This window comes from Pseudomonas sp. W3I7 (assembly GCF_030816095.1).
GTDB classification, from domain to species: Bacteria; Pseudomonadota; Gammaproteobacteria; order Pseudomonadales; family Pseudomonadaceae; genus Aquipseudomonas; species Aquipseudomonas salomonii.
This window is the reverse complement of sequence record NZ_JAUSXP010000001.1, coordinates 3,942,964-4,057,363: the sequence shown is the minus strand read 5'-3', so window position 1 is coordinate 4,057,363 and position 114,400 is coordinate 3,942,964. Positions and strand designations below refer to the sequence as shown.

Genomic DNA, 114,400 nt, shown 5'->3' with positions numbered 1-114,400 from the left:
TTTATCTTTCCAAAGATTTCGCCGAACGGGAAATGAAGCACGAAGCGCCGCGCAGCATCGTCAATATCACCTCAGTGGCAGGGGAAGTGGGCAGTTGTGATGCCCTGTACGGCGCCACCAAGGCTGCCGTGATCGGCTTGACCAAGGCCAATGCCTGGAATTTCGCGCCTTTTGTGCGGGTAAACGCGGTATCGCCCGCACTGATTCACGACACCGCCATTTACGACACTATTCCTGAGTATCGGCGGGCGGAGTACGCGCGCCAGGAAATTCTCAGAGACCCGATCCTGCCCAGTGGTGTGGCCGAGGTCATCCTGCTGTTGGTCGGTGAAGGTTTGCGGCATATGACCGGCAAGGTTATCCCGGTTGATAACGGAGCCTACCCACGGTGAACCAGTCCATAGCGAAGAAAAAGTTGCTGTTGGTGGGCGCCGGTAACTTGTGCCTGCAAATTCTCAAGATTCTGGCGCCCAGGAACAGGTTCGAGTTTGTCGTGTTGGGGCGCAACGAAGAAGCGACCATCAGGCTGTGCAACCTGGTGACGCTGGCGTGCGCACAACTGGAACAGTATGTTGCTATCTCGCCGGTGATCGCTGACTTGACGGACATCGGCAGCGTTACCCAAGTGCTCCGGGAGCACGCGCCGGACATCATCGTGAACTGCGCCTCGTTGCAGTCATGGAGAGTGATCACCGGGCTGCCCAAACGCTCGTTCGAGGCGCTTGACCAGGCACAGTTCGGTCCCTGGCTACCCATGCACCTGACACTGATGCATGACTTGATGCAAGCTGTGAAGGCCTCCGGTATCGCCACCCTGACCGTCAATGCAGCCTTTCCCGATGCCGTTAACCCGATCCTGGCCAGGGTCGGGCTGGCCCCTGATATCGGCGTGGGCAATGTCGCCAACCTGATTCCGGCCGTGCGTTTTTCCATCGCGCGATTGCTGAAGTGTTCTCCCGCTGACGTGGAGGTGATGCTGTATGCCCAGCATTATTTCAGCCACTACGTGCCACGCGGCGGCCTGCCCCCGCGTGCCAGCTATCGCTTGTTGTATGAGGTTCGCGGCCGGCGTGAGGTCGCTCGTCTATCTAATGAGGTGATTTTTTCGACGGTGAAATCCGAATTTCGTCGCTTGGGCGGGGTTGATGGGCAGTTTCTAACCGCGTGTTCTGCGGTCACCGTGATCGAAGGGCTGTTCTCACCGACGCCGGTACTGGTGCACGCGCCAGGCCCGCTGGGGCTTCCGGGGGGCTATCCGGTCTGGCTTCAGGATGGACGCATCAATGTGCAGTTCTCCGACGAGTGCCCCTACGACGACGCGGTGCGCCTCAACAGCATTTGCCAAAGCCACGATGGTATCGACGAAATCCATTGCGACGGCTCGGTCACCTTCAACCCCAGGTGCATGGCAATCATGCAGACGATGCTGGGGTACTCCAAGGACATCATGTCGGTGCAGCAGTCTGCGGACTGTGCTCGGGAGTTGGCGGGAAAGTACCTGTCTTTCAAAAATTCAATCGGCTAGGGGCGGTGTGCCATGAGTCAAATCCTGGGGTATGAACACGAGGAAGTAGCCAATTACTCAACGCAGTATTCGCCAGACTTTGTCGAGCGCTGGGACGCGTTGATTGATTGGGAAAAAAGAAAGGCCGGCGAACAGGGGTTCTTTGAGCAGTTGTTGAAAAGTCACGGAGTGAAATCAGTACTCGATGTATCCACGGGCAGTGGTTTTCATGCCGTGCAACTCAAGCAGGCAGGTTTCGAGGTGGTCGCTACGGACGGCAGCGGCACGATGCTGAACAAAGCCCGACAAAACTTTCTTGAGCGTAACTTGGCAATTGAATCCCACCACAAAGAGTGGCTTGAGCTGGACCCGGACGTGCTGGGCACGTTCGATGCCGTGGTGTGTCTTGGCAGTTCACTGTGCCACGTGTTTGAGGCCAGCGACCGAATAAGCGTGCTGCGCACGTTCAGGGCCTTGCTCAAGCCAGGCGGTGTGTTGATTGTTGATCAGCGTAATTTCCGTGCTATTCGCGCGGGCAACTTCAAGTCCAGCGGCAACTATTATTACTGCGGTGCCAGCGCGTCGGTCAGCCTGGGGAGGGTCGATGCACAGGTGTGCGAGTTCATTTACGACTTTGACGATAAACAACGCTACAGCCTTAAAGTGTATCCGTTATTGCCTGCGGACCTGGCCGACGAGATTCGGGCCAGCGGCTTCTCTGCCTATAAGGAATACGGCGATTTTCAGCCCGTCTTCGACGGGATGAATTGTGATTTTGTCATCCACACCGCCCGCGCCGTGTGAGGGCGTCATGATGAGCACACTCGTACAGAATAATCCTCGCGTGCTGGACAGCGTGGTGTTGGCAGTCGTACTGACAGGGTTTGTGGCCAGTACCTACGGGTTCGGCGTTTATTTGTTCGCCAACCTGGTCGTTGATATGCGCCGAGATATCGGCTTTGACTACACCACTGTGGGCTTGATCACCGGGGGCGCACAAATAGGTTTCCTGCTGTTTTCTTCGGTCACCAGTTACATCAGCCGTTTTTTCGAAGGTTGGAAAATCAGCCTGGTGTCCACCGTGGTGACGTCTCTGGCCCTGCTGGGCTTGAGCGTCAGCGACAATATTTGGTTGTCGGGTGGGTTGTTGATATTGCTGGGAGGGTGCTCCGCTTCGGTTTACATCCCGCTGGCAGAAATCGTCACCAAGGGTTTCAGCCCAGGTAATCGCTCCCGGGTCATGGGGTTGATCTCCAGTGGAACCAGCTACGGCGTGTTTATCAACGGCTTACTGGTGTCATTTCTCACCTTGCAGGGTGGCTGGCGCTCGATCTGGCTGACGGCCGGCCTTGTGTCATTGGGTCTCTGTTTCGTGGCCTGGTTTCTGTTGCGTAACATGGGGGCTGACCAGACGGCTGGTTTTTCAGGTCATCGCTCGCGGTCGCTCGATGGCCAGACGCCATGGCTGAGCCGTTCGCTGTACCTGATCTGGGGCATCGCCTTTCTCAATGGGATGGCACTGCTGCCGTTTCAGACTTACCTGGCACCTTACCTTCGCGATGAATTAGGCGTTTCGGTACAGGACGCAGGGTTTATCTGGACGACGATCGGCGCTGTGGGGATGGCGTCGGGCTTTTTGGTGGGGTGGGTGGCGGACAAAGTGGGTGCCAGGGCCGCCCTGGCCATGTGCTTTCTGAGTGCGGGTCTGGCAGCCATGCTGGTGTTCAGTTTTAACGCTATCGCGTTGTTCTATTTAGCGGCTTTTTTGTTTGCGCTGGCGTTCTACCCCATCTTTGGGCTGGTCCCCAGCTATATCGGACAAATCGTTCCGGTCAACCGACTGACGCAGGCATTTGGCATTGCCAATGTGCTGATTGGCCTGGGTGGCGTGTGCGGTAACTTCCTGGGCGGGCTGTCCAAAGACCTGACAGGCTCGTTCTCGACAGTCTATTGGGTGGTTTCACTGCTTCTGTTTTTGCAATGCGTGATGGTGTTCATGTTGGGCAAACAGCCTGTTTCGCTGACGGAGGGAGAACGGCCATGAGCTATTTTGCGCAAGATCCGCAACAGAATTTGCATGCGTTTGCGTTCAATCACATGCGTGCCGAACAGTCGCAAATGAAGCACACACCCAGGGTCATTTGGATGACGGGGCTCTCGGCCTCCGGGAAGTCGACCATTGCCAATGCGCTGGATATTGCCTTACGGGCCCAAGGCCGGTTGACCTGCATCCTTGATGGCGACTCGGTACGCAGTGGGCTGTGTCGTGACTTGGGGTTCACCGACAGCGACCGGGATGAAAACATTCGGCGGGTCGCGGAGGTGGCGGGTTTGATGGTGGAGGCGGGACTTATCGTCATCGTCGCGCTGATCTCGCCGTCATCGGCCAGTCGGCATTACGCCCGCTCGATTATTGGCAACGAGCGTTTCGTCGAAGTTCACGTGGACGCCCCACTGGCAACTGCCGAACAGCGAGACCCTAAAGGTTTGTATAAAAAGGCGCGCTCGGGACTGCTCAAGAACTTTACGGGGATTGATTCGAACTACGACACTCCGTTGTTTCCTGAAGTGCATTTGCCGACTGACGTGATTTCGGTTGAACAAGCGGTCGGGATTATTCTTGACTGGATGGCGCGTGCGGAGGCCCCCGTTCAGCCATTGGTCTTCTAGCCGCGGGGCAGTGACTTCGACTCCAGGAAACGAGGTATTCTCTGCCAGGGCGGAGCATGCAGGTTCTTTCGGGAGTTGGAATGACACATTTCACGGGCACTGCAAAATCAATCCGGCTGATCGGCGGGGCCCGGGTATTGGACTTCATCAATACCACTAACGGTCGCAGGCCGCATTCCGCACTCAAGGTTCGGGAAGAACGACTCACCAGTTTCAAGTTCTTCATGGAGTGGGCATTACATGCCTCTTTGCTCTCTGAGCAGGAGTACGCTGACTACACACCTATGGTGGTTGACTCGGCTATTTCCTTCCAGCCAGACCTGGACGCCATCATTGCGTTCCGAGAGCTTCTGTACGGGGTTTTCCATACGCTGTCATTACGCCAGAGTGCCACCGATGAGGCATTACAGCAGATCAATCTGCACTACCAGCAGGGCACGGCGTGGCGGGTGTTGCGCTCCATCGATGGGGTGCCCGCGTGGGGCTGGCGCACCTGCAGCTCTGCGCAAGAGTTGACGTCGATGCTGATAGCGCGCCTGGCCACAGACGCGACGCAACTGCTGGTATCAAGCCAGCTTCACGCGTTGAGGAGCTGCAGCTGTACCGATTGCGATTGGATATTTCTCGACCTCTCCAAAAGCAAACAACGCAAATGGTGCCAGATGAGTGTGTGTGGCAGCCGAGAGAAGCTGAGCCGACTCAAACAGGCGGCCGGTCATCTTTAGTTGCAACGCAATACGGTGGGCGACGGGAAGCAATTGCTCCGCTTAATAGGAAACATTACTATTCACGCCCCGCCTTCCAGTGCTCACGCGATGATTCCTCAGCCGCCCCGCAGAACAGGCTTTTTCGAGCATTACGAAGAGTTGATCGGAACCTGGACACGCCGTCTGAGAAACCGTCAGCAGGCCGAAGACCTGGCGCACGACACTTTCGTGAAGGTGCTTGAGTCGCGTTCGAGCGACGTTGAGCAACCGCGCGCCTATCTGCATCAAACGGCGCGCAACATCGCGGTGGACGCATACCGCCGCGAAGACCGGCGAGAGGCGCTGGCGTTGGACGCCATTGATCAGCGTTCGCCCCACAGCGGCGACCCGGAGCATGTCATGCACGCGATCCAATTGGCCGACTCCATCGAGCGGGCCTTGGCCGAGTTGCCGCTTAACTGTCGCAAGATATTTATCTGGCAGAAAATCGAGGGCCTCACCCAGCAGGAAATCGCCGTACGCCTGGGCCTGTCTAAAAACATGGTGGAAAAGTATATGATCCGCACCTTGCGGCATCTGCGCGACCGCCTGGACGCCATGGCCCCATGAACTCTGCCCGTTTTGAAACAGGATCTTCCACGATGGATAGCCGTGCTCGCGACGAAGCCGCGCAATGGTTTGTACGCCTGCAAGACGCCGAGTTGAGCCCCGAAGAACAACGGCGTTTTGAGGCGTGGTGTGCCGAGCAGCCTGAGCATCAATACGAATTTGAAGTGCTGCAAGGCCTGTGGAGCGCCGCCGACCTTGTGCCCACGGTGCGTTTGCAAGCGCTGTGCGAGGCCCCCGTCGAACGCCCCAGACGTCACGCCATTGTGCGTTACGCCGTGGCTGCCAGTGTGGTAGCCATCGCCCTGGGGCTTGGCCTGTTCAGCGGGCTTGATCATCCCAAACCCTACAGCGCTGAGTTCAGCACGCGCTTGGGCGAGCATCGCCAAGTGGCATTGCCCGACGGTTCAGTGATGGACCTGAACAGCCGCAGCGTGGTGGCGGTGCACTATGAAAAGGGCCGACGCGGCGTAGACCTCAAACAGGGCGAAGCCATGTTCAGCGTCGAGCACGACGCCAGCCGCCCGTTTGTCGTGGCCGCCGGGGCGGGGCAGGTCACGGTCACCGGCACGCGTTTTGATGTGCGCCGCGATGACGACCAGACCCGCGTGGTGGTCGAGGCCGGCACGGTCAAGGTGCGGGGGCGAGCGTCGGATCAAGTCGTGATGCTCACGGCAGGGCTCGGCACCCATGTCGATTCTGCCGGGCAAGTCGTTACGGCGTATGCGGTGAATGCCGATGAACTGACAGCCTGGCGCACGGGCAAGTTGGTGTTCAACAACGCCACCCTCGGCGAAGTGGCGCGGGAAGTATCGCGCTATCGCGAGCAGCCGTTGCGGGTCAACACGGCGGCGGTGAGCAATCTGCGGCTGACCAGCGTGTTCAAATCCAGCGACACGGACGCGCTGCTCAAAGCGCTGCCGCATATCCTTCCAGTGGCCGTACGCGCCTTGCCGGACGGCAGCCAGGAAATTATTTCACGCTGACATTCAGGTTTTTTTCGAGTTCTTCGTCTTCTTCTGCAACTGCAACTGGTTTGCATTAACAGCCGCACACTCTTGCGATCACAGGACTAGGTTCGACGTGAAAAAACTTGTCGTGAACAACAATAAATTCTCCCGCTGGGCGCCCCTGGCGCTGGCGCTTGCCGTCAGTTCCGCGCTGCCTGCAGCCTATGCGGCCGACGGCATCCATATTCGCTCCCAACCGCTGGGCGCTGCGTTGAGTCAACTCGGCCAGCAGACTTCCCTGCAAGTGTTCTTCAGCCCTGACATGGTCGCGGGCAAACAAGCGCCTGCAGTGGACGGCAACCTGTCGCCCGAACAGGCCCTGCGCCAATTGCTCCAGGGCAGCGGCCTGGATTACCAGATCGATGCCGGTTCCGTGACCCTTCGCCCACTGCGCGGCGGCACGGGTGAAACCGGTTCGCCGCTGGAGCTGGGCGTCACGGATATCAAAGTGGTCGGCGACTGGCTGGGCGATGCCAATGCCCAAGTGGTGCAGAACCATCCGGGCGCACGTACCGTGATCCGCCGTGAAGCCATGGTGGAGCAGGGGGCGATGAATATCAGTGATGTGCTGCGCCGCGTCCCTGGCGTGCAGGTGCAAGAGGCCAACGGCACCGGTGGCAGCGATATTTCCCTCAACGTCGGCGTGCGTGGCCTGACCTCACGTCTGTCACCACGCTCCACCGTATTGATTGACGGCGTACCGGCGGCGTTCGCCCCGTATGGGCAGCCGCAACTGTCGATGGCGCCGATTTCTGCCGGTAACCTGGACAGCATCGACGTGGTACGCGGCGCCGGTTCCGTGCGTTATGGGCCGCAGAACGTGGGGGGCGTGATCAACTTCGTGACCCGCGCTATTCCGGAGCAACCCTCGGGTGAAGTCGGCACCACCCTGGAAACCTCCGCCCACGGCGGCTGGAAACACGTCGACAATGCTTTTGTCGGCGGTACCGCCGATAACGGCATGGGTGTGGCCTTGCTGTATACCGGGGTGAATGGCAACGGCTACCGCAACAGCAATAACGGCAACGACATCGACGACGTGATCCTCAAGACCCACTGGGCGCCGACCGATCAAGATGATTTCTCGCTGAACCTCCACTATTACAATGCCAATGCCGATATGCCCGGCGGCCTGACCCAGAAGCAGTTTGACGCCAACCCGTATCAATCGGTACGTGATTGGGACAATTTCAGCGGCCGTCGCAAGGACGTATCCTTCAAGTACATCCGCCAGATCGACGACCGTACCCAGGCCGAAGTGCTGACCTATTACATCGACAGCTTCCGTGGCAGCAACATCGCCAACCGCGACCTCAAGACCATCGGTTCCTACCCGCGCAGCTACTACACCTTCGGCATCGAGCCACGGGTGTCCCATGTGTTTGACGTGGGCCCGAGCACCCAGGAAGTCAGCGTCGGTTATCGCTACCTCAAAGAAGGCATGCATGAACAGGCCAGCAGCCTCAATCTTGTCAACAACGTGCCGACGCCGGGCGGGCAAAATGATGGGCATGTTTACCAGGATCGCACCGGCGGTACCGTGGCCAACGCGTTTTATATCGACAACAAGATCGATATCGGCAAGTGGACCGTCACGCCGGGCATTCGCTTCGAAAACATAGAAACCAACTGGCATGACCGCCCGGTGGTCGCCTTGAACGGTGTGCGCACCGTGGAAAAAAATCGCAAGATCAATAGTAACGAGCCGTTGCCGGCGTTGAGCGTGATGTACCACATTTCCGATGCCTGGAAAGTCTTCGCCAACTACGAAACCTCCTTCGGCAGCCTGCAGTACGCGCAGATCGGGCAGGGCGGTCGCGTCAACCAGACGGCCGACGGCCTGAACCCGGAAAAGGCCAAGACCTACGAAATCGGCACACGCTATAACGACAGCGTCTGGGGCGGCGAAGTGACGCTGTTCTATATCGATTTCTCGGATGAGCTGCAATATGTGAGCAACGACGTGGGTTGGACCAACCTCGGTGCCACCAAGCACCAGGGTATCGAAACCTCGGCTCACTATGACCTGTCGAACCTGGACCCACGTCTGGACGGTTTGACTGCCAACGCGGGCTTCACCTACACCAAGGCTACCGCCGAGGGTGATGTGCCGTTCAAGGGCCGCGACCTGCCGCTCTACTCCCGTGAAGTGGTGACGGCGGGCCTGCGCTACGACATCAACCACTGGACCCATAACCTGGACGTCTATGCCCAGTCCGGTCAACGTGCGCCGGGTACCGGCACCACCTACATCACCCAGGGTACCGCCGACGGCCAGTACGGCGATATCCCCGGTTATGTCTCGGTCAACGTGCGCAGTGGGTATGACTTCGGTGCGCAACTGTCGAACCTGAAACTGGGTGTGGGCGTGAAGAACCTCTTCGACCAGCAGCACTACACGCGCTCCAGTGACAACAATGCCGGGTTGTACCTCGGTCAGCCGCGTACGTTCTTCGTGCAGGCCAGCGTTGGTTTCTGATCGGTGGTGTGTAAGAAAAATCGCAGCTCAAGGGCGGCGATTTTTTTTGCTTTTTTTCCATGTACTGACCGAGCTGCCTGAGCCTTGTCAGGAACTGTTTGCGCGCATTCGCCACACACGTTGTAACCAGCGACGTTGATCGTACTGGTCGTTTTCAGACGCCGAGCCAGGAGCCAGACATGACTTCACCTTCGTTTCAATCCGGCCCGACCGAGGGCCGGTGCACCGTTAATGGCTGGCGTGGGGATGCGCGCTCGACATCGCCAAGCGAGGAGGGCAACAGCATGGCCCTGTCAACGGTGTACGCCGCCGAAACGCTGCGCATGAAAGCGTTCGTGGGGCAGCAAAAATTCCAGGCGCCCGTTGCAGATGATTTTGCCCGCGGGCTGCTTGCGCCAGAGCCTGCCAACCGTCCTGACACTGACTGTTTGAGGCAACCCACTTTCCGTTGGGCCGCGCTGCTCAATAGCCTCACCGCCAGGTGGCGAGGGCAAACACCTGGGTGATCCAGTGTTACATGCTGTTATTGGGATTCTCCTGCCACCCGGAACTATCGCGTGGCGCTAACCACATATCGGTTGCTTGTTACCCAGAGGGTGAATCGATGATTCGGGGCCCCCTGGTACTGACTTTCAGGCAAGCACGGATCTGCAAAAGGCGAGAGATGAAGCATGAAGATTGAGGGTGCATTACTGCGCGCGCAGCCAATCGGCGTGGGCGGGCCAGAGGTATGTCGGGTTTTATCGCCCCGCGTTTTTCATTCGCCCGGCGATGAGCCATTTGCAACGCGAGATTTGCCGTCGCAGCGGCCCATGCTGTGGCGTGGAGGCTTGTCTTCGTTGCGCCAGCAGGCCCTGCAAAATGCGCCCACGGCTCGCGCCAACACCACGCCGCCGGGTCCGAACTCCACCGATAGCCAACTGGCGGGCGAGTTGGAGAAACACTTTGGCGAGCTGCACGGGTTTTTAAAGGAAGGCCGTTTGACGCAGGCATCGTTGCGCCAGATCGCAGCTCAAACCTTGAGTGGAGAGTAAGGTGCGCGACCGTATGATCCTGCTGGTCAGGGAAATTCTCAACCGCCCGCTGCTGAACGACGCGATCATCGACGGTGCGGGGTACATCACCCGTGACAGCCTGAACGCAGCCGCTGCGGCGTTGCTGGGTAACAGCTCCCCTGCCGCCTTCAGCCAGGACCCTTTTCATGATCAGGGCAACGCCGAGGTCGTAAAGGCTTTGCAAGGCTATTTCAAACAATTGCGGGATATAGCCAAAGATCGCACGGTATTTTTTGAAACGTTTGAATACCTGGAAATAACCCAACTCAAAACCGTGATGAGTGACCCTGACGACCTCGATTCTCAAGGCCGACCGCTGTTGGAGCCCGCGACCGGGCTACCGAGGAAAAAGTACAGTGAACACTGCGTCTACACCGCCAAGAACATCATTGAGCGCCCAGGCCTGCTGCGTTCGCTGGAACGTGCCAACAACATGCGTTTGCTGGGGCGCCCCAGGCACGAGGGCTGGCTTTGCAACAAAAGCCTGGAACGCTGGCTGGAACAATACGAAGCCTACAAAGCCAGATAACCCCTGGCTTTGTAGGTTGAGCGTTTTACACCTTGAGAATTTTACCACTGATGGCCACCCCGGCCAGCAGCAGCGCAATCAGCACAAAGGCCGTGCTCACGCTGCTGCCGTGGGCGATAAACCCGATAACTGCAGGCCCGGCGAGAATACCGGCATACCCCAGCGTGGTGATGGCCGGTACGGCGATATGTTCCGGCATGACCTTTTGTTTACCGACGGCGGTGTACAGCACCGGCACGATATTCGAGCAGCCGGCACCCACCAGGGCATACCCCAGCAGCCCCGTTTCCCAGGCTGGCAATAACGTGGCGAGCAACATGCCGGCAGTGGCCAGCGCGCCGCCGATGACGATCACGCGGGTGGCGCCCAGGCGGCGGACAATCGAATCACCGGTCAGGCGCCCTGCGGTCATGGTCAAGGCAAACGCCGCGTAACCCAGGCCGGCGTAGGCTTCATCAAGACCGCGTTCTGCACTGAGGAACACCGCGCTCCAATCCAGCACGGCGCCTTCGGCCAGGAACACGATGAAACACAGGCAGCCGATAAACAACACCACACCGTGTGGCACGGCAAATGCCGGGCCAGAGCTTTCGCTGCCGTAGGGCAGCAGATGAGGCCCGGCCTTTAGCAACGCAAGCGCCATGATGACGATCACCACCAGGGTCGCCTGCAACGGCGACAAGCCCAGCCCCAGTAACCCGGCAACCCCCGCTGCGCCGACGATGCCGCCAAGGCTGAACAAACCGTGGAAGCCCGACATCATGGTTTTGCCGCTGGCGCGTTCAACGATGACGGCCTGCAGGTTGACGGTCGAATCCACAGTGCCCAGGCCCGCTCCAAACAGGAACAGCCCGGCTATCAGCAAGGGGATCGAACTGACCGTGGCGAGCATCGGCAGTGCCAGGCAGATCATGATCGTGCCGGCCGTCAGTACCCGTCGGCAGCCGAAGCGAGAGGCCAGTGCACCCGCCATCGGCATCGCGATGATCGATCCGACGCCCAGGCACAACAGCAACAGGCCCAGCGTGCCTTCATTCAGATTGGCGCGCGCCTTGGCGTAAGGCACCAGCGGCGCCCAGGCTGCGATACCGAAGCCGGCGATGAAAAAGGCGATACGAGTCGACATTTGTTCCAACCGCCCTGGAACCACGGACGCTGGGGTGGGGATGGCAGTCATGAAAAATCCTTGGTTTTGCGTTCAACAAACGATGTCCGGCGCGACATCCTTGCACATCAGGCCCTGTCGAGCGAGCCGGGTTCCCTTCACGCGAGCGCCTGACACCCAGGTGCGGGTTTATTGCTACAGGAGCGGAACCTCCTCGACGGTGGCGACCACACAGAGGCTATCGGATTCTTCGGCGGTGGTCTGGAAGGTGCGTAATCCGCGTGAGAACGGATGAACCCCAGGTTTTTGCGTTGGATTACCACCTTCCAGTCCACTGCCCACTGCGCAGCCTTTCTGTAATACGCTGCTGCCAAGTGTGTGAGCAACCGGAGAAATACGCCGATGAATACTCTTGTGAAGGCATCGCTATGACGCTGTTCTATGACGCGCGGGGCAATATTTACGGTGTGGTCAGCCCCGCCTATCTACGCAGCAAGGGCATTGCAGTGCCCGAATCTGCCGACCTGGCTGCCAGCACTCGAAAAGAATGGACAGCCTCAGCGATCGCGTCGGAGTGTGAGTGGGGCACGTTGCCGCGTGCGGGCAATGCCAAGGCGCACCGCTGCGATGGTTTGCTGGTGGGGCCGTTCCAGTCCGCGCCGCCGTTTGACGTGTTGATCGTCAATACCGATGGCACGCTCGCCGAACGCAGTGGTAACGGGTTGACGATTTTTTCCCAGGCGCTGACGGATCAAGGTTTGATGGCCCAGGGGTGTGAGTTGCACGTGCATCACGACAAGCACGATGCAGCCTCGCCGGTGGTGACCTATTCGCAGCCGGCGACCTTTGAACAGGTTGCTGGTTTCTGGTTGGCCTTGGGGCAACCGGAGTTCGGGCCAGCAGCGGTAGCCGCCACCGGTGTTGACGCCGTAACGCTGGGGCAAGGTGATTTCAGCCATGTGGCTGCACTGGCGGCGATCGACCCGCAATGGGCTGTTAGCCAGTTTGTCCGTGTGGGCAATCCTCATTGTGTGACGCTCGTCGAGCATGTAGAGGCCTTGCCGGACAATCAGTCGATGCACCAGCCCGCACTGTTTGAGCCGTTACGGGCCATTGCCTTTGCGCCGCCAGGCGGGCGCGGCCAACCTTGTTCGGCTGGGGTCAACCTGCAATGGGCCGTACATTCTTCAGGCAATCAGGTCATCGCACGGGTGTTTGAGCGAGGAGAAGGACCTACCGCGTCCTCGGGTACCAGCGCCAGTGCAGTTGCCTGTGCCGCATGGCGCGCGGGTTGGGTTGACGCCGGCGAGGTGGCCGTGGTCATGCCGGGTGGCACAGTGCCGGTGCATTTACAGTGCGAGGCCGAAACGCTGCTGAGCGTCAGTCTGTTCGGGACTGCATGGGTGCAAGCCTAAAGTAGTAGAAGTGGCTGATATCTTGAATACGTGTCAGCCGTTTCTTTATCGTTTAGTTGTATGGTTAGGGTTGGTGTAAGAAGTTTCTTGTTGTTGACCGCTATTTAATTCTGCGAATTTATTATTTTGTAAAAGACGCGTCCTACCACGTTGTGCGAAACGTCTTTTTTATTTTTAAAGGGTCAAATTCCGCCTGAAGTCGCTAAGATTTATTGGGTTCAGGCGCTTTTTCCCGGCAGTTCAATCAATGCCCGATGGGGGGAGGCCTTTCAGTCAAATAATTGATGACGGGTAACTTAGGGATGGTTGAAATATCTGCCGCGCCACGTTTCAAGTTGATACTTCCAGAAATAAACAATGACTTTCAGGTACTCGCTTTCAAAGGCCGAGAAGTCCTTGATCAGCCTTACTTCATTACCGTGCATTTAGTCAGCGAAAATCCCTCTCTGGATCTGGAGGCGTTGCTTCACCAGCCGGCTTACCTTGACTTTGGCGAATCCGATGCGGGGCTGCATGGGCACATCTACGCTATCGGCCGTGAGGGGCCCGGCGTTCGGCTCACTCGCTATCGTCTCACCCTGGCACCACGCCTGGCGTGCCTTGCCCATCGACACAACCAGCGGATCTTCCAACAACGCAGTGTGCCGCAGATTATTGCGGCGGTCCTTGAGCACCACGGCATTCTGGCGGACGCCTATGCCTTCGAACTGGGCCCCGTGGCCTACCCACCCCGTTCGTTCTGCGTTCAGTACGCGGAAACCGACCTGCACTTTATCCAGCGGTTGTGCGAGGAGGAGGGTATTCACTACCACTTTCGCCATGACCCGAATAATCACGTGCTGGTGTTTGGTGATGACCAGACGGTGTTTCGGCGCCTGGCTGCACAGCGATTTTGTTCGACGCACGAGCTGACCCAAACGAGAGCTGTCCGGCAGTTCGGCGTGCGTCTGGAGACCCGTACCCAGCTGACGGTGCGCCGTGATCATGACTTCGAGCATCCGTCGCTGCGCCTGGAAGACAAGGCCGGGCCGGCATCGACGCAGCGCCTTGAGGACTACCATTACCCGGCTGGTTTCAGCGACCATGCGCGAGGTCGGCAATTGGCGCACAGGGGCCTGGAGCGGCATCGGCGCGACCGCCAGCGTGCCGTGGGTAAAAGTGATCAACCGGTGCTGGGCAGCGGCCATTTTCTTGAGCTGTGTGACCACCCGGACCCCACCTGCAACGACCTGTGGTTGCTCACGTCGGTGCATCACGAGGGGTATCAACCGCAGGTGCTGGAGGAAGCGACGCCTGTGGCGGGCACATTCCATGGCTATCGCAACCGGTTTAGCGCAACCCCCTGGCGCGCCGTGCATCGGCCCTCCCTCAGACACCCGAAACCGACCCTCAATGGCAGCCAAACCGCCATCGTGACGGGGCCAGCAGGCGAGGAGGTGCACTGCGACGCCTACGGCCGAGTGAAGGTACGTTTTCATTGGGACCGCCTCGACCCCACGGATGACAACAGCAGTTGCTGGGTACGGGTAGCATCCGGTTGGGCGGGTGATGGCTTCGGCGCCATGCTGATTCCGCGGGTGGGCATGGAGGTGCTGGTAACCTTTCTGGAAGGTGACCCGGACCAGCCATTGATCAACGGCTGCCTGCCCAATGCGTTGCACAGGCCGGCTTACCCTTTGCCGCAACACAAGACACGCAGCGTGTTGCGCAGCCGCAGTGTTCCGGGGGGCAGGGGGACCAACGAACTGCACCTCGAGGACCGCCACGGCGAGGAACTCATCTATCTGCGCGCCCAACGGGACCTGGAACAGCAGGTCGGCCATGACAGTCGCCTTGAGGTGGCGGGAGAGCGGCGGGAAATCATCCGCGGTTTAAGCACGGTTCACTTGGAAAGTGGCGAGCAGCGACACATCACCGGAGACCGCACTGTCATGCTTGGCACGAACGATCGGCTGGAGGTGCAGGGAGACAGCCAGACGCATATCGGTCAGTCCTTGGTTATCCAGGCCGGGCAGCAAATCGTCCTCAAGGCCGGCGCCAGCCTGGTCATCGATGCGGGCGCACAATTGAGCCTCAAGGCTGGGGGCGAGCACCTGATTATCCAGGCGGGCGGCATTTTCAGCAGCCGGCCTGTCACCGTTGGCGGCTTGCCGCCCCTCACTCTGTCAGCGAACCCACTATCGGCCATGAATGCGCCGAACCTTTCGATGGCTCAAAGCACCCTTCTGGACGAGGCCCGGCAGTTGGGCGCGGACTTCTGCCCGGTGTGCGATGCGTGTCGTGAAGGCCAGTGCACGCTCATGCGGAGGGCAGCCTGATGCCAAGTGAGCCAGGCCAGTGGATGGCTGAACAACAGCAGGCGGGGCGCCGACTGTGCTTGATCCTTGATGGTCACCACGACGCATGTCAGCAGCTGTTGGCGGTGCGCCACCTGTCACAGTATTGCTGCCTGTACGCTGAAACCGCCCTGGCCGAGTTGGCAGCGGCGGGCCCGGTGATTCTGCTGCTGGAGCAGGCGGACGAACCTGCGCTGGTTGACCTGCTGCAGCACCCCGAAGCGAACTGGGGCTGGTTGGGCAGCCTGCCCGGCGATGATCTGGCTGGTGTGGTTCGGCATTGGCGCGAACGTCTGCTGGTAGGGCGCCAGGGAAGCCAGGCCCTGTATCGCTTTCACGATAATCGTACCTTGGCACGTGCTTTGACCCATTTGCAGGGCGAGCACTGGCCAGTGTTTCTCGGCCCACTGATCAGTGTGTGCTATTGGCACCAAGGCCGTTGGTGTCAGGGTGACAATCCAACGCCTGGTGAGTATCCGGTGCCTGTGCCTGCGCCCTGGCTGAACACGCCCAACCCTCAGGCCGAAGTGATCCTGCACGCCAATATCCTGCGTTATCTATTGACTGAACACAGCGAAAAGCTCGCCGGTTTGGTTGAGTTTCAAGACCCTAGAATCTGGCTGGCGCAGGTTCTGGAGCAAGCTCGTGCCTGGCAATGGCGAGGCCCCCAGCAGCTCGAATTCCTGGTGGTACGCCGGTTGGAGGAGGCGACGCAAGGCAGCACGATGCGGTGGCAGCCGATAGAGGGCGAGGCGCCAGCGGAACATTTTGAGCGGGTGCTACGGGAGTGGCAAAAGCATGAATAGGTGGACGCGCAGCGTTTTGATAACGCTCGGTGCTGGATGGCTCTCGGGTTGTGCGCTGGCACCGCCGGCTGAGCGTTTTACGCTGGAGGTGGATTTGCCGGCGCAATTTCGATTTATCGGTGCGGCCAACTACCGTCCCGCCAGGTATGAGCTCTGTACCCTGCCGCAGCGTCGAGGCAAAAGGCCTGAACGCAAGATCTTTATTGCCGATTACAAACCCGTGGCTGAACGAGTGAGCTATGAGTTCCCGCTGACTGAAACCATTGAGGGGTGCCCTACGGTGTTGCGTAGCGTGGAGTTCACTCTTTATGCGAAGTGGGGTGAGCGATATAGCGATGTCGATGGGGATTCCGCAGGGATCTTTTTCGCCGATCCCGTTGAGTCTGAACGTGTCGCAGGCATGCCGAACTCAGGGGTCCAGGAATTCGCTGGGCAATGTATGTGGTTTTTTCGCACGGTGGGTCCCTTGCATGCGATCACGAAACTGTTGGAATGCAGAGCGTTGAACACGGTGGGGCAAAGGGAAGAAAAGCTAGCGGGTGGTGTAGTACAGAGAGAGCTGCTCCCAGGCAAAAAAATAAGGCTGACGCTGAGCGTTACAGACGAGGAGGCTCCCGCTTTTCAGGACACGTGGCTAGCTGTACCGGGGGGATGGAAACGCTGTCGGGGTAAAAGCTTTGAAGACCTGTCCGGATACTGTGGCAGTAACACCACGGACTTTAAACCGATAAAAATGCCGGATGGACGTATCTGTGATGTTTATCCGACGTGCAATTAACAGGGAGTTGATTCATGAGCCAGGAAGCATGGAAGCAATCGTTTTTCAGTAGCAAGATGCCTGCTTGCCCGTTGAAAGGGCATTGGGCAAGCGTTTGCCTGGTGGATGAAACAGGCAGCGGCAAGGCTTATGGCGGGCTGGTCTACACAATCCAGGACACTACAGGGCGCCGTTATAACGGAAGGTTGAATGGAGAGGGATACGCCAAGGTGGAAGGGTTTTATTGCGGCCCTGTGATTCTTTCTTTGGACACGCAATATTCAGGCGACGAAGAGCCATATTCCAAATTGAGAAAGCGCAAGACTTACCCGTTGCCTATCACCGAACTTCAAGCCCGCGCCGAACACACCCGATTTTCAGCGGCTGATGGCCAACGTATCGAGGGCAACCCTGCACAACACCAGGCCGACCGGTTTTATCAAGTTGAGGTGCGCGATCTGGTACGCCATATTGCCCACCTGCCGCCGTTTGCCTTCCGAACCTATCACCCCCCAAGGCATGCGCTGAAAATGATGGCCGAACTGGGGTTTGGTCCACCGCAGCCCGCATTGTCAGGCGTCGTGTTGTTCCCCAACCTGCACACGGTGTTGGAGGTACGGCCTTTGCGGGCCCTGCGCCCGATGTTGTCGACCGATGATCAGTTGTGTGCGTTGAACCTGTATCAATTGGCGTTGATGTCTACATTGAGTTACTGCGATTTTGGCCAGCAACCTCCAAAGCCGCCAGTGGAAAACGTCAGCTTCCCCCTGGATCCCAGCGCAGGCAATCTGTTCGCGGAAAAACTCTCGGGGTTTCAAGAAGCCTGGAAGGTCGATCGTGATCAGGCTCAGCGCTTCTTCCCGTTGTATGAAGAGGTTCCATACTCCCAGCGGTTTGAGATTTTGCCCTTCGATCCTGAGTTGTATCCACAGAATCGGCCGGAGCTTGGAGAGAAACAGGAACATCCCGCCAGCCTGCACTTTGTTGATGATGAAGCGTCCGGTACGGATACCCAGGCGTTTATCAGTCACCATAACGAAGTGATTCTGATCGCTGTACGCGGTACCGCCAGTGGTGCCGACGCTTTGCGAGACGCGAATGCCCACCAAGTGCCCTTTACCGAAGGTGTTGGCAAAGCCCATGAGGGCTTTTATCAGGCCTATCGAGCGATGCGTGACTTTGTTCTGCGCTACCTTCACCGATTTTACAGCGGACAGCGCATTGTGATTTGCGGCCACAGTCTGGGCGGTGCCATTGCACTGCTGTTGGCTGAAGGGCTACGCCGAGTTCCTGATCGTAAGTACAACATCCTCCTCTACACCTACGGCGCTCCCCGCGCCGCAGACTCCGAGTTCACCGACGGCGCCTCAGCCCTCATCCATCACCGCATCGTCAACCACAACGATCCGGTCCCCAGTGTCCCTGCCACGTGGATGAATACCACCGCCAAACTCTGGGTGCCGGGCGCCATCACGCTTTTTGCCGCGCCCGGTGCGGGTGGCCTGCTGTTCGCCGCCGGCCTTGTGCGTGTCGGCGGCAACCCTTACCAGCACCACGGCGAACAGCAGCACTTCATGCCTATCCAGCTACCGGACGGCACGCACTCCTCGGTGTTATGGGCGCCCGGTTGTGAGTCCATCCTCGAGGCCGGATGCAACCGGGTGCTGCAACTGCAAGGCGATATGCCCGAGCGTGCCAACCTGTTGAAACAACTGTTCCAGGCCAACCAGCACTTCATGACCGCCAGTTACATTCCAGCCGCGTGGGCCACTCTGCGTCGCTGGCAGCAAACCGTCGATAGCCAGGGGCCTATGATCACCGCCAGAGAGTTCGAGTTGATAGACCTGGCGCTCGACACAATGACGCAACAACTGCGCGACAAGAACCGCGAGCTCGAGCGTCGTCGCCCACCGAACCAACGCGATTATGGGCATGCGCATAACCAGGCGCTGAACGCTGAAGTCGACCGCTTGCGCAGCAGCCGACGTCGATTGGAGTCGTTGCGCTGGCGCCGTCTGGACCTGCGTGACGTGTATGGCAGCCACGCCGATTCCACCGGCCTGCAGCCCAGCGTTAAACGCTGGTTGCGTCACCCTGAAAACCGCAGGTTGGCGCAAATCGCCAGTATTCCTGTGCCGCTTAAGGACAGCGCCGGCCGGGTGCAGCCATTGGATATCGATTCAATCGTCTGACCCCGGTTACTTACGACCCCGTTGCTTACAAAAACTCCACCTGTGCCGGCCTGCGTTGCATCAGCACCTTGCCATTGCGGATCGAATACAACGGCAGGCCCTGGCTGCGGATCACCTCGTAGTCACTGTCTGCCGAAAGGATCAGCAGGTTGGCCGGGCGACCGGGTTCAAGGCCGTACCGGTCACCCAGGGCCATGGCTTTGGCGCTGTTGTCGGTGACCAGGTCCAGGGCGCTTTGCAGGTTGCGGTAACCCAGCATGTGGCAGATATGCAGACCGGCTTCCAGCACGCGCAGGATGTTGCCGTTGCCCAGCGGGTACCAGGGGTCGACGATGGAGTCCTGGCCGAAGCAGACATTCATGCCGGCCTCGAGCAGTTCATTGACGCGGGTGACGCCTCGGCGTTTCGGGAAACTGTCGAAGCGCCCCTGCAGGTGGATGCTTTCGGTAGGGCAGGAGACGAAGCTGATGCCCGAGTGCCCCAGCAGGCGAAACAGTTTGGCGCAATAGGCATTGTCATAGGAGCCCATCGCCGTGGTGTGGCTGGCGGTGACGCGCGCGCCCATGCCGCGGCTGCGGGCCTCTTCGGCGAGCACTTCGAGAAAGCGCGAGTGCGGGTCATCGGTTTCGTCGCAGTGCACGTCCACCAGGCAGCCGGTGCGTTCGGCCAGGTCCATCAGGAACTTCACCGAACTCACCCCTTGGTCGCGGGTGTATTCGAAGTGCGGGATGCCACCGACTACATCAGCGCCCAGGCGAATGGCTTCCTGCATCAGCTCGCGGCCATTGCGGTAAGACTCGATGCCTTCCTGCGGGAAGGCGACGATTTGCAGGTCGATCAGGTGGGTGCTTTCTTCGCGCACCTCCAACATGGCTTTGAGCGCGGTGAGGTCTGGGTCGGTGACATCGACATGGGTGCGCACATGCTGGATGCCATGGGCGGCCAGGGCCTGGATGGTTTTCTTGGCGCGAGCCTTGGTGTCTTCCTGGGTGATGGTGGCTTTGCGCTCGCCCCAGCACTCGATGCCCTCGAACAGGGTACCGCTCATGTTCCAGCGTGGCTCGCCGGCGGTCAGGGTCGCGTCGAGATGGATATGTGGCTCCACGAAGGGCGGTATCACCAGGTTGCCGGCGGCGTCGAGGTCACCGGCCATTAATGTGGGGGCCACGGTTTGTGTGGTAATGCGGGCGATCCGGCCGTGTTCCAGGTGCAGATCATGCAGGCCTTCACGGTTGCGCAGGCGGGCATTGATGATATGCATGGGCAAGTTCCTCTTGGCTTTGGATAATCAGGCAGGCAGCCGCCAGGTCATCAGGGTTATCAGCCACAAGGTTACCATCCTCATGGCAGCAGTCGGGTTCATGCCTGCACGTCAGTCAACGGTGCGCGCACGCGCAGGGCTGCGGTGAGTGCGATGTAGGCCAAGGACGCGGCCACAATCCCCACCAATGGCGCCACCCACGGTGAGTGAAACGCCAGCACGGTGCCCACGGCATACGCCGCCAGCCCCGGCCAATTGAACGCCGGCAGGCGTGCATCGGCCAGGCGCGGGTACTGGCCGCGATAGCGGTAGAAGAAGTCCGCCATGATGACTCCGCCAATCGGCGGGATCACGGTGCCCAGCAGAATCAGATAAGGCACCAGCAGGTCGTACATGCCAAGCAATGCCAGCAGCGTGCCGATCACTGCGCCGGCCAGGGTCACGGTTTTGCGCCGCCGGGTTCGCAGCAGGTTGCAGCCGGCCACGGCGAAATTGTAGAGGGTGTTGTCCTGGGTGCTCCAGATGTTGAGCAGCAACATGGCCATCGCCGCCATGGCGAAACCTTGCAGCAGCAGTACCTCGACCACATCGGGCTGCTGATAGACGATGGCACCATAGGCACCGATTAACACCATCAAGCCATTGCCGATAAAAAAGCCGATCAGGCTGGCCAGCACCGCGACCTTGGCCGAGCGAGAAAAACGCGTCCAGTTGGTCGCCTGGGTGGCGCCGCTGACAAAGGTGCCGAATACCAGTGTGATGGCGGTGGACACGTCCAGTTCCGCCGTCGGCACCACGGCCAGCAAGCCCTCCAGGCCGCCGACTTTGACGGTGGCGACCCACATCGACAGCAACAGCAGGATGCCCATGGCCGGCACCGCGATATAAGACAGAATCTCCAGCCCGCGATAGCCCACATAGGCGGTGGCGCAGAACAGCAGGCCAAACAGCACCATCAATGCCAGCACCGTGCCTTGGTTCAATTCGAAATATTTGCCCAGCACCACGGCGGCGGTGGCGGTGCCCCAGGCGTACCAGCCGATCTGGGTGAAGCCGAGGATCAGGTCGCTGAGTTTGCTGCCCACTTCGCCAAAGCAGAAGCGCCCCATCAGGACCGAATTCAAGCCGCTCTTGAACGCGATATAGCCCAGGCCTGCGGCGTAGATACCCAGCAACAGGTTACCCAAAGCCACGACACCGAGCATGTCGGTAAAACTGAACGCCACGCCCAGCTTGCCGCCGGCGAACATGGTCGCGGTAAAGAAGGTGAAGCCCAGCAACACCATGGCGGTGGACGCAAGGCCCTTGCGCGCATGCATCGGCACTTCGCTGAGGGGGTAATCGTTACCCGGTTCTTGCTGCGTCATGGCCTTGCTCCCTGGATGACTGACGCCGTGCTGTTGCACTGCGCGTGCCAAACCGGCAGCGCGGCGTATTTGTCGCCAGGCCCAATGTCGAGCGCGCCCAGGAAGGCACGAAAGCAGTGCAGCGGTGAGACAAAGTGGATCAGTCGAACAGCGTCTGGGTGGTCTCGCCACGATGAAACGCAAACGCTGCTTCAAGATCGCTTTCGATGGTGCGTCCACGGGACAGCGGGGGCAGCTCGTCGAGGGTAAAAAAGCCCACTTCAGTGGTTTCAAAGCCGGCCACTGGCGCCAGTTGGTCGACGCGCTCGCACAGGAAATACAGCTTGTAGAAGTCCCGCACATCCGGGCGATACAAGCCCTTGGCCTTGTGCGTGACGCTGTACAGCGCGCGTGCCGTGACGCTTAGCCCGGCTTCCTCGCGGATCTCCTTGACGATGTTTTCCGCTGCCGACAGGCCGATATCGGCATAGCCACCGGGCAGCGCCCAGCAGCCGTCGGTCAATTCGCGCACCAGCAGAATCCGGTCGCCGTCGATCACCGCGCCACGTACGTCAATCATTGGGGTTGAATAGCGCTTGGCAAAATCCGGCACCAGCCCGGTGATGCGCGCAAGCGGCACATCCGCCAGTTGCGCGAGCATGCTGTGGGCAATCTCGGCAATTTCCTCAAGGCGCTCGCGTTCGAAGTCGTCGGTGCAAAAATGCAGCCCCGTGGACGCCAGTGCCTGTAAGCGTTTGGCCTGGGCCAGCCAGAGGTTTTCCATGGGATGCTCCTATAGATGTTTGATCATATAGACGCGGCGCAGGCCGTGTTCCTCGGCGCAATGGGTGCGCACATAGCCACGGCGACTGTACAGCGCGAGGTTCTCGGTCATCACCTCATTGGTGTACAGACGGATAGCACTGTAGCCGGCATCGAGGGCCTGCTGTTCGGCAAAATCCATCAGTTGTCGCTCAAAACCAAGGCCCTGGGCGTGTGGGGCCACGGCGAGGTTATCCAACAGCAAGGCCGTGTCGGTGTGCATCAGGATAACAAAGCCCTGAACCTGCCCGGCGTGGTCGAGCACATGCACGCCCCCGTCTTCGACCCGCTGCGGGTAGTCCTCCAGCATTGGCCCGGGCTTTCGGCCGATGCGCTCGATGTAGGGCGTATAGGCAGCCTGGACGATGGCCTCGATAGCGGCACTATCATCGGCAGTGGCGGGGCGTATCAATTCAGCGTGCTCCTGTCATAAAGGCTCAATCCACTGGCGCTTCGAAGATCGCCTCGATGGGCCGTTCGAACACCTTGGCGATCTTGAACGCCAGTGGCAAGCTCGGGTCGTAGCGGCCGGTCTCGATGGCGTTGATGGTCTGGCGCGATACGCCCAGGCGCTGCGCCAGATCGGCCTGGGACCAACCCAGTTCGGCGCGCAACGGGCGCAGCTGATTATTCATTGATAGCGCCTTGTGCCAATGATCGTGGCCACACACCAGACGCCGCCCATGATCGGCCATACCATAAAGGCCGACAGGCGCGGCAGGCCTGCGGTTTCCAGGAAACCGTAGCTGAAAGTGGTGAGGGCGGTGCACACAAACGCCACGGCGAGCGCTTCCAACTGAATCTTGCGGCCCAACTCATCCATGCTGTTCAGCCTGCGAATGATTGACACCGCCATCGCGATCATTGGAATAACCGGCAGCAATGCCAAGGCGATTTTGGCGGCGCCGTCAGGCATGGCGCGTACAGATGAGCTGGAAATTACTACGCAGGCAACGTACAGCAGCAGAGTGGCTATAAATTCCACGAGGAAGCGTTTGGTCGACATGACTCTCTCCATGAGTAAAGGGTGCTTTACACTAGGCGTTCAGGTTTTTCATGTCAAGCACGCTTTACATTGGCATTGGCCAGGCATAAAAAAACCACCCGCAGGTGGTTTTGAACACTCAACCGCTTACTCGCCGCGATAGATGCAACCGCTGGTGCAGGTCTCATGGATGCGAATTGCGCTGAGATCCGGCAACAGGGGCTTAAGTTCGGTCCAGATCCACTTGGCCAGCACTTCGCTGGTCGGATTCTCCAGGCCCGGGATGTCATTGAGGTAGTTATGGTCGAGGAGTTCGTACAGCGGCTTGAAAATCGCCTTGATTTCCGAGAAATCGCGGATCCAGCCGGTATGGGGATCCAGGTCGCCGCTCAGGTGGATTGCCACCTTGAACGAATGCCCGTGCAGACGCCCGCATTTGTGGCCTTCCGGTACGTGGGGCAGGCGGTGGGCGGACTCGAAGGTAAACTCTTTGAAGATTTCCACGGTGTGACCTGTAGGGCTTGTGTTGCGTGGGTTTGAGGTGATTGCCGGTTTCTGGTGCAGAGATGGCGCGTATTCTAACCTGTTTTGTGAATCTGCCCCGCCTGATCGCCGATAAACCCTCTGGCGGTTTTTGCCGCTGCTTTACACGGACGACGACAACGGCCCACCCGCCGCCGCATACTACCAACTGTTTCAAGGCCCGCCACTGCGCGGGTTTTTTTTGCCTCGGGGAACACCATGGCTTTTAACACCCAAACACCTGTCGAACCGAATGGATCGAGCGATCATTCAGACCTTACCTGGCGTGCAAGGTTGGCCAAGGCTCTGAAGAGGTGGGCCGGCATGAAGGCGACGCAGGTTGTTCACCCCGCAGGCACTGAGCAGCGACGGGCCTGCAGCGATGTCGAGAGGCTTTCCAGCCTGGGTAATCTGGATCGGCTCAATGCCGCTGTTTTCGAAGGCAGCGTACGCATTGCCTTTGCTGGCGATTCGATTGTCGAGGGCGACCGCGACGGCCTGTATGACAATTCGGTTGTCGCAACGCTCATGCGCGCCTTGCGCGAGCAGAACCCTGGCATCGCCTTCGTAGCGGGTAACTTCAGCCTTTCAGGCCGTGGTATCGGAGCACTGGCAACCGAGAGCTATGTGGGGCAACCCTACCCGGAAGACCTGGCTACCGGGTTTTATCGCCCGGATGGCAGCCCGGTGACTGACCAGTGGCCGGGCGGATCGGTTGTCGGCAAGTCGTGGATGGCGCACCTCAGGGACTTTGCCCCCGACTTTGTGATGGTCATGCACGGCGCCAACGATTTGTCTGGTTCAAGCCTGGCGAACACGACCGCGCTGAAGCATGTGCTCGACCTGATTCGCCATTTTCCCAAGGCGCCGTCTGTTGGCGTAGCCACCACGGCCTTGCCAGCCATTTCAGCGGGGTATCAGGAAGAGGCTCAAATCGCCGCCGATGGTGTGCGCGGCGTGGCTCGGGAACTGAACCTGACCCTGGTCGATATCAACCGGACGTTCAACCGGCTGCGCGCAGGTGTGGATGTCGAACACCTTGTCTACACGCGTGACGACAATTTCGCCGGCTACCCCGCGGGCTGGAATGTTGAGGCGCGCTCCACGTTTTCACTGGCCAATGCAAGTGGCGGCTCGTTAAGCGGTAACGGATCGGCGCTGCGTAACGTGCAGTCGCTGGACATCCTTATCAAGGCCACGTTCAGCTGCGCCAGTTGGTTCTCCACGACCTGTGCCCTGCATTATCGGTCGATGGGGTTGCCTGCACACCAATACAGCGCGCAAATCTCATCGGGCTCCCTGGTTCTTTATTGGGGGACAACCACCCTGGGCTTCAAGGCCATGGGTGCACTGGCATCCGGCTCAAAGGTGGTGTTGCAGGTGGATGTGCAAGGCGCGCTGCACAGGGTCTATGTCAACAACGTGCTGCAACTGGCGGTCTACGACTACCACCACCTGCGGCGCGGCAGCCACGGGGTGGCGATAATCGGCGGCACGGGAACCATCGCTGACTTTATCGTGCACACCGGTGACTACTGCGCAACTGAAGTGCCGCAACTGAGTGATCTCGAGCTGTACGGCGGCGATAACGTGGCGACTCACACGGGAGTGCCAGACGGCAACGGCATCAACCACCCCACCCGCTACGCCAATCGCGTGTGCTGGGCCGCGGCTTTCTCGGCGCTGGTGGATCACATCCGGGTGCAAAAAAGAGCAGGGCGGTGACGGTCGAAGGGGGAAGTCAGTAGAATTAGAGTTCTCTATTAGATTGGCGTCACGACGTGTCTGCTTCCCTTGCGCACCACAGCACCAAATTCCTGACTTTCTTGATTGCTTTGTTCCTCAGCGTCCCGCTGAACCTCTTTGGTTTAGGGGGGGACGTTTTTGCGGCGGATCCTGCTGGCGTGGTTGCACCCGCCCAAAGCGACGGGCAGATAAGCGCTAGCGCTATTGCTGCCAGCGCTCCGAGCCCCGTGCCCGACCAGGCCGTGCCGGATGAGGTGTCCACGCTGTCGAGCGTGGGCAATCTGGAGCGGCTGGATGCCGCCATTAAAGAGGGCGCGGTGAGAATCGCAGTGGTCGGCGACTCGATCTCCCAAGGCGATGTTGATGGGCAGTACGAAAACTCGGTGGTGGCCACCTTGATGCGCTCAGCCCGTGAGCAGAACCCCGATATTGCTTTCACATTTGGTAATTTCAGCCTGGCGGGGCGTGGGATGGGGATGTACTTCAACCCTAACTACAAGGGGGCGACGGCCGCCGCCGAAAACCCGCTCACGGGTTTCTTCAGAGAGCCCGGCAGCGAGGTGACGGGGCAATGGCCTGGCGGGTCGGTTGAGGGCAAGAGTTGGGCAGATCACGTCCGGGATTTTGCTCCGGACCTGGTGATTTACATGTTTGGTGCCAATGATCTTACGGGCAGCAGCAGTGTCAACGCCGACTACTATTTCAAGTCGCTTGATTACCAGAATACCTGGGCAAAAGTGCCGTCTACGGCAATTGCGCCGGCGGCGTTACCGTCCGTTGCGTTTGGCTATCAAGAGCAGGTTCAAGTGGCGGCTGACGCTGCGCGGGATGTTGCGAAAGTGCGCAATATTACGGTGCTGGACATTAACCGACTGTTCAATATTCACCGCGCTGCCATCGATGTCGATAAGTTGAGTTTTATTCGCGAGGATAACCTGGCGACGTATCCCGCCGGCTGGAACGCGGAACCCGGCACTACGTTTGCGGTATCGGGTTCGCCTGCGCAATCGACCCTGAAGGGGCAGGGCGCCACGATGCTGAACCGGGAGAGCCAGGATGTCAGTCTGTCGGCCACGTTCACCATGACCCATTGGGCTGGGCAAATCGGCGGCATTCGCTATCGGTCCATGGGTTCTGGCCTGAGTCAGTACACCGCGCAAGTGACGGCCAGCCAAGTGCTGCTTTATTGGGGTGGCACCCTTATTGGTCGTTCACCGGTTTACTCCGACATCCCGGATGGGACTTCGGTCAGCCTGAAAGTAACGGCGCGCGGGGCGAAGCACGACGTGTATTTAAATGGCATCAACGTTATTTCCACGTATGACTTCAACAACCTGCGCTTCGGTAAGGTCGGCTTGTTGGTGTCAGGCGCCGAGGGTGTTATCTCCGACTGGGTCGCGAATCTGGGCGTGCCTGAGGCGCGCGGTGTTCCAGATTTGAATGATGTTCAAATATATGGTCTCGGGGATTTCGCCACCAACCCCGGCAGCCAGGGTGGAAACATGATTAACCACCCTACCAAGCTTGCCAATGCGGTGATCTGGGGCGGGGCGCTGCGTCCCTTGTTGCAGCACATCCGGTCGCAGCCCAGGGGCGGCGTGCCCGCCTCGGCGCCAGTCAGCCACTGATAGCTGCGGGCCGGCACGCATTCAGCGCGCCGGCTCAGCCGGATACAGCCCACTGTGAGCAGGCCGCTGGTACGTCAAAGTGCCTGCAGGTGCTCGCCCAATGTGCCGTTATCCGCCCACTGAAGAAACTCATCCCCCAGCCGTCGACTTTCGCTCATCGCGGTTTGCCAGTATTTGTTGCGGCTCGAGTCATCGCCCATAAAGCGCTTGAAGTCGCTGCGGTCCGGCAATTTGCCGTGGGGCAGGCGGGCCAGGTAGTCCCTGGAGGGCGCCAGTAGCAGCACATCCTGCAAGCCTTGTGGGTTACTGCGCCGCCACGGCAAGCCCTTGTCGAACCAGCCGGGGATCACCCGGTCGGTGAAGTGCGGGTACAGCACAATGTCGTCGCCGTGATAGGGCAGGTCGAGGTGATAGTCCAGCAGGCCACCGTCGCGGTAAGTGCCCGCGCCTGCGCCGGGCAGGTCGCGCACGCCTTGCATCACCATGGGGATGGAACCGGAGGCCAGCAGCGCCTGGCGCAGGTTGCCCAACTGCAGGTCGAGGAAGCGCGAGGGGAAGTCCGTCAGCGCATGTACCGGAGGGGGCTGGCGCGGGTCGTGGATGATCAACCGCTCAAAATGCCGCGACAGCCGCGCACGGCCACGCAGGTTGTCGGCAATCACCGACGACAGGCCCAGCCCCAGTCGCCCACGGTGGTCATCGGCGAGCAGGCCGTGGCTCTTGACCACCATGATATTCAGGCGATAGTCGGGGTTGTCCAGCACCCGCGCATCGCGGCCGGCCAGCAGGTCGTCGAGCATGCGCTGGCAGCTGCGGCTGACTTCGGCCATGGTCACGCCCTTGGCGAAGCGTTGTTCGTTATACAGGCGGCCGAGGTCCAGCAGGCCTTGCACCGGGTCGGGCAGGCACGCACTGGCAAACCGCCAGGAGCCGATGGACGCGCCGATCAGTGCGCGCTCACGCGGCGCGCGTGGCAGCCAATCGCCGAACAGCGCCAGGTCCAGGCCTTGAATGCCCAACGCCTTGGGGCCACCGGCCGCACCGGGTAGGATACCGACATCCGCCGGCGCAAGGCCTTGCTCGCGAATGCGTGTGAAAGCGCGTTTGCCGGCCTTGAGGGTCAGCGCGGGAAACTTGATGTGGATGGCAGTCATACAGGTCTCGGTTGCAGCGAACAGGCAATATAAGAGAAATCTTGCAGCGGTGGGTAAGGTTGCCGATTGAAAATTGCCATGGTGGCAATTCAGTTTCAGTTAAGTTGTCACGGGTACCGTGGTGGCTCATGTCCCTCATCGGGCCGCCCTCAAGGAACATCAGGATACGTAATGAAGGTAAATCTACGCGCGGGCAGGCTAGCAGCGCTGGTAATGCTTCTAAGCAGCGCAAGCCTGTCGGCCCATGACCTCGGGCAGGATGAAGCCCTGCGCCTGCGTCAGGAGGGCGTCATCGCGCCGCTGGAAGAGTTGCTGGGGCCGGCGCTGGAGCGTTACCCGGGCGCCAAGCTGCTGGACGCCGAACTTGAGGAACACAAGGATAGGCCGGTGCGCTATATCTACGAAATCGAACTGTTGACCGTCGAAGGCGTGGTGCGCGAAATCGAGCTGGACGCCAGTACCGGTAAGCTGCTCAAAGATAAGGAAGACGACTGATGCGCCTGCTCCTGGTAGAAGACAACGTACCGCTGGCTGACGAATTGCTGGCTGGCCTGCAGCGCCAGGGCTACGCGGTCGACTGGCTGGCCGACGGACGCGATGCCGCGTATCAAGGCCGCAGCGAACCCTACGACCTGATCATCCTCGACCTTGGCTTGCCGGGCCTGCCGGGTCTGGAGGTGCTGGCGCAATGGCGCGCGGCGGCCTTGGCCACACCCGTGCTGGTGCTGACCGCACGCGATTCCTGGGCCGAGCGTATCGAAGGTCTTAAGGCCGGCGCCGACGATTACTTGAGCAAACCCTTTCACCCCGAAGAACTCTACCTGCGCATCCAGGCGCTGTTGCGCCGTTCCCACGGCCAGGCCAACCAGCCGACGCTGCAAGCCGCCGGCTTGCACCTGGATGAAGGGCGCCAGTGTGTGTTGCGCGATGGCGACGAGATCCAACTGACCGCCGCCGAATTCCGCCTGCTGCGCTACTTCATGTTGCACCCGGAACAGATCCTGTCGAAAAGCCACTTGGCCGAGCATTTGTATGACGGCGAGACCGAGCGCGACTCCAATGTGCTGGAAGTGCACGTCAACCACCTGCGCCGCAAACTGGGGCGCAATGTGATTGAAACCCGGCGTGGCCAGGGTTACCGGTTTGGCGCCGCCCCGGCATGAGGTCGATTCAGCGGCGCCTGAGCCTGGGGCTGATCAGCGTCATGGTAGTGGTCGGCGTGGTGCTGGCGCAGACCAGCTTGTGGTTGTTCGAGGCCGGTTTGCAGCGCTACCTGGAAGCCGGGCTGCGCAACGACAGCGAGAACCTGCTGACAGCGCTGGTGCGTGGGCCCGAGGGTGTTCAGTTGGATGAGCAGCGCCTGTCACCGGCCTACCAACGGCCGTTTTCCGGGCATTATTTTCGCATTGATTTTGCCGACGTTCACTGGCGCTCCCGCTCGTTGTGGGACCAGGAACTGCCGCGCCTGACTGAACCTGGGCTCAAGGGCAACCTGCAACTGGGGCCGGAACGCCAGCAACTGCTGGTGTTGCGTTCGGACTACAAGCGTTTCGGGCAGTTGATTTCCATCAGCGTGGCCCAGGACTACACGCCCGTGCGCGAAAGCTTTCGCCTGATGCGCCAGATTGGCCTGATCATTGGTTTGGCGGCGCTGTTGCTGGTGCTGATCCTGCAACGGGTCACCGTGCGTCGTGCCTTGCGCCCACTGGAGACGGCACGCAACCAGATTGCCCAGCTGCAACAGGGTCGGCGCTCGCAACTCGATACCCAAGTGCCGCTGGAACTGGAGCCGCTGGTGGCGCAGATCAACCATCTGCTGGCCCATACCGAAGACAGCCTCAAGCGCTCACGCAATGCCTTGGGCAACCTTGGCCATGCGCTGAAAACCCCGTTGGCGGTGCTGTTGAGTGCGGCCTCCAGTGAAGCGCTCAAGGATCATCCCGAACTCGGCAAACTGCTGCGCGAGCAGCTCGATCAAGTGCAGCAACGCCTCAACCGCGAACTCAACCGCGCCCGCCTGGCCGGCGAAACCCTGCCCGGCGCGCTGTTCGACTGTGAAAAAGAATTGCCCGGCTTGCTGGCCACCTTGAGCATGATCCACGGTGAGCACCTGGATTTGAGCTACCACGTCGACCCCGGCCTGCAATTGCCCTGGGACCGCGAAGACCTGCTGGAGCTGCTCGGCAACTTGCTGGATAACGCCTGCAAATGGGCGGACGCCGACGTGCGTTTGACGCTCAGCGAAACCCCGCGCAGCTTTCTGCTGGCCGTCGAAGACGACGGCCCCGGCATTCCGCAGGCCCAGCGTGAGCAAGTGCTCAGCCGCGGTGCGCGCCTGGATGAGCAGATTGACGGCCATGGCCTGGGGCTGGGGATCGTGCGGGACATCGTCGAGGTGTGGGGGGGGACGTTGCAGTTGCAGGACAGCGAACTGGGCGGGCTCAAGGTGTTGATCGAATTACCCAAACGATAACGCCGAACAAACTGTGGGAGCGGGCGTGCTCGCGATTGCTGTGTGTCAGTCAATGCATTCTTCGGCTGGTCCACCGCATTCGCGAGCAAGCCCGCTCCCACATTGGATCTCCTTAAAGGTCAGATCCTTTGCACGTCACTTACACCCGAAACTGATCCATCAACCCCTGCTGCTGATTCGCCAGGCTGTTCAACGCCTGGCTCACCCGTGCCGACTCATTGGCCTGCTCCGACAGCGATTCAGTCACATCCCGAATCGTCGCCACATTGCTGTTGATCTCTTCGGCCACGGCGCTTTGCTGTTCGGCGGCGCTGGCGATCTGCAGGTTCATGTCGCTGATCACCGTGACCGCTTCGCCTATCTGGCGCAGGGCGGTAACCGCCTGGCCAACCTGCTCGACACTGCCCTGGGCCTGGCGATAGCTGTTGCCCATGGAGCCGACCACGTCGGTGGTGCCGCTTTGCAGGTGCTCGATCACCAGGCGGGTTTCTTCTACCGACTCCTGGGTGCGCTGCGCCAGGTTGCGTACTTCGTCGGCGACCACCGCAAAGCCACGGCCAGCCTCGCCGGCGCGGGCGGCTTCGATCGCGGCGTTGAGTGCCAGCAGGTTGGTTTGCTCGGCGATGCCACGGATCACTTCCAGCACCGAACCGATCTTCTCGCTATTGGCCGCCAAGCCTTCGACCTGGGCCATGGCGGTGCTCATGTCCGCCGCCAGGTTGCCGATGTTGGTGGTGGTGCGGTCGATCACACTCAAACCGTCGCGGGTGGCCTGGTCGGCATCGCGCGCAGCGTGTGCCGCCTGGGCAGCGCTGCGGGCCACGTCCTGGGCGGTGGCGCTCATTTCGTGGGAAGCGGTGGCCACTTGATCGACCTGGCGGTACTGCTGCTCCATGCCGGCGCTGGTTTGCGTGGCGATCGCGGCGGACTGGTCGGCAGTGCCACGGGCGTCCTGCACCGAGCGTTTCACTTGGGCAATGATCGGTTGCAGCTTGTCGAGGAAGCGGTTGAACCAGCCGGCCAACTCGCCCAGTTCATCCTGTTTGGCATAGGCCAGGCGGCGGGTGAGGTCGCCTTCACCGCTGGCAATGTCTTCAAGCATGCGCGCCACGCCAAGGATCGGCCGGGTGACGCTGCGGGCCATCAGCCACACAAGCACTAAGCCAACCACGGCCGCCAGCAGGCCCAGGCTCAACTCCAGCAGCGTGCCACGGGCGTTGTCCGCGTCCAACTGTGCCTTGAGTGTTTCGGCGGGGCCGACCAGGACTTTTTCCGGCACATCCAGCAACACGCCCCACGGCTTGCCGCCGGGAATCGGCGCGAAGGGCGCCAGCACCTTGAGTTGGTGACCGGTACGCAGGCTGCTGGTCTGGGGGGTACTGGCCAGCACGCTGATCAATTGCGCGCCGCTGGTGGTGTCGACCTGATCCAGGCGCTGGCTGAGTTTGCCGGCGTCCGGGCTGTAGCCGGCGAGCAAACCGGTGGGGCTGAGGATGCTGACCTGGGTCTGGCCGTCATACAGCTTCTGGCTGGCCTGTTGGCTCACGGCCTGCAAGCTGTTGAGGTTGATGTCCACCGACAGCGAGGCGATGACTTTGCCGTTGACCATCAGCGGGAAGACGATGCTGGTCATCAGCACGTTTTGCCCGTCGATCACGTAAAAGTAGGGTTCGATCACGCAGGGTTTCAGGGTGGTGCGTGGGCAGGTGAACCAGGCGTTGGCTTTTTCGCCGCTGGGGCCGACGCTGACGTCGGCCATGTCGCTTTCGGGCAGCGACATGGAGGTGAGTTTGCCCGGCGTGGGCTGCGACCAGTAGAGGGCGAAGCGGCCCTTGTCGTTGCTGCCCAGTTCTGCCTGATTGGCGAACAACTCGTCCTTGCCGTCCAGCGCATTGGCTTCAAACACCAGTGACAGGCCGAGCAGATCGGGGTTGGCCTGCAAGGCGGCCTTGACCTGGCGGGTCAGGTCTTCGCGGGTGTCGAAGGCGTCGAGGAAGCGTTTTTCGGCTTGTTCGCGCAAAAACAGCACCTGGCGCGAAAAACCATGGCCGTACTGATAGGCGTCCATGAATTGCTGGCGAATGCCCAGCGCCTGCACTTCACCTTGGGCCTCGATTCGTGCCTGGGCGGATGCGTCGAGCATCTGCATGCTGGACGCTTTGACCTGCTGTGAACTCTGCTCCATGCGAAACAGCGACAGACCCACCAGCAGGGTCACGATCCCCAGCAGGCACAAGCCCGCGAGCAGGGTGATTTTCCATTGAATGGAGAGCTGTCTAAGCGACATCGGGACATCCTTACCTGAAAACACAGAGAGACCCGTTTATCGGCTGTTCCGGATATTTCTTTATTCAAACGTTCAATTTAAAGCTGCTTTTGTGGCGAGGGAGCTTGCTCCCGTTCGACTGCGAAGCAGGCGCCCGGGTCGCGATTTTCGCGGCTGCTGCGCAGCCCAGCGGGAGCAAGCTCCCTCGCCACAGTTTTTGACATGCACGCCCACCTGCGGCAAAGTGCGCGCCCTCTAATAAGACCTCTTTAAGCCTGCACACGGACGCCACCTGATGGCCGCCCGGTGGCGGGCCTGTCTGTCTTTTATGTTTTTTGCTTGAGGTAACCATGATTAACGCAGTCATCGCCGCGGTCGGCACCATGCTGGTGCTCAGTTTGTCCCGCGTGCATGTGGTCATCGCCATCATCGTCGGCGCGCTGGTCGGTGGCTTGACCGGCGGGTTGGGCATCGAGGCCACGCTCAAGGCCTTTAACGGTGGCTTGGGCGGCGGCGCGACCGTGGCGTTGTCCTACGCCTTGCTCGGCGCGTTCGCGGTGGCGATTGCCAAGTCCGGCCTGGCTCACGCGCTGGCGGACAAGGCGCTGCTGCTGGTCGATCGCCAGGAAGCCACCGGCGGCAGCCATGTCAAATGGCTGCTGATCGGCCTGTTGTGGGGGGTGGCGATTGCTTCGCAGAATATTCTGCCGATCCATATCGCGTTTATCCCGCTGCTGGTACCGCCTCTGCTTTACGTGCTGACCAAGCTGCAACTGGATCGTCGCCTGATCGCCTGCGTAATGACCTTCGGCTTGATCACGCCCTACATGTTCCTGCCGGTGGGCTTCGGCAATATCTTCCTTAATCAGATCCTGCTGGCCAACGTGGCCAAGAGCGGCGTGGACATCAGCCAGGTCAACGTCACTCACGCGATGGGGTTGCCGGCGTTGGGCATGGTGGTCGGCCTGCTGGTGGCGGTGTTTATCAGCTACCGCAAAAAGCGCGTGTATGACCTGGAAAAAATCGAGCGCGTCGAGCAAGTGGCGGTGCAATACAACCCGCTGACCCTGCTGGTGGCCGGCCTGGCAATTGCCTCGGCGTTTATCATTCAGCTGTGGCTGGACTCGATGATCATCGGCGCCCTGGCTGGGTTTCTGATCTTCTCGGTGTCGGGCATTGTGCGCTGGCGCGACACCGACGACCTGTTCACCGAAGGCATGAAGATGATGGCGATGATCGGCTTCATCATGATCGCCTCTTCGGGGTTTGCCGAGGTGCTCAAGGCTACCGGTGACGTGCGTTCACTGGTGGAAGCCTCGGCGGCATTCATCGGGCATAGCCGCGGGGTGGGTGCGTTGCTGATGTTGCTGGTGGGGCTGTTGGTGACCATGGGCATTGGTTCGTCATTTTCTACGGTGCCGATTCTGGCGGCGATTTTTGTGCCGTTGTGTGTGCAACTGGGCTTCAGTCCGTTGGCGATTGTGTGCATCGTGGGTACGGCGGGTGCATTGGGCGATGCCGGTTCGCCAGCGTCGGACTCCACGCTCGGCCCGACTTCCGGCCTGAATATCGACGGCCAGCATCACCATATCTGGGACACCGTGGTGCCGACCTTTCTGCACTACAACCTTCCGTTGCTGGCGTTTGGCTGGATTGCTGCGATGACCCTCTAGTGTCTGGAACAGGTTCAATTGTGGCGAGCAGGCTTGCCCTGCGTTGGAGCGCGAAGCGGTCCTGAATCCAGACACCTCGATCTACCTGGCGTGTTACGGCGCCTGAAAAGGGGGCTGCTACGCAGCCCAGCGCAGGGCAAGCCTGCTCGCCACAACAGACCAGTCTCCACCACGTTGCGGTGTCCTACAGATATTTCGCCACTGGCCGTTAACCTCTCAAGTCGCCACGAATAAGAGAGAAAAGCCATGCGTCTGAGTTTGAAGGCCAAAGTCCTGTCCCTGGCCGTCGTGCCGGTGTTGTTGTTTGCCGTGGTCATCAGCCTGACCACGGTGTGGATCCTGCAGGGCCAGGCGCGCAATGAGGTGGACGAAACCCGCCAGCGCCTGCTCAATGACGCCAAGGCCACCCTGCAAGGGTATGTGGAAGTGGCGATGACCACCATCAAGCCGCTCTACGACGCGGCCGCCCCGGGCGACACGGCGGCGCGGGCCCAGGTGGTCAAGTTGCTGTCCAACACGGCCTACGGCAAGGACGGCTACTTCTTCGGCTACGACTCCGAGACCATCCGCCTGTTCAAGGGCAACAGCCCCGACGGCGTGGGCAAGAGTTTCAAGGACAACCGTGACCCCAACGGTGTCTACGTCAACCGCGATCTGGTCAAGGTCGGCAAGGACGGCACCCACTACCTGCAATACAGCTCGACCCAGCCCGGCCAGACCGAGCTGGTGCCCAAGCTTGGCTACACCGAGTACCTGCCCAAGTGGGACATGGTGATTGGTACGTCGGTGAACCTCGATGGCATCGAAGCCCAGGTGGCGGTGGTCGAGGCCAAGGTCGAAAAACGCATGGAAGGTGTGCTGCTGAGCATCCTCGGCGTGGCGGTGGTGGTGCTGTTGGTGATTGCTGCGGTAGGCATGCTGGTGGCCAATACCATCTTGCGCCCACTGAACCTGATGAAAGCCAACCTTGACGATATCGCCGCGGGCGAGGGCGACTTGACCCGCCGCCTGGCCATCACCAGCCAGGATGAGCTGGGGCAATTGGCCGGCGCGTTCAACCGCTTCGTCGACAAGATCCACGGCCTGGTGCGTCAGATCACCGAAATGACCGCGCAACTTACTGGGCTGGTCAGCCAGGTGTCCGAGCAGGCCCAGCGCTCGGAAACCGCCATGGAACGCCAGCGTCACGAGACCGATCAGGTGGCGACTGCGATCAACCAAATGTCCTCGGCGGCCCAAGAAGTGGCACGCAGCGCGCAAGGCGCCGCCGTCGCCGCGCAACAGACCGACGCCGAAGGCCAGGCCGCCAAGCGGGTGGTGGACGGCAGCATCGCGCAGATCCATGCACTGGTGAATGACATTCGCAGCAGCGGCGTGTCCCTCGACAGCTTGCAGCAGGACGTGTCGTCGATTGTCAGCGTGCTCGGCGTGATCCGCTCGATTGCCGAGCAGACCAACCTGCTGGCCCTCAACGCCGCCATCGAAGCCGCACGCGCAGGCGAAGCCGGGCGTGGTTTTGCGGTGGTCGCCGACGAAGTGCGTGCGCTGGCCAGCCGCACGCAAACCAGCACTCAGGAAATCCAGGGCATGATCGACCGCCTGCAAAAAGGCACGGTTGCCGCCGTGGATGCCATGCGCCGCTCTAGCGATGCCGGTGATGGCACCTCGGCTCAGGCCAACCAAGCCGGTGCGTCGCTGGACACCATGGCGCAGTTGATCGGCACCATCAACTCGATGAACGCGCAAATCGCCAGCGCCGCCGAAGAGCAGACCGCCGTGGCCGAAGAGATCAACCGCAGCGTGCATCAGATTGCCGTGGCGGTCGACAGCGTGGCCGATGAAACCCAGTTGGGCGCACAAACCTCGCGCAGCCTGGCGGACCTGGGCCAGCGCCTGGGGCAGTTGGTGGGTCAGTTCAGGATCTGATCAACCCTGGCCTCAGCGTATGTTTGCCTGGCGCTGATACGCATAGGCCTGTCACCGCCCCTGCGTTAGACGTCACGCATCAGCAGGCCGAAGCGCAGGTCCATGTCGCTCGGCAGTGGCACATACACCGTGTGCCCATCCCCGGGCGCCACTTGTATTGCCTCGCCCTTGGCGTTGTGCAGGTTGGCGAGGTCAAAGTGAAAGTTGCCGGCCGGTGTCATCAATTCCAGATGATTGCCCACGGCAAAGCGGTTCTTCACCTTGACCTCGGCCAGCTCACCCCGGCGCTCGCCGGTCAATTCGCCGACAAACTGCTGGCGCTCCGACACCGAGCTGCCGTTCTGGTAGTTCTGGTATTCGTCGTGTACATGGCGACGCAGGAAACCTTCGGTGTAGCCACGCTGGGCCAGGGACTCAAGATTGGTCATCAGGTTGCGGTCAAACGCACGGCCCGCCACCGCATCGTCAATGGCCTGGCGATACACCTGGGTGGTGCGCGCGCAATAGAAGTGGGACTTGGTGCGGCCCTCGATCTTCAGCGAATGCACGCCCATCTGCGTCAGGCGCTCCACGTGCTGCACGGCGCGCAGGTCCTTGGCGTTCATGATGTAAGTGCCGTGTTCGTCTTCGAAGGCGGGCATCTGCGCATCCGGGCGGTTGGCTTCTTGCAGCAAAAACACCTGGTCGGTCGGCGCACCGATGCCCAAGGTCGGTTCACAGTGCTGGACGATATCGCCCGTGGCGTTCTCCACCGCCGGCGTGGCCGAGTATTTCCAGCGGCACGCGTTGGTGCAGGTGCCTTGGTTGGCATCGCGCTTGTTCATATAGCCGGACAACAAGCAGCGCCCGGAATAGGCCATGCACAGGGCGCCATGCACAAACACTTCCAGCTCCATGGCGGGCACCTGTTGGCGGATTTCGCCGATTTCTTCCAGTGACAACTCTCGCGACAGAATCACCCGGCCGATACCTTGCTGCTGCCAGAACTCGACGCTGGCCCAGTTCACTGTATTGGCCTGCACCGACAAGTGAATCGGCATGCACGGGAAGTGACGGCGTACCAGCATGATCAAGCCCGGGTCGGACATGATCAGCGCGTCCGGGCCCATGGCGATCACCGGGGCCAAATCCTTGAGGAAGGTCTTGAGCTTGGCATTGTGCGGGGCAATGTTGACCACCACGTAGAAACGCTTGCCCAGTGCATGCGCCTCCTGGATGCCGAGCGCGAGGTTGGCGTGGTCGAACTCGTTGTTGCGCACCCGCAGGCTGTAGCGCGGCTGGCCGGCGTAGACCGCATCGGCGCCGTAGGCGAAGGCATAACGCATGTTTTTCAGGGTGCCGGCGGGGGCGAGCAGTTCGGGGGCAATCACGGGGGGCATGGGCTCAGGTCGCAAAAGGTCGGGAGGGTAAGGGAGCTGGCCTGAGCTTTTATTGATCCAGGTCGGGCTTTTGCCGGGTTTGTATCGCCGTGTATCGGTGGCTGCTGCCCGACACAGGCGAGACACCTCGCAGGGTTCCAATAGGCACTCTGCGACTCGACAAGGTAATCACCATGCGACCTATCACGTTCCTGTTTGGCATGCTGCTGCTGGCTTTTGCCCTGACCGCCAGTTGGGTAGCCAGTGGCGAGAGCAAACACCCTGACGCCGCCATGCCCTCACTGGCAGGGGCGGTCGAATGGCTTAATTCGCCGCCCCTGAGCCTTGAAGCGCTCAAAGGCAAAGTGGTGCTGGTGGATTTCTGGACCTATGACTGCATCAACTGCCGGCGCGCGCTGCCCTACGTCAATACCTGGGCCAAACGCTATGAACAGGACGGTTTGGTGGTGATTGGCGTGCACACCCCCGAATACGCGTTCGAGCACATCCCGGCCAATGTCAAAGAGCAGGTGCGCAAGCTGGGCATCGGCTACCGGGTGGCCATCGACAATAACTACGCGATCTGGCGCAGCTTCGACAACCAGGTTTGGCCGGCCCACTACCTGATCGATGCCAAGGGGCACGTGCGTTACAGCCACTTCGGCGAGGGGCGCTACGACGCTCAGGAGCAGGCGATCCAGGCGCTGTTGACCGAGGCCAAGGCGATTCAATAAGGCGGTCTATGCTTGAAGGGCACTCCCAGGTTTTGCCGCGGACTAAGCAACAGGGCCGCTGAAGGCCCTCTGCTTTTCTGACATGGACCGGACATGAACCAAACCAACCTTCAATTCAAAACCCTGCTGTTATTGCTGGTCCTGGTGACCATCGCCTTTATCTGGATATTGCTGCCGTTCTACGGCGCGGTGTTCTGGGCGGTTATCCTTGGCATCATCTTCGCCCCGATGCAGCGGCGCCTGCAGCAACGCTTCAGCTGGAACCGCAACCTGACATCGCTGGCGACGCTGACGGTGTGCCTGGTGATTGCGATTCTGCCGGTGATCATCACCAGCGTGCTGCTGGTGCAAGAGGGCGCCACCCTCTACAAAAATATCGAAAGCGGTAAGTTGGACGTGGCGGGCTATATCGAACAGTTCAAGAACTTCCTGCCGCCGTACTTCCAGCACCTGCTCGACCGCTTCGGCATGGGCAACCTGGAGGGCCTGCGGGAAAAGATCGTCAAGAGCGCGATGCAGGGCAGCCAGTTCTTTGCCACCCAGGCGTTCAGCTTCGGCCAGGGCACGTTTGATTTCCTGGTGAGCTTTTTCATCATGCTGTACCTGTTGTTTTTCTTGCTGCGTGACGGCCCGGAACTGGTGCGCAAAGTGCGTACGGCGGTGCCGTTGGCCGAGCCGCAAAAGCGCCGGTTGCAACTCAAGTTCAATCGGGTGGTGCGCGCCACGGTCAAGGGCAACGTGCTGGTCGCCGTGACCCAGGGTGCGCTGGGCGGTTTGATCTTCTGGTTCCTGGACATTCCCAGCGCGTTGCTCTGGGCGGTATTGATGGCGTTTCTGTCGTTGTTGCCGGCGGTCGGCGCAGGGATTGTATGGGGGCCGGTGGCGGCCTACTTCCTGTTGAGCGGCTCGATCTGGCAGGGCGTGGTACTGGGCTTGTTCGGCGTGTTCGTGATCGGGCTGGTGGACAACGTATTGCGCCCGATCCTGGTGGGCAAAGACACCAAGATGCCGGATTACCTGATCCTGATCTCGACCTTGGGCGGCCTGTCAGTGTTTGGCTTGAATGGCTTTGTGATCGGGCCGCTGGTGGCGGCGCTGTTTATGTCCAGCTGGGCGTTGTTCGTCGAAAGCAAGCCGCGGGTCAAGCTGCCATTGCCCTAGGTTTCCGGTGTGAGGTTTCAGGTGTGAGTTTTCTGACGTGAGTTTTCAGGCCTGAAGCTTCACGCATGGAGCCTGAAGTTCGACACCTGCTGTTGCTCTTGTTGCGCAGCGGACAGCGAGGTGAGCGGGCCGCTGATGGTTTCGCCATCGCGCACCACATACCAGCAGGCCAACACCCCAAGCTCCCGGAGTGGGGCGGGGACGGCACTGCCGACAACGGACATGATTTGAACAGTGGACATAGGGACCTCCAATGGCTATGGGGGTCACCTTACGGGCTGATAGCGCGTAGGAAAAATCACCCATCTCGATAGTCAACATTAACGCCAGGCGTCAATCGACCACTTGGTCGAGCATGTTCACCACTTCCTGTTCGCTGAGCAGGCCTTTGCGCACCAGGTTTTCTGCCAGCAGCGCGAGAAATTTTGCGCTGCGGTGGCCCTCAAGGTGCTTGAGTTCGGTGAGTGCGCTGTAAACCTTGCTGGACGTGCACAGGCCAGCGGTGCGGTGCGGGTTTTGCGTGGGCATGTTCAGTCGTCCTTAATTGTTATTGGGTGGACCGCTTGATAGTGAGACCGTTGGGTGACGTAAACATGACAGCGCAGGCCCAGGTCTTGCAAGTGGACATTTGACCGTCATGATGTGGGATTGCGGCTCGAGCATTGTCCTCATAGCGACCTTGGCATGATAAAACCGGGCTTTTCAGGCAAAGCTCAGGCAAAACCCAGGCAAAAAAAGACCCCGCGTGTGGGCGAGGTCTGTTCATTTCCAGCGTGACTGCGTATTACCAGCCGCGGCCATAATAACCGTGGGGAGGGCCGTAGTAGCCGCGCGGTGGGCCGTAATAGACCGGCGCCGGGCGGTAGTAAACCCGCTGTTGCACATACACCGGCGGTGGTGGTGCGTAGTAGACCGGCGGCGGCGCGGCATACACCGGTTGCGGCTGCACATACACCGGTTGCTGCACGTAGACCGGCTGGGATTGGCTGGCAACTACGGAGCCGACAACGGCTGCGCCGATCAAACCACCCAATATGGCCGGGCCACCCCAACCACCACCGTGGGCGGAGGCTTGGCCTGCCATAGCGAGTGCGCCGATAAGCAAGGCGATTTTGGGGATTTTACGAATCATGGTCATTCCTCGGTTAGCCCCTGCGCTTGTGGTCTGCAATCAATAGACTCAAGGATTGTCGCGGGGATACTTTTAAGACAACGTATTTCTGAAAAACAGCACCGCCGCTAGGTAAAGGTTGTGTAAGGTCTGTACCGATTTGCTTACTCAAAGGAGTTTTCCATGCAGATGCACCCCAACAAGGACACCCAACTGTGCATGTCATTGTCGGCGCGTCCCGGGAATTTTGGCTTGCGATTTCACAACCATCTGTACGAACAACTGGGGCTGAATTTCTACTATAAAGCCTTCAGCAGCCAGGATTTGCCCGGTGCGATCGGCGGAATCCGGGCGCTGGGAATCCGTGGTTGCGGGGTGTCCATGCCGTTCAAGGAAGCCAGCATCGCCCTGGTGGATGAGCTGGACGCTTCAGTCAAGGCCATCACCTCCCTCAACACCATCGTCAACACCGACGGCCATCTCAAGGCCTACAACACCGACTACATTGCGGTGGAACAATTGTTGAAAAAGCATGCGGTGCCTAAAGACTCGACCTTTGCCCTGCGTGGCAGCGGCGGTATGGGCAAGGCGGTGGCCAGTGCCCTGCGTGACGGTGGTTATGCCAACGGCGTGATTGTGGCGCGCAATGAAGCAGCGGGCCGGGCGTTGGCGCAAAGCCTGGGGTATGAGTGGCGAGCAGAACTGGGCGAGTTGCGCCCGCAGATGCTGGTCAACGTGACGCCGATCGGCATGACCGGCGGGGCAGAAGCGGACCAGTTGGCCTTTGACGCCGACGCTGTGGACGCTGCTGAGACTGTGTTCGATGTGGTGGCGATCCCCGCGGAAACGCCGTTGATCCTGCGCGGGCGTGCCCAAGGCAAACGGGTGATTACCGGGTTGGAAGTGATCGCGATCCAGGCGTTGGAGCAGTTTGTGTTGTACACCGGTGTGCGGCCGACGCAAGAGCAATTTGAGGCGGCGGTGGCCTTTGCCCGAACCTAAAGCGCTGCGCAGATCCAAATGTGGGAGCGGGCTTGCCCGCGATGAGGGCGTGTCAGCCGCCTTATACATCACTGACCCACCGTAATCGCGGGCAAGCCCGCTCCCACATTTTTAATCCAATTAAGCCTGTTCCAGCTGGGCCAGGCGCTCTTCCAGCGCTGCAATCCTGGCTTCAAGCTCCTCAATACGCTCCACCGAAACCCCGCCGGCCGAACGCTCCACCGGGCTTGCGCGTGCCGCGATAATCGCCTCAATATCCGCCGGATCCCCCAACGCATGGGTATAGCGGTCTTCCCGTTGCCCCGCCTGGCGCGGCACCAGCACCGCCAGCCCGCGTGCAATCAGGCGTTCGAGCTGGTGCACGACCTGTTCGGCGTCTTCAAAATCATGCATGCGCCCGCTACGGGTCAGCAGTTCGTTGACGGTCTGTGGCCCACGCAAAAACAGCAGCCCGATCAAAATCACCTGGGCCGGCACCAGCTCCAGCGCCTTGTCCACCCGGTGCTCCCAGCGGTCGGCGCGGCTGCCCATGACCAGGCGGGTAAAACCCTGGCCCTCGAGCACCCGCAGGCTCTGGCCGACCTGGCCCTGGCTCAAGTTGGTCACAGGTTCCCGGCTGGTCTTCTGGTTGCAGGCCAGCACCAGCGCATTGAGCGTGAGCGGATAGGTTTCCGGGTTGGTCGCCTGTTTTTCGATCAGGCAGCCCAGGATGCGGATTTCCGTGCTGTTCAGGCGTGGCTCAGCAGTGTCGGTGTCGTGCTCGGCAGTCATCGCGCTTTCCCTATGCAGTGAAGCTCACTAGCCTAATCCTGAAAAAATAAAAGACAAGCCGCAGGCATGGCTATAATCGCCGCTGGTTCAAACCCTGCCATTACCGTGAGACTGTCATGACTATTTCCCTGTACGCCGCTTCCATCCCGGTTTTCAAGCAAATGCTCAACGCCCTGAGCGATGTACTGAACAAAGCCGAAGCCCACGCCACCGCCAAGAACATCGAACCCAACGCCTTGCTGCAAGCGCGTCTGTTCCCGGACATGTTCCAGCTGGTGCGCCAGGTGCAGATCGCCGTCGACTTCGCCAAGGGTGTTTCCGCGCGCCTGGCCGAAATCGAAGTACCGAAGTACGAAGACAGCGAAGTGACCTTCGCCGACCTGCAAGCGCTGATCGCCAAGGTGCTGGCATTTGTCGACACCATCAAGCCTGAGCAAATCGACGGCAAGGAAGGCATCGAAATCATCACCCGCCCAGGCACGCCGAAAGAGAAGCGCTTCAGCGGCCAGTCCTACCTGCTGACCTACGGCCTGCCGCAGTTCTTCTTCCACGTCACCACGGCTTACGCTTTGCTGCGCCATAACGGTGTGGAAGTGGGCAAGCGCGATTACATGGGCGCTTTCTAAGCATCCAGATACAAAAAAGCCCGGGGTCGTTCTTGTGAACGCCCCGGGCTTTTTTACGCCTTATGTTTAAGCCGTTTGCTCTTCCTTGCCCAGGCAAGCGGCTGCCGTGAACAGCACATCGGTGGACGAGTTGAGCGCGGTTTCCGCCGAATCCTGCAGCACACCGATGATGAAGCCCACGGCCACCACCTGCATGGCGATCTCGCTGGGAATGCCGAACAGGCTGCACGCCAAGGGAATCAGCAGCAACGAGCCACCGGCCACACCCGACGCGCCGCAGGCGCATACCGCCGCGACTACACTGAGCAGCACGGCGGTTGGCATGTCCACGGCAATACCGAGCGTGTGCACGGCGGCCAGGGTCAACACGGTGATGGTAATCGCCGCGCCGGCCATATTGATGGTGGCGCCCAGCGGGATCGACACCGAATAGGTGTCTTCATGCAGGCCCAGGCGTTTGCTCAGCGCCAGGTTCACCGGGATATTCGCCGCCGAACTGCGCGTGAAGAACGCGGTGATGCCGCTTTCGCGCAAGCACATCAGCACCAGCGGATAAGGATTGCGGCGCAGCTTCCAGAACACGATGGCCGGGTTGATCACCAGCGCGACGAACAGCATGCAGCCGATCAGCACCACCAGCAGGTGGGCATAACCGAGCAGGGCGCCGAAACCTGAGGTGGCCAGGGTCGAGGCCACCAGGCCGAAGATGCCCAGCGGCGCAAAGCGGATGACCACGCGCACGATCAAAGTGACGCCGTTGGACAGGTCGTCCAGCACCGTGCGAGTGGTAACACCTGCATGGCGAATCGCGATGCCCATGCCGATGGCCCAGGCCAGAATGCCGATGAAGTTGGCATTCATCAGCGCGCTTACGGGGTTATCCACCACGCTCAGCAGCAGGCTTTGCAGCACTTCGCCGATGCCACCGGGGGCGCTGACGGTGGCGTCATGGGTGGCCAGCACCAAAGACGACGGGAACAGCATGCTGGCAACCACCGCGACGACGGCAGCGGCAAAGGTGCCGAGCAGGTACAGGAACAGGATTGGCTTGATATGGGTTTCCTGGCCATGTTTATGGTTGGCGATAGACGCCATGACCAATACAAACACCAGAATCGGTGCAACGGCTTTCAGCGCGGCGACAAACACCTTGCCGATAAACCCGGTGGCACGTGCCGCCTCGGGCAAGAACAGGGCGAGCAGGATACCGGCCAGCAGGCCGATGACAATTTGGGTGACCAGGCTGACGCGCATCAGTCGTTGCAGCAGGGAAGGGGCAGCAGTCATAAACAGTTGTCTCTAGTTTTTTTAGTAGGACGCAGCATTGCAGGCAGATAGCGCCGTAGGAAGCAGGCCCAAAGTCTAACATGCTGTAGGAAGCGTCCCATTCGGTGCGGCATTCCGTCACCCGCACCTGTAGGGTTTGGCCAGGCCAAGACCTATTCTGTTAAGATTGCCGCCTCTCATCTTTCCTCTCTGTCAGCGAGCCCTTCGGGCTGTCGTTGATGTCGTCGTTTCTGGAGTTTTCATGTTGTTCCCTATCCTGCTGCTGTCGGCCGCCGGTTTTACCGTGCTGACCACAGAATTCATCATTGTCGGGCTGCTGCCGTCGATCGCCCGCGACCTGAACGTCAGTGTGTCCCAGGCCGGGTTACTGGTGACGTTGTTCGCGTTTACCGTGGCGGCGTTCGGACCGTTCCTGACGGCATACTTCGCTCGGTTCCAGCGCAAGCGCCTGTTTATCTGCATCCTGATCATGTTTGCGCTGGCTAATACCGTGGCGGCATTGGCGCCGAATATCTGGGTGATGGCCTTGGCGCGCTTGATTCCGGCGTTGGGCTTGCCGGTGTTTTGGGCCTTGTCGAGTGAAACGGCGGTGGATATCGTCGGGCCGGAATTTGCCGGTCGGGCCATTGAAAAAATCGGTTTCGGGATTGTCTGCGCCACGGTGTTCGGCATTCCGGTAGGCACCTTGATTTCCGATATGTTCGGCTGGCGCACCGCGTTTGCCATTCTCGCCGTGGTCGCCTTGGCCAAGGCCTTGCTGCTGTTTATCTACCTGCCGGTGACCACACCCAAGAACGATCAGGTGAGCCTGCGCTCGCAGTTCAAGATCCTGCGCAGCCCGTTGATGCAGGGCCATATCCTGCTGTCGATCCTGGTGTTCAGCGGGATGTTTACCGCATACACCTACCTGGCGGACATCCTCGAACGCCTGGCCGGCTTCGACGGCACGCTGGTGGGTTGGTGCCTGATGGGCTTTGGCGCGGTGGGCCTGATCGGCAACGCCCTTGGCGGGCGTGCGGTGGACCGTCACCCGCTGATTGCGTCCATGGTGTTCTGCGGGTTCATGATCGCCGGCATGGTCGCGGTGGTCCCGGCGATTCACTCCAGCATTGGCCTGGCAGCGGCGATGGCGGTGTGGGGCGTGACCCAGGCGGCGATGTTTCTGGTCAGCCATGTGCGCCTGATGAAAGCCGCGCCCCATGCCCCGGCGTTTGCCGCGTCATTGAACATCGCCGGAGCCAATCTGGGGATTGGCCTGGGGGCCATGGTGGGTGGGCATGTGATTGACACCCTGGGGCTTGCCAGCCTGGGCTTTGCGGCGTCCGGGTTTATCCTGGTGTCGATTTTGCTGGCGCTGTGGTTGATGACCGCGAAACCTCTGGCTGCCCGCGTCTGAGCCCTGTGGGAGCGGGCTTGCTCGCGAAGAGGGAGTGTCAGTCACTGGATATATTGACTGGCCCACTGCATTCGCGAGCAAGTCGAAGCGTCGGACCGCCGCTCCCACATTGGACCTGTGGTGGGCGTAGGATTCAGGTCAGGAGCGCCAGTTCGGGAGCTGGCTTGCCTGCGATGACACTATGCAGTTCGCTGCATTCGGTAACTGACAGACCTTCTTCAGAGCAAACCTGCTCCCACCTTGCCGTCAGGGCAGGGCGGTAAAAAGCTCGCGCCGCGCCCCTTCGGTAATCGCCACGATGCCGGGGTGCTTGATCTTGCGTTCCACCGAGATCGCGTAGAACGACTCGGTGACCGCATCGGTCTGGCCGATCAGCGCCACGCCATATTGGCGCACCACCTCATCGGCAATCACGCTGGGGGCGATAAATATCCCGCTGCCCGACTGCCCGAACGCCTGCATCAACGCGCTGTCGTCGAACTCACCGATGATCCTCGGCTGGATCTGCTGCTCGGCAAACCAGCGCTGCAAGCGGCTGCGCACCACCGTTTCCGCACCCGGAATCAATAACGGCGCGCCCTGCAGGCAGTGTGGGAAATCGCCGCCGTATTGGTCAGCCAACGCCTGAGTGGCAAAAAAGCTGATGCCGCACTCCCCGAGTTTCTGGCTGTAGCCTTTGATGTCCAAATGCGTGGGCATCGGGCTGTCGGAGATCACCAGGTCCAGGCGCTGGATCGCCAGGTCGGCCAATAACCGTTCGAGTTTGTCTTCACGGCAGGTGATGCGCATCGGCTCGCTCAGCTCCATGGTCGGCGCGATCAGCCGGTAAACGATGGATTTGGGCACCACATCCGCGACCCCGACCCGAAACAGGATCTGCTGTTCGTCGGGTGCTGCGCGCAACATGGCTTCCAGTTCGTTACCGGTCTGGAACATCTGCTCGGCGTAGGGCAGGGCCCGTCGCCCGGCTTCGGTGAGTTCCAATTGGCGACCCACGCGTTGAAACAGCGCGATACCAAAGGTCTGCTCCAGCAGGCTGATCTGGCCGCTGATGGTCTGGGGCGTGAGGTTCAGCTGCTCACAGGCGCGCACAATACTGCCGGTCTTAGCCACCACCCAGAAGTAATGCAACTGACGATAATTGAGCATGGCGGTCTACACTTCGTAAAAATCGAAGTATACGTGAGAAAAATACGAATTTTACTGAACTGTTCAGCTGCATAGAATGCCTCGCTATCGAGGGGCCACTATTTGGACCCAATGGTTCTAACGAGGAATACATGATGAAACTCAATTCCCTGGGCGCGGCGTCCGTGCTTGCGCTTTCATTGGTGATGATCAGCGGCTGCGATCAAGTCGAAAAGGGCGCGCAGCAGGTGCTGGGCAAAGCCACCGAATCGGCCAAACAAGCCATCGATGACACCCACAAGGCCGCCGAGCAGGCATTGAGTGAAGCGACCCAAGGTTTGATCCAGCCTGAAAAAAAGGCTGAGCAGGCCGAAAAACAATCTGAAACCGAGCGTAAAGAAGCTTAATTTCCCAGCACAACGTCAGGACTGACCTATGGACTACCTTTTACAACTGGCCGCCAGCCCGACCGCCTGGGTCGCACTGGCCACCTTGATCGTCATGGAAATCGTGCTGGGCATCGACAACCTGATCTTCATCTCGATCCTCACCAACAAGCTGCCCGAAAAACACCGGGCTAAAGCGCGGCGTATCGGCATCAGCATGGCGTTGATCCTGCGTCTGGGCCTGTTGAGCACCATCGCGTTTATCGTGCAGTTGACCACGCCGGTGTTCGAGATCTTCGGTCAGGCGTTCTCCTGGAAAGACATGATCCTGATTGCCGGTGGCCTGTTCCTGGTGTGGAAGGCCACCACCGAGATCCACCACAGCATGGATCCGGAGCCCGAGGAAAAGGCCTCCGTCAGCAACACCGTGGCCATCGGCTTTGCCGCCGCGATTGGGCAGATCCTGTTGCTCGACTTGGTGTTCTCCATCGACAGCATCATTACCGCCGTGGGCATGACCGAGCACTTGCCGATCATGATCATCGCCGTCGTCGTCTCGGTGATCGTGATGCTGGTGGCGGCTGAACCGTTGGCCAAGTTCATCAACGACAACCCGACCGTGGTGATGCTGGCCCTGGGCTTCTTGATCATGATCGGCATGACGCTGATCGCCGAAGGCTTCGGTGCCCATGTGCCAAAAGGCTACGTGTATGCGGCCATGGCGTTCTCGGCGGCGATCGAATGCCTGAACATTGCCCGGCGTAACCGCCACAAGCGTTTGCTCGCTGCCCGCCAGTAAGCGTTGAACCCAAAAGCCGGCTGCGCTCACAAGAGCCCAGCCGGCTTTTTGCTGTCTGTTAGAATCCGCCCACTTGTTACCTTGAGGTCCACCATGAACGAGCCGATTCGCCTCACCCAGTACAGCCACGGCGCGGGTTGCGGCTGCAAGATTTCGCCCCAGGTGCTGGAAGTGATCCTCGCCGGCAGCGGCGCACAGAACCTCGACCCCAACCTGTGGGTGGGCAACGCCTCGCGCGACGACGCGGCGGTGTACGCCATCGACGACGAGCGCGGCGTGGTCTCCACCACCGACTTTTTCATGCCGATTGTCGATGATCCGTTCGACTTCGGCCGTATTGCCGCCACCAACGCCATCAGTGACATTTACGCCATGGGCGGCGACCCGCTGATGGCCATTGCGATTCTGGGTTGGCCAGTGAATGTGCTGGCGCCGGAAGTCGCCCGCGAAGTGATCCGTGGCGGCCGCTCGGTGTGCGACGCCGCCGGCATTCCACTGGCGGGCGGGCACTCCATCGACGCGCCGGAGCCGATTTTTGGCCTGGCCGTGACCGGCATCGTGCAAAAGCGCCATATGAAGCGCAACGACACCGCCACCGCGGGTTGCCAGCTGTACCTGACCAAACCGCTGGGCATCGGCATCCTGACCACCGCCGAGAAAAAGGGCAAATTGCGCGAGGCGGATATCGGCCTGGCCCGTGACTGGATGTGCACGCTCAACAAGCCTGGCAGCCGTTTTGGCAAGTTGGCCGGCGTAACCGCCATGACCGATGTGACCGGTTTCGGTCTGTTGGGGCATCTGGTGGAAATGGCTGACGGCAGTGGTCTCACTGCCCGCATCGAATACGCAAAGGTCCCACGCCTGGCCGGGATCGAGGACTACCTGGACCAGGGCTGCATGCCCGGTGGCACCTTGCGCAATTTCGACAGCTATTCAAGCAAGCTGGGGCGTCTGCAGGAGCTGCACAAGCGCGTGTTGTGCGACCCCCAGACCAGCGGCGGCCTGCTGATCGCCGTCACCCCGGAAGGCGACGCCGAATTTCACACCGTCGCCTCCGAACTGGGCCTGAACCTTGAGCCGATCGGCGCACTGGTTGAGCGACAGACCCACGCGGTAGAGGTGTTTTGATGGCAACTGACATCACCGACTACCGCGATATCTTCCTCAACGACCGGCCGATGATGGATACCCGCGCGCCGATCGAGTTCACCAAGGGCGCGTTCCCCGGCGTGGTCAACCTGCCGCTGATGACCGACGACGAACGCCAGCGGGTCGGCACCTGCTACAAACAGCAAGGCCAGCAAGCGGCCATCGTGCTGGGCCATGAGTTGGTGTCCGGGGCCATCAAGGCCGAGCGCATCGAGCATTGGGCGCAGTTCGCCCAGGCCAACCCCGACGGCTATCTGTACTGCTTTCGCGGCGGGATGCGGTCGCAGATCGTGCAGCAATGGTTGAAGAGCGAGGCGGGTATCGACTATCCGCGTGTCGGCGGTGGCTATAAGGCCATGCGTAGCTTTCTGCTGGAGACCCTGGAGCAGGCGACCGCCGAGTGTGATTTTGTCTTGCTCGGCGGCATGACCGGCACCGGCAAGACCGAGGTGTTAGGCCAGTTGCGCAATGCCCTGGACCTTGAAGGGCACGCCAACCATCGCGGCTCCAGCTTCGGCAAGCGCGCCACGGCGCAACCGTCCAACATCGACTTTGAAAACCGCCTGGCGGTCGACCTGCTGAAGAAGCGCGCGGGTGGTATCGAACAGTTTGTGGTCGAGGACGAAAGCCGCATGATCGGCAGCTGTGCTTTGCCGTTGCCGTTGCACAAGGGCATGCAGACCTTCCCGATGGTGTGGCTGCAAGACAGTGTTGAAGGCCGCGTCGAACGGATTTTGCGCGATTACGTGGTTGATCTTTGCGCCGAATTTATCCAGGTGTTTGGCGACAGCGGGCAGGCCTTGTTCGCCGAGCGCCTGACCCAGAGCCTGGCCAACATCCACAAGCGCCTGGGTGGCGAACGCTTCCAGCGCTTGCAGGCCATTTTGCAGGAAGCCCTGGCAGAGCAGGCGCGCAGCGGTGTGGTGGATTTGCACCGGGTGTGGATCGAAGGCTTGTTGCGCGAGTATTACGACCCGATGTATGCGTTCCAGCGCGAAAGCAAAGGCGCGCGGATCGAGTTTGCCGGGGAGCAGGGCGCGGTGGTGGAGTACTTGCGCGAGCGGGTTGCCAGGCGGGGGTGATGCAGTGGGTTTGAGGGCCTCTTCGCAGGCAAGCCAGCTCCCACATTTGACTGCATTCACAGATCAACATGTGGGAGCTGGCTTGCCTGCGATTAGGCCCTAAGCCCCACAACAAAGCCTAAAGAATCACCGCCCCGATCAACCCACACACCACCCCCACCAACATTGTCAGCCCAGCCACTGTCACCAGCACCCGCGCGTCGAAATCCTTGCGCAGCATCAACAGCGACGGCAGGCTCACGCTGGGCAAGGTCATCAGCAATGCCACGGCCGGGCCGGTGCCCATGCCCAATGTCATCATGGTTTGTACGATAGGGATCTCGGCTGCCGTAGGAATGACGAACAGCGTGCCGACGATGGCCAGCGGTACCAGCCACACCAGGCTGTTGGCCATGGCGCCGTCGACATGGGGAAACAGCCACACCCGTGCGGCGCCCAGAATCAGCACGGCGACAATATAGATCGGGATCGTGCTCCAGAACAGCTGCCACAGAGTCTGCAGCCACCGGCTCAAAAATGGCTGCGACTCGGTCTGGCTCACGTCAGCCACGGCGTCCAACGCCGCTTCCGGGACTTGGTCGGGACGGGCAATGCGTTGTGCAACCAGCGACACGCCCACCACCAGCACAACCCCCGCCACCAGCCGCAGCGCAGTAAAGCCCCAGCCGAGTACAAAGCCCATGAACACTAACGTTGCCGGGTTCAGCACCGGGTTGGCGATCCAGAAGGCCAGCGCCGCGCCCACCGACACCTGCTGACGGCGCATGCCCGCTGCCACCGGGGCCGCGCAGCAACTGCACATCATCCCCGGCAAGGCGAACAGCCCGCCACGCACGGTCGAACCCAGCCCGGCGCGGCCGAACAGGCGCAGCAACCAGTCACGGGGGATCAACACTTGCAGCAGCGAACCCAGAATCACCGCCAGCACGGCTGCTTTCCAGATCGCCAGGAAATACACCTGGGCATAGGCCAGTGCCGCGGCCCAGGGTGAGCTTTGCTGATCGTTGAGAATCGAGGCGCCGATGCTGTGGTTATCCGCAGCGACAAAGGCCTTGAGGTAGTAGGGCGACCATTTCACGTAATAGAGGCCGATGCAGGCCACCAACACGAACAGCGCTGGTTTCCACCAGAACGACCAGCCCCGGTTGGGCTGGGTGGAGATGAGGTTGGGCATGGTGCAGGTCCGCAGATGATTCAATAGCGGGGCATCATACGCGCCTACCACCGATCGTTCCCGCGCTCCTGCGTGGGAATGCAGGCTGAGACGCTCTGCGTCGTGACGCTGGCCCCAACACCTTGAGCGTCACGGAGTGAATTCCTACGCGGGAGCGTAGGCGCTATCTGCAGGGTTTCAGATATCCGCGCTCACTTGGGTTGCATCCGGGCATGTCTGCTGACCGTTATCCAGGCCTTGCCTGTAGTTGCGGCTCAGCAGTGAAGCCTTGCCGTTATGCCAGGTCAGCGTCAGTACATAGAGCGTGTCGTAATCGCCGCCCGACCAATCGTCGGTGATGGTGTGTTTTTCACCCGAGGCTTCACTGGCCACCCGGTTGATCAGCTCCGGCAGATAGCCGTGGGACCAGGCGGTGTAGATGATTGAGTTGTGGTACTTGTCTTCCACCAGTTCATCGGCGAGGTCGTGGGTGTCATTGGCGGAGTACTTGATGTTCACCGGCAGGCCAAGCTTGATGGCGCTGGGGCTGATGGTCATCAGGGGCCGAATGTAGCTGTAGGAATTGTCCTGCTCGCCTTCCTCGACATTGCGCGTCGGGTCGGGCGCAAACACGTAATTGGCCTTGCCGAATTTTTCCGGCAGCACGGTGGCCAGGTTCATTGCGCGATTCAGGCCCTGGCAATTGAGCTGGCCGAGGCCGCCAACGGGTTTTTCGCCGTGGCGCAGGAACACCAGGGTTTGCACACCGTCCACCGGCGCGGCGCGGCTGATTCGAGATTCCAGAGTCAGGCCGATGGCGCCGCCCACCAGCGACAGCGGCAACATGATGTAGGCATAACGTTTAAGACGTTGCGCAAGGCACAGAGGCTTGATTGTCATTGTAGGTTCGAGTCTTCAGTGCAGCGATTAAGGCGGGCAAGCCTGGCCCCAGCGACGCATCCGGCGTGCTGCGGTTTAACCTGTGAGTGTTACGGGGTGTCTTCCTTTCACCGTCATGGCGCAGTTAAGAGTGTGAATCGGCTCTTTGGTTCGCCTGCGCGCACCATAGCGCGGCTATGTTGCGCAATGATGACCCATGCAGGACGGCGTGCAGGTGGCTATCATGGGGACTTTGAGCCTGGGGACTTCCCGATGAACGCACTCGCCGCTTTTCCGATCAACAGCAAATGGCCCGCCCAGCACCCGGAGCGTTTGCAGCTGTATTCGCTGCCCACGCCCAATGGCGTCAAGGTGTCGATCATGCTGGAGGAACTGGGGCTGCCTTATGAGGCGCACAAGGTCAGTTTCGAGACGCAGGACCAGTTGTCGCCGGAGTTCATGTCCCTGAACCCCAACAACAAGATTCCCGCGATCATCGACCCCAATGGCCCGAGCGGCCAGCCGCTGGCGTTGTTCGAGTCCGGCGCGATCCTGATTTACCTGGCGGAAAAAACCAGCCAGTTGCTCTCCGAAGACCCGGCCACCCGTTACGAAACCCTGCAGTGGCTGATGTTTCAGATGGCCGGTATCGGTCCGATGTTCGGCCAGGTCGGGTTCTTCAACAAGTTCGCCGGCAAAGCATACGAAGACAAACGTCCGCGTGACCGCTACGCCGCCGAATCTCGGCGTTTGCTCGGCGTGCTGGAAAAACACTTGCTGGGCCGCACCTGGATCATGGGTGATGAATACAGCATCGCCGACATTGCCACCTTCCCGTGGATCCGCAATTTGATCGGGTTTTACGAGTCCGGCGACCTGGTCGGCATCGCTGATTTCCCTAATGTGCTGCGCGCACTGGACGGTTTTGTCGCCCGCCCGGCGGTGATGCGTGGCCTGAGCATTCCGAGCTAAGACATGCCGACTTTCGATTTCAAGCAACTGGATGTGTTCAGCCGTGTTTCGCTCAAGGGCAACCCCCTGGCGGTCGTGCTCGGCGCCGATAGCCTCACGGACCAGCAAATGGCCGACTTCGCCAACTGGACCAACCTCAGCGAGACCACGTTTTTGCTGACGCCGCGTGACCCAAGAGCGGACTACCGGGTAAGAATTTTTACCACGCTTAAAGAGCTGCCGTTTGCCGGGCACCCGACATTGGGCAGCTGCCATGCATGGCTGCAGGCAGGCGGCGTGCCCAAAGGTGAGGAGATTATCCAGGAGTGCGAAATCGGCCTGGTGCGTGTCCGTCGCCAAGGCGATGAACTGGCCTTTATTGCACCACCGTTGTTGCGCACGGGGCCGGTGGAGGCGCCCTTGCTGGAGCGCGTGCGCCTGGGGTTGGGCCTGGCGCCTGAAGCCATTGTGCGCAGCCAGTGGGTGGATAACGGCGCTGGCTGGTTGGCGGTGATGCTGGCTGACCGCGATCAAGTGTTGGCCTTGCAGCCCGACTTTTCTCAATTGCACGGCTTGGCCATTGGCGTCATTGCGCCCTGTGACCCGGCGCGTGACGAGGTGGGCAGCCATTTTGAAGTGCGCGCTTTTATCGCCGGTGACGGCGCCCAGGAAGACCCGGCCACCGGCAGCTTGAATGCCGGTGTTGCCCAATGGTTGCTGGCCGAAGGCCTAGCGCCCGAGCGGTATGTGGTCAGCCAGGGCACCGCGATTGGGCGCGCCGGGCGGATTCGCGTAGAGCGCCAGGGCGATGAAATCTGGGTGGGCGGCGCAGTGGCGGCGTGTATCGAAGGGCGAGTCCAGCTCTAGATCAATATATTGTTACGACCCACGCAATACACTATTGGTCCCCAGGCGTTTGTGCTGCCGGGGCCATGGGGCATAAGCTTTTGCCCAAATATTCTGATGCTATCCAGGAAAGCCATGACCAGCCAGTTCCCCCAAGCCCGTCCTCGCCGCCTGCGCCGCTCCCCGGAGCTGCGTGGCCTGTTCCAGGAAACCGAATTCACCCTCAACGACCTGGTACTGCCGATTTTTGTCGAAGAAGAAATCGACGACTTTGTGCCGATTACCAGCATGCCGGGCGTGGTGCGTATTCCTGAGAAAAAACTGGCCGGTGAAATCGAGCGTTATGCCCGTGCCGGGATCAAGTCGGTGATGACCTTCGGCGTGTCCCACCACCTGGACGCCAACGGCAGCGACACCTGGAAAGAGCGCGGCCTGGTCTCGCGCATGTCCTCAATCATCAAGGACGCCGTGCCGGACATGATCGTGATGTCCGACACCTGCTTCTGCGAATACACCGACCACGGCCACTGCGGCGTGATGCACGGCGCCCACGTCGACAACGATGCGACCCTGGTCAACCTCGGCAAACAAGCCGTGGCCGCCGCCCGTGCCGGCGCCGATGTCATCGCACCTTCGGCCGCCATGGACGGCCAGGTCCAGGCCATCCGCCGCGCCCTGGATGACGCGGGTTTCACCCATATCCCGATCATGGCCTACTCCACCAAATTCGCCTCGGCCCTCTACGGCCCGTTCCGCGAAGCCGGCGGCAGCGCCCTCAAAGGCGACCGCAAAAGCTACCAGATGAACCCAATGAACCGCCGCGAAGCCGTGCGCGAATCCCTGCTCGACGAACAGGAAGGCGCCGATGCGCTGATGGTCAAACCGGCTGGCGCCTACCTCGACATCATCCGCGACATTCGCGAAGCCTCGCGCTTGCCGGTGGCGGCGTATCAGGTAAGTGGCGAATACGCGATGATCAAGTTTGGCGCCCAGGCCGGGGCAATTGATGAGGCGCGGGTGGTGCGCGAGACGTTGGGGTCGATCAAGCGGGCAGGCGCGGATTTGATTTTTACGTATTTTTGCGATGGATCTGGCGTTGGCTGGGATCTGATTTTTGGGTGTGGGCCTGTGGCGAGTGAGGGGGCTCGTCACAGGAGCTTCAAGCTATGCATACAGTGATTCCGACCATTGTGTGCGGTACGCAATTTGCTCGTTAATGTCGTTTGTGAGTTCATTTTCTTCATAATCGAATATACGAACGAGCTTCGCGTCCGGATCGCCTAGTTTTGTTTCGTAAGCAACCAATCCGCTAGACATTTGTGAGGACATTGCGGAAGGATATACATTGATTTTAGCGCCTTTGCAGAGGAATTTTATGTCGCTAAAGTCTTTTCTCATTAGGCCAAAACACATATAGATATCAATGTCGGTGTAAGTTTCTTTTACGCCGTTCACGAACGTTATCGAGAGCGTTGCTGTTTTTCCATCACACTCGATGATCGCGTTTTCGCGAATCGAATTTCTGATTGTGGTGATCACTAATTTTTTCACTTTCTAACTTCTATTGGGATTAATTAATGAACAGTCTTTATGACGCTGTGCCGGACATGATCTTGATGTCCGACACCTGCTGCTAGTACACCGACTACGGTCATTGCGGTGTGATGCACGGCGCTCATGTAGACAACGACGCGACCCAGGTCAACCTCGGCAAACAAGCCGTAACCGTGCATTTTGTCGCCGATGTGATTGCGCCGTCAGCGACCATGGACGGTCAAATCCAGGCGACCCGCCGCTGCCTCGACGGCGCTGGCTTCACCGGGATCTGATTTCGGTTTGTGGCGGGTGAGTATCTCGCCGCAGGGTTGGTATTGACTGATTCCGTCAATTGTTACTTTCTTTTGGGTCAGGGGCTTCGGTTCGATCTGCGCCTATAGACGTTATCCATTCTTTGTAAAATTCATATTGCTCGCTTGGATCGCTTGTAAGATTATGTTCTTCATAGTCAAATATGTTGACCAAATCTTCTCGTGTAGCGCGTTTCCCAAGAGTCAATTCGTAAGCAACCATTCCTCCACTCATCTGCGAGGCCATGCTAGAAGGCCTAACATTGATTTTTGCACCTTTACAAAGAAATTTTATATGGGGGAAATCTGCTCTAACTTTTGCCAAGCATTTGTACATGTCTTCTGCTGTGTACACCTTTGCGAAATTATCTGCTTCAGAAAATTTCAACTTTATATGGGCGGAGTCATATTTGAAAGTAACGTATTTTTCTACGTTATTTATCATGGCTTTGATTTTTTTTGTTTTCATTTTACTTTCCTGTTTGGGTTTGGAATCGAATATCCCACATAGCTGCCATCCCGCTTTATGGGTGTCGCACCCAAAATGTCTTCTGTATTTATCTTGCTTTGTATAGCGATTTCGGCTTCATTGTCAAAAGGTGCTTGTTTTCCTAATTCTTTGTTTACGTCACGACCGGGAATCTTTTTCAGCGCGTAGAGAAAGCCTTTTCGAGTTCCGTATCTGGTCGCAAAAGCAATTCCGGTAATCTTCGAAGGAGAAGTGCTTATGAAGTTGCTCGGCGGATTGTTGCTGTCAAGCGCGTGCAAGTATAAGTCATTGCTATCCCCCTTACTTTTAAAGCCATATTGAAAAATAAGGTCCGGAGTTTTGTCATCACCACGGAATAAATACTCGCTGCTGCTGGCTGGCTGTTTGGGTTCTCCTTTATCTGCTTTATTCGCTTTCGCGATGTCTACAATTTCAGCTTTTGATTTACAGCCAGTCTCGCCAGGGCAATTATTCAAGCCTAGCGGATCCACCCACCCGGTAGGGTTCGGCACGTACCGGTACGCATTAATCCCACCCGCCAGCTTCACCGGATCCGGCGTCAGGTAGCGACCAATATCTGGATTGTAGTAGCGATGGCGGTTGTAGTGCAGCCCGCTTTCCGCATCGAAATATTGGCCCTGAAAACGCAGCGGGTTGTCGATTTTTCTGATGTCTAGGCGGGCGATTTCACCGTAGGCACGGTAATGCGCGGACCAGACGATTTCGCCTTCGGGGTTTGTCAGTTCCTGCGGCGTGCCGAGGTGGTCGAGTTGGTAGTGGAAGGGCTTGGTGTCTTCTGGGCCAAAACCTTCCAGTAGTGCTAGCGGCCGGAAACTGTCTGGCTCGTAGATATAGCTGCGATGCCGATCCGCATGGTGTTCAGCTACCAGCTTGTCGCCTTGCCAGAAAAACTCCGTGGTTTTTCCGTCCACCGTTTTGCTGATCCGCCGTCCAAACGGGTCGTAACGGTAGCTGGCGGTTTGACCGTTGGGCTGTGTGATCCCTATCAACCGATGCTGGCAGTCGTAGCGGTATTCCGTAACGAGCTGATGGCCCTTGCCACGTCGCTGGCGGATCAGATTGCCGAAGGCGTCGTAGTCGTAGTGATGATCGCCCTGGATCATCAACCGATTCCCCGCCACGATGTCCGGGCCGGGGCGGTTTTGCATGAGCAGGTTGCCGGCCGGGTCGTGGCCGAAGCGTTCCTGTAGGTCTTGGGAATGGTCGGCGCGGGTCAGGCGGGCGAGGGGGTCGTAGTGGTAGTGGTGTTCGCCTTTGCGGGTGTCGAGCAGGCGGGTGAGGTTGCCGCTTTTGTCGTAGTCGTATTGGCGTTGGTATAGCGTGTGTTGCTGTTGGCTGACGGCGTGGGCGTGCAGGCGGTTCTGGTCGTCGTAGTGGTAGTGGCTGAGGAGCTGGCCCTGCTGGCGTTGGTGTTCGCGGCCGGTTTTGAACAGGTGGGAGGTGAGGGTTTCGCCATTCAGTTCGACGGTGGAAAGGTGGCCGCCTTTGTCGTGGTTGAAGGTAACGCGGTTGTTGTCCGGCAGGCGCAGGTGGTGCAGTTGGCCGCAGGCATCGTAGCCATAGCGCAAAGTGCCCCAGCCCTGGTGTTCGGCGGTGAGGCGGTTTTGTGGATCGTATTCGTAGGCCAGCGCCCAGTGGCCGTCGTCGACGCTGAGGAGATTGCCTTGGCGGTCGTAGGCATAGTCGACAACATTGCCGTCTGGCAGAGTTTTTCTTACGAGGCGACCGGCGTGGTCTCGCTCGTAGCGGGTAACGAGCTGACTGCCGTCGTCGCCGTGCTCGGTTTTTTCCGCCAGGTTGCCGTTGAGGTCATACACATAGGCCGTGCGCTGGCCGTCAAAACCGATTTCCTGCTGGATCAGGCCGTTGGGGTGGTAATCGAGCCGGTAGGTTTCGCCTGCCTCGTTCTCGATCGAGGTCAGCAGCAGGCGCGCATTGTCGTAGCGGTACTTAACGTGGGTGCCGTCGGCGTTGATTCGGCGGCTGATCAGGTGCAGGCCGTCGGCGTATTCGTAACGGGTGACGTGGCCGAGTTCGTCGTGTTCGGCGGTGATTTTTCCGTAGGCGTTGTAGCTGTATTCGCGTGTTGCACCGCCGGGTTGGGTCAGTTTTCGCAGGCGTCCGGCAGCGTCCCATTGGTACTGCGTGAGCCCGCCGTGCTCATCTTCCCGCGTGATCTGTCGCCCAAGATCGTCATAACGATAACGCTTGATACCCCCATTGGGCAGCAGCTCCTCAAGTAACTGCCCACGCTCATTCCAGACCAGCCGATGGCAACTGTTATCGGGAAACCAAACCCCCGTCAGTTGCCCATATTTGTTGTAGCTGTAGTCCGTGACATTGCCATCAGGATCGGTCTTGCGAATGACGTCGCCCTGGTCGTTACGCTCATACTTCCAGACAGCGAGCCCACGCCTTACGACCCGCACGAAACCGTTGTCATGCTCGTAGGACGTCGGCTCATCGTCCCCCGGAAACAGCGCCACCAAGCGTCCGGCGTCGTCGTACTGATACGCCGTCACCGCTCCAAGCGGGTTCTGCTCGACCGTCAGCCGGCCTTTGTCGTCGTAGGATTTGAAGTGTTCAGCACCGTCCGGATCAATGCGCTGCACCAGCCGTGCGCGGTCATCGTGGACATAGACTTCCCGGCTGCCGTCGGCGTTATGCACCGTGACACGGCCGTCATCGCCCCAGGCATACCGCGTATCCATCTGCGAAAAGCTGGCCCAGTGCCGAACACACCGCGCCGCCTTGCCAGCCCGTTCCCATGCCCAAAAGAAGCTCGCGCCACCGGCCAGCCCGCGCTCAAGAATGACGTGCTGCTCGTCGTAGCGGTAAACCTCGCTTTCGCCTACAGCATTGGTCGCAGAAACCAGTCGGCCAAGGTCGTCATAGGCGTAGGAAACAACGCTCTGCTCGGTCACCCATTCGAAGGGCTCATGCCCTTTGGCGCGATGAACCTGATAGTCCACCGCCACAACGCGGCCTAATTCATACCGCAACAGCAGCGAGCGGCCTACGCCATTGTCCAGCCGTTCAACCCGCCCCAAACGATCACGAAAAACCCGCAGCCGGTTGTCATACGCATCGCTGATGGCGGTCAGCACACCGTCGCGAAAGTGATAAAACCGCGACGCCTGAGCCAGCACCAACTCATCGGGCAAGTCACCCAAATAAATCGCCGCTTCAGCCAAGCTATTGGTAATCGCTGGTCGAGCAGCAGAGGGCAGCACAAATTCAGTGCGGCGATTCTCATGATCGGTCCACACCACCGACTCACCGGAAACACAAAGCCTGTGCGCCAGCGAATGGCTCCAGCCAAACCCCAGCCCGCCATCCACTTCCACCGCACTGGTGCGATACAGCCGCGTCCACTCAAACGGCAAAATCCCGTCCAACGTGCCATCGGTGAGGGTCAGCAATTCCTCGCCGGTGACCATCGACACCGGGCAACCATTGGTAACGGTTTTGTCCGCAGGGGCCGCCGCATCGCCATTCAGGTTTTTGCCCGAAGCCGGCACATCATCCACAGGTTCCTGGCGCACCAACGTCGTCTGCTGCGTCTTGCCGCGCACCGCCGGCACGGGGTTGGCAACCAACTGATCCCCAGCCTTCAACGGCGCAACCGGCACGGTCTTGATCGGCGTCGCGGCACTGCCTAGCAACACAGGTTTAACCGCCGCTACATGGGGCTCCAACGTCGGCCCCACATGCTGTTTTGCCAGCAACTCGAGCAAACTCCGCGCCCGTCCGGACTTGATGTGTGCGAGGACTTGAGTGCCCAGGCGTACCGCCACGCCCATGCCCGCCGTCGCCCAAATCAACAGCAAGTTGATCAACACCTCGCCGGTGATTTCGCCCATCAGCTCATGCATGTCTTGCGGCGGCAGCAGGCGCATCCAGCAGACCATCGCCGATACGTAAACGAACAACAGCGGCTCATCGCTGAGTACCAGCAGGCCGTTGGCGATCGCGTCGTTGCTGAGTGTCAGCAGCTCATCAAGCTCGGCCTGGGAGATGTACGTCAGCAACTTTTCGCTGTTGGGCTTGATGTCCGCCAACAGTTCATACAGCTGCGTTAAGTTGTCCCATAGGGTGTAGAGCGCCGTGCCCATGCCATTGAGAGCCGCCTTTTCCAGCATCCTGCGTTGCTCGAGCGGTTTGGCGTCGGTATAAATTGCCCACTGCGCCTGGAAGGTGTCGTTCCACGCTTTACGCAGGCGCTCTTCCAACCCCGCAATCACTGACTGATAAGACGCGTACAGTGCCTTGACGTGATCTTTGGAAACATCGGGATAAAAACTGATTCGGTACGATTGATTACGATCACACTCGGTGATTTCGAGAATGCCGCTGGGGCCGATGGTGTGGTGGATCGGCTCGCCCAATGGGCCGCCGTTGGGATCGACGCGTTGCAGCACCACCGGCGTATTGCCGATGGGCACAAAACGCGTGCTTTGGAACATATGCACCAGGGTCAACGTGCCATTGGCCTGGCACGTGGCGACGGTGCTGCTGGGAATGATGGAGCGGTTGATCGGGGCGACCAGCGCCACCTCATCCCCGACCTTGAACACCTGCTCGACATCCAGCGCCGAGAAGCTCCAGAAGCTCGACGCCCAGTCGTCAAAGGTATTCAGGCATTCGCGAAAATCGCGGAAGACGCTTTCAACGTCGACCGTCTTTACGTCCATTGGGGTCAGGGCCAGCCTGCCAATGGCCGGGTTCAAGCGGTAGCCCCTTTGGCCCGGGCTCTAACAAACAAAACCATCTGCAATCCCTCGCACTGTGTGATCAGGCGAAGGACTTTGCAGAGGTTTTAAGACGCGCGCAGCAGTGCTTATCCGGCGGATTGGTAGGATGTTTCCGTAGTTTTTGTCGTCTGTTCGGTCGGGTGTGGTGATGTGATTGTCGTACAGCAGGCAGTCACGTTTGGTCGTAACTGACAAATACAGCAGGTCGGCGAACCCCGGTTAGACTTACCTGTCGATATCCGCACAACCCGGCCCGTCGTTACTCAAGGAAGCCCCATGTATTCAAGCCGCCTGATCCTGTGCCTCACCACGTTGCTGGTGCTGGCCGGTTGCTCCACCCCACGCGGCCCGCAGCAGCCTGAGCGCAGCGAGGCTGAGGTGAAGGCGCAGATTGTGCGGCTGTTACCGGCTACGGTGGCGGACCGCAACGGCTGGGCCACAGACATCTACACCGCCTTCGATACCCAGAAAATCTACCCCAGCAGCGAAAATATCTGCGCCGTGCTGGCGGTGACCGAGCAAGAGTCCACCTACCAGGTAGACCCGCCGGTGCCGAATATGGGCAAGATCGCCCAGGATGAAATCCTGCGCCGCGCCGGCAAGGTCCATGTGCCGGCCTTTGTGGTGCGCACCACGCTGCAATTGCGTTCGCCCACCGGCAAGACCTACGCCGAGCGCCTCAGTGCCGCACGCACAGAGAGGGACTTGAGCGGCATTTTTGACGATTTCATCAGCATGGTGCCCTTGGGTAATAGCTTGTTCGGAGGCTTCAACCCGGTGCACACCGCCGGCCCCATGCAGGTCAGCATCGACTTTGCGCAGCAACACGCCCGCGATTATCCCTACACCGTGGATGGCACCATTCGCCGGGAAGTCTTCACCCGTCGCGGCGGTATGTACTTCGGCATTACGCATCTGCTGGGTTACCCGGTGAGCTACGACCAGCCGTTGTACCGCTTTGCCGATTTCAACGCAGGCTGGTATGCCAGCCGCAATGCCGCGTTCCAGGCCGCTGTCAGCCGAGTCAGCGGCACCGAGCTGGCGCTGGATGGGGATCTGATTCGTTATGGCTCACTGCTGCCCGGCACCACCGAGTTGGCGGTGCGTTCCCTGGGCGCGAAGCTGGATATGCGCAACCCCAGCATCCGCAGCCAGCTGGAAAAAGGTGAGCAGTTCGATTTCGAGGAAACCACCCTCTACAAGCGCGTCTTTGCCCTGGCCGACAAGGCCGCCGGCAAGCCGGTGCCGCGCGCGATTTTGCCGGGCATCGTGCTCAAGAGTCCGAAGATCACCCGCAACCTCACCACGGCGTGGTTTGCCAAGCGTGTGGATGAGCGCTATCAGCGATGCATGAAGCGCTAGCTGATTGTTGATCATTGGCTTGGCTGATCTTGATGGCGGTCTTGGGGATGCTGGGTTACACCTCATGCTTTGGCCAAGGAAGAACTCGCCATGATCACTCACGCTGTGCCCGAGGGCTTTGTCTCGCTGCCTCGCAGCAGCCCGTTGCTCGACCTGTTAGGTCCGGCGTATTGCCGGGGTGAAGGGTTGCAACTGGAAATCGGCCTGCGTGCCGACAACCGCCACGCCAATGGGCGCGGCACGGTGCACGGTGGGGTGTTGGCGACCCTGGCGGATGTCGGCATGGGTTATGCGATGGCGTTTTCCAGCGAACCGCCGTTACCGTTGATAACCGCGAGTATGACGCTGGACTACCTGGGTGCCGTGCAAGTGGGGGAGTGGATTGTGGTGCGCCTGGAGCACCACAAGCGTGGCCGGCAGATGGCGTTTGCCACCGTGAGCCTGCAAGTGGGGGACAAGGTGGTGGCACGGGCGAATGCGGTGTTTGCGGTGCCTCATACCGAAGGATAACCGCGGCCAACTGTGGGAGCAGGCAAACCAGCTCCCACATGAGTATTGTGTTTTTTCAGGAAAACCGGGCAAAGAAAAGGCCCGATTTTTCGTGGAATCGAGCCTTTTCTCATGTTGCTCTTGTCGACAGGGGCTGCTGCGCAGCCCAACGGGAGCAAGCTCCCTCGCCACAATTAGCCTGTTGCTCTTTAGATCAACTGCGCTCGAGGGCCAGGGCTACGCCTTGGCCGCCGCCGATGCACAGGGTGGCCAGGCCTTTCTTCGCGTCACGCTTGATCATTTCATGCAACAGGGTCACCAGCACGCGGCAGCCTGAGGCGCCGATCGGGTGGCCGATGGCGATGGCGCCGCCATTGACGTTGACCTTGTTCGCGTCCCATTCCAGCTCTTTGCCCACTGCCAAAGATTGCGCGGCGAAGGCTTCGTTGGCTTCGATCAGGTCCAGCTCGCCCAGGCTCCAACCGGCTTTATCCAGGCAGCGGCGGGTAGCCGAGACCGGGCCGATGCCCATGATCGCAGGGTCGACACCGGCGTTGGCGTAGCTGGCGATACGCGCCAATACAGGCAAACCGAGAGCCTTGGCCTTGTCAGCGCTCATCAGCAGCACAGCGGCGGCGCCATCGTTGAGGCTGGAGGCGTTGCCGGCGGTGACGCTGCCGTCTTTCTTGAACGCGGGCTTGAGCTTGGCCAATGACTCGGCAGTGGTGCCGGCGCGCGGTTGTTCATCCACGGCGAAGGCCACCGGGTCGCCTTTGCGCTGCGGGATCAGGACCGGGGTGATCTCATCGACAAACCGGCCGGCTTCGATAGCGGCGGCGGCTTTCTGTTGGGAGGCTGCAGCGAAGGCGTCCTGGGCTTCACGGCTGATGCCGTACTTGTCCACCAGGTTCTCGGCGGTGATGCCCATGTGGTAGTCGTTGAACGCATCCCACAGGCCGTCGGTGATCATGCTGTCGAGCATCTTGGCGTGGCCCATGCGCAAGCCGGTGCGCGCAGCGGGCAAGACGTACGGCGCCAGGCTCATGTTCTCCATGCCGCCGGCGATGATCACATCAGCGTCACCACAACGGATGGCTTGAGCGCCCAGGTGCAGGGCTTTGAGGCCCGAGCCGCAGACCTTGTTCAGGGTCAAAGCCGGCACGGCGTGGGGCAGGCCAGCCAGAATCGAGGCCTGGCGCGCCGGGTTCTGGCCGCTGCCTGCGGTCAGTACCTGGCCGAGGATCACTTCATCGACCTGAGCCGGGTCCAGGCCGGTCTGCTCCAGCAGGCGACGGATCACCGCCGCGCCCAACTCCGGTGCCGGAATGCTGGCCAGCGCTCCTTGAAAGCTGCCCACGGCGGTGCGGGTGGCAGCAACAATCACGACGTCTTGCATGGAATCTGTCCTCACTGGAAGTGCATTTCTGGAACGTGGTCCGGGACGATCAGTTTACCGGCGGTCTTGCTCACAATCTCTTCAACGCTGACGCCAGGTGCGCGTTCCTTGAGGACAAAAGCGCCATTTTCGATTTCCAGGTACGCAAGGTCTGTCAGCACGCGCTTGATGCACTTGGCGCCGGTCAGCGGCAGGCTGCATTGGCTGAGCAATTTGGACTCACCGTCCTTGGACGCGTGGGTCATGATCACGATGATGTTTTCCGCACCGGCCACCAGGTCCATGGCGCCGCCCATGCCCTTGACCAGCTTGCCGGGGATCATCCACGACGCGATGTTGCCCTGCACGTCCACTTCAAATGCACCGAGCACGGTGAGGTCGACATGCCCGCCGCGAATCATCGCGAAGGATTCCGCAGAGGAGAAGATCGAGGCGCCGATGCGTGCGGTCACGGTTTGTTTGCCGGCATTGATCATGTCGGCATCGATGGTCTCTTCGGTCGGAAACGGGCCCATGCCGAGCAGGCCGTTTTCCGATTGGAGCATGACTTCCATGCCTTCGGGAATGTAGTTGGCCACCAGGGTGGGGATGCCGATGCCGAGGTTGACGTAGAAACCGTCCTGCATTTCGCGGGCGACGCGTTGAGCCATTTGTTCGCGGGTAAGAGCCATGTGTTGTCTCCTTATTATTTGGGCTGGCGGATTATTTGCGGACGGTGCGCTGTTCGATGCGCTTCTCGAAGGTGCCGCAAATGACTCGGTCGACGTAGATGCCTGGGGTGTGGATCTGCGCCGGGTCCAGCTCGCCCGGTTCGACGATTTCTTCAACTTCGACCACGGTGATCTTGCCCGCAGTAGCCGCCAGCGGGTTGAAGTTCTGCGCGGTATGGCGGTAGATGACGTTGCCGAAGTGGTCGGCTTTCCAACCTTTGACAATGGCGAAGTCGCCGGTGATGGACTCTTCCATCAGGTAAGGGCGACCGTTGAATTCGCGGGTTTCCTTGCCTTCGGCGACCGGGGTGCCGACGCCGGTGGCGGTGAAGAAGGCCGGGATGCCGGCGCCGCCTGCACGCATTTTTTCCGCCAGGGTGCCTTGGGGCGTGAGCACCACTTCGATTTCGCCGCTGAGCAGTTGCTTCTCGAACAGGGCGTTTTCACCGACGTAGGAGGCGATCACTTTGCTGATCTGCTTTTCTTCCAGCAATACGCCCAGGCCAAACCCGTCGACGCCGCAGTTGTTGGAAACCACGGTCAGGTCGCGGGTGCCTTTGCGCTTGATCTCGGCGATGAGGTTTTCTGGAATGCCGCACAGGCCAAAGCCACCGGAGAGCACGGTCATACCGTCTTCCAGGCCTGCCAGTGCTTCTTCATAGGACGCCACGCGTTTATCGAAACCTGCCATATGCACCTCTTTTATTGTTTGTGGGCCAGCCAATGAACTGAGTGTTGCGCCGACGGATTGATTTGTTAAGTTGTTTTTTAAGGTTGATTGATTTAGAAAACAGCATAGTTCAATCCGCACCCGGAGCAGCCTCATGACCGTCAAACAGATGCGTGCCTTTCTCGCCGTGGCCCAAAGCCTGAGTTTTGCCGCTGCCTGCGAGCGTCTGCACCTTTCCCAGTCGGCGCTGAGCCTGACCATCAAGGGCCTGGAAGAGGGCCTGGGTGGCCGCCTGTTCAGCCGTAATACCCGCAACGTCGCGCTGACGCCCGAGGGTGAATCGCTGCTGCCGCTGGCACGTCGGTTGATTGCCGATTGGGACAATGCCGAAGATGAACTGCGCCAGCGTTTCACCCTGCAACGTGGTCGCGTCACGGTGGCGGCGATGCCGTCGTTTGCGGGCAACCTGCTGCCACCGATCCTGAAAATATTCCGCGCGCGTTACCCGCAGGTGAATGTGACGGTGCACGACCTGATCAATGAACAGGTGCTGGAGATGGTCCGCGATCGCCAAGTGGAGCTGGGCGTGGCGTTCGAGCCATCTGAAGGCTCGTCCCTGGCCTTCACGCCTTTATACCTGGACCGGTTTATTGCGGTGGTGCCCGGTGATTCGCCCCTGGCGCAATGTACCGAAGTCGACTGGAAAACCCTGTTGGAACACCCCTTCATCACGCTGCAACGGCCTTCGACGGTGCGAGTGATGCTGGAGGAGCACTTGGGGGCCTTGCGGATGAAATTGCCGGTGGCCTTGGAAAGTCATCAATTGGCTACCGTGGGCAAGATGGTTGCCAGTGGCCTGGGGGTCAGCGCCGTGCCTGCATTGTGCGCACGTCAGATGGAGGAGGCGGGCGCCCATTGCATCACCTTGAGCGATCCGGTGATCGAGCGGCCGATTGGCGTGCTGACCAAACCTGGGCATGAGTTGTCGGCTGCGGCGCAGGTGTTGTTTGATATTTTTCGCGATGAAGCGGCAAAAGGGCGCTTTCCAACTTTTTGAGCGTGCCACCAAACAAACGTGGGAGCTGGCTTGCCTGCGATAGCTATTTAACATTCAACAACAGTGTTGGCAGTTAAACCGTTATCGCAAACAGACCAGCTCCCACAATGGGCAAGTTGTACTTAGTAGTAACGGTCGATCACTTTAACTTGCGAGTTGTCTTTGAAAGACGCCCAGGCACTGTTAAGTGTGTGGAATACTTGCTCGATAAAATTGCGATCGGCTGCCGCTTTCTTGCCAACATAACCCTGGCCGCGGCGGTACATCCTCAGGCGCGCCGCCAGTTCGCGGTTGTTGCGGTCGAACTCGGCTTCTTCGGTATGGGGCGCCAGGCAGTCAATTTTGACTTCGCCCGATTTGCCAACCCAAAGGATATGGTCGTCGAGTTTGTCTTTCTGCGCTGCGAACATCTCAGCCAATTCATCGATCGTTGGTTGGTTGTTCAGATTCATAATGTAAGCCCCTTGACCAGTTGGCGATCTATCAGTTGATTCCGTTAAAACTGTTTAGTTGTCTCCGGTTGCGAAAACCGGGCGTCAGTGACGGTCTGCCGAATACGGGCAGGGTCTTGAACCTGATGCATGTAGTCTTGCTGATGAATGGCTACGCAATGGTTTCATCACGAAGACAAGCAGCGTTTGAGCTCCTTGTACCAACCCTTGCGGGCCGGTCAGCTTCATCAATCTGCCTTGTGGGCAGTGCACATCCGGAAAAAACAGCTCGGCGGTCAGACGAGCTTGCTCAAAACGCGTGTTACCAACGCTCCCGATCCGGGAGACGTCTCGATAATGCAAGGACAAAAAGGTTACGTCAACGGTTATGTAGTGATTATTTTCAGGCACTACATAAATTGCTGTGGGGACGGGAGAATGCGGGAAAACGTGACTTGGGCGTCATTTTTTGTGCGGTGGGTCGAGGTGGGCAGCTAGCCAATACAGCACGCAAACCCTGTGGGAGCTGGCTTGCCTGCGATAGCGGTGTGTCAGCCAAAGAGTTGTTGACTGATACACCGCTATCGCAGGCAAGCCAGCTCCCACAGTTGGTTTTTCAGTGGCTTTGCTAACTCAGTCGTTCGGCCAGCAGAGGCAACAACCGTTCGCATGACGCCTCGATCTTCACCTGCAACAGCTCATCCCCACGGGTCTTGCCCAGGTTGATGGCTATCACCGGCTTGCCTTGCTCCACCATCGCCTTGCACAGGCGAAATGCGGAATAGGCCATCAGCGAAGAACCCACCACCAGCAGCCCTTCGGCATGCTCAACGGCGGCCATGGCCCTGGCTGCCGTCGCCGGTGCCACGTTCTCGCCAAAAAATACAACGTCTGGCTTCAAGCGCTCGCCATTGCAATGGGGACAGCGCGGCACCTGGAAGCGTTCTTCAAACGTCGGATCGAGCAGGGTGTCACCGTCAGGCGCCTGCACCGCGTGGACCTGGGTCAGGTAAGGATTGTCGATTTCCATCTGCCGCTGAATCACGTCGCGGGTACTGCGCTGCTGGCAGTCCAGGCAGAGCACACGATGCAGGCTGCCATGCAGTTCGATCACATCATGGCTGCCGGCCTGATCATGCAGGGTGTCGACGTTTTGCGTGATCAGCCCGCTGATACGCTCGCGTTGCTGCAGCGTGGCCAGTGCCAGATGAGCCTGGTTCGGCTGCGCAATACGCACCCGTGGCCAACCCAGCATGGCGCGTGCCCAATAGCGGCGGCGCGCTTGCGCGGTGGCGAGAAATTCCTGGTACATCATCGGCGCCTTGCCACGGCGCACGCCTTCGCTGTCGCGATAGTCCGGGATGCCCGATGACGTGCTGATACCTGCACCGGTCAAGACCAAAAAGCGCCGTTCAGCCATGGCCCGGTACAGGGTGTCGAGGTGATTTTCTTGATGGTCCAGCGTATCGAGCATGGGTTCCCCTATTCGCCGCGAATGTACTGCTCCAGCTGTTTGATCAGGTCGGCCTGTTCGGCAATGGCCTCTTTTACCAAGTCACCAATGGACAGCAGGCCCAGCAGTTTGCCGTCTTCGACCACGGGTAGGTGGCGCAGGTGACTGTCGGTCATGATGTTCATGCATTCTTCGACACTTTTATGGGTATCAACGGTGATCACAGGGGAACTCATCACCTCATCCACCCGGGTTTTGACCGACGACAGGCCCTTGAGGATGAGTTTGCGTGCGTAATCGCGTTCGCTGATGATCCCGACAACGGCACCCTCCTTGACCACCGGCAAGGCTCCGACGTTTTTCTCTGACATCCGCACCAGCGCCTCAAACACCGTGTGATCCCATTGGATGGTATGCACGTCCTGATTCTTCTGGTCCTTGGCTTTGAGCACTTGTGCAACGGTTTTCATGGCGGCCACTCCGGTGTTGTTGTTAGGAAGTCAGCGAGTCCCTTACAGAATCCTAGACGGGCTACAGCGCTGCAAGGCCCAAAGCGGCGTTAAACCCGTCGAAAAACGTCATTCACTGGTTTATTTCGCGTTTTAGCCGGCACTTTTCGGTTTTTTCGCCCGCTTTGGAGCGCCTGTCGTCTTGCGCGGTGCGGCCTTGCGTTTGTTTTTCCACGGTGTGGCGCCTCGGCCCACCGGGCTGGCCGGACCGGTGATGGTCATGCGCATGCCATTGCAGCGTGCCACTTGTTTGCTCATCCAGGCCGCCTGCTTGGCGACGAATTCTTCCAGGCTCATCTCTCCGCTTTGCACCATGTCCAGTGCCTGCTCCCAGATCGCAGTGGTGCCTGGGTCGGCAATCGCCCGCGGCACCGCGTCGATCAGGCTGAACGCCGCCGGAGTGGCCGACAGTGCCTTGCCGTTTTTGACCAGATAACCCCGGTCGAGCAAACCCTGGATAATCCCGGCGCGGGTGGCTTCGGTGCCGATGCCGGTGGTGTCCTTGAGCTTTTGCTTGAGCAGCGGGTCTTGCACCAGTTTGGCGACGTTTTTCATCGCTTTGATCAGGTCACCCTCGGTGAAGGGCTTGGGCGGCTGGGTCCACAGGTCCTTGAGGTTGACCTTGGCCACGGCATAATCCTGGCCTTGCACCAAGGCCGGCAAGGCCTGCGGTGCGGGGGCTTCGCGGCCTTTGGCGGGCGCGAGAGCCTCGGGCAGGGCGCGCTTCCAGCCCGGCTCGATGATGACTTTACCTACCGCCCGCAAGGCTTGGCCTGCGCAGTCGAAATCCGCCTGGGTGCGATCGTATTCATGGTTGGGCAGGAACTGCGCCAGGTAACGTGCGCGAATCAGCGTGTAGACCGCACGGTGCTTGCCGGCCAGTTGCGCGACATCCTTACCGGCACCCGTAGGAATGATGCCGTGGTGCGCGCTGACCTTGGCGTCGTTCCAGGCCCGCGAACGGCGTTGCGGGTCGATATGCGCCATCAGTTCGTTCACCGCCGCATCCGCGCGGGCCAGCGCGGCCAAGATCTTCGGCGCATCACCGTGTTGGCTGAGCGGCAGGTAGCCGCAATCACTGCGAGGGTAGGTGATGACTTTGTGGGTTTCGTAGAGGGACTGTGCGATGTCCAGGGTTTCCTGGGCGCCGAGGCCGAGCTTTTTGGAACAGATTTCCTGCAATGTGCCGAGGTCGAAGGGCAGGGGCGCCACCTCGCGCACGCGCTCGGTACGCAGCTTGACCAGCCTGGCGCTGGCGGCGTGGGTCATCGCATCGGCGGCATCGCGAGCCAGTTGCGGGTTAAGACAGCGGCCTTGATCGTCGCAGGCATCCTCAGCGGCGCGCCATTGAGCCGTGAAGGTCATGGGGCCGTGGCGCAGGTCGACATCAATGGCCCAGTAAGCCACCGGCACAAAGTCGGCGATGCTGCGGTCGCGGTCCACCACCAGGCGCAATGTCGGGGTTTGCACGCGGCCCACCGGCAATACGCCTTGATAGCCGGATTGACGCCCTAGCAGGGTAAACAGGCGACTCATGTTCATGCCGATCAGCCAGTCGGCGCGCGAGCGGCCAAGGGCCGAGTGGTACAGGCTGAAGGTTTCGGCGCCGGGTTTGAGGGCCGCCAAGGCCTTGCGGATGGAAGCTTCATCCAGCGCCGATAACCATAAGCGCTGGATCGGCCCGCGATAGCGACAATGCTCCACCAGCTCACGGGCGATCATTTCGCCTTCGCGGTCGGCGTCGGTGGCGATCACCAGTTCCTGGGCTTCGCCGAGCAAACGCTTGACGGCCTTGAACTGGCTGGCGGTCTTGGGCTTGACCAGCATCTTCCATTTTTCCGGCACGATCGGCAGGTCGGCCAGCACCCAGCGCTTGTATTTGGCGTCGTAGGCGTCGGGCGGGGCGGTTTCCAGCAGGTGGCCGATGCACCAGGTGACTGTGACCCCATTACCCAGCCAGCAGCCGTCGCCACGCCGGCTGGCGCCGAGCACGGCCGCGATATCCTTGGCCTGGGAGGGTTTTTCACAGAGGTACAGCCGCATGGTCATCACATCAAATCGGGTCGATGCCTTGCAGGATGCTCAGTCAAAGGCAATTGAGCAATCATTATCTGTATGGATGTACAGCTTTAAGTTTCAAGCTGCAAGCTGCAAGTAGAAGCCGATCAGCTTTTACTTGGCGCTTGCAGCTTGCAGCTGGCTCAATTGTTATTGATGTCTACGTCCTTGGTTTCTTTCAGGCAGAACAACCCCACAATCAAACTCACCCCGGTCACCACCACCGGGTACCACAGGCCGTAGAAGATATCGCCGGTGTACACCACCAAGGCAAACGACACGGTCGGCAGGAACCCGCCAAACCAGCCGTTACCGATGTGGTAGGGCAGGGACATCGAGGTGTAGCGGATACGCGTCGGGAACAGTTCCACCATCAGCGCCGCCAGCGGGCCGTAGCACATGGCGGCGATCAGGATCAGCACCACGATCAGCACCACCACCATCACCTTGTTGACCTGCGCCACATCCGCCGAAGTCGGGTAGCCGGCCAGGGTCACCGCGCCGCGCAGGGCCGCTTCGTCGTAACCGTCGATGCGCACATCACCCACGCTCACCTGCACCGGGCTGCCGGCTGGCGCGGCGGCGCTGCTGTAAGGCAGGCCCTGTTTGACCAGGAAGGTCTTGACCTTGTCGCACGGGCTGTCAAAACGCGCCTTGCCTACCGGGTCGAACTGGAAGGTGCAGGTAGCCGGGTCGGCCAATACGGTGATCGGCGCCTGGTGGCTGGCCTGGTCCATCGCCGGGTTGGTGTAATGCGCCAGCCCTTTGAAGATCGGGAAGTACAGCGCGGTGGCCAGCAGCAGGCCGAGCATCAGCACCGGTTTGCGCCCAACCTTGTCCGACAACCAGCCAAACAGGATGAAGAACGGTGCGCCGATTACCACGCTGATGATCAGCAGCATATTGGCCAGGGCCGGGTCCATCTTCAGGAACTGCGTGAGGAAGAACAGCACGTAGAACTGCGCGGCGTAAAAGGTCACTGCCTGCCCGCCGTTGATGCTGAACAGCGCAATCAGCACCACCTTGAGGTTTTCCCATTTGCCGAAGGATTCGCGGATCGGCGACTTGCTCGCCTTGCCTTCCTCTTTCATTTTCAGGAATGCCGGCGACTCATGCAGGCTCATGCGGATCCAGGTGGAAATGCCCAGCAGCACAATGGAGAACAGGAACGGAATGCGCCAGCCCCACACTTCGAACTGGTCGCCGGTGAAGTAACGGCAAGCCAGCACCACCAGCAGCGACAGCAGCAGGCCCAAGGTGGCGGTGGATTGAATCCAGCTGGTGTGCAGGCCGCGTTTGCCGGCCGGTGCGTGCTCGGCCACATAGGTGGCTGCGCCGCCATATTCGCCGCCCAACGCCAGGCCTTGCAGCATGCGCAGCACGATCAGAATGATCGGCGCCGCAATGCCGATGCTGGCATAGGTCGGCAACAGCCCGACACAGAAGGTCGCCACGCCCATGAGGATGATGGTGACCAAAAACGTGTACTTGCGCCCGATCATGTCGCCCAGGCGGCCGAACACCAACGCGCCGAACGGCCGCACCACAAAGCCTGCGGCAAAGGCCATCAAGGCAAAGATAAACGCCGTGGTGTCATTCACCCCGGCAAAGAATTGCTTGCTGATCACCGCCGCCAGGGCGCCGTAGAGGAAAAAGTCGTACCACTCGAACACCGTCCCTAAAGACGAGGCGAAGATGACTTTCCTTGATTCGCTGCCGGTGCTCGCCTTGACGGCCGAGCCCAGGGGTTGAGCATGTTCTGACATCGGGTATCCCTCACAGTGATTATTTATTGTTGTTCCACTGTCGGCGCCGGGTGCGGCGCCGCTATTCAGATTGCATGAAGCGTTTCTCTCTGCGGGGCGAGACTCCTTGTGTTCGGCGAAAGCATCAGCTGCGCTGCTTTTTCCGCAATCATCAGTGTAGGTGAGCAAGTGTTGCCGGATGTAATGCGTGGCATCACCGAGGCATCGGCAATGCGCAGGCCTGGCACACCATGCACGCGCAGTTGGGCATCGACCACTGCATCGTTGTCATCGCCCATGCGGCAAGTGCCCACCGGGTGGAAAATCGTCGTGCCGATGCGTGCAGCGGCTTCATGCAGCTGTTCTTCGGTTTGCAGCGCGTCGCCCGGCAGGTATTCCACCGGCTTGAACTGGCTCAGGGCCGGTGCGGCGACAATGCGACGAGTCAGGCGAATCGCATCGGCGGCTACGCGCAAATCTTCGGGATGGCTGAGGTAGTTGGGCCGTATCAGGGGGGCGTCCGCAGGGTTGGCCGAGCGAATATCAATGCGGCCACGGCTTTGCGGGCGCAGGTCGCAGACCGAGGCGGTAAATGCCGGGAACGCATGCAACGGTTCGCCAAAGCGTTCCAGGGACAATGGCTGCACATGGTATTCAAGGTTGGCTGATGTCTGTTCCGGGCCGGAGCGGGCGAAGGCGCCGAGCTGGCTGGGCGCCATCGACAATGGGCCGCTGCGGTCATACAGGTAGCGCAGGCCCATGCCCATTTTGCCCAACAGGGTGCCGGCGATCTGGTTCAAGGTGCGTGCGTTTTCCAGCTTGTAGATCAGCCGCAGTTGCAGGTGGTCCTGCAGGTTGCCACCGACACCCGGCAGTTCATGCAGCACGTTGATGCCCAATGGCTTGAGCACATGGGATGGGCCAATCCCTGAGCGTTGCAGGATACCCGGCGAGCCGACGGAGCCGGCGCACAGGACGATTTCCTTGCGTGCTTTCCAGCTTGATTGCTGGCCATGCTGGCGCCCGACCACGGCCGCAGCGCGGCCGTTTTCCAGCACCACGCGATCGACTTCCACTTCGGTCAGCACGGTGAGGTTGGGGCGCTGGCGGATCGGCTTGAGAAACGCCTTGGCCGCGTTCCAGCGCACCCCGGCCTTCTGGTTGACCTGGAAGTAGCCGCAGCCTTCATTGTCGCCCTGGTTGAAATCGCTGATCGGCGCGATGCCACTTTGCGCCGCCGCATTGCGAAAGGCATCGAGGATCGGCCAGTGCAGGCGCTGTTGCTCCACGCGCCATTCACCGCCGTCGCTGTGAAACTCCGAACCGCCGGCAAAATGGTTTTCGCTCTGTTTGAACAGCGGCAGCACGTCTTTCCAGGCCCAGCCGGGGTTGCCTGCGGCGGCCCAGCCGTCGTAATCCTGGGCTTGGCCACGCATATAGATCATGCCGTTGATGGACGAGCAACCGCCCAGCACCTTGCCGCGTGGGTAACTCAGCGCACGGCCTTGCAGGCCTTCCTGGGCTTCGGTCTTGAAGCACCAGTCGGTGCGCGGGTTGCCGATGCAGAACAGGTAGCCGACGGGGATGTGGATCCAGGGGTAATTGTCGCGGCCACCGGCTTCGAGCAGCAGCACGCGGTGGGCGGGGTTGGCGGACAATCGATTAGCCAGCAGGCAGCCTGCGGGGCCGGCGCCTACGACGATGTAATCGTATTCAGCAGTTGCAATGGGCATCTGAGGTCTCGCTTGTTTTTCTTATTGGCCCCATCCTAGTTGTTAGTTTTCGTCTTAAAAATGTTAGTTTTTACCCAGCTGCTGTGCGTTTTTAAACAGCGCGGCTCAGGCTCTCGCATTGGAGGCGACATGTTCGACTGGAATGACCTGCGGTTTTTTCTTGAGCTGCAACGCAGTGGCCGACTGCTCACCGCTGCGCAGCGCCTGAAAACCACGCACGCCACCGTGGCCCGGCATATCGAGGCCATCGAGAAGAGCCTTGGCACCGCGCTGTTCGTGCAGCATGCCCAAGGCTACGAACTGACGCCTTCCGGAGAAGCGCTGCTCAAGCACGCCGAAGCCATGGAAAACGTTGCGTTGCTGGCCGAAGACGAACTCACCCATTCCGCTGCGCCGCTGGGCAAGATTCGCCTCGGCGTGGCCGAGGGGTTGGGCGTGATGTTCCTCGCCAGCCGCATGGGCGGGCTGTTCGAGCGTTATCCGGGGCTGGAAGTGGAGCTGGTGGCGGTGCCGCGCTTTGTGAGCATTCTCAACCGTGAAGCGGAAATCAGCATCCACCTTGAGCGCCCCAGCGTCGACCAACTCGTCACGCGCAAACTCACCGACTACCGCTTGGCGCTCTACGCCAGCCCTGCCTACCTTGCGCGCAACCCGCTGATCGAAAAGCGTGAAGACCTCGCCGCCCATGCCTGGATTGATTACGTGGATGACCTGCTGTTCAGCCAGGAACTCAAGTTCCTCAGCAGCTTTTGCCGCAACCCCAAGGTGGTGTTTCACAGCACCAGCGTGATTGCTCAACACCAGGCGGCGCGTTCGGGGTTGGGGATTGCAGTGTTGCCGTGCTTCATGGCCGCCGGCGACCCGGACCTGGTGCCATTGCTGCCGGCAGAAAGCATCCAGCGAAGCTACTGGATCAGCTCGCGCCGAGAGCTGCACAAGTCGGTGCGGTTGCGGGTGTTGTGGGATTATGTGGTGGAGTTGTGCGCGCGGGAGCAAGGGTTGCTGCTCGGCGAAACCCACTGAAGAAACCGGATAAAAATGTGGGAGCTGGCTTGCCTGCGATTGCGGTGTGTCATTCAACCAACACGTTGACTGACAGGGACTCATCGCAGGCAAGCCAGCTCCCACATTGGGTTTGTGTTGTGTCAGTGAGTTGTTAGAGCTTCACCACCTGATGCACCTGCTCAGCACACGCTTGCGCCTCGTCGATCAGCTTGCCGAACGCATCACTGGCGATTTCCGTATGAGTCAGCCAATGCTTCTTCTGGCTCAGGCGATAGTGATACTGCAGCCCGTTATCCATAAGCTTGCCGTCCAGATCCAGGTCATACCAGGGCGAACGCACCTGGCAGCCGGGGATGGCTTTCTCCATCTGCCCACCGGTCAGTGTCAAGGTGAAGTCGACAGTTTCGGGGTTACCCAAGTACAGGTCGCCCTGTTGGCCTTGGCGGCGGTAGTTGACGAAGCCGTCCCAGCGGTCTTTCAACGATTGGTCGGTATAGACATAGCCGTCCGCCAGTTTTTCCAAGGCGCGTTGATCGTTCATCTGAACGGTGATGGTGTAGCCGTCGTGAACCAAAAAGGTGGTGGGTTGGCGGGTGACTTTACAATCGCTGATGCCATTGCCGAAATTTGCGCAGATGTCCTGATCAGTGGCGGTGCTGCCTTGCTGGCGATCAGCGACGCTCAGTTGCATCAGCGGCATGCGGCTAAAAGCGATGGTGGCCTGAGTCGCTCCGTTACCCTGCTTGTCGTAATGCACCTGTTTGTTCATGTGCTTGGTGATTTCGGGACGTTCCAGCGGGATATGCTCCTCACGGACCTGGCCAGCAGCGTCGTTGACCAGCACCCAGCGGTCCTGGATGTCGGGCAGGGTCTGGCCTGGGGCGAACACCGGGTTGGTCGGGTCGAGCCACCAGACTTGCCCGTCGACTTCGGCGCGCACGATGGCGTGGTTCGGTGCGCTGGTACCGGGGATCAGCAGCGATTCTGCCACTTCCCCACGGTTGACCCACGCCGTTTCGGCCTGGATGCCACTGGCCTTGAGCATGGCGGCCAACAGGATCGCCAGGTCTTTACAATCGCCGTAGCCGTGCTGCTCGATTTCGTCCAGATTGAATGGCACATAACCGCGCTCGGTAGCGCGCCAGTCGCCCAGGTAGCGGTAGTGCTCGTTGATGTGTTGCATCAACGCGCCGACTTGTTCCGCGGGTGGCAGGCTGCGAGCGGCGGCGACGGCTGCGGCACTTTGTGTGGGCAGGCTGGCGTTGAGAATCTGGTTGTAGCGCAGGGCAAGAGCACCGAAATACGCTTGGCGTTCAAGGGAACTGCCCACTTCGATACGCGGATTTTTGCGTGTTGCAGCGTTGGTAGCTTCATTGATGTAGTTGAGGTAAGTCGGTTTCTTTTGCACCAGGTCCAACGTTTTGCCATCGGCTGAGCGTGTCACATTGAAACCATCGAAATTTTCGCTGCGCCACTGAATCGGCTTCTCGGCGGTAAAGCGTGCCTTGAATTGGTCGCGACGGTCTCCGTTCGGGCCGAACGTAAGGGCATAGTGAAACTGGGTTATTAACGGTTTGGCGGCACGATGCTCGCGCACGGTATAGCGAATCTGTGTGCCGACACGCAGGCTCGGGAAGGCCAGTGAGGTCTGTTTATAGCGGTTGAAACCTTGGTCCGGGTTAGGCGCTGTGCGGCTGTCGATCTGCGTGGCGTCCAGGTTGACCGGCTTGGCGCCCGGTTGGGTAGATTGCGCGCTGAGCACTTCAAGCGTGTCACCTTCGGCGTAATCCAAGTCGATTCGCGAGAGCATTTCGCGGCCACTGGGCTTGAGAATGGTGTAGTGATAGGTAACGGTGCAATCGATGCTGTTGTCACGATTGAAGTGACAGTGCTGCGTGGTATCGCTGGCCAAGGGGGCTTCGGCCATGGGCTGTAACGCGGCGGATGCGCAATGGGTCACCAGCACCAGAGTGATGGCAGTCAAAGGGCGGTGAAACTTGAAGAGGTACATACGCGGCCTGGCTGGAAACAACTACCCAACGGGGTAGCAAGAAAACGCTGGGCGTCATGCGCCCTAACGACGAAAGATGCAGTCGCATTAGAAGGTAATGTGCTGGTAGTCGCCGTGCTGTAGGACAGCTCCTGATTTCGTTATCGAATGTGCAGTTCAAATGTCGTTATGGGGCGCTTTGCGTATGCGCCCCAGGTTTGCCGGGAGATAGAGAGAGTTGGTGTTTACGGGGGGTTAGAGCTTCACCACCTGATGCACCTGCTCAGCACACGCACGCGCCTCGTCGATCATCTTGCCAAACGCCTCGCTGGAAACTTCAGCGTGGGTCAGCCAGCGTATTTTCTGGCTCAGGCGATAGTGATACTGCAGGCCGTTATCCATAAGCTTGCCGTCCAGATCCAGGTCATACCACGGCGAGCGCACCTGGCAGCCGGGGATGGCTTTTTCCATCTGCCCACCGGTCAGCGTGAAGCGGTAGTCGTAGGTTTCCGGGTTGCCCAGGTAAAGGTCGGCTTGTTGGTCATGGCGGCGGTAGTTGATGAAGCCATCCCAGCGGCCTTTGAGTGACTCGTCGGTGTAGATGTAGTTGTTCGCGAGCTTTTCCAGCGCGCGTTGGTCGTTCATGCTGGCGTTGACGGTGTAGCCGTCGTGCACCACGAAGGCGGTGGGTGGGCGGGTGATTGTGCAGTCGCTGATTTCGTTGCCGAAGTTGCCGCAGATGTTCTGGTCGGTGGCGGTGGTGCCTTGTTGGCGGTCGGCGACGCTCATTTGCATCAGCGGCAGGCGGCTGAAGGTGATGGTGGCCTGGGTGGCGCCATTACCTTGCTTGTCGAAGTGCACTTTTTTGTCCAGCCGCAGGGTGATTTCCGGGCGTTCCAGCGGGATCTGTTCTTCGCGTACCTGGCCCTGAGCATCATTGACCAGCACCCAGCGGTCCTGAATGTCGGGCATGGTCTGGCCGGGGGCGAACACCGGGTTGGTCGGGTCGAGCCACCAGACCTGGCCATCGACTTCGGCACGCACGATGGCGTGGTTCGCCGCGTTGGTGCCAGGGATCAGCAATGAGAACGCCACATCGCCACGGCTGACCCAGGCGGTCTCGGCCTTGATGCCGCTGGCCTTGAGCATCGCGGTCAGCAGGATCGCCAGGTCTTTGCAGTCGCCATAACCATGCTGCTCGATTTCCGCCAGGTTGAACGGCACATAACCGCGTTCGGTAGCGCGCCAGTCGCCCAGGTAGCGGTAGTGGTCGTTGATGTGCTGCATCAGCGCTTCGACCTGTTGTGCCGGCGCCAGGTTGCGTGCGGCGGCTACGGCAGCGGCCGCTTGCGCCGGCAGGTTGGCACCGAGGATCTGGTTGTAACGCTGGGCAAAATCACCGAAATACGCCTGGCGGTCCAGGGCGCTGCCCACTTCCAGGCGCGGGATGCGTTGCAGCGCGGCGCTGGAGGATTCGTTGATGTAATTGAGATAGGTCGGCTTTTTTTGCACCACGTCCAGGGTCTTGCCGTTGGCGGATGCCGTTACTTTGAAACCGTCGAACAACTCACTGCGCCACTGGATCGGACGTTCGGCGGTAAAGCGCACCTTCACGTGGTCGCGCCGGAATGCGCTTGGGCCAAACATGATTGCGTAGTGAAACTGGGTCACCAGCGGTTTGGCGGCGCGACGTTCGCGCACGGTGTAGCGAATTTGCGTGCCTACGCGCAGGTTCGGGAAGGCCAGGGAGGTTTGTTTGTCACGGCTGAAGCCCTGGTCCGGGTTGGGCGCGGTGCGTGTGTCGATTTGCGCGGCGTCCAGCGCGACCGGCTTGGCGCCCGGCTGGGTGGATTGCGCGCTGATCACTTCAAAGGTGTCGCCTTCGGAGTAATCGAAGTCGATGCGCGAGAGCATTTCGCGGCCGCTGGGCTTGAGGATGGTGTAGTGCTGGGTGGTGGTGCAGTCGGTGCTGGCGTCGCGGTTGAAGTGGCAGTGCAGCTCGGTGTCGCTGGCCAGCGGCGCTTCGGCCATGGGTTGCAGGGCGGCACTGACACCGTGGGAAACCAGCCCCAGGCTCAGGGCAAGCAAGGGGCGTTGAAACGAAAAACGGTACAAACGGTACAAACGGTACAAACGGTACAAACGGTACAAACGGTACATGGGCGCCTCGGGTGACACAGTGGAACAACTACCCGACGGGTAGTAAGAAGGCGCCGGATGATAATAGGTCGCAACAACAAAAGCCAGGATTGTCTGACAATTAATGTGTCTGAAAGGCCCGTGCTAGAGCCTTTTGTTTGATTTTGTGTCAGGGTTTTAGCAGTTCAAATTCGGCGCTGCCGAGCCTTTCGCCGTTCACCAGTACATGCACCCAATGCTTGCCCGCGTAATGCTTGCGCGTGGTCAACTCGCGGATATGTTGTTCGCGGCGAATGGCGTGATGTTCGCCTGCACCCAGGGTAAAGGCCTTGAGCTTGAACACTTTCTGCGCGCTATGGCCGGCACTTTTTACGTAGTCGATGGCGTAGTCGACCACCAGCTTCTGCGCAGTGGCGCCAGTGGATTCCAGGCTGAACGACAGGTTGATCCGCTCGCCCAGTTTGATCACCGCCGGTGTGACTTTCAGATGGTGAATGTTGACCTCGGCCCTGGCGCCGGCGCCCATGATCGTCAGTGCGCGGGTATTGCCTTGCTTGATCAGGCTGCGCAAGGCGTGCCGGGCGATCCAGGCGGTGTGCGGGTTGTCCAGGTTCCAGCCTTCGATCAGGCTGAGCACCCAGTCCGGGTGGTCCTTGGTGATGTCGTTGAGGTGGTTGGCCACCGACTTGCGCACATACAGGCTGCTGTCGGCCTGGAGGTTATCCAGGATCGAGGCGCACAGCTGTGGGTTGGCTTGCACCTTCGCCAAGCGAAAAGACCAGGGCAGGCGAGGGCGCGAGCCTTCACTGGCAAGGCGCCGCACATGGTCGTTGGCGTCCAGCGACCACTGCTGCATCACGGCCAGGGTGCGCTCGAAGTCGTTCAACAAGAACGGGCGAATGGCGAACTCGGCCGAGCCAAACACGGTGAAGTATTTGAGCGCGGCCATGGAGCGCTTGAAGTCGTTCAGGCCGTAACTGGCCACGTAGTGCGACAGGAACAGGCACACAAATGCACTGTTCAAGCGTGGGGCCAGCGCATACAGCAGCTTGAGGGTGTGCGCGTAATCCAGTGGGATTACCGCATGCAGGCTCTCACTGACCCGCGCCATGCGCTGCATCACCGACAACTCGGCCAGCCCGGCTTTGGCGTGTTTTAGAAAGCCTTTGGCGTCAAACGCCGGGTACACCGCCGTCATTTCACTGGCGATGTGTTGCAGGCGTTCGACGTTGAAGATTTCCTTGAGGGCCGGGGCGCTTTGGTCGGTCATCGGTGATTCCAGGGTTAGAGAAACCAGCGGTATTCCCGCGCGTTGATCTCTTGTTGAAAGGCCAGGTGGTCCTGGCGTTTGTTTTCGCAGTACACGTCGATAAATTCGGCGCCCAGCTTATCGCGCAATACCGCTTGATGCTGCATGGCGCGCACGGCGTCGAGCATTTCCAGGGGGAAGTCGGCGCCGCTGTTACGGTCCTCGTTCAGCGGCGCGATGGGTTCATGCCCGGCTTCCAGGCCATGCTCCAAGCCTGCCAGGATCGCTGCCAGCACCAGGTACGGGTTGGCATCGGCGCTGGCCAGGCGGTGTTCGATGCGCAGGTTGCGCGGGTCGGATTCGGGAATGCGCACGCAGGCGTCACGGTCTTCAAAGCCCCAGCTGGCGCGAGTGGCGGCGTTCACGGTGCCACCCAAGCGGCGGAAGGCGTTGTGGTTGGGCGAGAAGATCGGCATGCAGTGCGGCAGCAAGTCCAGGCAACCGGCCACCGCGTGGCGCAGCGGTTGCTGCTGATGCGCCGCGAGTAAATTATTGCCCGCGCCGTCATACAGGCTGACATGCACATGCATGCCGCTGCCGGGAAATTGCAGGTAAGGCTTGGCCATAAAGCTGGCGCGGTAGCCGTGCTTGAGTGCCACGCCACGGGTGCTGCGGCAGAACAGCGCGGCCCAGTCGGCGGCGCGCAGGCCGTCGTCGCAGTGGCCGAAGTTGATCTCGAACTGGCCAGGGCCGAGTTCGGCGGTGATCACCGTGATGTCGATGCCCTGGGCCTGGGCGGTTTGCGCCATGTCGTCGAGCACTTCACTGAAGCGCAACAGCCGCTCGATATGCAGGTTGGGCTGGTCGTCAGCGTCACCACTCAAGGGGTCGCGGGCAAATTGCGGCAGGCCGTCGTCGAGTTTTTTATCGAACAGGTAAAACTCCAGCTCAAACGCCACTACCGGGTGAATGCCCTTGTGCTGCAGGCGTTCCAGCACCTTGGCCAGCACTTCACGTGGTTCGAATTCAATCGGCGCTTCGGTGCCATCCGAGGTAATCAGCATCTGCCCCAGCGGCTGCGCTTCCCAGCTCACCGGCTTGAGCGTGCCTGGCACCAGGCGGCGGTTGGCATCCGGGTCGCCGTCGTGAAAGCAATAATCACCGATCTTGAACAGCCCGCCCTGAGCGCCCAGCAGCACGGCGTTTTGCGGCAGCTTCAGCGGGCTGCCGGCGGCGACTTTTTCAAGCATCTCCACCGGATAGCGCTTGCCGTAGAAATGCCCCGGAATGTCCAGGGCGATCAGGTCGACGTAACGCACCTCGGGGTGGTTCTGGCGAAAGGTCCGTACTTCGGCCAGCAACGTGGAGGATTGGCTTTTCACGGGTGTTGCTCCTAGTTGTAAACCCACAGTACGCGGGCGGGCAGATCAGTCAGGTTGGCGTAGCGGCAATGGGCAAAACTGGCCAGGTGGAAGCTGTCGCCGGGGCCGAGGGTGACCGGGTCAGTCTCATCTTCAACCCACAGCGTCAACTCGCCCTCCAGCACAAAACCGGCCTGCTCGGCGCGGTCGCTCATGGTTTGCTCGCCACTGTTGGCACCGGGCGCCAACAGGCTGTCGAGCATCGAAAACGCGCCATGCATGCTGGGCGACACCAGAATGTCGGTGATGCCATTGGCGTAATACACCGTGCGCCGCTCGTTGGGGCGGGTGACCCAATCCACCGCCTTGGGTTTGGGCAGGCTATAGAAATAGGTGGTGGGCACATCGAGGGCGTGACTGATGGCGGTGAGATCGGCCACGGTAGGGCGCGACAGGCCGCGTTCGACCTGGGACAAGAAACCCACCGAACGCTCGATTTTTTGCGCGAGTTGGGCGAGGGTGAGTTTCTTGTGCTTGCGCAGGTCGTGGATGAGGACGGCCAGTGCTTCGAGTTCTTGTTGGTGATTCATGAAATTAATGTCGATAAATTTCATGAAAAATTACAGGATTTATTTCACGAAGGCAATGGATGTGGCACAGCTTTTGTGGCGAGGGAGTGGCGACGCAGTGGGAGTTTGATTGGCCCAGACCCGTGGCGGATGGTGTTTCATGAGGACACCCGCTGCCTAAGCTTTTGTGGCGAGGGAGCTTGCTCCCGCTGGGCAGCGAAGCGGCCCCACTCGATCCACCGCGTTGGTTCAGGTGTTGCTCGGCCAGCCTTTTTGGGGCTGCTGCGCAGCCCAGCGGGAGCAAGCTCCCTCGCCACAGGAGTGGCGACGCAGTGGGAGTTTGATTGGCCCAGACCCGTGGCGGATGGTGTTTCATGAGGACACCCGCTGCCTAAGCTTTTGTGGCGAGGGAGCTTGCTCCCGCTGGGCTGCGAAGCGGCCCCACTCGATCCACCGCGTTGGTTCAGGTGTTACTCGGCCAGCCTTTTTGGGGCTGCTGCGCAGCCCAGCGGGAGCAAGCTCCCTCGCCACAGGAGTGGCGACGCCGTGGGAGTCTGATTGGCCCAGACCCGTGGCGGATGGTGGTTCATGAGGACACCCGCTGCCTAAGCTTTTGTGGCGAGGGAGCTTGCTCCCGCTGGGCAGCGAAGCGGCCCCAATCGATCCACCGCGTTGGTTCAGGTGTTACTCGGCCAGCTTTTTTGGGGCTGCTGCGCAGCCCAGCGGGAGCAAGCTCCCTCGCCACAGGGAGTGTGACAACTTGAATGATTCCATGCGCCTGCGGTCGGAACCTGGGTACGCATCATTCATTGAAGGAGCACCCATGAAGTCCAAGACCCTAGCCGCTTGCCTGCTGCTCACCGCTGGGCTGTCCACCGCCAGCTTTGTCGTGCAGGCCGGTGATACACCTCAGGAAACCGTGCAGCCTTCGAGCATCAATACGCGGGATTTGAAAGAGGGCGACCGCGCCCCGGATATCCTGATGCGCAAGGAATCGGCGGTCAGCGATTGGAAAAAACGTGGCCTCAAGCAGCCAGAGGCAGACAGCCAATGGGCACGGGTGGGGGACAAGTTTGTGCTGCTCAAAACCACCAACGGCACCATTCTCGAGATCACTCCCGTCAAGCGCTGATCGGTGTGTTCTCCTCGTTAACGCATTAAGGTAACCGGCCATCCCGGTCGCGTTACCTCACCCATCACGTCGGCCTCGACCTCATCCAGGTCCGCCTGGATATCAGCCCACCTGCATTTTTATTGGGTCGTCGTTGAAGCAAAATCATCCAGCGTGAGCTTGCCGACGTTGTTGCTCTGCAGTTCGTAGCGCAACTCTTCAACCATCTTGGCTACTTCTTCCGGGGTCTGCAGTCGGTTGGTGCTGATGCCGGTGACTACCAGGTCAACCCGGCCGGTCTCGGCGTCGTAGACCTTGAGGGTCAGTGACGCGTCCCGGCACAGGGTGAACTCGCAGGTCAACGGCGACAAACCTTCTTCGATGCAGTTGCGCAATTGAGAGAGGGTAAACATGGGCCTCGGCCTCCTCAACGACGACGCAGCAGCAGGCCCACGAGCAGGCCGATACCGGCGACGACAGCCACGGTAGCCAGGGGTTTGTTTTTGGCGAAATCACTCACAGTGTCCAGCGCATCGCCGTACGTTTGCTGCAGTTGACCTGCGGCCTGGCGGGCCACGCCATCAGCTTGCAATTGTTCATCGCCGGTGAGGTCGCCGATAAAGCCCTGGGCCTTGCCGGCAACCTTTTCTACGGCGCCTTTGACTTGTTCGCTTTTCATCGTGCTTTCCTTGGAAGAGATCAAACCATTTCGGCACGGGGCCCTAGGCCCTGTGCCCACTCTTCAAGGTTAAGCAGCGTGCTGCGATGGAATAAGGCGAATTTGCACTGGTCGCACTAGTGCATTTGCACTCTATGGTTTGCTTTTGATGCGCAGTTCGCCGGCAAACAAGCCACGCTCCCTGGCCCACACAATGGCCGCGCTGCGGCTGTGCACGCCGAGTTTGGAGTACACCGTGGCCACATGGTTACGCACCGTGTTGGGCGCAAGTTTCAGGCGCGAGGCAATCTCTTTGTCGGCCAGGCCTTCGCAGATCAGGCCCAGCACATCACGCTCACGGGCGGTGAGGTCGGTGAAGGCCACGTTCGGCAGGTTGGGGCTGTTGACGCTCTTGGCGTTGGCCAGTTTCTCGATCAGGGTCTGGCTGAACCAGGAGGCGTCCTGCATCACTTCCTCAATGGCCGCCACCAGCTCAAGTTCCGAGCGTTTGCGTTCGGTGATGTTCATCAGCACCAGCAGGTAGCAGGGCACGTCCTCGATAATCACTGTGTCGGCGGAGACCACGCAGTCGATCACCTCGTTGCCTTTCTTGCGCACCTTGAGGTCCTGGCCTTCGAGATTGCCGGCGTTTTCCAGGGTAGTGAACAGCTGCGTGCAGGCGGGGGCACTGTCGATGAAGTTGATATCCTCAACATTCTTGCCGATCAGTTCTTCACTGGTGTAGCCGGTGATGTTCATGAACGCCTCGTTGATATCCACCACTTGGCGGTTGGCGGCGTTGCACACCAGGGTGGGTACCGGCGTCAGGCGGAAGGATTTGGCGAAACGTTCTTCGCTCTGGCGCAGGGCGATTTCGGCCTTGCGCCGTGGCTCCAGGTCGGTGAAGGAAAACAGCATGCAGTCTTCTTCGTTCATGTCCAACGGCTGGCCGGCGACGATCACCAGTTTGCTGCCGCCTTCGGGCAGGCGCAGTTCAGCCTGCATCTGCGGGATGGTCGCACCTTCGCCCAGGCGCTGAATCGCGAGGTCCTTGCGATCGGCGTGTTCCAGTACATCCAGTTCATAGACGGATTTGCCGATGACCTGATCGCGGTTGTAACCGGTCATCTCCAGGAAACCCTGGTTGACCTTAATGTAGCGCAGGTCGCTGAGGCGGCAGATCACCGCGGGCGCCGGGTTGGCGTTGAAGGTTTTCTCGAAGCGTTGTTCTGCGCTGGCCCACTCGGTGGCGTCGCTGAGGATCAGCACCAACAGCTCCGGTTCGCCGTGAGCGTCCGTCAGCACCAGGCTGCGCAAGCGGTGCACCCAACTGCGGCCTTCGTCGTCGGCGGGGGTGACTTCCACCACCACATCGCTGAATTCTTCACCGGCTGCTACTCGGCTGAGCGGGTAGCTGTCCAGCGGCAAGGGATGGTTGTTGCGATAGCGCAAGGCAAAGCGCTTGGCGTACTGCTCGGTATTGGCGCCGAGCTGCTCGACCTCACTGACCCCGTGCATGGCCAGCGCGGCTTCGTTGGCCCACAGAATGGTCTGATCGACTTCGGCCAGGATCACACCGTCCGATAATCCGGAGATGATCTGCTGCAATTGGCGGCGATTGGTTTCTTTGGCAAGAACGTCCTGGGTCATGGTCTCTCCGGGAGTGGGCGCATGAAGGGTACGACACCCAGGCATCAGGATAGTGCACACAAAGTGCCCATTGCGGGGTGCGAATGCACCAGAGACTCTGGTGCATTTGAGCGAGGACGACCGGCAACGCGCTCGCCAGACTGCAACGGTCAACCACTCAAAGGATTAATCATGACAACTGTCTATGAAACCAACCGTTCACCGTTTCGCGTGTCCTGGAGCTCTGTGCTGGCCGGCAGTGCAATTGCCCTGGTGACCTACCTGGTGCTCAGCGTGCTGGGCACGGCCATTGGCGCGAGTGCCGTCAACCCGATGGAAGCGGGCAACCCCCTGAGCGGCTTCGGCACGGGTGCAGGGATCTGGCTGTTTGTTTCCACCCTGGTGGCTGTCGGCCTCGGCGCCTTTGTGGCCGGGCGCACTGCACCGGACCGTGGTGGCTTGCACGGCGTACTGACCTGGACCTTTACCACCTTGCTCACCACTTGGCTGCTGGCTGGTCTGGCCGCCAGTGTGGTCGGCACCGCCGGTAATGTGGTGGGCAAAGGCTTGTCTGCCGCCGGCAGTGGTATCGCCGCTGCTGCGCCTGGGATCGGCGATAGCATCAAGCAGCAGTTGAACGAGCAAGGCATTCAACTCGATTGGAACAGCCTGCAAGGCCAACTCGACACCTTGCTCAAGCAGAGCGGCAAGCCTGAGCTGGACCCGGCCAACGTCGAGCAGAAAACCGACCAGGCCGCCGCCGACGGCAAGCAATCGGCCAAGGACGCCGCGACCAACCCTGCCCAGGCCGGTGATGAGTTGAACCAGTGGTTCGAACGCGTCAAAGCTTCAGGCGAGCCTGCGTTGAATGCAGCGGACAAAGACGCGCTGGTCAACATCGTGGCCGCCCGTACCGGCAAGAGCAAAGCTGAAGCCACCCAGATCGTCGACAACTATGCCCAGGCTTATCAGCAAGCCATGCAGAAGGTTGATGAGCTCAAGCAGCAAGCCGAGCAGAAAGCCCGTGAAGCCGGTGAAGTGGCGGCTAAACAGCTGTCCCGCGCAGCCTGGAGCACCTTGGCCATGCTGCTGTTGGGTGCGGCGTTGAGCTTCTTTGTGGGTCGTACCGCACTGACCACGCGTCGCGTGCCGTTGGCTTAAGCTGAGCATGTGCGGCATGGATGCCGCCTGTGGGTGCTGGGGATAACTCGCTCACCCCTGCGCCCGAATGAATGCGTAAAATACCGGCTTTTTACGCGTATCACGCAAAGGTGCACTTTGAGCGCAGGCAAAGCTGTCGGGCTGTTATTACTCACTTCACTGCTGGCGGCGTGCGGTACTTCACCGCCACGCACGCCAAACGACATCTGCGGCATCTTTCGTGAAAAAGACGACTGGTACGACGCCGCCAAGGTCACGCAAAAGCGCTGGGGCGTGCCGATCCAGGTGCCGTTCGCGATCATGTATCAAGAGTCGGGCTTCCGCCAGGATGCCAAGACCCCGCGCAAATACCTGCTATGGATTATCCCGTGGGGGCGCGTGTCGACCGCCGAAGGCTATTCCCAGGCCAAGGATGAGGTGTGGAACGACTACCGCAAGAGCACCGGCCGCAGCGGTGCGAGCCGTCAGGATTTCGACGACTCCATCGACTTTGTGGGTTGGTACATGGACAAGACCTACACCATCAACGGCGTGTACAAATACGACGCCTACGGCCAATACCTGAACTACCACGAAGGCTGGGGCGGCTATCGCCAGCGCACCTATGCGGCCAAAGCCTGGCTGCCGCCGGTGGCGAGCAAGGTGCAGGCGCGCTCGCAGATGTACGCGGCGCAATATGCGCGTTGCAAGGATGATCTGGGCCGCGGGTTCTGGAGCCGGTTCTGGCATTGGTTGTAATAAATGATCGGCATAAGGGTGTAGCGAGGGCGCACTTGCCAAGCTCACTCGATTCTGGGAAAACCCCAGCCCTGACCCATCCAACGAGAGCCCCATGAGCAACGACGAACTCCAGATCACCGACACCCGCCAAGGCACCGGCAAAGCCGTGGTCAAGGGTGCGCTGATCACCACCCAATACACCGGCACCCTCGAAGACGGCAGCGTGTTCGATTCGTCCTGGGAGCGCGGTAAGCCGTTCCAGTGCGTGATCGGCACCGGGCGTGTGATCAAGGGCTGGGACCTGGGTTTGATGGGCATGCAGGTCGGCGGCGTGCGCACGCTTTTCGTGCCGGCACACCTGGCTTATGGCGAGCGTTCGATGGGCGCGCATATCAAACCCAACAGTAATCTGCGTTTTGAAATCGAGTTGCTGGAAGTGCTGACGCGCGACGATTGAAGGGCAAGTAAACATGGAGGTTGATTGCGCACTCGAAGGTATTCGAGTGGTTGAACTGCACGACGGCGACGCGGCCGAACTGCAGTGTTTTTTTAACCAGGCACCCGAGTATTTCATCGCGGTCAATGGTGAACCGGCCACACCGACCGAAGCGCACGAAGAGTTACAGGGTCAGTTGCCGGCAGGTTGGCGTTGCAGCCGGATGTACTGGCTGGGTTATCGCGATACGCAGGACCAACTGGCCGCCGTCGTGAACATCGCGGCCGACTTGCTGGCCGTCGGCGTGTGGCATATCGGTTTGCTGCTGGTGCATACGCGCCTGCATGGCACCGGGTTCGCGCGACAATTGCATGCCGATCTTGAAGCGTGGGCGGTGAGCAACGGTGCCCAGTGGCTGCGGTTGACGGTGGTGGTCGGCAATACCAAGGCCGAGCGCTTCTGGCCCAAGCTTGGGTATGTGCAGGTGCGCACGCGTGAAGGCATCAGGATGGGACGGCAGGTCAACAGGGTGTCGATTCAGGTCAAGCCCGTCGCCGGCGGGCAACTGCATGATTACCTGAAACGGGTTGAGCGGGATCGGCCCGATATGCCGTAATAACAGACGTACACAGTTCCTGTGGGAGCTGGCTTGCCTGCGAAAGCGGTATGTCTGCTGGAGTTTTATTGCCTGACACTGCGCCATCGCAGGCAAGCCAGCTCCCACAGTTGATCTTCGGTGTGACCCAAAAAACAGTTGCTGAACTCACCCTGAACGATCCATCCAAACGCCATCGGTAAATTCTCCTACGGTTTACTCCCTCGAAAACGGCGGGGTAAACTCCGCGCGTTTTCATCAATAGCGGAGACCCTCAGTGGGTACTTGTTCGAGCGACAGTCGTCGGCCGGTTTCGGTAACCGGCACCTACTTGGCAAGGTAACGCGCATTTTTCCTGATGCCGTTGTCTCGCCTCAAAAAGCGAGAAGCGGCATTCCGGCAGCGGCCAGTCCTGGCACCTGCCTGCATCCCTCTCATCGACGCTGACCAGCACCTCAAATCATTTGGGATGCTACGCACGCGCCTGCCTTTTACGGCGGGCGGGCCAAGCTGACTGTGCCTTTACAACGGGCGCGGTGCAGTCGGTCGTACCTGCACGAAGGTTTCTGGCATGCGCAGCAGTCATGGAGATTTTTCTTATGCAGGCAATCAACAACATCAACCTCAACTCCTTGGTCGATACCGTGGTCAGCCTCACCGCGGCGTTTATCCTCGGTGGCTTGATCGGCTTCGAGCGCCAGTACCGCCAGCGCACGGCGGGCTTGCGCACCAACGTGCTGGTGGCGGTGGGCGCGGCGATCTTCGTCGACATGGCCAACCGCCTGGGCGGCGCGGAGGGCGCGGTGCGAGTGGTCGCGTACGTGGTGTCGGGCATCGGCTTTTTGGGCGCTGGCGTGATCATGCGCGAAGAAGGCAACGTGCGTGGGCTCAACACGGCTGCCACACTCTGGGCTTCGGCGGCGGTGGGGGCGTGTGCGGGGGCCGACCTGATCCTTGAAGCGCTGTTGGGCACCCTGTTTGTGCTGGCGGCCAACACCTTGCTGCGGCCGATCGTCAATAACATCAACCGTCAGCCACTGGACGTGGTGTCGGCGGAGGTCACCAACATCCTCTATGTCATCGCCCGGCGCAGCCAGCAACAGGCGGTGATGGTGCTGCTGGAAGCCGAATTGGCGCGCTGCAACTACCCGGCCAGCGACGTTGATGTGCGGCCGTTCGGCAGCGAAGAAGTGGAAATCGAGGCCACCCTGGCCGCGACCTCGGTAGACGGTGACGAATTGGACGCGCTGGTGGCGCGTATTTCCACATCGAGCCTGGTCGTGCAGGCGTTCTGGAGCCCGAGCACCACCGACTGAGAAGCGTGCGCAAACGCTGTTTTGCGAGGAAAAGTCCTACATGTGATTGGGATTCCCCCTTCGGTCAATACGTTATTTCGTTGTTAAGGTTGCGCACTTGCAGCTAGCCGGTGGTCACGGTTCGGCTACATGTGCTCGGCATGACTTCGATTGAAGAGGCCACCTGAGTGAAGGCAGTGCCACTGGTCGGCACTGTCATTTCTCACAGGTACCTGTGTCGCACGTGATGTGTAAGGGTACTTATTCTTCTCAGGGTAGTGATATGAGCAAAGCGTCGGTTAGTGGGAACAAAGTATTAATCGTGGACGACCATCCGTTTATACGGGCAACTGTCAGGTATTTGCTCAAGTGCGAAGGCTTCACTGACATTGAAGAGGCCGGCACGGGGGCGGACGCGCTTCAGAAGGTTAGAGAATGGTGCCCGGTCTTGATTATTCTCGACTTGGCCATTCCAAAACTGGGTGGGCTGGAGGTGATCGCCCGCGTCAAGGCGCTGGGTGCGCCCTGCAAGATTCTGGTATTGACGTCGTATCCGCCGGAGTTTTTTTCCACCCGGTGCATGCGTGCCGGCGCCATGGGGTTTGTTGCCAAGACCGGAGAGCTGGAAGAGCTGCAAAAAGCAATCAAGGCGGTGATGTCCAACTACAACTGTTTCCCCAGCCTGCCAAGCAGTTCGGTGCGCCGTGACGATTTGCAGGCCACCGAGCAAGAACTGGTGCATTCGCTTTCGGATCGCGAACTGGCCGTATTGAGGATGTTGGCGTTGGGTTACACCAACAACAAGATTGCCCTGGATATGCTGCTGAGCCACAAGACCATCAGTACCTACAAGACTCGACTCAAGGAGAAGTTGCGGATGTCTTCTGTGGTGCACATGGCCAAGTTTGCCCAGCGCAATCATCTGATCTGATTCGACATGATCCTGGCCCTGGTTCGACGGTTCATCCTGATGGTGTCGATGAGCCTGCTGCCGCTGCTCGCTGTTGCCCTTGATGAGCCGCACACCTTGCGGTTGCTGGGGCATTCCAGCCTCGATGGGAATGACGCGCCCGTGGTACTGGGGGACGCTGACTGGCACTGGCTGCGTGAGCGGCGCACCCTGTGGATGGGGGTTTCCGCGCCCGATTACGGGCCTTTCGAACTGACCAACAACAACGATGAACTGGAAGGTATCACCGCCGACTATGCCAAGTTGCTTGCCCAGGCGCTTAACGTCAGCGTTGAAGTGCGCCGCTATGACACGCGTGATGAGGTGATCGAAGCGCTCAAGCAGGGCTCCATCGACTTCCTGGGTTCGGCCAACGGGTTTGAAGCGGGTGACCCACAACTCGTCCTGTCGCGCTCCTATGCCAATGATCAACCCGTCCTGGTTACCCGTACCGGAGACACCCAGTCCCTGAGTGTAGACCTGGCCGGCAAGCGTGTGGCAATGCTTTATCACTATATGCCGCCCGATGTGGTCGAGGCGTTTTACCCCAAGGCCCATTTGGAGCTGTTTGCGTCGGTCTTCGAAGCCATCGGCGCCGTGGCCTTTGGCCGTGCCGATGTCTACCTCGGAGATGCCATCACCGCGCACTACCAGATCAACCGCAACCACCTCAACAATGTACAGCTGGCGGACTTTTCTACCTTGGAGTCCAACGCCTTTGCGTTTGCGGTGAGCCGCGACAATATCCGCTTGCTGCGCATTATCAACAGCGCGCTGAGGTCGATCCCGACTAACCAGCAGCTGGATATCGTGCGCCGTTGGAGTGCTGGCAATCTTGGTGTCCTGGGGGCTGAGCGACTGCACCTGAGTACCAGAGAGCAACGCTGGCTGGAAAAACACCCACGGGTGAGGGTGGTGGCGTCCGACCAGATGCTGCCGTTGGCATCCTTCACGGCACAGGGGCAATCAGAGGGCTTGAGTGCGGACGTTTTATCCCGGATCAGCCTGCGCACCGGCTTGAAGTTCGATGTGGTCCCAGGGGGCGCGATGCCCCAGCAAATCGAGGCGGTTCGTTCGGGCCGGGCGGACATGATGGCGGTGGTCACGCCCAGCATCGAAGGTTCTGACCAGGTGCGCTTTACCCGGCCCTATTTGACCAATCCGCTGGTGCTGGTCACCCGCACCGACATGCCTGGCACCATGACGCTGGAGAATATGCTGGGTAAACGCCTGGCAATCCCCAGCGGCAACGCGCTGCGTGAAGTCATCAATCGCGACTATCCCGGTATCCAGTTTGTGGAGGCGAAGAACCCTAAGGATGCCATGTCTCTGGTAGCCAGTGGCAGTGCCGAGGGCGCCGTCAGTTCGCTGATCTATGCGCGTTACCTGATCGCTTTTGAGTACCGCGACCGCTTGCACGTCACCAGCACCGTCGGCTCTGAACCCGTGCGTATGACGTTCGGGGTCAACCGGGGTCAGCTGGAACTGTACTCGATACTGGACAAGGCGTTGCTGAGCATCCCGCCCCAGGAAATGGATGAACTGATCAGCCAATGGCGCACCGATGTGATCATCGAAGACCATTGGCTGCGCCACCGCAGCACGATTATCCAAGGGTTCGGCCTGGCGGCGGTATTGCTGCTGATCACCCTGGGATGGGCGATTTACCTGCGCAGCCTGATACGCAAGCGCGCTCAGGCCGAACGCGCGTTGAGCGACCAGATGCGCTTTATGGGCGTGCTGATTGACGGTACGCCTCACCCCATCTACGTGCGTGATCGCCAGGGCCGGCTTATGGCTTGCAACAGCGCTTACCTGGATGTGTTTGGCTTCAAGCTTGAAGCGGTGATTGGCAAGACAGTGATCGAAACCGACACCGGCAACCCGCCGCAGGCCCAGTCATTCCATGAGGATTATCTGCGTTTGATGGAGCGGGGCGAGCCGCAGATTCATGATCGGGTGCTCAGGTTGCCTGCGGGCAAGGTGTTGACCATTTACCACTGGATGCTGCCGTACCGTGATGGCGACGAGAACGTCGTGGGCATGATTGCCGGCTGGGTCGATGTGAGCGAGCGCCAGCGCTTGCTGGGCCAGTTGCAGGAGGCCAAGGAGGAAGCTGACGCCGCCAACCGTGCCAAGACCACGTTCCTGGCGACCATGAGCCACGAAATCCGCACCCCCATGAATGCGGTGATCGGCATGATTGAGCTGGCGCTGGCCAACGCCGAACAAGGGCGTGCCGACCGCGATGCCCTGGAAGTGGCCTCGGTGGCCTCCCATGGCATGCTGGAGCTGATCGGCGACATTCTGGATATTGCCCGAATCGAGTCCGGCCATCTGTCATTGGCCCTTGAACCGGCCAACCTGCATGAACTGTTGACGTCGGTGGCACGGGTATTTGAAGGGTTGGCGCGCGCGAAGGGCCTGGCGCTGCAAGTCGAGCTTGACCCACAAATGGATCGCGCGGTGTTGATCGACCCGTTGCGATTCAAGCAGGTGGTGTCCAACCTGCTGAGCAATGCCATCAAGTTTACCGACCAGGGCCAGGTGCGCTTGGGCGGGCGCTGCGGGTTGGCATCGGACCTCGGCCAATTGAACCTCACCTTGTGGGTAGAAGACACCGGCATAGGCATCAGTGCCGAGGACCAGCAGCGGCTGTTCAACCCGTTTATCCAGGGCAGCAACACCGAGCAGTCGGCGCGCAGCGGTTCGGGCCTGGGGTTGGTGATCAGCCGCACGCTGTGCGAAATGATGGCGGGCAAACTGCAGTTGAGCAGTACGCTGGGGCAGGGGACGCGGGTGGACGTGGCACTCACATTGGCTACGACAACGGCGATAACACACGAGGTTTCGGCCACGCCGGCACCCACCCGGCCCGTGCGTGTGTTGGACATTCTGGTGGTGGATGACTACCCGGCCAATCGCCTGCTGCTGGCCCGGCAACTGAGCTTTCTGGGGCACCGCATCAGCACTGCCGAAGACGGCGTCCAGGGCTTTGAGCGCTGGCAAACCCAGCGGCCCGATGTGGTGATCACCGATTGCAACATGCCCCTCAAGGATGGCTATGCCTTGGCGCGTGAAATCCGTGCGCAAGAGCATGAGCAAGGCTTGCACGCCTGCCTGCTGCTGGGGTTTACCGCCAATGCCCAGCCCGAAGAAACCGAGCGCTGCCGGCAGGCGGGCATGGATGGTTGCCTGTTCAAGCCTGCCGGGCTTGAGGACTTGCGCTCGGCGCTGAGCGCCTATGCGCTCGCGCCTGGGTCACCCGACGCTGAGCCAGGGTTTGATTTGAAGGCTTTGACCGTCGTAACAGGGGACGATAGTGCCGCCCTCAAGGAGCTTTTGGGCGCTTTGCTCGACAGCCTGAAGGTGGACCGTGCGATATTGGCGTTGCCCCTACGCCAGCACAGTTTTGGCGAGCTGCACGAACTTGCGCACCGCGTCAAAGGAGGGGCGCGAATGGTCAAGGCTGAGACGTTGATCGCCTGTTGCGAAACATTGGAGGTGGTGTGTGAGCGGCAGAAGCGCAGTGCATTGGCCGTGGCGGTTAAAGCGATAGACGCGGCGATTGCTGATTTGCACCAGCGCATGGACGCTTATTGCAAGCAGCTTTGACCGCCGTTGAGGGGGATTCGGTGGATTTGGGAGAACTCCTACATGAAGGGGGAATATGCCTGATTTTGTCTTCGGTATATGTCTGGAAAATGGGTGACGCTCACTGACGAGCGCTGCCAGCCCAGGGGTTCGCCATGCCGAACAAAGCACTGACCATCCTGATTGCCGATGAACAACACCTGCAACGACTGTATATCGAAAAAATGCTCAATCAATTGGGTTACCACCGGATTGTGCCGGTGCAGACCTACCAGGAAGTCCAGATACTCACCGCGATCCCGGCCGAACCTTTCGACGTGTTGATCATTAATGCGGGGCTGACGCAGCAGGCTTGCGGGCCGCAGCCGCAGGTGCGGCATGTGCTGCTCTATGACCATCAGGACCTGGGCAGGTCGACGAGTACAAAGTCTGCCGTGCTGGTGCGGTTACCGGGTGTGCCGGACAACGTCAATCTTGAACACTTCATGGATATCATCGACCCACCCGAGGCCACGACGGGCCTGCGGGTGTTGCCATGGCTGCGGGAGTTATCGCGCAAACCGCTGGCCGGGGTTTAGTCCCACTTCGGCGCAATGCCCTTGGGGCTGGTCAAACGGTGGCCGCGCTCCAGGGTTGCAATCTGCGCCATGTCGGCTGCGCTCAAGGTCAGGTGCAGGGCCTCGAGATTGCTTTGCAGGTTGGCGCGTTTGGTCGACGACGGGATCACCGCGTAACCCAATTGCATGGCCCAGGCCAGCGTGACCTGCGCCGGTGTGGCTTGATGGCGTTCGGCGATCTGCTGGATCACCGGGTCTTTGAGCACTTCGCCGTAGGCCAGGGTCATGTACGAAGTGATCTGGATACCCTGGGCGGTGGCGAAATCCACAACCTTCTGGTTTTGCAGGTAGGGGTGCAGCTCGATCTGGTTGGTGGCGATGTTCTCGGCACCCACCGCAGCGATTGCCTGCTTCATCAGGTCAATGGTGAAGTTGGAAATGCCGATCTGGCGGGTCAGGCCCAGGCGCTTGGCTTCCAGCAACTGGCCCATGAATTCGGCGACCGGCACCTGGTCTTCCGGCGATGGCCAGTGGATCAGCGTCAGGTCGAGATAATCGGTTTTGAGTTTGCGCAGGCTTTCGCGCAGGCTCGCAATCAACTGGCCTTCGGCGAAATTGGCGATCCAGATCTTGCTGGTGATAAACAGTTCATCACGCGCTATGCCACTGTCGGCAATGGCTTGGCCGACATCGGCTTCGTTCTCGTAGATCTGCGCGGTGTCGATGACGCGGTAGCCCAGTTCCAGGCCGGTGCTCACAGAATCGATCACCACCTGGCCTTGCAGGCGGAAGGTGCCGAGGCCGAAGGCGGGGACGTTTGGGGTTGGGGTAGACATCAGTAACTCCAGAAGAGGTGTAAACAGTGGAGTCGAGTATCCGCCCGTCGTTCACTCGGAAAAACCGCCCATTGCGAAAAGGACTCTTAACCACAAGTCACGAATACCCATGGCCTCGCTGTGGCGAGGGGGCGGTGCCTTGCACGCTCGTTCACTGCAGCATGGGTGCGCATGACCGTTGGTCAACTTTGCCACCCGACGCTTAGCGGCTTCACTTGCCAGCAGTGGGTGCGGCGCGGTATTCCAGAATGCTCTATGCCAGCCTTGGAAAGACCATGACTCAACACCTCACCGAATACGCCGACGCCAGCCCTGAAGTGCGTGCGATCTACGACGACATCATGCAAACACGCAAGGTCGACCAGGTGAACAACTTCTGGAAATGCCTGGCTGCCCACCCGCCGACATTGCGCCGCACCTGGGAAAGCCTCAAGGAAATCATGGCGCCGGGAGCACTCGACCCGCTGACCAAGGAGTTGCTGTATGTGGCGGTCAGCGTGACCAACAATTGCCCGTATTGCATCGCCTCCCACACCGCCGCCGCACGCAAGGCCGGCATGACCGACGAGATGTTTGGCGAGTTGCAGGCCGTGGTCGGCATGGCCAACGAGACCAACCGCCTGGCTACCGGCTACCGTGTGCCGGTGGACGATATGTTCAAGTGGCCGTGATACCCAGCCTCATGCGCAGATGCGCGAGGCTTCTACCGGGCGCGCAGGGCGGTGGTTATGGAACTGCCCCTGCTGCGCCTTTCGGCTTCTGCGGGACTGGGAACGGGTCCATGTGGTGAAGTCAAAGCGAGTGGCCGACACGACGTTTTCCTGAACCAGCAGGATCGGCCTGGGGCGGTTTATAGCGCAGTAGTGAGTGTGGAGCGTGACCTCCAATGTGTCCTTGTCCCGGTAACCACTGAGTATGGGCACCAGGCTGAACCCCAGGCCAATGCCTTCGGACTCCGAGGGGGTGCCTGCGAACAATACAATCCCGACATAGACCTTCCTGTCGCTCAAACTGAACATGCACGGCACGCACTTGACGATGGATTCTCTCAATAAAAGCTTGAATGGCGTGCCCTCAAGAATACCCAGCGAAAGCACGTGGTAGAGCTGCGTGTCGGTTTTAAGCTTCAGCATTCTCTTTTTCATGCGTACATAAAGCCTTGCCCAGAAAAAGGGAATCGCCAGAGCGGTCATACCCGCCTGCAACATGAAAACCCAAAGCGTGCAGTTTTTCTCATTGGCAATATCGAGCTCTACCAATAGCGTACCCAGTTTTTGGCTGTAGTCTGCGGCCACTTCATGGCCTGCGATAAAGGCCGTTTGTTTTGACAACGTCAGCAGGGCAGCACTTAAAAACGTGGCAACGATCAGGCAGAGCATGCCGAGCCTGGCTACCTGCAGGTAAAGCAGTTGTCCCTGGAAACGGTGCAGGCGCAAGTAGAAAAACGGGTGCCTGAGGCAGACCAGATAGCCACTGACCAGTAACGGCACAATGATCAGCAGGCCCATGAATGATCGGACTCCATTTTTTGTACTTGGCGCACAGCGTCCTTGTAACCCTCTGACGCAATCACCTCATCGATGTCCAGGCCGATGCCTCCACGTACGAGCTTCCAGGTTTTACGGGATTTGACATCCCTTACTCGATCCCAATCATCCTGAGTCGGTTTCCCAAACAACAAATACAATAAAGACATGGCGACAACCTCGAAAAGAAGTAGCCATTTTTATAGCAAGCGACAGGGTGCCTCACCACTGATGGCAAGCCGCGCCACTGTCGTCGGTTCCTGTAGGAAACGTCTGCATTTGCGCCGGCGGCCTAAAATGTCGGGGGGGTAATCACCCAGATCACCACTGTATCCACCTTGCCCGGGTTGCCATACCGGTGCGGCTCGCGGCTGGCAAAGCTGAAACTGTCGCCTTCAGCCAGCCGGAAATGCCGCTCACCGACCCACAGCTCAAACGTGCCGCTCAACACATAACCGGCTTCTTCGCCTTCATGGCTGTAGCTTTGCTGGCTGTAGGTGCCGGGTGGAAAGCATACGTGCAGCATCTCCAGTTGGTGGTTGGGCAACGGCGTCAGCAGTTGGTCGACGATGCCATCTTCATAACGGATGCTTTGACGATTGTTCTTGCGCACCACGTAGCCTTCATCCGCTGGGGCAGGGGCGGCCTCGCTGGCAAAAAACCACTGGATCGTCACGCCCAGGCTGCGGGCGATATTGAACAGCGCCGGGATCGATGGGTACGCCAGGTTGCGCTCCAACTGGCTGAGATAGCCGGCGGTCAGTTCACTCAGTTGCGCCAGTTCGGTCAGCGTCAGGCCGCGTGCCTTGCGCAGGCCGCGAATGCGGGTGCCGAGAAACAGTGGCTGCGGTTCGTCGTTCAAAGTTTCCACGCTACCTTGAGTCCTTCGTAGATCGCCTCTTCGGCGGTGCGCGGCGCCAGGCAGTCGCCGATGCGATCAAATGGCACCAGCCCCGCAAGCTCCGCGCCCAGAGTGTCCACCGGCTGATGGCCCTGGCACAACACCAGGCCGTCGATATTCTCCAGCAGCATCGGTTCGCCGCTGGCGCTGTGCTGCAAGTAAACCGTGCTGTCGTCGCAGCCGTAGAGGCGCGCATAAGGGATGATGGGAATGCCCAGGCGGTGGAGCTCGCCCGCCAGTTGATCGCGTACGTAGAGCGGCAGGTTTTCCCCGCAATGCGTGCCATTGACCGCCAGTTGCACCTGATGGCCGGCGCGCACCAGACGCTCGGCGATACCGGGGCCGATCCAGTCGCAGCGCCAGTCGACCACCACCACCGAACGGCCCAAGGTGACCTGATCGCGCAACACCTGCCAGGCATCCACTACTTGCAGATCGCCGCCTTGCTCGAACGCCGGCCAATAGGGTTCGGCGCCGGTGGCGATGATGACGTGGTCGGGTTGCTCCTGCACCACCAGGGCGCGGTCGACACGGGTATTGCGCACCACACGCACGCCTGCCAGCGCCATCTCCCGTTGCAGGTTGGTGCTGGCGCCACCGAATTCGCTGCGCCGTGGCAGCAGCTGCGCCAATAACACTTGCCCGCCCAACTGTGCGCTGGCTTCAAACAGGGTCACGTCGTGGCCGCGTTGCGCGGCCACAGCGGCTGCTTTCATGCCGGCCGGGCCACCGCCGACCACCATGATGCGGCGGCGTTTCAACGTCGGTTGCAACTTACCAAAGTGCAGCTCGCGCCCCGTCTCGGGGTGCTGGATACAGGAGATGGGCAAGCCTTTGTGAAAGTGCCCGATACAGGCCTGATTGCAAGCGATGCACGCACGCACATCCTCGGCGCGGCCATCAAGGGTTTTGGCCGGCATCAGCGGGTCGCAGATCAGTGCGCGGGTCATGCCGCACACATCGGCCTGGCCGCGCGCCAGGATCAGCTCGGCCTCCTGCGGCTGGTTGATCCGCCCGGTGACAAACAGGGGGATCGACAGGCTGGCCTTGAACGTCGCGGCCGCATCGGCCAGGTACGCGGCGGCGATGGCCATGGGCGGCACGATATGCACCGCGCCGCCGGTGGACGCCGAGGTGCCGGCGACGATATGCACATAATCCAGCTGCGTTTGCAGGTGCTGCACGGCCTCCAGGGATTCGCTTTCGGTAAGGCCTTCGCTGTCGCGCTCATCGGCTGAAATGCGCAGGCCGATGATGAACTGCGCGTCGGTCGCGGCTCGCACGGCGGCAATAATTTCCCGCAGGAATCTCAAGCGCTGTTCAAGCACGCCGTTGTAGCCATCGGTGCGCCGGTTAACCCGCGGGTTAAGAAACTGCGCGGGCAGGTAGCCGTGGCTGGCGACCACTTCCACGCCATCAATTCCCGCCTGATGCAAGCGCCTGGCCGCCGCTGCGTAACCGCTGACGATCTCATCGATCATCGCCTGGTCAAGCGCCCGTGGCATCACCCGAAACCGTTCATTGGGCACTCCCGACGCCGAGTACGCCACCGCCAGCAACCCGTCTGCCGACTCCATGATCTCGCGGCCCGGATGGAAGATTTGCGACAGCACCACGGTGCCCTGAGCATGGCAAATATCGGCCAGCTCGCGATAGCCGTCGATGCAGGCATCGTCGGTGGCCATCAGCACATGGGAGGTGTACCGCGCACTGTCATGCACGCCCGCCACCTGCAACACAATCAGCCCCACACCACCTTCGGCGCGCGCACGGTGATAGGCGATCAACTGCGCATTGACGCGGTTATCCGTCGGCATCGAAGTGTCATGCCCGCTGGACATTATGCGGTTCTTCAGGCGTTTGCCGCGCAGTACCAAGGGTTCGAACAGGTGCGCGAAGGCAGGTGGCGACATGGTGCGGATACTCCAGGCGCTGTTATTGTTATTTTTCTAATAAGAGGCGAGCGCCAGTAAAAAATCAACTTGTTTTTTTACTGGCGGCTGGATTAGCGTCGCCTTCACCCACCCCGTGCCTGGAGAATAAAAATGACTCACTCCACCGAGCAGCAACTGCGCGAAGAGCTTGCGGCCTGCTATCGATTGATCGCGCACTACCGCATGAGCGACCTGATCTTCACGCATATTTCGGTGCGTATTCCCGGGCCGGAACATCATTTTTTAATCAATCCTTATGGGCTGATGTTTGATGAAATCACCGCCTCCAACCTGGTCAAGATCGGCCTGGACGGGCAGGCGGTCGAACCTTCTGCTTATGCCGTCAACCCGGCCGGTTTTGTCATTCACAGTGCCATCCATGGCGCTCGCGAAGATGCCCAGTGCGTGCTGCATACCCACACCCGTGCCGGCTGCGCGGTGGCGGCGCTGGAGTGCGGTTTATTGCCGGTCAATCAGATCTCGATGGAGTTCTACGGCAAGGTGGCTTACCACGACTACGAAGGCATCGCCCTGGACATGGACGAGCAGCGCCGGCTGGTGCAGGACCTCGGCGACAAGCCGGTGCTGATGCTGCGCAACCACGGTTTGTTGACGGTGGGCGCGACGGTCAGTGAGGCGTTTCTGCGCATGTATTACCTGGACAAGGCCTGCGATATTCAGATCGCCGCCCAGGCCTGCGGCAAGCTGGTCCTGCCGTCGGCTGAGGTCTGCGCTTACACCGAGCAGCAATTCAATAACCCCAACCGAGCGTTGGAGGCGGGCGAGCTGACCGATGTGAATGCCATGCAGCTGGCATGGGCGGCGTTGCTGCGGATGCTGGATCGGGTGTCGCCCGGTTACCGCGACTGAGGTAGAGTCGTGCAGCCGACTCAAACGAAGGACACCGCCCCATGACCCAGGAATCGCGTTTCTCCCGCATGGAGCCGCAATTGCGCAAGGCCAACCTGGTCCAGGCGACGCTGACGTGCCTCAAGCGTGACGGTTTCCAGGGCGCTTCGATCCGCAAGATCAGCGCCGAGGCCGGGGTGTCGGTCGGGCTGATCAGCCATCACTATTCGGGCAAGGATGAGCTGGTGGCCGAGGCCTATCGCACCATCACCGCCCAAGTCATGAGCCTGTTGCGCGAGACCATGGCCAAGGCGCCGCCGCAGCCGCGTGAGCGTTTGTCGGCGCTGTTTCGTGGCTCTTTTTCGGCTGAGCTGCTCGACCCGCAATTGCTGGATGCCTGGCTGGTGTTCTGGGGCGCGGTCAAGACCGCACCGGCGATCAACCAGGCCCATGAGCATTCCTACGGCGAGTACCGCACCATCATGCGTTCGGCGTTGGCGGATATGGCCAAAGAGGAGGGCTGGGAGCAATTCGATGCTGATTTGGCCGCTATCGGCTTGAGCGCGTTGCTTGATGGGTTGTGGCTGGAGTCGGGGCTCAACCCCGGCACATTCACGCCGCAGCAGGGCATCCAGATCTGCGAAGCCTGGGTCGACGGCCTGCAAGGCGGTGGTCGCGCGCGCTACCAGCTCAAAGCCTGAGCCTGCGCTTCAGCGCCTGAACGCTCTTTTCGAGCGTTTTTTTTCGCCTTGAAAATATTTGCAGTTTGCCGATTGCCTCCTTGCTGAACACTCGTTTAGTATCTCGCCATGTCGCACCCCTCACGCCAATTAAAATAATTCGAGGAAGCCATGACTACCGATTCGCCCGTGCTCACTCTGGTGCAAGCAGGCGTTGCCTGGATCACGCTCAACCGTGGCCCGCAGCGCAATGCACTCGACATCCCGACCCTCAAACACCTGCATGCCGTGCTCGACGCGTTCAACGCCGACCCCAGTGTGCGCGTGGTGGTGCTCACCGGCAGCGGCCGCAGTTTCTGCGCCGGTGCCGACTTGGCTGAGTGGGCCGACGCCGAGTCCCGTGGCGCCCTGGAAACCTACGGCTGGACCGAAACCGCTCACGGCCTGATGACCCGCCTGCACACCCTCGACAAACCTACAATTGCTGCGATCAACGGCACCGCCGTCGGCGCCGGCATGGACCTGAGCCTGTGCTGCGACCTGCGTATCGCCGCCCAATCGGCGCGCTTCAAGGCCGGCTACACCAGCATGGCGTATGCGCCGGACGCTGGCGCCAGTTGGCACTTGCCGCGCCTGATCGGCAGCGAGCAAGCCAAGCGCCTGCTGTTCCTCGATGAGCTGTGGAGCGCCGAGCGCGCACTGGCCGCCGGGCTGGTGGGCGAAGTGGTCGCCGATGAGCATCTGCACGTTCACACGAGCGAGCTGGCCACGCGCCTGGCCAACGGCCCGACCTTCGCCTTCGCCCAGACCAAAACCCTGATCCGCGAGGGCGCCGGGCGCAGCCTGCCGGAACAGCTCAAGGCCGAACTGGCCGCCGGGCTGTTGTGCGGGCGCAGCGACGACGGCGCCGAAGCGCTGCGTGCCTCGATGGAAAAACGCCTGCCGGTTTTCTCCGGTCGCTAAGCCCACACAGGAAGCCCACACAGGTAGCGCCATGAATTTCCAACTCAGCCAAGAACAAGACATGTTGGTGGACGCGGTACGCAGCTTTGTTGCCAAGGAACTGCTGCCCCATGAGGAAGCGGTGGACCGCGCCGACGCGGTCTCGCCCGAGCTGGCCGCGCAGATTCGCGACAAGGCCGTCGCGGCCGGTTTCTATGCCTTCAACATGCCCGAAGAGGTGGGCGGTGGTGGCCTGGATTACCTGTCTCAGGCGTTGATCGAACGTGAGCTGTCCAAGGTCTCGTGGGCACTGCATGTGTTTGTCGCGCGCCCGTCGAAGATCCTGATGGCCTGTACCGGTGCGCAGGTCGAGGACTACCTGTTGCCGTGCGTGCAAGGCAAGAAAATCGACTGCTTTGCGCTGACCGAACCCGGCGCCGGCTCCGACGCCAACGCGATCAAGACCCGCGCCGTGCGCAGCGGCGATGACTTTGTGATCAACGGCAGCAAGCACTTCATCAGCCACGCCGGCCACGCCGATTTTGCCATCGTGTTTGCCGTGACCGACACCTACGAACACAACGGCCGCCAGCGCAATGCGGTGACCTCGTTCCTGGTCGATCGCGATACGCCCGGCATGACCATCCGCCGTGGCCCCAAGTGCGTAAGTAACCGCGGTTATCACACCTATGAAATGTTCTTCGACGACTGCCGCGTGCCCGCCTCCAAAGTGCTGGGCGAAGTCGGCAAGGGGTGGGAAGTGGCCAATGCCTGGCTCACCGCCGGCCGGGTGATGGTGGCTGCCAACTGCGTCGGCCAGGCCCAGCGTGCGCTGGACGTGTCGCTGCAATGGGCGGCGGACCGCAAACAGTTCGGCCAGCCCATCGGCACCTACCAGGGTGTGAGTTTCAAGCTGGCCGACATGGCCACGCAGATTCGCGCCGCCGAGCTTCTGACCCTGCACACCGCCTGGAAGATGGACCAGGGCAGCATGACCGATGGCGAGGCCGGCATGGCCAAGCTGTTTGCCAGTGAAACCCTCGGCAAGGTGGCCGATGAAGCCGTGCAGATTTTTGGCGGCATGGGCTTGATGGACGAAGGGCCGGTGGAGCGCATCTGGCGTAACGCGCGGATCGAACGGATCTGGGAAGGCACGTCGGAAATCCAGCGGCACATTATTGCCCGTGAACTGTTGCGGCCGTTGTTGCGCTGATCGGCGCGGAGAACGCTTATGTCCCAGGCTATTGGCGACAACCTCAAGCGCCTGCTGGCGCCCCGGCACCTGGCTTTTGTCGGTGGGCGCAGCATGGCCCGCGCCCTCAAGCGCTGCGCCGACGGCGGTTTTACCGGGCCGATGTGGCTGGTCAACCCGCAGCATGACAGTCTCGACGGCATCCCGTGTGTGCGTCGGGTTGCCGATTTGCCTTACGGCCCGGATGCGGTGTTTATCGCGACTAACCGTGAGCTGACCTTGGCCTGTGTCGCCGAACTCGCTGCCATCGGCACCGGCGGCGCCATTTGTTACGCCTCCGGGTTTGCCGAAACGGGCGTCAGTGGTGCGGCCTTGCAACAGCAGCTTATTTCAGCGGCGGGCGACATGGCCTTGCTCGGCCCCAACTGCTACGGCGTGTTGGACTACTTGCACAGCGCCGCGCTGTGGCCGGTGGCCCATGGCGGCAAGGCGGTAGAGAAGGGCGTGGCGGTGCTCACCCAAAGCGGCAACTTCGCCTACAACCTGTCGATGAGCGACCGCTCGCTGCCCATTGCGTATATGGCGTCGGTAGGCAACCAGGCACAGTTGGGGATTGCCGAGCTGATGGACGTGCTGCTCGATGAGCCGCGCGTGACCGCCATCGGCCTGCACCTGGAAGGCTTGAAGAATGTGCCGGGGTTTGCCCGTGCGGCGCACAAGGCGCTGGAAAAAGGCATCCCGATTATCGCGCTGAAAACCGGCGTGTCGCAGATCGGCGCCGAGCTGGCCTTGAGTCACACCAGTTCGCTGTCCGGTTCCGATGCGCTGTACGACAGCCTGTTTGCGCGCCTTGGCGTGATCCGCGTGAGTGGGCCGGTGAGTTTTGTCGAAACCTTGAAAGCCGCGGCCTGCGGCAATCTACCTGGCGGCAATTGCCTGATCGCACTGGCCTGTTCCGGCGGCGACGCGGGGTTGATTGCCGACTACGCCGAGCGCAACCAACTGGCCTTGCCGACACTCGACGCAGGCCAGCGCGCCGAGCTGGCACAGGTGCTGCCCAGCTACGCCAACCTGGTCAACCCATTGGACTTCACCACCGCCATCTGGGGCGACCGCGAAGCGCTCGAACGCATGCTCGAGACGGCCCTGCGCACCGATGCCGATGCGGCGATGCTGGTGCTGGATTACCCGGCCGAATTTACCGGCGAGCGCAAGGAATGCGACCTGTTGCTGGAGCTGTTTTGCGCCGCGCTCAGCCGCCATGGCAAAACCGGGTTTGTCACCTCGGCCTTTCCCGAATTACTGCCGGCCCATGCCCGCGAACGCCTGCATGCCCACGGCATTGCCGCGCTGCAAGGCGTGGAAGATGCACTCGCCGCCTGGGGGCGGATTGCCGACTATCAAAACCATCGTCGTGTGTTGCTCGAACGCGGCGAGTCGATCCTTGCGCCGTTGTGCCCGCAGCCGCTTGCGGGCCATGGCCTGGCGCTGGATGAGTGGGCGTCCAAACAGGCCTTGCGCGCCTTTGGCTTGAGCACGCCTGCGGCGGTGCTGAGCACGCCAGGGCGCGCCATCGCAGACGCCAAACTGTTGGGCTACCCGTTGGTGCTCAAGGCCGTCAGCACCGACCTGCCGCACAAAACCGAAGCCGGGGCCGTCGCGCTCAACCTGCAGGATGGGTTCGCCCTGACCGCCGCGCTTGTGCAAATGCGCGGGCAGATTGCCGCCTATGCGCCGGGCGTGGTCTTCGACCAACTGCTGCTGGAGGCCATGGCTACCAAGCCCTTGGCCGAGTTGATCGTGGGCATCAAGCGCGAAAATAACTTTGGCCTGGCCTTGGTGATTGGCGCCGGTGGCGTCCTGGTGGAGTTGCTCAAAGACAGCCGCAGCCTGCTGCTGCCGACCACCGATGAGGCGATTCGCAACGCCGTGCTCAGCCTGCGCAGCGCGGCCTTGCTGCAAGGTTTTCGCGGGCGTGAAGTGGCGGATATGGATGCGCTGGTGGCGGCCATTCGCGCGGTGGCCGACTACGCCTGCGCCAACGCCGGGCAGTTGCTGGAGCTGGATGTGAACCCATTGTTGGTCAATGCCCACGGCACGCTCGCGGTGGATGCGTTGATTCGCCTAGGAGATGAACATGCAAGATAAGACCCTGACCGGCGGCCAGGCGCTGGTGCGGTTGCTGGCCCATTATGGCGTCGACACGGTGTTCGGCATTCCTGGCGTGCACACCCTGGAACTGTATCGCGGCTTGCCCGGCAGTGGCATTCGCCATGTGCTGACGCGCCACGAACAGGGCGCCGGTTTTATGGCCGACGGCTATGCGCGGGTCAGCGGCAAACCGGGCGTGTGTTTTGTGATCACCGGGCCCGGCGTGACCAATGCCGCTACCGCGATTGGCCAGGCCTATGCCGACTCGATCCCGATGCTGGTGATCTCCAGCGTCAATCACACCGCCAGCCTCGGCAAAGGCTGGGGCAGCCTGCACGAAACCCAGGACCAGCGCGCCATCACCGCGCCGATCACCGCGTTTTCGGCGCTGGCCTTGAGTGCCGAGGATTTGCCCGAATTGATCGCCCGCGCCTATGCAGTGTTCGACAGCGAGCGCCCACGGCCGGTGCACATTTCGGTGCCGCTGGATGTGCTGGCAGCGCCGATCAAGCGCGACTGGAGCCATGAAGTCGTGCGGCGTCCGGGGCGCGGCCTGCCATCGGCCGAGGCGCTGGAGCAGGCCGTGACCAAGCTCGCGGCGGCCAAGCGCCCCATGATCATTGGCGGTGGCGGCGCGCTGGCGGCGAGTGAGGCCTTGCAGCGCTTGAGCACGCTGTTGGCGGCGCCGTTTTTCAGCAGTGTGGCCGGCAAGGGTTTACTGCCGGTGAATGACCCGTTGAATGCCGGTGCCACCCTGTGTGTGGAACCCGGCTGGCAGCTGATCAGCGAGGCGGATGTGGTGTTGGCCGTGGGCACGGAAATGGCCGACACCGATTACTGGCGCGAACGCTTGCCCATCACCGGCGAACTGCTGCGCATCGATATCGACCCGCGCAAGTTCAACGACTTTTACCCCTGCGCCGTGGCGCTCAAAGGCGATGCCCACCAGACCTTGCTGGCCTTGCTCGAGCGTCTGCCGCCGGCACCGCGAAATGCCGATGCGGCCCGCCAACAGGTCGCGAGATTACTTGAGGCGGTGGAGCTGGGGCACGGCCCTTTGCAGTCCATTCACCAGGCCATTCTTGACCGCATCGAGGCGGAGCTGCCCGCTAACGCCTTTATCAGCAGCGACATGACCCAGTTGGCCTACACCGGCAACTACGCCTACCGCAGCCGCGCCCCGCGCAGTTGGCTGCACCCCACCGGCTACGGCACCTTGGGCTATGGCTTGCCCGCCGGCATTGGCGCCAAGTTCGGCGCGCCGCTGCGCCCGGGCCTGGTGCTGGTGGGCGATGGCGGCTTTCTCTACACCGCCCAAGAGCTGGCCACGGCTGTCGAGGAGCTGAACAGCCCGTTGGTGGTGCTGTTGTGGAACAACGACGCCCTCGGCCAGATCCGCGATGACATGCTCAGCCTGGATATCGAGCCCATCGGCGTGCTGCCGCGCAACCCGGATTTTGCGCTGTTCGCCCAGGCGTTCGGCTGCACCGTGAACCAGCCCAAAAACCTGGATGAGTTGCAGACGGACTTGCGCAACGGTTTCAAACGCAATGGCGTGACCCTGATCGAGCTGAAACATGCCTGTGCCTGTTGACCTTTAGAGGAGCAAGACCATGAGCGAAAACAACAACAAAATGACTCAAGCGATGCACCGACGGGACTTCCTCAAACACAGCGCCGTGGCAGGTGCGGTGGCAGCGGCGTTTTCCATGGGCCTGCCGCTGCACGCGTTTGCCGAAGAGGCGACACCCAAGGCCGGCGGCGTGCTGCGCCTGGGCCTGGCCGGCGGCAGCACCACCGATTCCCGCGACCCCGGCTCCTGGGTCGACACCTTCACCTTCGTCGGCTTCTCGGCGGTGTACAACACGTTGACTGAAATCGCCGTCGACGGCACCGCGATCCCTGAACTGGCCGAACGCTTTGAGTCCACCCCGGATGCCCGTGTGTGGACCTTCCACCTGCGCCAGGGCGTGACCTTCCACAACGGCAAGAACCTCAGCGCCGAGGACGTGGTGGCGTCGATCAATCACCACCTGAGCAAAGACTCCACCTCGGCGGCCAAGACCGTGCTCGGCGACGTCGCCAGTGTCAGCGCCAAGGGCAATGATACGGTGGTGTTCGAGCTGCATTCCGGCAATGCCGACTTTGCTTATGTCGTTGCCGATTACCACTTGGTGATCATGCCCGCCAAGGAAGGTGCCGCCGATTGGCAGGTCGGCGTGGGCACCAGCGGTTACCGCCTGAAAAGCTTTGAACCCGGCGTGCGCATGGACCTGGAACGCAACCCCGATTACTGGAAAACCGGCCGTGCACACTTCGCCAGCGCCGAGTTGCTGGCCATCGCCGACGGCGCGGCGCGGGTCAATGCGCTGGTGACCGGGCAAGTGGATGTGATCAACAAGGTCGACCTGAAAACCGTGGCCTTGCTCAAGCGCAACCCGAGCCTTGTGATCGAGGAAACCAAGGGCGCCCAGCACTACACCTTCCCGATGCTGTGCGACAGCAACGCATTCAAGAACAACGACATCCGCCTGGCGATGAAGCACGCGATCAACCGCGAAACCTTGCTGGCTTCGGTATTGCACGGCTACGGCCTGGTGGGCAATGACCATCCGATTCAGCCCGGCAGCCGCTTTATCAACGCCGCCCTGGAGCAGCGCGCTTACGACCCGGACAAGTCACGCTTTTACCTGCGCAAAGCCGGTGTGGAGTCCCTCAAGGTCCGCCTGCAAGCCTCCGATGCCGCCTACACCGGCGCGGTGGACGCCTCGGTGCTGTTCAAGGAGCAGGCGCGCCAGGCCGGTATCGACATCGACGTGGTGCGCGAACCGGCTGACGGGTTCTTCTCCAATGTGTGGATGAAGCAGCCGTTCACCACCTCTTTCTGGTACAGCAGCCTGACCGCCGACCGCATGTTCAGTATCGGCTATGCCAAAGGTGCAGCCTGGAACGAAACCCACTGGGACAACCCACGCTTCAACCAACTGCTCACCGCCGCCCGTGGCGAGATGAACGCACCGCTGCGCCAAGAGATGTACAACGAAATGCAGGCCCTGTGCCGCGATGACGGCGGCGCGATTGTGCCGCTGTTCGCCAGCTCCGTGGCGGCGCGTTCGAACCGCGTGAGGCACGGGCCGCTGACGGCGCCCTATGGCGAACTGGATGGGCTGCGGTTGATTGAGCGGTGGTGGCAGGCATAGAAACCCTCCAAACAATGAAGACTCAATGTGGGAGCTGGCTTGCCTGCGATGGCGGTGTGTCAGGCTAAAAATCTATCGCTGATGTACCGCTATCGCAGGCAAGCCAGCTCCCACACTGGATTTGTGGTGGCTTAGGAGTCAACACCCACATGAATAGTCTGTTGAAACTGGTCCTCCAGAGATTGGCCCTCGGCGTACTGTCTTTGTTCGCCGTCTCGGTGATCATCTTCCTCGCCGTCGGCCTGCTGCCCGGCGATATCGCCCAGGCCATGCTCGGCCAGTCGGCCACGCCGGAAACCATCGCCGCGTTTCGCGCGCAGTTGGGCCTGGATCTGCCGCCGCTGACGCGCTTTGCGCACTGGCTGTTGCGCCTGTTGCAGGGTGATCTGGGCGCGTCACTGGCCAACCAGCGGCCCATCGCCGAGCTGATCGGTGCGCGGCTGGGCAACACCTTGAGCCTGGCCGCCCTGGCGGCGTTGGTGTCGGTGCCCACCGCACTGGTGCTGGGCATGCTGGCGGCGTTGTACCGCAACAGCTGGTTCGATCGCCTGCTCAACACCACGGCGTTGAGCGCGGTGTCGTTTCCAGAGTTCTTTGTCGCGTACCTGCTGATCCTGGTGTTTTCGGTGAAGCTGGGCTGGTTTCCCAGCCTGTCCAACCTGGCGCCGGATGCCACGTTCGGCACGCTTCTGGAGCGCTCGGTGCTGCCAGTGGCCACCCTGAGTCTGGTGGTGATCGCGCAGATGATGCGCATGACCCGCGCCTCCTTGATCAACCTGTTGGCCAGCCCGTATATCGAGATGGCCCGGCTTAAAGGCATCAGCCAAGCGCGGATTATCTGGAAGCACGCGCTGCCCAATGCGCTGGCGCCGATCGTCAATGTGGTGGCGCTGAACCTGGCGTATCTGGTGGTGGGTGTGGTGGTGGTCGAGGTGGTGTTTGTCTATCCAGGTCTCGGCCAGCTGCTGGTGGACTCGGTGTCCAAACGTGACATCCCGGTGGTGCAGGCGTGCAGCCTGATCTTTGCCGCCACTTACATCCTGCTCAATACCGGGGCGGATGTGCTGTCCATCGCCAGCAACCCACGCCTGATGCATCCCAAGGGGTAAGCCATGAGCCTGTTGAGCCAAGTGGCCCGGGCGCCGTTGAGCGCCAAGTTCGGCCTGCTGATTATCCTGTTGTACGTCGCGGTGGCGGTGTTGGCGCCGCTGCTGGCGCCCTATGGCGAAACCCAGGTGGTGGGCGAAGGCTTCGCGCCCTGGAGCGGCCAGTTTTTGCTGGGCACCGATAACCTGGGGCGCGATATGTTCAGCCGTCTGGTGTACGGCGCGCGCAATACCCTGGGCATTGCCTTCCTGACAACGACGCTGGCGTTTCTGCTCGGTGGCTTGAGCGGTTTGGTCGCGGCGATCAAGGGCGGCTGGGTCGACCAGGGGTTATCGCGGGTGGTGGATATCCTCATGGCGATCCCGCAGCTGATTTTTGCCTTGTTGATTCTCAGCGTGGTCGGCACCAACGCCACCTCGTTGGTGCTGGTGATTGCGCTGCTGGATTCGACGCGGGTGTTTCGCTTGTCCCGCGCGGTGGCCATGACCGTGGTGGTGCAGGATTTTGTCGAAGCCGCGCGGCTGCGCGGTGAAGGCTTGTGGTGGCTGGTCACCCGCGAAGTGCTGCCCAATGCCGCGGCGCCGCTGATTGCCGAATTCGGCCTGCGTTTTTGTTTTGTGTTCCTGTTTATCAGCGCGCTGTCGTTCCTCGGCCTGGGCATTCAACCGCCCACCGCCGACTGGGGCAGCATGGTGCGCGACAACGCGGTGCTGATCACCTTCGGCGACATCAGCCCCTTGCTGCCGGCGTTGGCGGTGGCGTTGATCACCGTCAGTGTGAATTTTGTCGTCGACTGGATGCTGCATAAATCCAGCGGCCTGAAGGAGGGTTGAGGATGGACAGGCCATTGCTGGAAATCCGCAACCTGCAGGTGCAAGGGCATTACGAGGATGCCTGGCACCCGTTGATCAAGGGCATTGATTTGACCTTGCAGCGCGGTGAAGTGCTGGGGCTGATCGGTGAGTCCGGGGCGGGTAAATCCACCCTCGGGCTGGCGGCGATGGGCTATGCGCGCGACGGCTGCCGCATCATCGGCGGTTCGGTGTGTTTTGATGGCATCGAGTTGCTGCAGGCTAAGCCAGAAGTCTTGCGCAAGCTGCGCGGCCTGCGCATCGCGTATGTGGCGCAAAGCGCGGCGGCTTCGTTCAACCCGGCGCATCGCCTGATCGACCAGCATGTGGAAACGGCGGTGATCAACGGCGGCATCAGTCGCGCCCAGGCTGAGCGCGAAGCGGTAGAGCTGTACCGCGTGCTGCGTTTGCCCAGCCCGGAGACCATTGGCCAACGCTACCCGCATCAAGTCTCGGGCGGGCAGTTACAGCGGGTGATGACGGCCATGGCCATGGCTTGTCATCCGGATTTGATCATCTTCGACGAACCCACCACCGCCCTTGACGTCACCACCCAGATCGACGTGCTGGCGGCGATCCGCGACGCGGTGAAGACCTTCGGCAGCGCCGCGTTGTATATCAGCCACGATCTCGCTGTGGTCGCGCAGATGGCCGACCGCATCATGGTACTGCGCCACGGCAAGCGGGTGGAGGAGGCCGACACCCGCAGCATGCTCAGCCAGCCGCAGCAGGACTACACCAAATCGCTGTGGGCGGTGCGCAGCTTTCGCACCGAGCCCAAGGCGTGCCCGGTGGCGCAGGTGCCGTTGCTGGAGGTGCGTCAGGCCAGCGCCAGCTATGGGCAGCAGCCGGTGCTGCATGAGGTGTCGATGACGCTGTATCGCGGCCAGACCCTGGCGGTGATCGGCGAGTCCGGCAGCGGTAAAAGCTCCAGCGCGCGCTTGATTACCGGGCTGCTGCCGGCGACGGCGGGGCAGGTGCTGTATGACGGCGAGCCGCTGCCGCTGGACTTTCGGCGGCGCAGCAAAGAGCAATTGCGGCGCATCCAGATGATCTACCAGATCCCCGACACCGCGCTGAACCCGCGCCAGCGCATCGTCGATATCATCGGCCGGCCGCTCACGTTTTACCTGGGCCTCAAGGGCAAGGCGATGCGCGCGCGGGTCGCCGAGCTGCTGGAGATGATTGAACTGGACCCGGCGGTGTTCATGCAGCGTCAGCCCCGTGAATTATCGGGCGGGCAAAAGCAGCGTATCTGTATCGCCCGCGCCTTGGCGGCGGAGCCGCAACTGATCATCTGCGATGAAGTCACCTCGGCCCTTGATCAACTGGTGGCCGAGGGCGTGCTGAAACTGCTCAACCGAATCCAGCAGCAGTTGGGCGTGGCCTACCTGTTTATCACTCACGACGTGGCCACCGTGCGGGCGATTGCCGACGAGGTGCTGGTGATGCAGCGGGGCAGGGTGGTCGACCACGGCAGCCGCCGCGCGATTTTTACCCCGCCGTACCAGGCCTACACCGACCTGTTGTTTTCATCGGAACCGGAAATGGATCCGGACTGGCTCGACCATTTGCTGGCCCAACGGGCGGCGTCCACTGTTTGAGGGAATGCACATGAAGGTGTTGATTGTTCACGCTCACCCTGAGCCGCAGTCGTTTACCGCGGCGCTGCGCGATCAGGCGCTCAGCACGTTGC

General features: G+C 60.4%; 101 protein-coding genes and 6 pseudogenes (2 of these 107 running past the window's edge). 63 read left to right on the top strand and 44 right to left on the bottom strand.

Annotated features, from left to right (window positions below):
• From QF043_RS18660 to QF043_RS18605, 12 genes are all read left to right on the top strand, one after another.
• Positions 1 to 392, top strand: the 3' portion of a protein-coding gene (locus QF043_RS18660) for an SDR family NAD(P)-dependent oxidoreductase (RefSeq protein WP_307419722.1). Its footprint begins 334 nt before the window's first position; only the last 392 of its 726 coding nucleotides appear in the window; the start codon falls outside the window, past its left edge; the stop codon is at positions 390 to 392.
• On the top strand, positions 389 to 1,525 hold the full coding sequence (locus QF043_RS18655) for a hypothetical protein (RefSeq protein WP_307419721.1): 1,137 nt from the start codon (positions 389 to 391) through the stop codon (positions 1,523 to 1,525). Before QF043_RS18660 ends, QF043_RS18655 begins: the two co-directional genes overlap by 4 nt.
• A 12-nt stretch (positions 1,526 to 1,537) precedes the next feature.
• The gene (locus tag QF043_RS18650; protein ID WP_307419720.1) at positions 1,538 to 2,308 is read left to right on the top strand and encodes a bifunctional 2-polyprenyl-6-hydroxyphenol methylase/3-demethylubiquinol 3-O-methyltransferase UbiG; all 771 of its coding nucleotides are present in this window, start codon (positions 1,538 to 1,540) and stop codon (positions 2,306 to 2,308) included.
• A 10-nt stretch (positions 2,309 to 2,318) separates the two neighbouring features.
• Entirely contained in the window at positions 2,319 to 3,548 is a 1,230-nt protein-coding gene (locus tag QF043_RS18645; protein ID WP_307419719.1) for a nitrate/nitrite transporter, read from the top strand.
• Complete coding sequence (gene cysC, locus QF043_RS18640) at positions 3,545 to 4,174, top strand: adenylyl-sulfate kinase (protein WP_307419717.1); 630 nt, start codon at positions 3,545 to 3,547, stop codon at positions 4,172 to 4,174. Before QF043_RS18645 ends, cysC begins: the two co-directional genes overlap by 4 nt.
• A gap of 80 nt (positions 4,175 to 4,254) precedes the next feature.
• On the top strand, positions 4,255 to 4,899 hold the full coding sequence (locus tag QF043_RS18635) for an ABATE domain-containing protein (RefSeq protein ID WP_307419716.1): 645 nt from the start codon (positions 4,255 to 4,257) through the stop codon (positions 4,897 to 4,899).
• 90 nt (positions 4,900 to 4,989) lie between these two features.
• On the top strand, positions 4,990 to 5,490 hold the full coding sequence (locus QF043_RS18630) for a sigma-70 family RNA polymerase sigma factor (RefSeq protein ID WP_307419715.1): 501 nt from the start codon (positions 4,990 to 4,992) through the stop codon (positions 5,488 to 5,490).
• 32 nt (positions 5,491 to 5,522) lie between these two features.
• Positions 5,523 to 6,473, top strand: coding sequence for a FecR family protein (locus QF043_RS18625; protein ID WP_307419714.1), 951 nt, complete (start codon positions 5,523 to 5,525; stop codon positions 6,471 to 6,473).
• Positions 6,474 to 6,570: 97 nt separating this feature from the next.
• Positions 6,571 to 8,976 (top strand): TonB-dependent receptor, encoded by a 2,406-nt coding sequence (locus QF043_RS18620; RefSeq protein ID WP_307419713.1) that lies wholly within the window; start codon positions 6,571 to 6,573, stop codon positions 8,974 to 8,976.
• A gap of 179 nt (positions 8,977 to 9,155) precedes the next feature.
• Positions 9,156 to 9,482 carry a type III secretion protein gene (locus tag QF043_RS18615; protein WP_307419712.1) on the top strand — a complete coding sequence of 109 codons (327 nt, stop codon included), beginning with the start codon at positions 9,156 to 9,158 and terminating at the stop codon, positions 9,480 to 9,482.
• A 165-nt stretch (positions 9,483 to 9,647) separates the two neighbouring features.
• A complete protein-coding gene (locus tag QF043_RS18610; protein WP_307419711.1) occupies positions 9,648 to 10,010 on the top strand; it encodes a hypothetical protein in 363 nt (120 codons plus the stop codon).
• 1 nt (position 10,011) lies between these two features.
• Positions 10,012 to 10,560, top strand: coding sequence for a type III secretion effector protein (locus QF043_RS18605; RefSeq protein WP_307419710.1), 549 nt, complete (start codon positions 10,012 to 10,014; stop codon positions 10,558 to 10,560).
• 25 nt (positions 10,561 to 10,585) lie between these two features.
• Here the strand turns inward: QF043_RS18605 and QF043_RS18600 are convergent, their stop codons facing one another.
• Positions 10,586 to 11,737: an MFS transporter gene (locus QF043_RS18600; protein WP_307419709.1), complete on the bottom strand. Its 1,152-nt coding sequence runs from the start codon at positions 11,735 to 11,737 to the stop codon at positions 10,586 to 10,588.
• Between the two features lie 356 nt (positions 11,738 to 12,093).
• Between QF043_RS18600 and QF043_RS18595 the strand changes: the two genes are divergently transcribed.
• The 5 genes from QF043_RS18595 (at position 12,094) to QF043_RS18575 (ending at position 19,171) form a co-directional block, all read left to right on the top strand.
• Positions 12,094 to 13,080 (top strand): diaminopimelate epimerase, encoded by a 987-nt coding sequence (locus tag QF043_RS18595; RefSeq protein ID WP_307419707.1) that lies wholly within the window; start codon positions 12,094 to 12,096, stop codon positions 13,078 to 13,080.
• Between the two features lie 302 nt (positions 13,081 to 13,382).
• Complete coding sequence (gene tssI, locus QF043_RS18590; protein WP_373460785.1) at positions 13,383 to 15,398, top strand: type VI secretion system tip protein TssI/VgrG; 2,016 nt, start codon at positions 13,383 to 13,385, stop codon at positions 15,396 to 15,398.
• A complete protein-coding gene (locus QF043_RS18585) occupies positions 15,398 to 16,222 on the top strand; it encodes a DUF4123 domain-containing protein (protein WP_307419706.1) in 825 nt (274 codons plus the stop codon). The genes tssI and QF043_RS18585 overlap by 1 nt, the downstream gene beginning before the upstream one ends.
• Positions 16,215 to 17,000, top strand: a complete 786-nt coding sequence (locus tag QF043_RS18580) for a hypothetical protein (protein WP_307419705.1) — start codon at positions 16,215 to 16,217, stop codon at positions 16,998 to 17,000. Before QF043_RS18585 ends, QF043_RS18580 begins: the two co-directional genes overlap by 8 nt.
• Before the next feature lie 14 nt (positions 17,001 to 17,014).
• Entirely contained in the window at positions 17,015 to 19,171 is a 2,157-nt protein-coding gene (locus QF043_RS18575; RefSeq protein WP_307419704.1) for a lipase family protein, read from the top strand.
• 25 nt (positions 19,172 to 19,196) lie between these two features.
• On the opposite strand, the gene codA is transcribed toward QF043_RS18575, so the two are convergent.
• The 7 genes from codA to queD form a co-directional block, all read right to left on the bottom strand.
• Complete coding sequence (gene codA / locus QF043_RS18570) at positions 19,197 to 20,432, bottom strand: cytosine deaminase (protein ID WP_307419703.1); 1,236 nt, start codon at positions 20,430 to 20,432, stop codon at positions 19,197 to 19,199.
• A gap of 98 nt (positions 20,433 to 20,530) precedes the next feature.
• Positions 20,531 to 21,799, bottom strand: a complete 1,269-nt coding sequence (gene codB, locus QF043_RS18565; protein ID WP_307419702.1) for a cytosine permease — start codon at positions 21,797 to 21,799, stop codon at positions 20,531 to 20,533.
• A 139-nt stretch (positions 21,800 to 21,938) separates the two neighbouring features.
• Positions 21,939 to 22,562, bottom strand: coding sequence for an NUDIX hydrolase (locus QF043_RS18560; protein WP_307419701.1), 624 nt, complete (start codon positions 22,560 to 22,562; stop codon positions 21,939 to 21,941).
• Positions 22,563 to 22,571: 9 nt separating this feature from the next.
• Complete coding sequence (locus tag QF043_RS18555) at positions 22,572 to 23,012, bottom strand: GNAT family N-acetyltransferase (RefSeq protein WP_307419700.1); 441 nt, start codon at positions 23,010 to 23,012, stop codon at positions 22,572 to 22,574.
• A gap of 25 nt (positions 23,013 to 23,037) precedes the next feature.
• The gene (locus QF043_RS18550; protein ID WP_307419699.1) at positions 23,038 to 23,235 is read right to left on the bottom strand and encodes a helix-turn-helix transcriptional regulator; all 198 of its coding nucleotides are present in this window, start codon (positions 23,233 to 23,235) and stop codon (positions 23,038 to 23,040) included.
• Positions 23,232 to 23,606, bottom strand: coding sequence for a hypothetical protein (locus tag QF043_RS18545; RefSeq protein WP_307419698.1), 375 nt, complete (start codon positions 23,604 to 23,606; stop codon positions 23,232 to 23,234). Before QF043_RS18545 ends, QF043_RS18550 begins: the two co-directional genes overlap by 4 nt.
• A 126-nt stretch (positions 23,607 to 23,732) precedes the next feature.
• Positions 23,733 to 24,089 carry a 6-carboxytetrahydropterin synthase QueD gene (queD, locus tag QF043_RS18540; protein ID WP_307419697.1) on the bottom strand — a complete coding sequence of 119 codons (357 nt, stop codon included), beginning with the start codon at positions 24,087 to 24,089 and terminating at the stop codon, positions 23,733 to 23,735.
• A 342-nt stretch (positions 24,090 to 24,431) separates the two neighbouring features.
• On the opposite strand from queD, the gene QF043_RS18535 reads away from it, so the two are divergent.
• Positions 24,432 to 25,832, top strand: a complete 1,401-nt coding sequence (locus tag QF043_RS18535) for an SGNH/GDSL hydrolase family protein (RefSeq protein ID WP_307419696.1) — start codon at positions 24,432 to 24,434, stop codon at positions 25,830 to 25,832.
• 56 nt (positions 25,833 to 25,888) lie between these two features.
• A complete protein-coding gene (locus tag QF043_RS18530; RefSeq protein ID WP_307419695.1) occupies positions 25,889 to 27,481 on the top strand; it encodes an SGNH/GDSL hydrolase family protein in 1,593 nt (530 codons plus the stop codon).
• 74 nt (positions 27,482 to 27,555) lie between these two features.
• Here the strand turns inward: QF043_RS18530 and QF043_RS18525 are convergent, their stop codons facing one another.
• The gene (locus QF043_RS18525; RefSeq protein WP_307419693.1) at positions 27,556 to 28,635 is read right to left on the bottom strand and encodes a patatin-like phospholipase family protein; all 1,080 of its coding nucleotides are present in this window, start codon (positions 28,633 to 28,635) and stop codon (positions 27,556 to 27,558) included.
• Between the two features lie 171 nt (positions 28,636 to 28,806).
• On the opposite strand from QF043_RS18525, the gene QF043_RS18520 reads away from it, so the two are divergent.
• Genes QF043_RS18520 through QF043_RS18510 form a run of 3 tightly spaced genes read left to right on the top strand, consistent with a single transcriptional unit; the run spans position 28,807 to position 31,108 of the window.
• Positions 28,807 to 29,130, top strand: coding sequence for a PepSY domain-containing protein (locus QF043_RS18520; protein ID WP_305459024.1), 324 nt, complete (start codon positions 28,807 to 28,809; stop codon positions 29,128 to 29,130).
• Positions 29,130 to 29,798, top strand: coding sequence for a response regulator transcription factor (locus QF043_RS18515; RefSeq protein ID WP_307419691.1), 669 nt, complete (start codon positions 29,130 to 29,132; stop codon positions 29,796 to 29,798). The genes QF043_RS18520 and QF043_RS18515 overlap by 1 nt, the downstream gene beginning before the upstream one ends.
• Positions 29,795 to 31,108, top strand: a complete 1,314-nt coding sequence (locus QF043_RS18510) for a sensor histidine kinase (protein WP_307419690.1) — start codon at positions 29,795 to 29,797, stop codon at positions 31,106 to 31,108. Before QF043_RS18515 ends, QF043_RS18510 begins: the two co-directional genes overlap by 4 nt.
• A 139-nt stretch (positions 31,109 to 31,247) precedes the next feature.
• Here QF043_RS18510 and QF043_RS30830 read toward each other — a convergent pair.
• Both QF043_RS30830 and QF043_RS30825 read right to left on the bottom strand, forming a co-directional pair.
• A pseudogene (locus tag QF043_RS30830) lies at positions 31,248 to 31,757 on the bottom strand (methyl-accepting chemotaxis protein); the annotation flags it as partial.
• A 348-nt stretch (positions 31,758 to 32,105) separates the two neighbouring features.
• Positions 32,106 to 32,252: pseudogene (locus QF043_RS30825) on the bottom strand (HAMP domain-containing protein); the annotation flags it as partial.
• A gap of 1,475 nt (positions 32,253 to 33,727) precedes the next feature.
• Here QF043_RS30825 and QF043_RS18500 point away from each other — a divergent pair.
• The 3 genes and pseudogenes from QF043_RS18500 to QF043_RS30815 all read left to right on the top strand — a co-directional run bounded on the left by QF043_RS18500 (position 33,728) and on the right by QF043_RS30815 (position 36,973).
• A complete protein-coding gene (locus QF043_RS18500) occupies positions 33,728 to 35,047 on the top strand; it encodes a Na+/H+ antiporter family protein (RefSeq protein ID WP_307421442.1) in 1,320 nt (439 codons plus the stop codon).
• 246 nt (positions 35,048 to 35,293) lie between these two features.
• Positions 35,294 to 36,115, top strand: a pseudogene (locus QF043_RS30820) (cache domain-containing protein); the annotation flags it as partial.
• A 36-nt stretch (positions 36,116 to 36,151) separates the two neighbouring features.
• Entirely contained in the window at positions 36,152 to 36,973 is an 822-nt protein-coding gene (locus QF043_RS30815; RefSeq protein ID WP_373460783.1) for a methyl-accepting chemotaxis protein, read from the top strand.
• Positions 36,974 to 37,038: 65 nt separating this feature from the next.
• Here the strand turns inward: QF043_RS30815 and yegQ are convergent, their stop codons facing one another.
• Positions 37,039 to 38,352, bottom strand: coding sequence for a tRNA 5-hydroxyuridine modification protein YegQ (gene yegQ / locus QF043_RS18490; RefSeq protein ID WP_307419687.1), 1,314 nt, complete (start codon positions 38,350 to 38,352; stop codon positions 37,039 to 37,041).
• 269 nt (positions 38,353 to 38,621) lie between these two features.
• Between yegQ and QF043_RS18485 the strand changes: the two are divergent.
• Positions 38,622 to 39,065, top strand: a pseudogene (locus QF043_RS18485) (thioredoxin family protein); the annotation flags it as partial.
• A gap of 93 nt (positions 39,066 to 39,158) precedes the next feature.
• A complete protein-coding gene (locus tag QF043_RS18480; protein WP_065912354.1) occupies positions 39,159 to 40,226 on the top strand; it encodes an AI-2E family transporter in 1,068 nt (355 codons plus the stop codon).
• Between the two features lie 59 nt (positions 40,227 to 40,285).
• Here QF043_RS18480 and QF043_RS18475 read toward each other — a convergent pair whose 3' ends face one another.
• From QF043_RS18475 to QF043_RS18465, 3 genes are all read right to left on the bottom strand, one after another.
• Complete coding sequence (locus QF043_RS18475) at positions 40,286 to 40,468, bottom strand: hypothetical protein (RefSeq protein ID WP_307419686.1); 183 nt, start codon at positions 40,466 to 40,468, stop codon at positions 40,286 to 40,288.
• 91 nt (positions 40,469 to 40,559) lie between these two features.
• Positions 40,560 to 40,754, bottom strand: coding sequence for a hypothetical protein (locus tag QF043_RS18470; protein ID WP_010211349.1), 195 nt, complete (start codon positions 40,752 to 40,754; stop codon positions 40,560 to 40,562).
• Positions 40,755 to 41,010: 256 nt separating this feature from the next.
• Complete coding sequence (locus tag QF043_RS18465; RefSeq protein WP_017135284.1) at positions 41,011 to 41,364, bottom strand: hypothetical protein; 354 nt, start codon at positions 41,362 to 41,364, stop codon at positions 41,011 to 41,013.
• A 156-nt stretch (positions 41,365 to 41,520) separates the two neighbouring features.
• On the opposite strand from QF043_RS18465, the gene QF043_RS18460 reads away from it, so the two are divergent.
• On the top strand, positions 41,521 to 42,339 hold the full coding sequence (locus QF043_RS18460) for a shikimate 5-dehydrogenase (RefSeq protein ID WP_065912355.1): 819 nt from the start codon (positions 41,521 to 41,523) through the stop codon (positions 42,337 to 42,339).
• Between the two features lie 120 nt (positions 42,340 to 42,459).
• On the opposite strand, the gene QF043_RS18455 is transcribed toward QF043_RS18460, so the two are convergent.
• On the bottom strand, positions 42,460 to 43,110 hold the full coding sequence (locus QF043_RS18455) for a YceH family protein (protein ID WP_307419683.1): 651 nt from the start codon (positions 43,108 to 43,110) through the stop codon (positions 42,460 to 42,462).
• Between the two features lie 116 nt (positions 43,111 to 43,226).
• Here QF043_RS18455 and QF043_RS18450 point away from each other — a divergent pair, with 116 nt between their 5' ends.
• Complete coding sequence (locus QF043_RS18450; protein ID WP_053255427.1) at positions 43,227 to 43,736, top strand: DUF1993 family protein; 510 nt, start codon at positions 43,227 to 43,229, stop codon at positions 43,734 to 43,736.
• Positions 43,737 to 43,802: 66 nt separating this feature from the next.
• Here QF043_RS18450 and sstT read toward each other — a convergent pair whose 3' ends face one another.
• On the bottom strand, positions 43,803 to 45,023 hold the full coding sequence (sstT, locus tag QF043_RS18445; RefSeq protein ID WP_307419682.1) for a serine/threonine transporter SstT: 1,221 nt from the start codon (positions 45,021 to 45,023) through the stop codon (positions 43,803 to 43,805).
• Positions 45,024 to 45,264: 241 nt separating this feature from the next.
• Here sstT and QF043_RS18440 point away from each other — a divergent pair, with 241 nt between their 5' ends.
• Positions 45,265 to 46,419, top strand: a complete 1,155-nt coding sequence (locus QF043_RS18440; RefSeq protein WP_307419681.1) for an MFS transporter — start codon at positions 45,265 to 45,267, stop codon at positions 46,417 to 46,419.
• 246 nt (positions 46,420 to 46,665) lie between these two features.
• Here the strand turns inward: QF043_RS18440 and nhaR are convergent, their stop codons facing one another.
• Positions 46,666 to 47,568, bottom strand: coding sequence for a transcriptional activator NhaR (gene nhaR, locus QF043_RS18435; RefSeq protein WP_065912365.1), 903 nt, complete (start codon positions 47,566 to 47,568; stop codon positions 46,666 to 46,668).
• A 134-nt stretch (positions 47,569 to 47,702) separates the two neighbouring features.
• Here nhaR and QF043_RS18430 point away from each other — a divergent pair, with 134 nt between their 5' ends.
• The 4 genes from QF043_RS18430 to mnmH all read left to right on the top strand — a co-directional run bounded on the left by QF043_RS18430 (position 47,703) and on the right by mnmH (position 50,963).
• The gene (locus QF043_RS18430; RefSeq protein WP_307419680.1) at positions 47,703 to 47,954 is read left to right on the top strand and encodes a hypothetical protein; all 252 of its coding nucleotides are present in this window, start codon (positions 47,703 to 47,705) and stop codon (positions 47,952 to 47,954) included.
• Positions 47,955 to 47,982: 28 nt separating this feature from the next.
• A complete protein-coding gene (locus tag QF043_RS18425) occupies positions 47,983 to 48,732 on the top strand; it encodes a TerC family protein (protein WP_307419679.1) in 750 nt (249 codons plus the stop codon).
• 93 nt (positions 48,733 to 48,825) lie between these two features.
• A complete protein-coding gene (gene selD / locus QF043_RS18420) occupies positions 48,826 to 49,860 on the top strand; it encodes a selenide, water dikinase SelD (protein WP_307419678.1) in 1,035 nt (344 codons plus the stop codon).
• A complete protein-coding gene (gene mnmH, locus QF043_RS18415) occupies positions 49,860 to 50,963 on the top strand; it encodes a tRNA 2-selenouridine(34) synthase MnmH (protein WP_307419677.1) in 1,104 nt (367 codons plus the stop codon). The genes selD and mnmH overlap by 1 nt, the downstream gene beginning before the upstream one ends.
• A gap of 118 nt (positions 50,964 to 51,081) precedes the next feature.
• Here the strand turns inward: mnmH and QF043_RS18410 are convergent, their stop codons facing one another.
• The gene (locus QF043_RS18410; RefSeq protein ID WP_307419676.1) at positions 51,082 to 52,137 is read right to left on the bottom strand and encodes a permease; all 1,056 of its coding nucleotides are present in this window, start codon (positions 52,135 to 52,137) and stop codon (positions 51,082 to 51,084) included.
• 177 nt (positions 52,138 to 52,314) lie between these two features.
• Positions 52,315 to 53,016 (bottom strand): histidine phosphatase family protein, encoded by a 702-nt coding sequence (locus QF043_RS18405; protein WP_307419674.1) that lies wholly within the window; start codon positions 53,014 to 53,016, stop codon positions 52,315 to 52,317.
• A gap of 252 nt (positions 53,017 to 53,268) precedes the next feature.
• Here QF043_RS18405 and QF043_RS18400 point away from each other — a divergent pair, with 252 nt between their 5' ends.
• From QF043_RS18400 to hemB, 3 genes and pseudogenes are all read left to right on the top strand, one after another.
• Positions 53,269 to 53,967 (top strand): glutathione S-transferase N-terminal domain-containing protein, encoded by a 699-nt coding sequence (locus tag QF043_RS18400; RefSeq protein WP_058420871.1) that lies wholly within the window; start codon positions 53,269 to 53,271, stop codon positions 53,965 to 53,967.
• A 3-nt stretch (positions 53,968 to 53,970) separates the two neighbouring features.
• Complete coding sequence (locus QF043_RS18395; RefSeq protein ID WP_307419673.1) at positions 53,971 to 54,813, top strand: PhzF family phenazine biosynthesis protein; 843 nt, start codon at positions 53,971 to 53,973, stop codon at positions 54,811 to 54,813.
• A 114-nt stretch (positions 54,814 to 54,927) separates the two neighbouring features.
• Positions 54,928 to 55,903 (top strand): annotated as a pseudogene (gene hemB, locus QF043_RS18390) (porphobilinogen synthase).
• A gap of 53 nt (positions 55,904 to 55,956) precedes the next feature.
• On the opposite strand, the gene QF043_RS18385 reads toward hemB, so the two are convergent.
• Positions 55,957 to 56,343 (bottom strand): hypothetical protein, encoded by a 387-nt coding sequence (locus QF043_RS18385; protein WP_307419672.1) that lies wholly within the window; start codon positions 56,341 to 56,343, stop codon positions 55,957 to 55,959.
• Positions 56,344 to 56,384: 41 nt separating this feature from the next.
• Between QF043_RS18385 and QF043_RS18380 the strand changes: the two are divergent.
• Positions 56,385 to 56,618, top strand: a pseudogene (locus QF043_RS18380) (porphobilinogen synthase); the annotation flags it as partial.
• Between the two features lie 58 nt (positions 56,619 to 56,676).
• On the opposite strand, the gene QF043_RS18375 reads toward QF043_RS18380, so the two are convergent.
• Both QF043_RS18375 and QF043_RS18370 read right to left on the bottom strand, forming a co-directional pair.
• Positions 56,677 to 57,108 carry a hypothetical protein gene (locus tag QF043_RS18375; protein ID WP_307419671.1) on the bottom strand — a complete coding sequence of 144 codons (432 nt, stop codon included), beginning with the start codon at positions 57,106 to 57,108 and terminating at the stop codon, positions 56,677 to 56,679.
• Entirely contained in the window at positions 57,105 to 61,844 is a 4,740-nt protein-coding gene (locus QF043_RS18370) for an RHS repeat-associated core domain-containing protein (RefSeq protein WP_307421440.1), read from the bottom strand. The genes QF043_RS18375 and QF043_RS18370 overlap by 4 nt, the downstream gene beginning before the upstream one ends.
• A gap of 336 nt (positions 61,845 to 62,180) precedes the next feature.
• On the opposite strand from QF043_RS18370, the gene QF043_RS18365 reads away from it, so the two are divergent.
• Positions 62,181 to 63,266: a DUF1615 domain-containing protein gene (locus QF043_RS18365; RefSeq protein ID WP_307419670.1), complete on the top strand. Its 1,086-nt coding sequence runs from the start codon at positions 62,181 to 62,183 to the stop codon at positions 63,264 to 63,266.
• Between the two features lie 90 nt (positions 63,267 to 63,356).
• The gene (locus tag QF043_RS18360) at positions 63,357 to 63,776 is read left to right on the top strand and encodes a PaaI family thioesterase (RefSeq protein ID WP_236369727.1); all 420 of its coding nucleotides are present in this window, start codon (positions 63,357 to 63,359) and stop codon (positions 63,774 to 63,776) included.
• A 193-nt stretch (positions 63,777 to 63,969) separates the two neighbouring features.
• Here QF043_RS18360 and QF043_RS18355 read toward each other — a convergent pair whose 3' ends face one another.
• Genes QF043_RS18355 through QF043_RS18345 form a run of 3 tightly spaced genes read right to left on the bottom strand, consistent with a single transcriptional unit; the run spans position 63,970 to position 66,552 of the window.
• Positions 63,970 to 65,151: an acetyl-CoA C-acetyltransferase gene (locus QF043_RS18355; protein ID WP_305459069.1), complete on the bottom strand. Its 1,182-nt coding sequence runs from the start codon at positions 65,149 to 65,151 to the stop codon at positions 63,970 to 63,972.
• An 11-nt stretch (positions 65,152 to 65,162) separates the two neighbouring features.
• Entirely contained in the window at positions 65,163 to 65,822 is a 660-nt protein-coding gene (locus QF043_RS18350) for a CoA transferase subunit B (RefSeq protein ID WP_017135011.1), read from the bottom strand.
• Between the two features lie 31 nt (positions 65,823 to 65,853).
• Positions 65,854 to 66,552, bottom strand: a complete 699-nt coding sequence (locus tag QF043_RS18345; RefSeq protein WP_058420641.1) for a CoA transferase subunit A — start codon at positions 66,550 to 66,552, stop codon at positions 65,854 to 65,856.
• Positions 66,553 to 66,685: 133 nt separating this feature from the next.
• Between QF043_RS18345 and QF043_RS18340 the strand changes: the two genes are divergently transcribed.
• Positions 66,686 to 67,588 carry a LysR family transcriptional regulator gene (locus QF043_RS18340; protein WP_056860408.1) on the top strand — a complete coding sequence of 301 codons (903 nt, stop codon included), beginning with the start codon at positions 66,686 to 66,688 and terminating at the stop codon, positions 67,586 to 67,588.
• A gap of 122 nt (positions 67,589 to 67,710) precedes the next feature.
• Here QF043_RS18340 and QF043_RS18335 read toward each other — a convergent pair whose 3' ends face one another.
• The 6 genes from QF043_RS18335 to QF043_RS18310 form a co-directional block, all read right to left on the bottom strand.
• A complete protein-coding gene (locus QF043_RS18335; RefSeq protein ID WP_307419669.1) occupies positions 67,711 to 68,040 on the bottom strand; it encodes a hypothetical protein in 330 nt (109 codons plus the stop codon).
• A 607-nt stretch (positions 68,041 to 68,647) separates the two neighbouring features.
• On the bottom strand, positions 68,648 to 69,493 hold the full coding sequence (locus QF043_RS18330) for an NAD-dependent protein deacetylase (protein WP_307419668.1): 846 nt from the start codon (positions 69,491 to 69,493) through the stop codon (positions 68,648 to 68,650).
• A gap of 8 nt (positions 69,494 to 69,501) precedes the next feature.
• A complete protein-coding gene (locus QF043_RS18325; RefSeq protein ID WP_069787309.1) occupies positions 69,502 to 69,942 on the bottom strand; it encodes a CBS domain-containing protein in 441 nt (146 codons plus the stop codon).
• 132 nt (positions 69,943 to 70,074) lie between these two features.
• A complete protein-coding gene (locus tag QF043_RS18320; RefSeq protein ID WP_307419667.1) occupies positions 70,075 to 72,024 on the bottom strand; it encodes a DNA topoisomerase III in 1,950 nt (649 codons plus the stop codon).
• Between the two features lie 158 nt (positions 72,025 to 72,182).
• Positions 72,183 to 73,805: an MFS transporter gene (locus QF043_RS18315; RefSeq protein ID WP_138815512.1), complete on the bottom strand. Its 1,623-nt coding sequence runs from the start codon at positions 73,803 to 73,805 to the stop codon at positions 72,183 to 72,185.
• A 65-nt stretch (positions 73,806 to 73,870) separates the two neighbouring features.
• Complete coding sequence (locus QF043_RS18310) at positions 73,871 to 75,517, bottom strand: GMC family oxidoreductase (protein WP_307419665.1); 1,647 nt, start codon at positions 75,515 to 75,517, stop codon at positions 73,871 to 73,873.
• 129 nt (positions 75,518 to 75,646) lie between these two features.
• Here QF043_RS18310 and QF043_RS18305 point away from each other — a divergent pair, with 129 nt between their 5' ends.
• A complete protein-coding gene (locus QF043_RS18305) occupies positions 75,647 to 76,540 on the top strand; it encodes a LysR family transcriptional regulator (RefSeq protein ID WP_307419664.1) in 894 nt (297 codons plus the stop codon).
• 133 nt (positions 76,541 to 76,673) lie between these two features.
• On the opposite strand, the gene QF043_RS18300 is transcribed toward QF043_RS18305, so the two are convergent.
• From QF043_RS18300 to QF043_RS18280, 5 genes are all read right to left on the bottom strand, one after another.
• Complete coding sequence (locus QF043_RS18300) at positions 76,674 to 78,533, bottom strand: DUF3857 domain-containing transglutaminase family protein (protein WP_307419663.1); 1,860 nt, start codon at positions 78,531 to 78,533, stop codon at positions 76,674 to 76,676.
• Between the two features lie 234 nt (positions 78,534 to 78,767).
• The gene (locus QF043_RS18295) at positions 78,768 to 80,627 is read right to left on the bottom strand and encodes a DUF3857 domain-containing transglutaminase family protein (protein ID WP_307421439.1); all 1,860 of its coding nucleotides are present in this window, start codon (positions 80,625 to 80,627) and stop codon (positions 78,768 to 78,770) included.
• 193 nt (positions 80,628 to 80,820) lie between these two features.
• The gene (locus QF043_RS18290) at positions 80,821 to 81,921 is read right to left on the bottom strand and encodes a DNA alkylation repair protein (protein WP_307419662.1); all 1,101 of its coding nucleotides are present in this window, start codon (positions 81,919 to 81,921) and stop codon (positions 80,821 to 80,823) included.
• A 14-nt stretch (positions 81,922 to 81,935) separates the two neighbouring features.
• Positions 81,936 to 83,282 carry a glutamine synthetase family protein gene (locus QF043_RS18285; protein WP_307419661.1) on the bottom strand — a complete coding sequence of 449 codons (1,347 nt, stop codon included), beginning with the start codon at positions 83,280 to 83,282 and terminating at the stop codon, positions 81,936 to 81,938.
• 11 nt (positions 83,283 to 83,293) lie between these two features.
• Positions 83,294 to 83,851 (bottom strand): helix-turn-helix domain-containing protein, encoded by a 558-nt coding sequence (locus tag QF043_RS18280; protein WP_307419660.1) that lies wholly within the window; start codon positions 83,849 to 83,851, stop codon positions 83,294 to 83,296.
• A gap of 802 nt (positions 83,852 to 84,653) precedes the next feature.
• On the opposite strand from QF043_RS18280, the gene QF043_RS18275 reads away from it, so the two are divergent.
• Positions 84,654 to 84,962 carry an RcnB family protein gene (locus QF043_RS18275; protein WP_056858063.1) on the top strand — a complete coding sequence of 103 codons (309 nt, stop codon included), beginning with the start codon at positions 84,654 to 84,656 and terminating at the stop codon, positions 84,960 to 84,962.
• Between the two features lie 119 nt (positions 84,963 to 85,081).
• Here QF043_RS18275 and QF043_RS18270 read toward each other — a convergent pair whose 3' ends face one another.
• The 3 genes from QF043_RS18270 to QF043_RS18260 all read right to left on the bottom strand — a co-directional run bounded on the left by QF043_RS18270 (position 85,082) and on the right by QF043_RS18260 (position 87,249).
• Positions 85,082 to 85,354 carry a DUF1652 domain-containing protein gene (locus QF043_RS18270; protein WP_307419659.1) on the bottom strand — a complete coding sequence of 91 codons (273 nt, stop codon included), beginning with the start codon at positions 85,352 to 85,354 and terminating at the stop codon, positions 85,082 to 85,084.
• Positions 85,355 to 85,368: 14 nt separating this feature from the next.
• Positions 85,369 to 85,620 (bottom strand): CsbD family protein, encoded by a 252-nt coding sequence (locus tag QF043_RS18265; RefSeq protein WP_307419658.1) that lies wholly within the window; start codon positions 85,618 to 85,620, stop codon positions 85,369 to 85,371.
• A gap of 132 nt (positions 85,621 to 85,752) precedes the next feature.
• Entirely contained in the window at positions 85,753 to 87,249 is a 1,497-nt protein-coding gene (locus tag QF043_RS18260) for a helix-turn-helix transcriptional regulator (protein ID WP_307419657.1), read from the bottom strand.
• 171 nt (positions 87,250 to 87,420) lie between these two features.
• Here QF043_RS18260 and QF043_RS18255 point away from each other — a divergent pair, with 171 nt between their 5' ends.
• The 8 genes from QF043_RS18255 to QF043_RS18220 all read left to right on the top strand — a co-directional run bounded on the left by QF043_RS18255 (position 87,421) and on the right by QF043_RS18220 (position 96,556).
• Complete coding sequence (locus QF043_RS18255) at positions 87,421 to 88,389, top strand: hypothetical protein (RefSeq protein WP_307419656.1); 969 nt, start codon at positions 87,421 to 87,423, stop codon at positions 88,387 to 88,389.
• 117 nt (positions 88,390 to 88,506) lie between these two features.
• The gene (locus QF043_RS18250) at positions 88,507 to 89,127 is read left to right on the top strand and encodes a hypothetical protein (RefSeq protein ID WP_017138992.1); all 621 of its coding nucleotides are present in this window, start codon (positions 88,507 to 88,509) and stop codon (positions 89,125 to 89,127) included.
• Positions 89,128 to 89,221: 94 nt separating this feature from the next.
• Positions 89,222 to 89,566: an FKBP-type peptidyl-prolyl cis-trans isomerase gene (locus QF043_RS18245; protein ID WP_307419655.1), complete on the top strand. Its 345-nt coding sequence runs from the start codon at positions 89,222 to 89,224 to the stop codon at positions 89,564 to 89,566.
• 13 nt (positions 89,567 to 89,579) lie between these two features.
• A complete protein-coding gene (locus QF043_RS18240; RefSeq protein WP_307419654.1) occupies positions 89,580 to 90,161 on the top strand; it encodes a GNAT family N-acetyltransferase in 582 nt (193 codons plus the stop codon).
• A 578-nt stretch (positions 90,162 to 90,739) separates the two neighbouring features.
• Positions 90,740 to 91,456, top strand: coding sequence for an MgtC/SapB family protein (locus QF043_RS18235; protein ID WP_056858056.1), 717 nt, complete (start codon positions 90,740 to 90,742; stop codon positions 91,454 to 91,456).
• A 262-nt stretch (positions 91,457 to 91,718) separates the two neighbouring features.
• The gene (locus QF043_RS18230; RefSeq protein WP_065911371.1) at positions 91,719 to 92,366 is read left to right on the top strand and encodes a response regulator transcription factor; all 648 of its coding nucleotides are present in this window, start codon (positions 91,719 to 91,721) and stop codon (positions 92,364 to 92,366) included.
• Positions 92,367 to 92,372: 6 nt separating this feature from the next.
• On the top strand, positions 92,373 to 95,999 hold the full coding sequence (locus QF043_RS18225) for a transporter substrate-binding domain-containing protein (RefSeq protein ID WP_307419653.1): 3,627 nt from the start codon (positions 92,373 to 92,375) through the stop codon (positions 95,997 to 95,999).
• A gap of 134 nt (positions 96,000 to 96,133) precedes the next feature.
• The gene (locus QF043_RS18220; RefSeq protein WP_307419652.1) at positions 96,134 to 96,556 is read left to right on the top strand and encodes a chemotaxis protein CheY; all 423 of its coding nucleotides are present in this window, start codon (positions 96,134 to 96,136) and stop codon (positions 96,554 to 96,556) included.
• On the opposite strand, the gene dkgB is transcribed toward QF043_RS18220, so the two are convergent.
• Positions 96,553 to 97,371, bottom strand: coding sequence for a 2,5-didehydrogluconate reductase DkgB (gene dkgB / locus QF043_RS18215; protein WP_305459086.1), 819 nt, complete (start codon positions 97,369 to 97,371; stop codon positions 96,553 to 96,555). The two genes, QF043_RS18220 and dkgB, sit on opposite strands and share 4 nt — an antisense overlap.
• Before the next feature lie 275 nt (positions 97,372 to 97,646).
• Here dkgB and QF043_RS18210 point away from each other — a divergent pair, with 275 nt between their 5' ends.
• Complete coding sequence (locus tag QF043_RS18210) at positions 97,647 to 98,042, top strand: carboxymuconolactone decarboxylase family protein (protein WP_178112686.1); 396 nt, start codon at positions 97,647 to 97,649, stop codon at positions 98,040 to 98,042.
• 9 nt (positions 98,043 to 98,051) lie between these two features.
• On the opposite strand, the gene QF043_RS18205 is transcribed toward QF043_RS18210, so the two are convergent.
• From QF043_RS18205 to QF043_RS18195, 3 genes are all read right to left on the bottom strand, one after another.
• Entirely contained in the window at positions 98,052 to 98,879 is an 828-nt protein-coding gene (locus QF043_RS18205) for a hypothetical protein (protein WP_307419650.1), read from the bottom strand.
• A 310-nt stretch (positions 98,880 to 99,189) separates the two neighbouring features.
• On the bottom strand, positions 99,190 to 99,768 hold the full coding sequence (locus tag QF043_RS18200) for a helix-turn-helix domain-containing protein (protein ID WP_307419649.1): 579 nt from the start codon (positions 99,766 to 99,768) through the stop codon (positions 99,190 to 99,192).
• The gene (locus tag QF043_RS18195) at positions 99,756 to 101,711 is read right to left on the bottom strand and encodes an FAD-dependent oxidoreductase (protein WP_307419648.1); all 1,956 of its coding nucleotides are present in this window, start codon (positions 101,709 to 101,711) and stop codon (positions 99,756 to 99,758) included. The genes QF043_RS18200 and QF043_RS18195 overlap by 13 nt, the downstream gene beginning before the upstream one ends.
• Before the next feature lie 132 nt (positions 101,712 to 101,843).
• Here QF043_RS18195 and QF043_RS18190 point away from each other — a divergent pair, with 132 nt between their 5' ends.
• From QF043_RS18190 to QF043_RS18140, 11 genes are all read left to right on the top strand, one after another.
• Complete coding sequence (locus QF043_RS18190) at positions 101,844 to 102,602, top strand: class II aldolase/adducin family protein (protein ID WP_307419647.1); 759 nt, start codon at positions 101,844 to 101,846, stop codon at positions 102,600 to 102,602.
• Between the two features lie 41 nt (positions 102,603 to 102,643).
• Positions 102,644 to 103,282 (top strand): TetR family transcriptional regulator C-terminal domain-containing protein, encoded by a 639-nt coding sequence (locus QF043_RS18185; protein ID WP_069787296.1) that lies wholly within the window; start codon positions 102,644 to 102,646, stop codon positions 103,280 to 103,282.
• 150 nt (positions 103,283 to 103,432) lie between these two features.
• Positions 103,433 to 104,224: an enoyl-CoA hydratase/isomerase family protein gene (locus QF043_RS18180; protein WP_307419646.1), complete on the top strand. Its 792-nt coding sequence runs from the start codon at positions 103,433 to 103,435 to the stop codon at positions 104,222 to 104,224.
• Positions 104,225 to 104,255: 31 nt separating this feature from the next.
• Positions 104,256 to 105,416 carry an acyl-CoA dehydrogenase family protein gene (locus tag QF043_RS18175; protein ID WP_307419645.1) on the top strand — a complete coding sequence of 387 codons (1,161 nt, stop codon included), beginning with the start codon at positions 104,256 to 104,258 and terminating at the stop codon, positions 105,414 to 105,416.
• Between the two features lie 18 nt (positions 105,417 to 105,434).
• Entirely contained in the window at positions 105,435 to 107,543 is a 2,109-nt protein-coding gene (locus QF043_RS18170) for an acetate--CoA ligase family protein (RefSeq protein WP_307419644.1), read from the top strand.
• On the top strand, positions 107,533 to 109,140 hold the full coding sequence (locus QF043_RS18165) for a 5-guanidino-2-oxopentanoate decarboxylase (protein WP_307419642.1): 1,608 nt from the start codon (positions 107,533 to 107,535) through the stop codon (positions 109,138 to 109,140). Before QF043_RS18170 ends, QF043_RS18165 begins: the two co-directional genes overlap by 11 nt.
• 19 nt (positions 109,141 to 109,159) lie before the next feature.
• On the top strand, positions 109,160 to 110,746 hold the full coding sequence (locus QF043_RS18160) for an ABC transporter substrate-binding protein (RefSeq protein ID WP_307419641.1): 1,587 nt from the start codon (positions 109,160 to 109,162) through the stop codon (positions 110,744 to 110,746).
• A 149-nt stretch (positions 110,747 to 110,895) separates the two neighbouring features.
• Positions 110,896 to 111,855 carry an ABC transporter permease gene (locus QF043_RS18155; protein WP_307419639.1) on the top strand — a complete coding sequence of 320 codons (960 nt, stop codon included), beginning with the start codon at positions 110,896 to 110,898 and terminating at the stop codon, positions 111,853 to 111,855.
• Positions 111,856 to 111,858: 3 nt separating this feature from the next.
• Positions 111,859 to 112,686, top strand: a complete 828-nt coding sequence (locus QF043_RS18150) for an ABC transporter permease (protein ID WP_307419638.1) — start codon at positions 111,859 to 111,861, stop codon at positions 112,684 to 112,686.
• A 2-nt stretch (positions 112,687 to 112,688) separates the two neighbouring features.
• The gene (locus tag QF043_RS18145) at positions 112,689 to 114,308 is read left to right on the top strand and encodes an ABC transporter ATP-binding protein (RefSeq protein WP_307419637.1); all 1,620 of its coding nucleotides are present in this window, start codon (positions 112,689 to 112,691) and stop codon (positions 114,306 to 114,308) included.
• 10 nt (positions 114,309 to 114,318) lie between these two features.
• On the top strand, positions 114,319 to 114,400 hold the start of the coding sequence (locus QF043_RS18140; RefSeq protein ID WP_307419636.1) for an NAD(P)H-dependent oxidoreductase. 620 nt of this gene lie beyond the right edge of the window; 82 of the gene's 702 nt are visible here — the first part of the coding sequence; it begins with the start codon at positions 114,319 to 114,321; the stop codon falls past the right edge of the window.

Coding starts and splice junctions, on each gene's coding strand:
- QF043_RS18360 (WP_236369727.1), top strand. CDS start 63,357: ATGATCACTCACGCTGTGCCCGAGGGCTTTGTCTCGCTGCCTCGCAGC.
- QF043_RS18475 (WP_307419686.1), bottom strand. CDS start 40,468: ATGTCCACTGTTCAAATCATGTCCGTTGTCGGCAGTGCCGTCCCCGCC.
- QF043_RS18180 (WP_307419646.1), top strand. CDS start 103,433: ATGACTACCGATTCGCCCGTGCTCACTCTGGTGCAAGCAGGCGTTGCC.
- QF043_RS18370 (WP_307421440.1), bottom strand. CDS start 61,844: ATGGACGTAAAGACGGTCGACGTTGAAAGCGTCTTCCGCGATTTTCGC.
- QF043_RS18535 (WP_307419696.1), top strand. CDS start 24,432: ATGAAGGCGACGCAGGTTGTTCACCCCGCAGGCACTGAGCAGCGACGG.
- QF043_RS18305 (WP_307419664.1), top strand. CDS start 75,647: ATGTTCGACTGGAATGACCTGCGGTTTTTTCTTGAGCTGCAACGCAGT.
- sstT (WP_307419682.1), bottom strand. CDS start 45,023: ATGACTGCTGCCCCTTCCCTGCTGCAACGACTGATGCGCGTCAGCCTG.
- QF043_RS18560 (WP_307419701.1), bottom strand. CDS start 22,562: ATGGAAAACCTCTGGCTGGCCCAGGCCAAACGCTTACAGGCACTGGCG.
- QF043_RS18520 (WP_305459024.1), top strand. CDS start 28,807: ATGAAGGTAAATCTACGCGCGGGCAGGCTAGCAGCGCTGGTAATGCTT.
- QF043_RS18225 (WP_307419653.1), top strand. CDS start 92,373: ATGATCCTGGCCCTGGTTCGACGGTTCATCCTGATGGTGTCGATGAGC.
- QF043_RS18460 (WP_065912355.1), top strand. CDS start 41,521: ATGCAGATGCACCCCAACAAGGACACCCAACTGTGCATGTCATTGTCG.
- QF043_RS18355 (WP_305459069.1), bottom strand. CDS start 65,151: ATGCAAGACGTCGTGATTGTTGCTGCCACCCGCACCGCCGTGGGCAGC.
- QF043_RS18325 (WP_069787309.1), bottom strand. CDS start 69,942: ATGAAAACCGTTGCACAAGTGCTCAAAGCCAAGGACCAGAAGAATCAG.
- QF043_RS18320 (WP_307419667.1), bottom strand. CDS start 72,024: ATGCGGCTGTACCTCTGTGAAAAACCCTCCCAGGCCAAGGATATCGCG.
- QF043_RS18470 (WP_010211349.1), bottom strand. CDS start 40,754: ATGCCCACGCAAAACCCGCACCGCACCGCTGGCCTGTGCACGTCCAGC.
- QF043_RS18280 (WP_307419660.1), bottom strand. CDS start 83,851: ATGAATCACCAACAAGAACTCGAAGCACTGGCCGTCCTCATCCACGAC.
- QF043_RS18650 (WP_307419720.1), top strand. CDS start 1,538: ATGAGTCAAATCCTGGGGTATGAACACGAGGAAGTAGCCAATTACTCA.
- QF043_RS18610 (WP_307419711.1), top strand. CDS start 9,648: ATGAAGATTGAGGGTGCATTACTGCGCGCGCAGCCAATCGGCGTGGGC.
- QF043_RS18190 (WP_307419647.1), top strand. CDS start 101,844: ATGACTCACTCCACCGAGCAGCAACTGCGCGAAGAGCTTGCGGCCTGC.
- QF043_RS18245 (WP_307419655.1), top strand. CDS start 89,222: ATGAGCAACGACGAACTCCAGATCACCGACACCCGCCAAGGCACCGGC.
- QF043_RS18630 (WP_307419715.1), top strand. CDS start 4,990: ATGATTCCTCAGCCGCCCCGCAGAACAGGCTTTTTCGAGCATTACGAA.
- QF043_RS18440 (WP_307419681.1), top strand. CDS start 45,265: ATGTTGTTCCCTATCCTGCTGCTGTCGGCCGCCGGTTTTACCGTGCTG.
- QF043_RS18220 (WP_307419652.1), top strand. CDS start 96,134: ATGCCGAACAAAGCACTGACCATCCTGATTGCCGATGAACAACACCTG.
- QF043_RS18210 (WP_178112686.1), top strand. CDS start 97,647: ATGACTCAACACCTCACCGAATACGCCGACGCCAGCCCTGAAGTGCGT.
- QF043_RS18185 (WP_069787296.1), top strand. CDS start 102,644: ATGACCCAGGAATCGCGTTTCTCCCGCATGGAGCCGCAATTGCGCAAG.
- QF043_RS18395 (WP_307419673.1), top strand. CDS start 53,971: ATGCCGACTTTCGATTTCAAGCAACTGGATGTGTTCAGCCGTGTTTCG.
- QF043_RS18405 (WP_307419674.1), bottom strand. CDS start 53,016: ATGACAATCAAGCCTCTGTGCCTTGCGCAACGTCTTAAACGTTATGCC.
- QF043_RS18510 (WP_307419690.1), top strand. CDS start 29,795: ATGAGGTCGATTCAGCGGCGCCTGAGCCTGGGGCTGATCAGCGTCATG.
- QF043_RS18145 (WP_307419637.1), top strand. CDS start 112,689: ATGGACAGGCCATTGCTGGAAATCCGCAACCTGCAGGTGCAAGGGCAT.
- QF043_RS18635 (WP_307419716.1), top strand. CDS start 4,255: ATGACACATTTCACGGGCACTGCAAAATCAATCCGGCTGATCGGCGGG.
- QF043_RS18645 (WP_307419719.1), top strand. CDS start 2,319: ATGAGCACACTCGTACAGAATAATCCTCGCGTGCTGGACAGCGTGGTG.
- QF043_RS18150 (WP_307419638.1), top strand. CDS start 111,859: ATGAGCCTGTTGAGCCAAGTGGCCCGGGCGCCGTTGAGCGCCAAGTTC.
- QF043_RS18275 (WP_056858063.1), top strand. CDS start 84,654: ATGAAGTCCAAGACCCTAGCCGCTTGCCTGCTGCTCACCGCTGGGCTG.
- cysC (WP_307419717.1), top strand. CDS start 3,545: ATGAGCTATTTTGCGCAAGATCCGCAACAGAATTTGCATGCGTTTGCG.
- QF043_RS18430 (WP_307419680.1), top strand. CDS start 47,703: ATGAAACTCAATTCCCTGGGCGCGGCGTCCGTGCTTGCGCTTTCATTG.
- QF043_RS18235 (WP_056858056.1), top strand. CDS start 90,740: ATGCAGGCAATCAACAACATCAACCTCAACTCCTTGGTCGATACCGTG.
- QF043_RS18615 (WP_307419712.1), top strand. CDS start 9,156: ATGACTTCACCTTCGTTTCAATCCGGCCCGACCGAGGGCCGGTGCACC.
- QF043_RS18450 (WP_053255427.1), top strand. CDS start 43,227: ATGACTATTTCCCTGTACGCCGCTTCCATCCCGGTTTTCAAGCAAATG.
- QF043_RS18230 (WP_065911371.1), top strand. CDS start 91,719: ATGAGCAAAGCGTCGGTTAGTGGGAACAAAGTATTAATCGTGGACGAC.
- QF043_RS18340 (WP_056860408.1), top strand. CDS start 66,686: ATGACCGTCAAACAGATGCGTGCCTTTCTCGCCGTGGCCCAAAGCCTG.
- QF043_RS18595 (WP_307419707.1), top strand. CDS start 12,094: ATGACGCTGTTCTATGACGCGCGGGGCAATATTTACGGTGTGGTCAGC.
- selD (WP_307419678.1), top strand. CDS start 48,826: ATGAACGAGCCGATTCGCCTCACCCAGTACAGCCACGGCGCGGGTTGC.
- QF043_RS18580 (WP_307419705.1), top strand. CDS start 16,215: ATGAATAGGTGGACGCGCAGCGTTTTGATAACGCTCGGTGCTGGATGG.
- QF043_RS18425 (WP_307419679.1), top strand. CDS start 47,983: ATGGACTACCTTTTACAACTGGCCGCCAGCCCGACCGCCTGGGTCGCA.
- tssI (WP_373460785.1), top strand. CDS start 13,383: ATGGTTGAAATATCTGCCGCGCCACGTTTCAAGTTGATACTTCCAGAA.
- QF043_RS18290 (WP_307419662.1), bottom strand. CDS start 81,921: ATGACCGACCAAAGCGCCCCGGCCCTCAAGGAAATCTTCAACGTCGAA.
- QF043_RS18155 (WP_307419639.1), top strand. CDS start 110,896: ATGAATAGTCTGTTGAAACTGGTCCTCCAGAGATTGGCCCTCGGCGTA.
- QF043_RS18315 (WP_138815512.1), bottom strand. CDS start 73,805: ATGTCAGAACATGCTCAACCCCTGGGCTCGGCCGTCAAGGCGAGCACC.
- QF043_RS18165 (WP_307419642.1), top strand. CDS start 107,533: ATGCAAGATAAGACCCTGACCGGCGGCCAGGCGCTGGTGCGGTTGCTG.
- codA (WP_307419703.1), bottom strand. CDS start 20,432: ATGCATATCATCAATGCCCGCCTGCGCAACCGTGAAGGCCTGCATGAT.
- QF043_RS18350 (WP_017135011.1), bottom strand. CDS start 65,822: ATGGCTCTTACCCGCGAACAAATGGCTCAACGCGTCGCCCGCGAAATG.
- QF043_RS18170 (WP_307419644.1), top strand. CDS start 105,435: ATGTCCCAGGCTATTGGCGACAACCTCAAGCGCCTGCTGGCGCCCCGG.
- QF043_RS18160 (WP_307419641.1), top strand. CDS start 109,160: ATGAGCGAAAACAACAACAAAATGACTCAAGCGATGCACCGACGGGAC.
- nhaR (WP_065912365.1), bottom strand. CDS start 47,568: ATGCTCAATTATCGTCAGTTGCATTACTTCTGGGTGGTGGCTAAGACC.
- QF043_RS18515 (WP_307419691.1), top strand. CDS start 29,130: ATGCGCCTGCTCCTGGTAGAAGACAACGTACCGCTGGCTGACGAATTG.
- QF043_RS18175 (WP_307419645.1), top strand. CDS start 104,256: ATGAATTTCCAACTCAGCCAAGAACAAGACATGTTGGTGGACGCGGTA.
- QF043_RS18345 (WP_058420641.1), bottom strand. CDS start 66,552: ATGGCAGGTTTCGATAAACGCGTGGCGTCCTATGAAGAAGCACTGGCA.
- QF043_RS18300 (WP_307419663.1), bottom strand. CDS start 78,533: ATGTACCTCTTCAAGTTTCACCGCCCTTTGACTGCCATCACTCTGGTG.
- QF043_RS18585 (WP_307419706.1), top strand. CDS start 15,398: ATGCCAAGTGAGCCAGGCCAGTGGATGGCTGAACAACAGCAGGCGGGG.
- QF043_RS18400 (WP_058420871.1), top strand. CDS start 53,269: ATGAACGCACTCGCCGCTTTTCCGATCAACAGCAAATGGCCCGCCCAG.
- QF043_RS18600 (WP_307419709.1), bottom strand. CDS start 11,737: ATGACTGCCATCCCCACCCCAGCGTCCGTGGTTCCAGGGCGGTTGGAA.
- QF043_RS18240 (WP_307419654.1), top strand. CDS start 89,580: ATGGAGGTTGATTGCGCACTCGAAGGTATTCGAGTGGTTGAACTGCAC.
- QF043_RS18625 (WP_307419714.1), top strand. CDS start 5,523: ATGGATAGCCGTGCTCGCGACGAAGCCGCGCAATGGTTTGTACGCCTG.
- QF043_RS18255 (WP_307419656.1), top strand. CDS start 87,421: ATGACAACTGTCTATGAAACCAACCGTTCACCGTTTCGCGTGTCCTGG.
- QF043_RS18205 (WP_307419650.1), bottom strand. CDS start 98,879: ATGGGCCTGCTGATCATTGTGCCGTTACTGGTCAGTGGCTATCTGGTC.
- QF043_RS30815 (WP_373460783.1), top strand. CDS start 36,152: ATGACCGCGCAACTTACTGGGCTGGTCAGCCAGGTGTCCGAGCAGGCC.
- QF043_RS18270 (WP_307419659.1), bottom strand. CDS start 85,354: ATGTTTACCCTCTCTCAATTGCGCAACTGCATCGAAGAAGGTTTGTCG.
- QF043_RS18375 (WP_307419671.1), bottom strand. CDS start 57,108: ATGAAAACAAAAAAAATCAAAGCCATGATAAATAACGTAGAAAAATAC.
- QF043_RS18260 (WP_307419657.1), bottom strand. CDS start 87,249: ATGACCCAGGACGTTCTTGCCAAAGAAACCAATCGCCGCCAATTGCAG.
- QF043_RS18465 (WP_017135284.1), bottom strand. CDS start 41,364: ATGACCATGATTCGTAAAATCCCCAAAATCGCCTTGCTTATCGGCGCA.
- QF043_RS18195 (WP_307419648.1), bottom strand. CDS start 101,711: ATGTCGCCACCTGCCTTCGCGCACCTGTTCGAACCCTTGGTACTGCGC.
- QF043_RS18455 (WP_307419683.1), bottom strand. CDS start 43,110: ATGACTGCCGAGCACGACACCGACACTGCTGAGCCACGCCTGAACAGC.
- codB (WP_307419702.1), bottom strand. CDS start 21,799: ATGACGCAGCAAGAACCGGGTAACGATTACCCCCTCAGCGAAGTGCCG.
- dkgB (WP_305459086.1), bottom strand. CDS start 97,371: ATGTCTACCCCAACCCCAAACGTCCCCGCCTTCGGCCTCGGCACCTTC.
- mnmH (WP_307419677.1), top strand. CDS start 49,860: ATGGCAACTGACATCACCGACTACCGCGATATCTTCCTCAACGACCGG.
- QF043_RS18480 (WP_065912354.1), top strand. CDS start 39,159: ATGAACCAAACCAACCTTCAATTCAAAACCCTGCTGTTATTGCTGGTC.
- QF043_RS18550 (WP_307419699.1), bottom strand. CDS start 23,235: ATGAATAATCAGCTGCGCCCGTTGCGCGCCGAACTGGGTTGGTCCCAG.
- QF043_RS18545 (WP_307419698.1), bottom strand. CDS start 23,606: ATGTCGACCAAACGCTTCCTCGTGGAATTTATAGCCACTCTGCTGCTG.
- QF043_RS18335 (WP_307419669.1), bottom strand. CDS start 68,040: ATGAATCTGAACAACCAACCAACGATCGATGAATTGGCTGAGATGTTC.
- QF043_RS18310 (WP_307419665.1), bottom strand. CDS start 75,517: ATGCCCATTGCAACTGCTGAATACGATTACATCGTCGTAGGCGCCGGC.
- QF043_RS18410 (WP_307419676.1), bottom strand. CDS start 52,137: ATGCCCAACCTCATCTCCACCCAGCCCAACCGGGGCTGGTCGTTCTGG.
- QF043_RS18365 (WP_307419670.1), top strand. CDS start 62,181: ATGTATTCAAGCCGCCTGATCCTGTGCCTCACCACGTTGCTGGTGCTG.
- QF043_RS18525 (WP_307419693.1), bottom strand. CDS start 28,635: ATGACTGCCATCCACATCAAGTTTCCCGCGCTGACCCTCAAGGCCGGC.
- yegQ (WP_307419687.1), bottom strand. CDS start 38,352: ATGCCCCCCGTGATTGCCCCCGAACTGCTCGCCCCCGCCGGCACCCTG.
- QF043_RS18265 (WP_307419658.1), bottom strand. CDS start 85,620: ATGAAAAGCGAACAAGTCAAAGGCGCCGTAGAAAAGGTTGCCGGCAAG.
- QF043_RS18330 (WP_307419668.1), bottom strand. CDS start 69,493: ATGCTCGATACGCTGGACCATCAAGAAAATCACCTCGACACCCTGTAC.
- QF043_RS18575 (WP_307419704.1), top strand. CDS start 17,015: ATGAGCCAGGAAGCATGGAAGCAATCGTTTTTCAGTAGCAAGATGCCT.